A 115,343-nucleotide genomic window follows, 5' to 3' on the forward strand; every position below is an offset into this window, starting at 1 on the left:
AGCGTTGATGTCTCGAATCAACCGTATTCTAGATGAAGAGAAAGACACACTAGAGCGCATACGCCTAGTGCTACAACTTATCTTGGTTTTCTCAGAACGTAACCCAGGCCTGACTCGAATTTTATCGGGTCATGCTCTAATGTTTGAAAATGAACGCCTACGCGATCGCATCAATCAGCTTTTCGAACGTATTGAGACACAACTTCGTCAAATTCTACGAGAAAGAAAGCTTCGTGAAGGGAAGTCATTCCCGGTTGATGAAAAAATCTTAGCGGCTCAATTGTTAGGTCAGGTTGAAGGAAGTTTAAATCGATTTGTTCGCTCGGACTTCAAATATCAACCGACAGAAAACTTTGATGCTTATTGGGCTCTACTCAGCGCTCAGATTAAGTAAACTCAATATCTTAAGTGATGGTTATGACGACGAAAAACTCTCCTGCAAGTAGCACGGTACAACACGTTATTAATAAGCCACCTTTTACCCTAGCACTACTGCACCCTAAATATTGGGGAGTTTGGTTTGGCTTTGGGTTACTGGCTTTTATAGTCAACATTCTACCTTACCGAGTATTACTACTATTAGGCCGTTCGTTAGGTGCTCTTGGTGCCCGCTATGGAAAAAAACGCGTAGCGGTAGCGACACGTAACTTGGAATTAGCCTTCCCCGATAAGCCAGCAGATGAAGTCGCGGCAATGGTCAGCGAGAATTTTAAAAATACTGGTATGGCATTGGTTGAAACCGGTATTACGTGGTTTTGGCCAACATGGCGCTTCAAGCGCATCCTAGTTGATAAAGATACCGAAGTTCTTCGTAGTCATCAGGCTAACGGTAAAGGCGTTCTACTATGTTGTGTTCATGCCTTGAATCTAGAGATCACAGCCCGAGCAATGCCGATCTTGGGTATTCCTGGCCTAGGTGTTTATCGCCCGCATAACAACCCAGCTTATGAGTTCATTCAATACCGCGGTCGAACTCAAAACGGCAACCGTCTAGTTCACCGTAAAGACGTAAAACGTATGATCCGAAGACTGCGACAAGGTGAGACCCTTTTCTACCTCCCTGATCATGACTACGGTCGCAATAAATCTGTATTCGTACCTTTCTTTGCAGTAGAGGATGCAAGCACCACCACTGGAACCAGCATTTTGGCTTACACCAGTCGATGCGCGGTCGTTATTGGGTCTGGCTTTAGAAATGCCGACGGAAAATATGAAATCATGGCCGACGAATCAATCGAAGATAACTATCCGCAGAAAGATGAAAAAGCGGCAGCAGCGTATATGAACCGCTATCTTGAGAAGATTATCTTAAGAGCCCCAGAACAATGGATGTGGCTACACAAGCGCTTCAAAACCATGGAAGATCCAGAAGCGGAAAAAGGCATTCGTTACAAGTAAGCGAGCCTTGTTCTGTCCAATAAGATTTAAGTAAAAAAATGCCCGAAAGAGTTTCATCTCTCGGGCATTTTTCTTTTTTAAGCTCTAAACCTAAGGCACTAAACCATTAGGTTCAACTTCTTCAGTTTACGAATTAGATTCCGTATTGAGTTCGGTACGCTTTTACTGAATCAAGATGTGCTGCGTCTGTGCCTTTCTCTTCAAGAAAAGTCACTAAATCAGTCAGGCTAACGATTGAGATAATCGCACAGCCGAAGTCGCGCTCTACTTCCTGAATCGCAGACAACTCGCCTTTGCCCTTCTCTTGACGGTCGATAGCAACAAGCACACCCGCTAAGTCAGCGCCGTTTGCTTGGATGATTTCCATCGACTCACGGATTGCAGTACCTGCAGTGATCACGTCATCCACTAACATGATGCGACCTTCAAGTTCGCTACCGACTAGGTTGCCACCTTCACCGTGGTTCTTTGCTTCTTTACGGTTGAAGCAGTAAGGCGTGTCCACATCGTGGTGATCAGCAAGTGCAACCGCTGTTGTTGTTGCGATTGGGATACCTTTGTATGCAGGGCCAAATAGTACATCGAACTCAATACCTGAATCTGCTAATGCTGCTGCGTAGAAGCGACCTAAGCGTGCTAGATCACGACCTGTATTAAACAATCCAGCATTAAAGAAGTAAGGGCTCTTACGGCCAGACTTTAAAGTAAACTCACCAAACTTAAGTACTTCTTTCTCTAGTGCAAATTCAATAAATTCACGTTGATATGCTTTCATGTTTTTCCTCTACGTTTATTCAATAAAACTTAACTTGCGCTCTGCACCACCCTTTCGAGTTTTGCAGACAAAAAAATAGCCCCCAATGTGGGAGCTATTAAAAAACTAGTCGGCCAACGCAGCTTTCTGCGCTTCGACGATATCGGCAATGCCCTTATTTGCCAGGGCTAAAAGCTGCATCAGCTCTTCGTGGCTGAACGGTTCGCCTTCTGCGGTGCCTTGAATCTCAATCATCTTACCGTCTTCCGTCATTACAACGTTCATATCGGTATCGGCTGCTGAGTCTTCAACGTACTCAAGGTCACACAGTGCTTGTGCACCAACGATGCCCACTGAAACTGCCGCTACGTGGCCTTTCATTGGGTTCTTCTTCAGTTTGCCGCTTGCTAGTAGGCTGTTGATAGCATCAGCCATTGCAACGCTTGCACCTGAGATAGAAGCAGTACGAGTACCGCCGTCTGCTTGGATAACATCACAATCGACAGTGATCATGATTTCACCCATTACTTTCAGGTCAACAACAGCACGTAGGCTACGAGCGATCAGACGTTGGATTTCCATCGTACGACCACCTTGCTTACCGCTCGCCGCTTCACGACGGTTACGAGTGTGCGTCGCACGTGGAAGCATGCCGTATTCAGCCGTTACCCAACCCTTTCCTTGGCCTTTCAACCAACGCGGTACGTTTTCTTCTACCGTCGCATTACATAGAACTTTAGTGTTGCCGAACTCAACTAATACAGAACCTTCAGCATAAGCAGTGTAGTTACGAGTAATTTTAATTGGACGAATTTGATCTACAGCGCGGTCATTTGGACGCATTGGTATCTACCTTATTAACAGTCTGAAGTGATTTACTATCGAAAGAGTGCATCACCTAAGAAAGGGGTGAGACAGTTTTGATTGGGGCAAGATTATATAGCAGTTTATCTTTCAAATCTATTTACCATTCAAAGTGGCCTACTACTTAAGGCGACTTACGACTCAAAGATACTTACCGTGAAGGCTATTTATAACGGAAAATCGACAAGCTTCGGGAGCACACCATATCGTGATACTATGCGTGCGCGTTATTTTCAGAATGATAAAAGACAGGAAAATTCGATGATTTATAGTATGACCGCGTACGCGCGCAAAGAAGTAAAAGGCGATTGGGGTACAGCAGTATGGGAAATCCGTAGTGTAAACCAACGCTACCTAGAAACTTACTTCCGTATGCCTGAACAGTTCCGTGGTCTAGAGCCAATCTTACGTGAGCGTTTCCGTAAGCGTCTAGCTCGCGGCAAGGTTGAATGTAACCTACGTTTTGAAGCAAACCCAGCAGCGAAAGGCGAGCTAAGCATTAACGAAGGTTTGGCTCAGCAAGTAATCAATGCTGCTAACCAAGTAATGACGATGACAGGTGAAGACAGCCGTTTGAACCCATTCCAAATTATGAACTGGCCTGGCGTAATGGAAACGCCAGAGCAAGACATGGATGCCATCAACAAAGATCTACTTGAAGCATTCAACGATGCAATCGCAGAGTTCATTGACGCTCGTGCTCGTGAAGGCGAAAACATGAAAGCGCTCATCGTTCAGCGTTTAGATGCAATCACTGAAGAAGTCGTTAAAGTTCGTGCACGCATGCCTGAGATCCTAGAATGGCAACGTGAGCGTCTTCTTACCAAATTTGAAGATGCGAAGATTGAACTTGAAGGTTCTCGCGTTGAGCAAGAGCTTATCCTACTGGCTCAGAAGTCAGACGTAGCAGAAGAACTAGACCGCCTAGACTCTCACGTGAAAGAAGCGAATGTAGTATTGAAGAAAGGTGGCGCTTGTGGCCGTAAACTTGACTTCATGATGCAAGAGTTCAACCGTGAATCAAACACGCTAGCATCTAAGTCTATCAGCACAGACATCACAGCATCGGGCGTTGAGCTTAAAGTTCTTATCGAACAGATGCGTGAGCAGATCCAGAACATTGAATAACAGTTCGTCAGTAACACACTGTGGATAGCCACTAGCTGAATCAGTGTTGATTAGATCAAGATAAGCTCCTAGTTTTAGGGGCTTTTTTTATGGATACAATAATGACAATCAGGATGAGTAAGTTGAGCAGGTTGTTACGCAGGAGATGTACTTAGCACAAAAAATAGATACAGCGATAGATAGAACTGATCAGGTGTACAAAAGGATTTTTAATATTTAGAGGAGGTGTTGCAAGTGGAGGAGAATGTTACGGTAAAACTGAGGGGAAACTGGTTTGAGAGAGAAAGTGACGCAAGTTGCTATTGCAACCTGCGCCGACTTAAAATCTTATAGAGCTACAACGTTTGCAGCTTGAAGACCTTTTTGGCCTTGCTCTACTTCGAAAGACACTTGTTGGCCTTCTTTAAGAGTCTTGAAACCTTCAGAAGCGATTGCACGGAAGTGTACGAATACGTCAGCGCCGCCGTTGTCTTGAGTTAGGAAACCGAAGCCTTTCTCTTCGTTAAACCATTTTACTACGCCGTTTGTTTTGTTAGACATGATGTGTCCCTTATATAAAAATAAAAAATTAATCGCCAAAAGTGCGATGCGCTGAAAGCTTGAATTATTTAATGTATCTATGAAGCCAAGGGAAACACTGAGAATAACAATGAAGCAATACTAAGGGTTTTACTTTACAACTGGATGTTTCATTTAATAACCCTGAAAACAGAGCAAGCACATTCTTGGTGATCCTGACCAGGTTGTAAAGCGTTATTTGAATAAAATGACTATTTTTTGTTCAATTAACTTCTATTCAGCCCCACAACATCACTGAACTTCATTTAAAAAGCTATGATCTGAAGAAATTTACTCTTCCGCGGTTTGGTTCGGACAACACACACGGCCAGTAATAATGTTCTACTAGAATCAAGAGTACGACAAAAGCAAAAACACGCGCCGCAACAGCACTCTCCACGTAACTAAACTACCAATATCTTCACACCTAGTTCTCGTAAAGCATCAAGCACCTTAGGGTCAGCGCCGTCATCTGTAATCAATGTGTCAATCTGAGAAGCGGTAGCGAGTAACTTTCCTCCATGCTTACCTACTTTACTGCTATCTATCAGAGCCACAATACGATCACCATACTCCAGCAGCTTTTTCTCTGCCATATAGACCAATAGATCAGAGGTATGCACACCCGCTGTCGTAACACCCGTACCCGTAAAGAAGACAAAACGACTTTTATGGTCATCTGCTGCTTCTTCATCTGGAGAAATAGTGATCTGACGTTCGGGTAGATATTGGCCACCAAGTATGATGATACTTTGATGATCTTGACTAATCAGCTGATAAGCCAATGGCATAAAATTCGTCACAACTTGCACATCACGATGCGCTAAATGCTCTCCCATCAAAAAAGTCGTATTGCTACCACTCACAATAATACTGTCGTGTTCTTCACACATATCTGCCGCAGCTTTAGCAATTCGCTTTTTCGCTACATAGCTTTCTATATCTGTTTCGCAGGGGATAAAGCTGCTTGGTGCATGAGTTGCGGCTAGGGACGAGTCAAAATTGATTACCTCTGCCCCATTACGGATTTTTTTCAGCCTCCCTTCTTCCGCCAACTTTGTAATGTCCCGACGAGCTGTAGATAAAGAGATATCTAACATCTTCACATAGTCATTTGTCGTTATAAACGTATGACTCGTTAGATGATCTAACAAGCTTCTATGACGCTGAGCTTCATTCATTGTTCATACCATTAAGTTCTTTTGAGTTATTTTGACGTATTATGAACTTTTGAGCAATTAGATTCTCAAAATGAACTATTTTGAATTAATTTGACTCAAAATATGTGATCAAAACCATTACTTTGTTCATAATAAATCAAAAATGACTTTACGTGACCGCATTTGACCACCTATAGTCAATTTGCGTCATGAGAAGTCACTGGAGAGTAAAATGAAATACCAAGCAGTAATGATTGATTTAGATGGAACACTGTTAAGTGATGCTGAGCAGATCTGCGTGACTAACAAACAAGCGATTTGTCTTGCCGTTAATAATGGATATCAGGTGAGCTTGGCGAGTGGTAGACCGCACCAGCTGATGATGCCATATGTTGACCAGCTTCAATTATCGCTACCAATCATCTGCTGCAATGGTGCCTATATTTATGACCCTAAAACACAACGTGTTCAACATCAGCACACAATTAGTCATGAATCACTAACGGGTCTGTTGAGCTTACTGAATGATGGACATTTCGCCTTCACCATCTATTCAAGTAAAGGCATCTTTGCTCAAAAAGAATCAACTCATACAAAGGGTTTAGAAAAAAAGGCTGAGGTTATTAATGCCGCAATGGAGCTGCAGATTATCCCAACGCTGACCGAACTCATCGCTCGCAGTGGCGATGTATACAAAGTATTAGTGTCTAGCCAAGACAAAGAATCTCTAAACCAGTTACGAGATTCCTTAAAAACGCACTTCCAAGCTGACTTATCAACACCGAATAAATTGGACATTACGTCTAAAGCAGCCACCAAAGGCCACGCTCTTCAGCAGTGGCTAAATGACCAAAGAATTTCATCTCATAACACCATTGCTTTTGGGGATGGGGACAACGATGCCTCTATGTTCCGACTTGTCGGAGAACCTGTCGCAATGGCTAATGCCAGCCCTGCTTTAAAAGGCATGGCTAATCTAATTGTTACCAATAACAACGGCTGTGGAATTGGCCAGTACCTTCGCTTGATAGTGCAAGAAGGCCAACACACATGCCAAAACACTTTTAGTTACTAAGGATAAATCATGAAAAAAGTAAAAATTGCCGCAGGATTAGCACACGTAGATTACGGCCACATTGCAGACGTAGTGAAAGAAGTATCTGATGCTGGTGCCGATTACATCCACTGTGATGCAGCAGATATGCATGACCTGAAAAACCTGCAATTGATGGGGGGGCATCAAATTGTTGAAGGCATTCGTCCTTACACTGAAAAGCCAATTGAAGTTCACGCTTACTTCAAAGATTGCGACAAATTATTTATCGATAAAATCGCTGCTGCTGGTGCAGACATGCTGATTCTACCAGCTGAGCATTTTATCGGTGCTCCTCTGTGTTACATCATTAAGTACTGTCAAAACCACGGAATGAAATTTGGTTTAACCGTTGGTGCATTAACGCCAGTGTCATTTGTTAAAGAATCTATCTACTACCTAGACCGTTTACACATTGTTATTCACGGCATTACTGATGGCGATGATGAATGGTTATGGCGCAAATCTGCGATTGCAATGATCCGCGAAGCACGTGAACTCATCAACGAACGCAACCCTAACTGTGAGCTATGTGTTGATGGCGGTATCCGTAACCACAACATCGAAGAACTGCTTAATGAAGATATTGACGTGATGGTTGCATCGACAAATATCTTTGGCCACAAAGACGGCATCACAGCAGGCGTTCGTGACTTCCGCGCAGCAATCGACCAACTGGAAGATAAAGCAGCGGCAAACACAAAAGAAGTCGAAACCGTTTAAGTAATTGCCTAGCGCAGCTTCTATCGAATCGATGCGCCACAGCAATCTAGAAATAACGGTGCTAAACCTACCCCCTCTATGCTCGGGTTTGGCACCACTACCAAGGATTAAACCATGACACAGTTTCAACACTATCAACCGACCAAGCTAACCTTTGGTGCGGGTGAGATTCAGAAAATAGGTCAGCTTATCGCTCAATATGGCACACGTTGCCTAGTAGTATCCGAACCTATTTTTGATGCAGTAAAGCCAGCCTATGACCGCATTTTTACTTTGCTTTCAGAGCAAGGAATTGAAGTGACTCATTTTGATGGTGTCGTACCGAATCCGCCTACAACCGTCGTTGAACTTGGCCGCCAAGTGGCCATCGGAAATAACTGTGATGTGGTGTTGGCCATTGGTGGTGGTTCATCGATTGATACAGCAAAAATCATTTCGGCAACGATCAATACAGAGTCTCTAGATTGGGCTCATTGGTTTGCCACTTATGATTCACCGTTTGGGGACGTCAACCCACTACCCGCGAAAGTCGTACCTTTGATCGCTGTACCTACAACATCGGGAACTGGCTCTCAAATGACGCAAGCGGCAGTGATTACCGACCTTGAGCAACATGCAAAGCTAACACTGTTTCACCCTGAATTTTTCCCTTGTGAAGCGTTAATCGATCCAGAGCTCATGCTGACACTGCCTCCACGTATGACAGCTATGACAGGATTTGATGCTTTTTCACATGCGTTTGAATCATTTACGGGTACTCGACCATCTCCATTTGTTGATGGTATGGCGTTAGAAGCAATGAAGCTTGTCATTGATCACCTACCTAGTGTTGTCGACAACGGCGCAGATTTACATGGCCGCTGCCAACTCGCGAAAGCAGACACACTTGGCGGGATCTCGCTAGCTAATGGCGGTGCGGGGGCACCACACCCTTTAGGCGAAATCTTAGGTAGTAGCAAAACAAACCTACCACATGGGTTAACACTCGCAGTGGTTTATCCAGCTTATGCACAACTTCAATGGCGCAAGCAACCAGAGAGATTTGCTCAAGTGGCTGAGTTATTTGGTGCTGTGGGAAGTACCGAAGAAAAAGCTCAATCATTAGCGGCTGCTCTTGTGAAATTCCTTGAACGTATCGGTCTTGAATCGAACTTAACTCAAGTAGGTGTCACCAAAGAAGATGTTCAAAAGTTGGAGCCGGCTTTTTGCTTTGATCTACCACTAACCAGTGGTGAAGAAATGAAAAAAGTATTGCAGGCCAGTTTGGTTGAATAAGCGACAGTCACAAATTCACGTTTGTCATAATTAAAGAAAATGGAGATTGAAACATGGAATGCAAGAACAACACTTTAGGTCATACAGCTTTGAAATTGGAAAGAGAGGAATTCATTGCCAGTAACCTAAAAGCGTTGGTCTTTGACTTCGATGGTCTTCTCGTCGATACCGAAACCTGTATGTTCAAAGCCTGGGAAGCTTTGTTAAAACCATACGGCGTTGAAGTTTCGCCACTCCAGGTTGCTGGCCTAGTTGGGAGCTCAGCGCCAGCAACCTACCTTTATCAACTATTCAACAAAGCGTCGAATCAAAAGCTGTCCGATTCACAAATTCGCGATCGAGTGATCGCTCATGCCTACCAATTAATTGCTTCAATAACAGAACAAGAAGGTGTCCGTCAGTATCTAGACTTTGCTAAATCACACTCATTGAGCATTGCACTGGCCACCAGCTCAGAAGCTGAACATTACATGCCAATTCTGAATCGTTTGAACCTTACACACTATTTCGACTGCTTTATCGGAGCAGAAGACATTGCCTCAGATAGACGGAAACCACATCCCGATGTGTATTTAGCGGCATTAGAACAACTCGGTGTATCTGCCCATCAAGCCATCGCTTTCGAAGATTCCCCTCCTGGAATTATGGCGGCTCGATCGGCAGGAATACCAACAGTTGCAGTAACCAATTTGCTCACTCGTCACCTCGATGTCTCGCTAGCCAACGTGGTGCTGAGATCGATGAATGATCAAACGCTACTGCAATTGATAAACCAACTTACCGAGAATGAACGATGAATAAATTAGAACAACTGAAAAAGCACACCACTGTCGTTGCCGACACAGGTGATATTGATGCTATTGCTGCATTTCAACCTGAAGACGCCACAACTAACCCATCTCTAGTACTAAAAGCCGCAGAAATGCCGCAATACGATCACTTAATCGCCGATGCGATCACTTGGGCAAAAGCACAAAGCAACGACAAATCACAACAGTTGATCGACGCTGGAGACAAACTGGCGGTCAACATTGGTTTAGAAATTCTAAAAACGGTACCGGGGCGCATCTCAACAGAAGTTGACGCTCGTATGTCATTCGACAGAGTCGCAAGCTTGGCAAAAGCTCGAAAGCTTATCGGCATGTATAACGAAGCTGGCATCAGTAACGACCGAATCCTAATTAAGTTAGCGTCAACTTGGGAAGGCATTCGAGCAGCTCAAGAGCTAGAGAAAGAAGGCATCAACTGCAACCTAACGCTGCTGTTCAACTTTGCACAAGCCAAAGCCTGTGCAGAAGCCGGTGTTTTCTTAATCTCACCTTTTGTCGGTCGTATCCTAGATTGGTACAAAACCAATACCGATAAAAAAGAGTACCTTCCTCATGAAGATCCTGGTGTCGTTTCAGTCTCTGAAATTTACAACTACTACAAAGATCATGGCTACAACACGGTTGTGATGGGCGCGAGCTTCCGCAATGCCGATGAAGTCCTAGCATTAGCGGGCTGTGACCGTTTGACCATAGGCCCTGCAATTTTAGACCAACTTGCAGCACAAGAAGGCTCTGTTGAGCGCCTACTCTTTGCCGACCGTGACACCATCAAAAATACACCAACAGCTATGACTGAAGCACAGTTCCGCTGGGAGATGAACCAAGACCCGATGGCAACAGAAAAGCTCGCCGAAGGCATCCGTAACTTTGCAGTCGATCAAGGCAAGTTAGAAACCATGATCGAAGCACGCCTGTAGGAGAAGCATAATGATTACACGAACTAAATTAGCCGACGCTATTCGCGTTCTAAGCATGGACGCTGTACAAAAAGCAGGCTCGGGCCACCCCGGAGCACCGATGGGCATGGCCGATATCGCTGAAGTTCTATGGCGTGATTTTCTAAAACACAATCCGAGCAACCCTAACTGGGCCGACCGCGACCGTTTTATCTTGTCGAATGGCCATGGCTCAATGCTTATCTATAGCTTGTTACACCTATCTGGTTACGAGCTATCAATGGATGACATCAAATCTTTCCGTCAATTACACAGTAAAACCGCAGGTCACCCTGAATACGGTTACGCTCCAGGTATTGAAACCACTACAGGCCCATTAGGACAAGGCATCACCAACGGTGTCGGCATGGCTTTGGCTGAAAAAGTGCTGGCTGAACAGTTCAACCGTGAAGGCCACGACATTGTTGATCACCACACCTACGTGTTCATGGGCGACGGCTGCATGATGGAAGGTATTTCTCATGAAGCATGTTCACTTGCCGGTACGCTTGGACTAGGGAAACTGGTCGCTTTTTGGGATGACAATGGCATTTCGATTGATGGCGAAGTCGACGGCTGGTTCTCTGATGACACACCAAAACGTTTTGAAGCCTACGGTTGGCATGTTATTGCTGATGTTGATGGTCATAACGCTGATGATATTCTCAAAGCGATTACTGAAGCTAAAGCCGTAACAGATAAACCAACCTTAATTTGCTGCAAAACCGTGATTGGTTTTGGCTCACCAAACAAGTCAGCCAGTCATGACTGTCATGGTGCTCCGTTAGGTGCTGATGAAGTCGCATTGGTTCGACTCAACCTCGGCTGGGACCATCCTGAATTTGAAATTCCTCAAGATGTATACCAAGCATGGGATGGGAAAGAGAAAGGACAAAGCAATGAAGATGATTGGCAAACACGTTTCAATGCTTATCAAGAGGCGCACCCAGAATTAGCCGCTGAGTTTTTGCGTCGTAGCCAGAACCTATTACCTGAAAATTGGGATCAGCACACTCAAGACCTAATCCAGACTTTGCAAGCGAATCCACAAACCATCGCGACTCGCAAAGCATCACAAAATACTATTGAAGCATTCGGACCATTACTGCCAGAGTTTTTGGGAGGTTCTGCCGATTTAACCCCTTCAAACTTAACTAACTGGTCAGGCTCAAAAGCAATTACCGCTCAAGATGCGTCAGGAAACTACTTGAGTTACGGCGTTCGTGAATTTGCGATGTCTGCAATGATGAATGGCGTGGCGTTGCATGGTGGCTTTATCCCATACGGCGGTACGTTCTTGATGTTCATGGAGTACGCTCGTAACGCGCTTCGTATGGCAGCACTAATGAAGCAACGCAGTATCTTCGTTTATACCCATGACTCTATCGGTTTGGGGGAAGATGGTCCGACACACCAACCGGTTGAACAAATCGCATCGCTTCGACTTACCCCAAACATGAGCACTTGGCGTCCTTGCGACCAAGTAGAAACCGCGGTGGCTTGGAAGTCTGCTATCGAACGTTTTGATGGCCCAACGTCATTGATTTTCTCTCGCCAGAACCTTGTTCAATTCGAACGTGATCAAGACACGCTTTCCAATGTAGCGAAAGGTGGATACATCCTTTCTGACTGTGACGGTGACCCACAGCTGATTCTAATCGCTACGGGCTCTGAAGTAGCACTCGCCATGGAAGCAAAAGCACAACTCAGCCATGTTCGCTGCCGCGTAGTTTCAATGCCGGCCACCGATATTTTTGACGCACAAAGCGCGGAATACAAGGAACAGGTTTTACCAAGCCATGTTACAGCACGAGTTGCCATCGAAGCTGGTATCCGTGACTACTGGTTCAAGTATGTCGGGCTACACGGCGACATTGTGGGAATGACAAGCTTTGGTGAATCAGCACCAGCAGAACAACTCTTCGAAATGTTTGGATTTACGGTTGAAAACATCGTTGAAAAATCCCTAGCGGTTCTGGAGAAGTAATATGAGCATGGCACAACGCTTTATTGAAAACCAAAGCCAAGACTGCCTGCGAACTAAGGCTGCAAAAGTAGCCTTAGAGCAAGTCCTAAAAACGCTAACACCTTCTAGCGTGATTGGTATCGGCACTGGTGCAACAGTTGAAGTCTTCATTCAACTATTGAAAGAAAGTGGCGCTGAGTTTGCTCATTGCGTATCCAGTTCGGTTCGCTCAAGTCGAGCTTTATCCTCTGCAGGCCTGAATGAGATATCCATATCTGAATGTGGCCGTGTTGATTTCTACATTGATGGCATTGATGAAGGTCTTACAACCGGCATGACCGTGAAAGGTGGTGGTGCAGCACTGGCTCGTGAAAAAGTACTCGCGACGCTTGCTCTAAGCTTCATCACCATCGCAGATAGCGGTCGATTGGTCACTCAACTCGGAAAGTTCCCACTCCCTGTAGAGGTTTTACCTGCCGCACAAACCGCTGTGTTTAATGCCTTACAAAGCCTTGGTGGACACCCGACGTTGCGCCAAGACTGCACCACTGATAACGGCAATATCATTCTCGATGTTGCTCATTTGGACATCGCTGAACCAAAGCGATTAGAACTCCAAATTAACGCTATTCCTGGCGTCGTCGAGAACGGTATTTTCGCGCAAAGAACGGCCGATTTCATGGCTTTTTCGAATGCAGAAGGTACGTATTTATTATCAAAGCAACACGTTCAATAGCTGGGATTTATAATCAAAATGAGACCTCGCTTGCAAGTCTATTTACAAGCATGTCAGTAAGGATAATTTAGGAATAAAACATGACGGAAAGCAATTTTTCAGCTCAAACACTGCGCTATTTTGATTCAAATATTGAAACGTTTACGCGTGATCTATCTGAGCTAATTGCTATTCCGTCTGTACGAGATATCAGCAGCTGTTCACCCAATGCTCCTTTTGGTTTACCGATTAGAAACGCATTCGACTTTCTAATTAACTGGGCGAAACGAGAAGGGTTTGAAGTTCGTGACCATGATGGTTATGCCTTGGACATCAGCCATGGTGAAGGATCACAAGAAATAGGTATATTGCATCACGTGGATGTAGTTGAAGCTGGTGATTTAAACGCATGGCTGACACCTGCATTTGAGATGCACCAACAAGGTGATGACTTATTAGGGCGAGGCGTTACCGACAACAAAGGCCCACTTATGGCCAGCCTATATATCCTCAAGATGTTTAAAGCGCTTGATGTAACACTCGACAAAAATATAAAAGTGATCATCGGTGGCGCAGAAGAGACAACTTGGGAATGTGTAGAGCATTATTTTAATCATAACCCTCAACCGGATTATGGTTTCTCTCCAGATGGCGACTTCCCAATCGTTAATGGAGAAAAAGGCATCCTATATGCGTCATTACAACGAGAATTCCCAACTCACAATGGCCTAGGAACTTGTCAGATCGTAAGCATTGAAAGTGAGCGTGACAGAACATCCACCTGCTATCAATTATCGATTTATCTGACAGGAGAAAAAGCGGCTGAAGTAGCAGCAATATTTGAAACTTCAGCAACGGTCACTCTTGCCAATGTGGCACAAAGTGACAACCACCAACAAAAGGAGTTGTACTGCGTTGAGTTGTCAACGCCGTGGGAGAAATCTCGCAACCCGCATAAGGTCGATAACTGTATGGATCAGTTTGTTCGTCACATGCGACATGTTGAAGGGTTAGACACTAACTCTCGAAATTTAATTGATTTACTAGACGCGTGTTTTAGTGATTCCAATGATGCTTCGAAATTAGGGCTAGCACACCAAGATAAGGAAATGGGGTCGACTACATGCTGTGTCTCCTCCATCAATTTGAATCAACATGGCTACAACTTGGATTTTGATTTTCGGTTTCCTAAAGGACTGACTATCGATCAAGCTCGTACCCAACTCCAGTATGTATCCCAACAATACGGAGTGAGATTGATTGAACACCAGTACTTACCTCTATCTTACCTCTCACCCGAAAGTGAACTTATCCAAGCAATGGGAAAAGCTTATTCCGAAGTTACCAAAATGGACGCTCAGTGCTTTAGTAAAGGTGCGGCTTCTTACGCGCGCGCGCTAAACAATGGTGTGGCATTCGGACCTACTTTTCCTGGTGATGTGACTCGTGTCCATGAGCCTAATGAAAGGCTCAGCCTCGAGTCATTAAAAAGAGCAATAACAATATACGTGAAAGTTCTCATATCACTTTAGGAGTAAATTATGAGAGATAAGGTTCAAGCACTTGCTGGAGGTATGATGGTATCCATCATCGTACTGGTTATCGCAGGTATATTTATTGGTGTGGGCGCTGGTGTTGTAAACCAAATGTCTGCTACCGACTCTGTTATTTGGGCATTCTTTAAGCTGATGTTAGATCTTGGCTTGATGGTCATGCGCAATCTACCGCCTTTCTTTGCGATTGGTCTAGCGTTCGCGCTTGCGAAATCTGAAAAAGGTTGGGCAGCCTTCACTGGCTTTACCATGTTCATGTGTTTCAACGTCGCTATCGGATCGATCGCTGCATTTCACGGATGGACTCAAGAAACTACAAGCGTTGCGTCATTAATGAATGATGCTGGTTACGACAAAGTAGCAGCGCAAAACTTCAACTCTTTATGGGGTGAGTCTTTAGGTATCTTCGCTTACAACATGGGGATCTTTAGCGGTATTCTTGTTGGTTGTATTACGGCTTGGATCCACAACCGTTACTACAAATTCGAAATGCCTGCACTCTTGAGCTTCTTCTCTGGCCCTCGTGCCGTAGTGATTTTCGCTTACTTCGCTATCATGCCTATCGCGCTGTTTGTTTACTACGCTTGGCCGCCGATCGCTGGGGCACTGCAGTCCATCACTACCTTGATTACTAGCTCAGGTATTTTTGGCTCTTTCCTATTTGGCGTATTTGACAAAGGCTTATTGCCATTTGGCTTACATCACCTTATCGCCTTCCCTATTGAATACACTCGTGTTGGTGGCGTAATGGAGATTGATGGTGTTGTTTACGAAGGTGTTCGTAACATCATGAATGGCCAAATGAGTTCACCAGAGGCGACGAGCTACATTACACATAACTTTACCAGTGGCCGTATTCCAATCCAAATTGGTGGCCTAACGGGTGCTGCTTATGCAATGTACGTAACAGCAAAAACAGCCAATCGTAAAAAGGTAGCCGCTATCATGGTGCCTGCCGTATTTACGGCTGCTGTTATCGGTATTACCGAGCCACTAGAATATACCTTCCTATTCGTCCAACCATTCCTATTCTTTGCAGTACATGTTCCGCTAAATGGTCTTGCTTATGTGATCACCGAAATGATGGGTGTTTCAATTCACGGTAATCAGCTGCTATTTATGGTGCCTAACCTACTACAACCTGAAAAGGTTCATGCTTGGGCTCTATTGTGGATTATCCCACTATACTTCGCGATTTACTTCTACACATTCAAGTTCTTCATCCTAAAGTTTGATTCAAAAACTCCAGGTCGCGAAGAAGAAGATGGTGATATCGCCCTGTATTCAAAAGAAGACTTTAAAAAGAAAAAGGATCAGACCTCAAAAGGACTGCCTGTTGAAATCATTAAGGCGCTGGGTGGAGCTGACAACATTGAGAACGTGACAAACTGTGCAACTCGACTGCGTGTTTCGCTGCATGACGAATCACTAACGGCAAGCGATAAAGTTTGGAAACAACAGCTCAACGCAATTGGTGTCGTCAGAATGAATAAAGGCATTCAAGTGATATATGGAGCCAACGTTATTACGATTGCCTCTGGTATCAAAGAAGCCCTTGGTGTCGACTCTTAGCTAAGCGTAACTTCCGTAACCCTACTGTTACGAATCTATAGAAACCAATAACTGACAATTCCTCCTGTGACTACAAGTCACAGGAAGGGATTCGTGCACCTGAAATATGGGAAATATAAAAATGAAAGCAATGACAAAACATGCAGTTACTTTACTTGCTCTTTGTGTTTCTGGCGTCCTACACGCAAACGAAAATACAACATCAAGCTGGTCTGAGCGCAACCCGATCGTCTTCTGGGGAGATAGAGCCAATGAGGACTGGAGCTATGTCGATGGTCTAGACGAAAGTCAAAAAAGCTTTTCAGAAAAACTCAAACGCTTGGATATTGATGACAGTGGTGACTGGAAAGTCTCATTTAGCGGTAATGTAAAAGCCGCAGTCGATAACCGTTGGAATCACATGTACGACGGAGAAAACCGCAAGAAAAATGAACTGCGTACTCGCATGCAATTCTCCACCGATGTTACTTACCAAGACTGGATGCGTGTATTTGGTGAAATTCGAACCAACTACACTAACCTCGATAGTCCGGGTCCAGTTGACGATGCCGGTACTGACTTCCACCAGTTGTTTACCGAATTCAAATTACTCGATGACGGTGAGCAATACCTAAGTACCCGCCTTGGTCGCCAAGAAATATACTTAAATGAATGGCAAATGATGAACCGTGAACCAACGCCAGTTCAATCAAGTTGGAATGCAGCCAGCGCAAAATACAGCGTAGCAGGCATCAATTTTGACGCATACTACGGCGAGGAAGTATTCCCTCTCTACAAAGATGGCAGCTTCGGTGGTAACTGGGATGATAAAACCAATGGCAAAAAATCGACCGGCTTATTCGCTAATTGGAGAACTGACTTCGGGGCAATGCAAGCCTACATAATGAGTAATAAACTCACCAATGAAAGCTTTGTTAATGCACCTGACGGTGACGTCGACATTCAAGTTTTAGGCTTACATGCACATGATTTTGTGAGTGAAGGGTTTGGTTACATGCTCGATGGTGTTTACCAATTTGGCGATCATGCAGGTAAAGATATCTCAGCCTACATGGCTTATGCCGATTTGAACTACAACTGGAAAGCAGACTGGAACTATCGCTTAGGTCTGAACCTACATTACGCATCAGGTTCAGATAAAGACAGCGACAAAGTGAACACGTTTAACCCTTTGTGGACAGGTGACCCACTGGGTTTCGCGCATGATGGCGCTTACGGTAACGCAATGCAGGTCGGTTCTTACACTGTGATTGAGTATCAGCCGAAACAATCCATCATCGCTGGCTTTATGTCGACATGGCGTGCCAACACAGATGATGCAATCTACACACTCAACCAAGATGTATTATTTGGTGCAGAGTCTGACGAAAAATACGCTTACACCCAGTTCTATCTGCAATTCCATAATTACATCACAGGCAACTTAAAGTCTGAGTTAAATATGTACTACGCATTAGATAGCGACTACACACGTGACGTAGTCGGCAGTAGCAGTGATGACATTTCCCGTGTTGAAATCGCACTGATCTATAACTTCTAACACTGCTTATCAGGTTAGTATGTTACTAAATGAATTCGCCCAGCAGTGCTGGGCGAATTTTTTAGACCATCATATTTCAGTTAATTGAATTACTCATCCGGCTGCTTGGTTCGAAGATCCACATATGGCCAGTAATGGTGCCCTACTCGAATCAAAAGTGTTGCTGCTGCTAAGATAAACGCTGCAACAGACAACCAAACGATGAGTACTGCATCCAACTCTTTCATGCCCAGAGTAATGTAACGAGCAATTGCCATCATCACGATGTAGATCGGGTATCGCACGGGGATCTTACCGTTCATCACAAACTACTGAACCATTGACCGAGTATACGGTGTATTATCCAAAAAAATAATTCATCTATATTTACCACGCATAAAATACAACCTGTTGAATTTATTCTAGTTAAAAATCAAACTATGCTAATAAACATGTGGTGAGCTTTGATAATAGTTCATATAGTTATTTCCTTCAATTATAGTGGATAAAGGAGGCATTTAACATGGCAAACATTCAAACTATATAAGTTGTGAAGGGGCAAACCATAGCCCTAGTCGATGTTTTGATAAACATAAGATAGTACCTGACTGCTGTACTCCGCTCACATCAAAAATGACAAGTTAACTATTCACCATTAATATAAACCATAATATTCTATCACCCTTCTAACTTTCAGAGAAACTCGGTCTAAAAAGGAAAAATTTCATTATTAAAAAACTAACAACTGCCTCACCAATCATTGTTGCCATTATAAATACCAAATAGTTAAAACCAAGAACATCGACGCCTAAATATACAATGATATTAATAGTTAACAACAGGACCAACCGCATAACAATAAACCCTACACCATGTCTAACATGTTTTTTTTCATAATTATTAAAAACAAAATACTTGTTAATAAAGTATGAGTACAAATATATTATGAAAATAGCAGAATTCATACTGGCCAAGTAATGAAATCTAAAAAACTCAACAAAAATATACACTAAAGACCAGTTTATTATTGCTGTAGATCCTCCACCAATAAGATATCTGATTACTTGCTGAATATCTTTCATAAGACCTCTAGTGAAAATATTAATGGTATCAATTAATAATACCTTTCAAAAACAGACAGCGGCACAACTAAAATAGTAATAAAACCAAACAAAAACACGCCTAACCTCTGTATTAAACAACCACTTTTATCGTTTTTTTCGCCTTCACATAGTAAACATAAAAATAGAGAAATAGGTATAAAATACCGTCCTTGAACACCTTGAATTGTAGAACTGGACATTGGCGTCCATGATATAGACAAAACCAGAAAAATGCTAAAAATGGCTACGATAATTACTAATAGCAAGAGTAATTTATGATAAACCTCCCCCTTTCTACGCCCCCAAAGCCTTCCAACATCAGAATAAAATATCAGAAATAATGAAACCCCGGCGAAGAAATAATACCATATTGGCAATTTAACGTCCAAGTATCCTAATTTCCCTATAAATGATACAGCATAGAATGCATAATTCTCTATAAAGCTATTAAATAGTAAAACAAACCATGAAAATGGTGCACTTAAAATCTGTTCAACCCTTAACAGATAGGACACCCCTTCAGGGCCAAATGGAACAGATACGTTAAAAGTCAAATAAATAGACCAAATAACAACAGAGATAAAACTTATTAGAAAAGCACCTATAAGCTTTATTCTTTTATCCTCATCACTCCAATACTTTAGCGAAAAAACAAAAAAAACCATAGATAGAGCAATATAAGGAGGCCTTGTCATTGATATTACCACCAAAAATACAGAGCTAATAATTAATAGTATTTTAAACCTGTTATTTTTTTCAATATCAAATCGACTAACCATTGCCACAAATAATGCTGCTAGTGGAAAGGAAATGGCATCCGGACTTACCGATGCCATTTGAGATATGGTCATTGGAAGCATTAAAATACTAAATAGAACAGCAACGCCTTTGTTCGCGATATAAATAGCAACTGCTGACAATAAAATTGCGATAGAGCCGTTTAATATTCTAGACAAAATCAAGGTTTCTGATACGGATAAATCTATGCTCTTTCCTAAAATAATCCCTAAACTGGAAAGTGTATATAGAAATGGGGGGTATATACTCACATTACGAGTATCACCCCAACTATTTCCTCCCCATTCGATGCTATTCAAAACCAGTGACAACTGCGTGTCTACTTTCATATCTGGTTTAAATGCGATAGGGAGGTAACCTAACTCAATTTGACTAATTTCAGGACTAGTTGTCCCGCCAACGGTATAATCGTCAACAGTATTAGGCAATAATTTTTTCTGTGGAAATAACTCTCCCTGTGATACTTGGTATGCTCTTTGATAATGACTGCCTTCATCAGCAACTTGAAATGCTGGAACTTGAAATGCAAGGTAAATCATTAATGGAAATGAGAGTAATATATATATATAACTATAGAATTTATTTTTTTTAAACCTTGAAATCACATCAAGTACCTTTAACTAAAAATACAACCTTCAGGACTTTCACATAAAACCAACAATCTCTACATTATAAATCTTTGCGATCAATGTATTTATTTCTATTTCTTTTGCAAAGGATGTAATGGAGAGTTAGTTATATCATAATGAAGTGAGCTTAATAGGAGTTGGAAACCCATAATAATAGGCATTACAGCTATCATTACAGTTCCTGTAGAAGTGACATCTCCTGTCGAAATGGAATTAAACCAACTAATAACACCGAAACAAAAACCAAATAACATCATAATAGAACCTAAAATCAACTCTATACTAGCCACATTAAAGTCACGCAGAAAGTATGCGTAAAATATACGTTTAAAAAATGATTTAATATATAACGGCGTAAATTCAAAGATAACTTTTTTAACTTCTAAACTGCTTTCTTCATCATCATATTTTGCGTCCATTGATATATCTTGAACAACAGCTCTAATCGTACCCAAACGAAATAGCATATCACTTTCGAAAAAATATCTTTGGCTAATTTTATTTAATGGTAGTTCTAAAAGAGCTGAACGATGGATAGCAGTGTAGCCATTAGTTGGATCCATTACCTTCCAATAACCGCTAGACACTTTATTGACAAATGATAATATTGCATTCCCCAACTTTCTTATTGTAGGCATAAGAATAAGAGACTCAATTCTATTAAATCTATTTCCTTTTGTGTAATCTGCATGCCCTTGTATTATTGGGTTTATGAATTTTGGTATCAATGTAGGATCCATCTGTCCATCTCCATCAATTTTGATAATAATATCCATACCATCTTTTAGGGCTTCAATATACCCTTTCATCACTGCGCCACCAACTCCAGAGTTGACTTCACTAAAAATCACTTTGACTCTAGTATCTTTATTGTTTTCAAGAACAAACTTACCACTAGCTGCCGGGCAACAATCGTCGATAACATAAATTTTATCCACCTCATTCCCGATAGAATCTAAGACTTTACAAATTTGATTTTTCACCTTAAAGCAAGGAATGACAACTGCAACTTTCATTTTCACTTTTCACTTTATTTAAATTCATATTGTATTTTATAATAGTAATCAGAAAAATGATATACTGAAGCTTTATTGCTGTAAGTCGATACAACTGAATCAAAAACTCTCATTCATCCGGCTGCTTGGTTCGAAGATCCACATATGGCCAGTAATGGTGCCCTACTCGAATCAAAAGTGTTGCTGCTGCTAAGATAAACGCTGCAACAGACAACCAAACGATGAGTACTGCATCCAACTCTTTCATGCCCAGAGTAATGTAACGAGCAATCGCCATCATCGCGATGTAAATCGGATATCGAACAGGGATCTTACCGTTCATCACAAACTGCTGAACCATCGCCAACACTTCTAAATAGATAAACATCAGTAGAATATCGGTCAATTGCACTCGACGTTCAGCAAAAACATGCATGAACTCTTCGACCATCGCAAACAAGGTCGCGAGCGTGATCGCCACCAGCAATACCGCTTCCATAATGTGAAATACTTTTAAAAACGGCTTACTAAAAGATTTAGGTAAGTGAGAAGGCATAGTCACTCTTCAAAAAATAATTAATCCAGTCTCTACATTAGCATGCGCTCTAGAGAAGCGACGAATACAAAAATGGCCCCACATTCACTGCAGAGCCATTTGTTTGTCTTTTACTTAACGACTTCTAGTGACTAATTAGCCTTACAACAGAATCAGGTACGTTAAGAACACCACACATAGCCCGTAGATCAATGGGTGCACTTCTTTGCGCTTACCTGCAACAACCATTGTGAATGCGTAGCTGATGAAACCCATCGCCATACCGTTCGCTGGTGAGAAGCTTAGCACTGTGAACATGATGGTGAAGAAAGCTGCAATGCGTGACTCTTTCTTTTCCCAGTTAATCTGACCAAGACGACCCACCATGTAGATGCCTACCACAACCATCGCAGGCGCGACCATTGCCGCTGAGAAGATAGAGAAGATTGGGTATAGGAATAGAGACACTAGGAATAGGCCAGCCACCATGACTGCCGCTAAACCTGTTTTCGCACCTTGAGAAGAGGCAATACCCGATTCAGAGAAAGCAGTAATCGATGTGGTACCTAGAATTGAACCAATCACAGTACCGCCCGCATCAGCCACTAGCGCCGATTTTGCATTCGGCACTTTACCGTCTTTGTCGATGATACCTGCATCACGGCCAACACCCACAATCGTGCTCAATCCATCGAAGAAATCGACAATCAAGAAGATAAGTACGATGAACAACAAATCGAACATTTTCTCAGGCGTAAAAGCTGAGAAGTCAAAGATAGCGCCAAAGCTGCCTGCCATACTTGGTGGCATTGAAACGAATTGGTCAGGGATTGGGGCGTTTGATGTGCCCATGAATACATCAGCAAGAATGGTCAGTACGATAGCTGAAACAAACGAGATAAACGTGGCCAACTTAATATCACGAACCATACAGCCCAATGCGATGAAGATGCTCACATAAGCGATGATCACTTTTGGATCGGAAATGTCACCTAAACCAACCAGTACGAACGGGTTAGAAACGATGATACCCGCATTCTTAAGGCCTAAGAAAGCAATGAACAAGCCGAGAGACACAGTAATCGCCAGCTTCAAATCTTCAGGAATCGATTCAATCATCGACTTACGGATATTAGTCAGTGAGAAGGCAAGATAAAGAATACCCGACAGGAAGATGCCAAATAATGCTTCATTCCAAAGTACCGCCACTGAACCACTTAACAATAAACCTTTGAAGAAGCCATTCATGCTCATGCCAGGTGCTAGCATGACTGGATAGTTACCCCAAATGCCCATGATAAGCGTTGCAATAGCAGCAGAAAGAGCGGTCGCCGTAAAGACTGCACCTTTGTCCATTCCCGGAATGCCACCCAAAATTGCTGGGTTAACCGCCAAGATATAACTCATCGCTAAGAAGGTAATAAAACCTGCGTATAGCTCAGTGCTGATCGTGGTCTTTCTCTCTGAGAGTTTGAACATGGTGTCAAGTGAGCCAGATGTCTTCTGGGCTTTCAGGGTGGAGTCGGTATTCACAACAAAACCTATGTATTAAATTAAGAAATTTGAGATTCAAATGCTGTGTGAATAGAGGGATCTCTACACTAAAAACTGTAGTCACCAAGGTAGGCTCGGTAGTAGAAACATCCAGTCCATATCACTAGATATATACAGCATTTAATCGTTTGCGCGGATTGTAAGGGTTGAGATTAAAACTTCAACAAATTTTGTTCAGATCACATAAAAAACTGAACATGACCGGTCATTACATTTATAGGAAGATCAGACAAAGGATCATTTGAGAATAAATAACGATCAAGCCAGTTGTTCTCAATCACCTAAATATGCTACTCTTCGCCTCCATTTTTCTGACCTAATTTTCACCAGTTGTCTCTATTAGTTTTACTTGTTATCCCTTTTTAGATGCAACCATCGGAACAAAAATTAGAGTCAGTGCTATCTTTTATAGTGTCGGTTTATCGCCCTCACTCAATCCAACCAACAGTGGAAATATACAGATGGGCAAAGGTACTCTTTACATCGTATCTGCACCTAGTGGCGCAGGTAAGTCGAGCTTGATCTCAGCAATGCTAGAAACCAATCCAACCTACGCAATGAAGGTATCTGTTTCACACACCACTCGCGGTATGCGCCCTGGTGAAGAAAATGGTGTTCACTACCACTTCGTAGAGAAGCATCATTTTGAAGACCTTATTAATAAAGGTGAATTCCTAGAGTACGCTGAAGTTTTCGGCAACTACTACGGTACTTCACGCGTTTGGATTGAAGAAAACCTAGACCGCGGTATCGATGTATTCCTAGATATCGACTGGCAAGGTGCTCGTCAGATCCGTGAACAAATGCCTCAAGCGAAGAGTGTATTCATTCTTCCACCATCAAATGGTGAGCTAGAGCGTCGTTTGAATGTTCGCGGCCAAGACAGCGACGAAGTTATTGCGAAACGCATGAGCGAAGCAAAATCAGAAATTTCTCACTATGCAGAATACGATTATGTGATCGTGAATGACGACTTTGATGCAGCCCTAATGGACTTCAGAGCTATCATTCGTGCGGAGCGCTTAAAAGAAGATAAGCAAGCAGCGAAATACAGCGGCATGCTTACAGCACTACTAGCGGAATAATCTCTGATACCAATCGAAGTAAACAACTGGTCATTCTAGCTTGTGAAAAAGCCTGATAACGTCGTTAGAATTTTTGATTGTAGGGTCACTACTTATCGAAAAATTCTGCCTTGTTCTCAAACTTTTGTTCGGTGCTATCTCTGAACACTTATTTACTGTGATTGGTATAACTGGATTTTCCATTGAGATAAGTATACGGTGAACTAGAAAGTCTCTAGTTAAACTTGTATACTTTCTCGTCATCAAAAATTTATTAGTTAATTACTATTTGGAGTCCTCATGGCACGCGTAACTGTTCAAGACGCTGTTGAAAAAGTTGGCAACCGTTTCGACCTAGTTCTTATTGCGGCTCGCCGCGCACGTCAAATGCAAACTGGCGGCAAAGATTCACTAGTGCCTGAAGAAAACGATAAGCCAACGGTTATCGCTCTTCGCGAAATCGAAGAAGGTCTTATCACTAAAGACGTACTAGATGCTCGTGAGCGTCAAGAGCAACAAGAGCAAGAAGCGGCTGAGCTTGCAGCAGTAAGCAGCATCGCTCACACTCGATAGCTCATATTTGCTGATAGAATCAACGTCATTCGAACTAATTAACCTTCCGGGCCTTTAATTTGTATCTATTCGATAGCCTCAAAGACGTTGCCCAAGAATACCTAACAGAGCCTCAAGTTGAGGCTCTGCGTCAATCTTATGTGGTAGCGAGAGACGCCCATGAAGGGCAAACCCGTTCAACGGGTGAACCATACATTATTCACCCTGTAGCTGTTTCAAGAATCCTGGCAGAAATGCGTCTGGATATCGAAACTCTGCAAGCAGCCCTACTCCACGATGTAATTGAAGATACTGAAGTTACAAAAGAGGAGCTAGAAGCTCAATTCGGCAATACCGTTGCTGAGCTGGTTGATGGTGTATCTAAGCTGGATAAGCTTAAATTTCGTGATCGCAAAGAAGCGCAAGCAGAGAACTTCCGTAAGATGGTTCTCGCGATGGTGCAAGACATCCGCGTTATCTTGATCAAATTAGCTGACCGTACTCACAACATGCGTACGCTTGGGGCACTTCGTCCTGATAAGAAGCGTCGTATTGCTCGTGAAACCCTAGAGATTTATTCTCCGCTAGCTCATCGTCTTGGTATTCATAACATCAAGACAGAACTAGAAGAGCTGGGCTTCGAAGCCCTTTATCCTAACCGTTATCGCGTCCTGAAAAACGTAGTGAAAGCTGCGCGTGGTAACCGTAAGGAGATGATCCAACGTATCCATAGCGAAATCGAAGGCCGCCTTGAAGAAGTCGGTTTACCTGCTCGCGTACTTGGTCGTGAAAAGAACCTGTTCTCTATCTATAACAAGATGAAAACCAAAGAACAGCGCTTCCACACCATTATGGACATCTACGCTTTCCGCGTGGTGGTTGATACACCAGATACTTGCTATCGCGTCCTTGGTCAGGCCCACAGCCTGTACAAGCCTCGTCCTGGCCGCATGAAAGACTATATTGCGGTACCGAAAGCCAACGGCTACCAATCTCTGCACACGTCAATGATCGGCCCTCACGGGGTGCCAGTTGAGGTCCAGATCCGTACTGAAGATATGGAGCAGATGGCAGATAAAGGTGTCGCGGCGCACTGGTCTTACAAAGGCAATGGCTCACGCAGTAGCAACGGGACAACTGCACAGGTTAAAGCACAACGTTGGATGCAGAGCTTACTTGAGCTGCAACAAAGCGCAGGTAACTCATTCGAATTCATTGAAAACGTTAAATCTGATCTGTTCCCAGATGAGATCTTCGTATTCACGCCGAAAGGTCGCATTGTCGAACTTCCAGCAGGCGCAACAGCAGTCGATTTTGCTTACGCGGTACATACCGACGTCGGCAACATGTGTGTCGGTGCTCGTGTAGACATGAACCCTTACCCACTCAGCAAATCGCTGAAGAATGGCCAAACCATTGAGATCATCAGTGCTCCGGGCGCACGTCCGAACGCAGCATGGCTCAACTATGTAGTGACCTCACGTGCGCGTACGAAGATCCGTCAGGTTCTGAAAACGATGCGTCGTGAAGAGTCGATTACCCTTGGCCGTCGCCTACTGAACCATGCACTTGGTGAACACTCTATTGCCGATGTCGGTCAAGAGAATATCGAACATGTATTGTCTGATCTACGTCTCGATGACATTGAAGACTTGCTAGCATCGATTGGTCTTGGTGAGCTGATGAGTATCGTTATTGCTCGTCGTTTATTGGGCGATGCTGACGAACTGACTGAAGTGGCAAACAACAGCGATACGTCTAGGAAGAAATTACCTATCCGTGGTGCTGAAGGCCTATTACTGACGTTCGCCAACTGTTGTCACCCGATTCCAGATGATCACATTATTGCTCATGTATCTCCAGGTCGTGGTCTTGTGGTGCACCGTGAAACGTGTCCAAACGTTCGTGGTTACCAGAAAGAACCGGATAAATACATGGCGGTTGAATGGTCTGACGATTACAACCAAGAGTTCACGGCTGAACTTCAGGTCGAATTACAGAACCATCAAGGTGCGCTGGCTGAGCTAACTAACGTTATCTCGAAAACAGGCTCGAACATTCACGGTATTTCAACCGAAGAACGTGACGGACGCTTGTACACAGTGACTATCTTGTTGACCACGAAAGATCGTGTTCATTTAGCGAGCATTATGAAGAAGCTACGTGTGATGCCACACGCGCTCAAAGTAAGACGTCGTAAGAACTAACGTTCGAACTTATTGGCAACTTTGCTAAGAATTGAAATCCCCTTAATGCTTTATCGCTTAAGGGGATTTTTTATAACTGAATCCTCGAATTTATCTGACTCCATTCCTGCCTGTACAAAAATCCAGTAAAATGCTTGAATAGATTATCTCTCTTACGTTTATGAGTCTTGTTATGTCACAGCTTTTATCTGCTATCCCTCTCAACTCTTTATCTGGAGTCGGCGCAAAAGTCGCAGAGAAACTGGAAAAGGTTGGGCTTAACAATGTACAAGACCTGCTATTTCATCTGCCTTTGCGCTATGAAGATAGAACTCGTATCTACCCCATCGTAAAGCTGCATGCCGGGCTGTGGGCTGCTGTGCAAGGCAAGGTGATGCATGTTGATACCATTTTCGGTAAACGTAAGATGCTCGCAGTAAAGATCAGCGATGGTAACGGCACGATTACTCTGCGCTTTTTCAACTTTACTGCAGGAATGAAGAATAACTTTGCCGAAGGCAAACAAGTGCATGCTTATGGTGAGATCAAGCGCGGCAATATGGGGCTTGAGATTGTCCATCCGGATTACAAATTCTTTGCTCCTAGGCAACAACCAGACGTTGAAGCCAACCTGACTCCGGTGTATCCAACCACTGAAGGGCTAAGACAAGTCACGCTACGTAACCTCACAGACCAAGCTCTAGAGTTAATCGATAAAGCAGCCGTCAATGAGCTGCTACCGTCTGGTCTATACGACCACCAAATTACCCTCGCACAAGCACTGCATACCATTCACAGGCCGCCCCCGGGCATTGACCTAGAGCTGTTTGATGAAGGCAAGCACCCTGCGCAACTGCGTCTGATTATGGAAGAGTTGCTGGCTCAAAACCTGTCTATGTTGTCTGTTCGTAGCAAAGGGCAGCAAGACAAGGCAATGCCTTTTCCTCCAGTAAACACTCTTAAAGATAAGCTACTGGCTCAGCTGCCGTTTTCACCAACCAATGCCCAAGCACGAGTGACCAAAGAGATCGAAGCTGACTTGGAAAAGCCGCACCCTATGATGCGTTTAGTGCAAGGTGATGTGGGCTCTGGTAAAACCTTAGTCGCTGCACTAGCAGCCGTTCGCGCACTCGAACACGGTCAGCAAGTAGCACTTATGGCACCCACTGAACTACTCGCAGAACAACACGCGATTAACTTTGCCAACTGGTTTGAGGCAATGGGTATTCAAGTTGGATGGCTAGCAGGTAAGCTCAAAGGCAAAGCTCGTGAAACTGAACTAACACGTATTGCCAGCGGCGAAGCGCAAATGGTGGTCGGTACTCATGCGCTATTTCAAGAGCATGTCGAGTTCAACAACCTTGGTTTAGTGATCATTGATGAGCAGCACCGATTTGGCGTCCACCAGCGATTAGAGCTGCGTGAAAAAGGCGCCAAGCAAGGTTATTACCCTCACCAACTGGTGATGACGGCAACACCAATTCCACGAACGCTGGCGATGACGGCCTATGCCGACCTCGAAACCTCGATTATTGATGAGTTACCACCGGGGCGAACCCCAATTCAAACCGTCGCGATTCCTGATACTAAACGCGATGACATTGTTGAACGTGTGAAAAATGCGTGTCTCAATGAAGGCAAACAAGCTTACTGGGTGTGTACGTTGATTGATGAATCGGAAGTACTGGAAGCTCAAGCTGCAGCGGATACGGCAGAAGAGCTGCAACGCAAACTGCCCGACGTAAAGATTGGTTTGGTTCATGGCCGAATGAAACCCGCAGAGAAACAAGCGGTGATGCAGGAATTCAAAGAGAACAAACTGCACCTGTTAGTTGCTACAACCGTGATTGAAGTCGGTGTGGATGTACCGAATTCGAGCTTAATGATCATCGAGAACCCAGAGCGTCTTGGTCTAGCGCAACTGCACCAACTGCGTGGCCGTGTTGGCCGTGGTTCGGTCGCAAGCCATTGTGTACTGTTGTACCACTCCCCACTATCTAAAACCGCTCAGAAACGCTTAGGGGTACTTCGTGAAAGTAACGATGGCTTTGTGATAGCTCAGCGTGACTTAGAGATTCGTGGGCCCGGTGAGTTACTTGGTACCAAGCAGACAGGCTTGGCTGATTTTAAGATTGCCGACTTAGTCCGTGACCAGCGTTTGATACCTGAAGTGCAGCGTATCGCGCGTCATATCCACGATAGCTACCCAGACAACGCCAAGGCGATCATCAACCGCTGGCTGGGTGAGCGCGATGTGTATTCTAAGGCGTAATTCGCCCTCATATCTTGCTTAAAACGTAAAAAGGCTTCTACAAGGAAGCCTTTTTCGTGCGTATAGCCTAAGGTTTCACAGGGAAACTGATCTGCGCCTTCAAGCCACCCTCACTGCGGTTATTCACCACCACCGCACCTTGATGCTGACTAACAATACGTTTCACGATCGCTAAACCTAAACCTGTCCCTTCACTACCACGAGCCGTGTCACCACGAGTGAACGGTTCAAACAACTTCCCGATCTGGTCTTGTGGAATACCCGGACCGTTATCTTCTACCGTTACCCAAGCCAGTTTGTTATCAGCCGTCATACCAGTCGATACTTTGACCCAACCATTACCGTAGCGCAGCGCGTTCACCACCAAGTTACTCACTGCACGCTTCATCGCGATCGGGTTACCCAACGCAGGTTTCATGGTTTCTGGAATATCGGTTTCAATCTGAACCTCATAGCCTCCTTCAGAGCTAGAGACCTCACGCGCAATATCATCGACAAATACCGCCTGGAATGAGTCTCGGTCCACAGGCTTTAAGTAATCCATAAACTGACTGATGATCTCATTACACTCTTCAGTATCACTGATGATCCCTTCCGCTAGATAACTGTCTTCTGGCGACATCATCTCAGTCGCTAAGCGAATACGCGTGAGTGGTGTACGCAGATCATGGCTGATACCCGCCATTAGTAGGGCTCTATCTTCTTCGAGTTCTTGAATGCCTTTCGACATCTGATTAAAGGCTCGAGTTACCGAGCGAATCTCTTGTGCACCTTGTACTGGTAAGGGCGGTGGAATATCACCTCGCCCAACACCTTGCGCGGCTTTCTCTAGGGCTATCAACGGCCGATTTTGCAAGCGGATAAACAGCCACCCACCAGCAACAATCAACAACGCCATGATCAGGCTGTTACGAAATAGAGGCGCAAAGTCTTCTTCTTGGAGCTCAGACAGGGGAATACGAATCAAGGAGTTAGGCAACTGCGCAATGTCCATCCACAACACGTAACTTTCTTTGCCCAAAACCAATCGCACTTCGGTCTCAGAGCCGAGCTCTTTGGTCATCTCCTCACTCATCAGGTCTATCGCGACCGCATGGTAGTACTCGCCCGACGCTTCACTGTCCTTGGCATGAACCGTAACCCCGAGCTGCTCAAGTACACGCTGACGCAGTGGCGCATCAATCTCGATATCACTGCCTTGGTCCAATACTAGGTTTAGTTCGTGAGCCAAAATTTTATTAAACTGCTGCAAACTCGGCATCAATGCATAATTGAACACCGCGTAATACGAAAAAATTTGGCTGGCAACCAACAGGGTTAAGAAGAGCACTATCGACTGAGTAAAGGAGCTACGTATGCGCATAGAAGACCTAAAGTGAGGGATGATAAAGGGATATAGTGGGAACTATAGCTGTAATACCAATCACAGTAAGTAAATGATCATAAATAGCGCCGGAAAAAGGCTTGAGAACAAGGCTGCAATTTTTGATAAGTAGTTATTCTACAATCAAAATTTCTAACGAAGTTATCGAGCGTTTTAACAAGCTAGGATGAGCAGTTATTTACTACGATTGGTATCTCTCATTGTGCTGAATACAAAACGGGCCATCGCATATTAATGAGATGACCCGTAAATAAAGAATTCTGAATCACAGAACGAGCAAAGCTAGATTACACAGCTTTGCCATCTGGAACGAATACATAACCCAAGCCCCACACCGTTTGGATATAACGAGGTTTACTTGGATCTTCTTCTACTAGACGACGCAAACGCGAAATCTGAACATCGATAGAACGTTCCATTGCTGAATATTCACGGCCACGCGCCATGTTCATCAGCTTATCGCGAGACATTGGCTCACGAGCGTTAGTGACCAGTGATTTCAGAACCGCAAATTCACCTGAGGTAAGAGGCATAGGCTCTTCACCGCGGAACATTTCACGTGTACCTAGGTTTAGGCGGAACTCACCAAACTCAACCACAGACTCTTCTGTGCTTGGCGCGCCCGGTGCTTCAATCACTTGGCGACGCATTACCGCTTTGATACGAGCAAGCAGTTCACGTGGGTTAAATGGTTTTGGCAGGTAATCATCAGCACCCACTTCCAAACCCACAATGCGATCCACTTCGTCACCCTTTGCTGTAAGCATCAGGATTGGTAGCGAGTTGTTTGCGTTTCGTAGACGACGACAGATCGAAAGACCGTCTTCGCCCGGCAACATTAAATCCAATACCATCAAGTGAAAGTTTTCACGGGTTAACAGGCGGTCCATCTGCTCACTGTTTGCCACGCTACGCACTTGAAAGCCTTGCTCTGACAGATAGCGTTCTAGCAGTGCACGTAAACGAGCATCGTCATCGACCACTAAAATTTTGTAGTTTTCTTGCATGTAATGGTTCCACCTATTAAAGCTTAAACCTAAGGTTAAGCATTCTTGGTAAATTGTATATTGGTATAAGACATTAAAAATGTAACATTATTGGGGAAAAAGTCGCCTAAATAATTGTTAACGTATGTTGCCTTTCTATATATTCTATCTTAGATCATCATTTCATTAAGTCAGATTTATGAAAACCAAACTTATCACCCGCGAAGGTTATAACAAGCTCAAAGCAGAACATGACCACTTATGGCACGAGAAGCGTCCTGAAATCACTAAGATAGTCACTTGGGCTGCAAGCCTTGGAGATCGTTCAGAAAACGCAGATTACACCTTCAATAAGCGTTTGCTTCGTCAGATTGATCGCCGAGTGCGTTTCCTACGCAAATTCCTACCAGATGTCACTATCGTGGATTACTCGCCACAACAGGAAGGTAAGGTATTTTTCGGTGCTTGGGTCGAAATTGAGAATGATGATGGGGAAATTAAGAAGTTTCGCATTGTAGGACCTGAAGAGATCTACGGCGATGCTAAAGGCTATATCTCTATCGACTCACCAATGGCTAGAGCTCTGCTCAAGAAAGAAACGGATGACGAGTTTACGGTAACCACACCGGAAGGCGACAAAGAGTGGTTCATTAACTCGATTCGCTACGCAGACGACGAATAATCAAACCTAATAAACACTTAGCGATGAGCTGAGTGTTCAAGCAAACCCAAACGCCAGATAAAAGAAAACCCCGCTAGGCTTTCGCCTGACGGGGTTAAGTCTCTATCGCAGCAATCCGGCTACTGTTTATCTCTTCGAGATAAGGTGCTCCCTGCATCTTTCCTTGATAGTGGCTAAATCCTTTAACCAATTTCCTTTTTGTTCATCGCCATCCTAGCGGTGTCCATTCTAGCCTGTCATCCTGACTGGCGAATCTCATCCAGAGATTATAACTTCCTTGCTGACCACTCATCCTAAGTAATCAAATCTTCATCCTGAAGATACCTAGTCCGTTAGGCTTTTTCCTGTTCCTGCCAACTCCCTGTCGACAAGTTAAATATTACGGTATTTGGGCAGGTTTCCTAGACAGTCTCAAAAAACATTTCAGGTAAGAAATACGCCCACAAACACACAAACAAATAAAATCAGTAACTTAGATTTATTTTAAGACGATTTCATCGATTTAAAGTGACTTAGTCGCACACCACGTGTGAGAGATCTCGCACAAAGTGGGTATCAGAAACGGAAATTGGACTTCTGACAGGATAATTACACAGTCAAAGCTAGAAAAAGCGTACGCTCACCCCCATGTATTTGTCATGATATTAAATAAGAGATTCATCGGATGAGCCAAGCTATCTGTCGACTGATTGCTGAAGAACTGAATGTTCGTTCAGAGCAAGTCACCGCCGCAGTAAACCTAATTGACGACGGTAACACCGTTCCCTTTATTGCCCGCTACCGTAAAGAAGTCACGGGTGGCTTAGACGATACCCAACTACGTAACCTTGATAGCCGCCTTTCATACCTTCGCGAGCTAGACGATCGTCGCCAAACGATCCTAAAATCGATTCAAGACCAAGGCAAACTCACGCCAGAACTGGAGCGTGATATCACTCAAGCCGACAGTAAGACGCGCCTAGAAGATCTATACCTGCCATACAAACCAAAGCGTCGTACCAAAGGTCAAATCGCAATCGAAGCAGGCTTAGAACCACTTGCCGATACACTTTGGAATGAACCACAGCACGATCCTGAAACCGAAGCCGCTAACTTCATCAGCAGCGATAAAGGCATTGCTGATACTAAAGCCGCACTCGATGGGGCACGTGCAATCGTGATGGAGCGTATTGCAGAAGACGCAAACCTACTTGAAAAGATTCGCCAACATCTAACTCGTAACTCTGAGCTCGTTTCACGTGTCGTGGCAGGCAAAGAACAAGCTGGCGAGAAGTTCAAAGACTACTTCGAACACAACGAAACACTCAACAAAGTGCCTTCTCACCGTGCGCTTGCTATGTTGCGAGGCCGAAATGAAGGCTTCCTAACGCTGGCAATGAATGCAGACCCTGAACAAGAAGAAGGTGTACGCGGTTCTTACTGCGAGAACATCATCTCTGATCACTACGGTATTACCCTAAGCAGCGCTCCTGCGGATGCATGGCGTAAACAAGTGATTAGCTGGGCATGGCGTATCAAGGTTTCTATGCACATGGAAACTGAGCTTATGGGCGCGATGAAAGAACGCGGTGAAATCGAAGCGATTGAGGTGTTCGCAACCAACCTTAAAGACTTGTTGATGGCTGCGCCTGCTGGCCCTCGAGCAACTTTGGGCTTGGATCCGGGTTTACGTACCGGTTCAAAAATCGCAGTTGTAGATTCAACCGGTAAGGTTCTGGCAACAGAGACCATTTACCCTCACCCACCACAGAAGCAATACGACAAATCTGCGCACGTTGTTGAGCAGATGGTTCGCCAGTTCAATGTTGATTTGATTGCGATTGGTAATGGTACCGCTTCACGCGAAACAGACAGCTTTGTTGCTGATGTGATTAAGCGTGGCAACCTAACAGCACAGAAAATCATTGTTAGCGAAGCGGGCGCATCGGTTTATTCTGCTTCTGAGCTAGCGGCAAAAGAGTTCCCGAACATGGATGTCTCGATTCGTGGTGCGGTGTCTATTGCGCGTCGTCTACAAGATCCACTGGCAGAGCTTGTGAAGATTGACCCTAAATCGATCGGTGTGGGCCAATACCAACACGATGTGAGCCAAACCATGCTTGCTAAGCGCCTAGACGCGATTGTCGAAGACTGTGTAAACGCCGTTGGTGTTGATGTGAATACCGCTTCTGCCGCGCTTCTGACTCGTGTCGCTGGTCTTTCTAGCACCATCGCTCAAAACATCGTCGACTTCCGTGATGAGAATGGTCGTTTCGAAGCGCGTACTACCTTGAAAAAAGTCGCTCGTTTAGGACCAAAAGCCTTTGAACAGTGTGCTGGCTTCCTACGTATCATGGATGGTAAGAACCCGCTAGACGCATCATCGGTTCACCCAGAAGCTTACCCATTGGTGAAAACCATCGCCGAGAAAAACCACAAAGACATCAAATCTCTGGTAGGTAACACAGACTTCTTACGTGGCTTACATGCGGTTGATTACACTAATGAGAATTTTGGTGTACCGACAGTAACCGACATCATCAAAGAGCTGGATAAACCGGGGCGAGATCCTCGTCCTGAGTTCAAGACGGCAACGTTCGCCGATGGCGTAAATAGCATGTCTGACTTAGAACCCGGTATGATCTTAGAAGGCGTGGTTTCAAACGTGGCTAACTTCGGTGCGTTCGTCGATATTGGTGTTCACCAAGACGGCTTGGTACACATTTCAGCACTGACCGATCGCTTTGTCTCTGACCCACGAGAAGTGGTGAAAGCCGGTGACATCGTGAAAGTGAAAGTGATGGAAGTGGATGTTCAGCGTAAACGTATCGCACTAAGCATGCGTATGAAAGATGAACCAGGCCAAGACAACCGAGCGCAACGTTCAAGTGCGCCTCGTACGCAAAGCCGACCAAATCAAAACTCACAAGGTGGACAACGCCGTCGTGAGGAGCCGCAACAAAACGCTGCGATGGGCGGTGCTTTCGCAGCTGCCTTCGCTAAAGCGAAAAAGTAACCCGTTAGCTCATCTGCAAAACGGATGTGCTTAAAACAGAAAACCTGCATCCCTTAGGGTATGCAGGTTTTTTTATTATGTGTTCAAAAAAGACATCGAAGCTTGGTTGTATTCTTCGTGCTTATACTCAAAATAATTGGAGTTGCAGCTAGGCAACAAGTAAGTTCATCCCTATGAGCATAGAGGTTCTATGTGATTAGGGTGAACTTACGCAGTTAACAACGCTGCAGCTTCAAGTATGAAGAGTATAACTATAATACGACTAACATCTCTGACGGAGCATGAGGCGCAACAGCATGACCATAATGATATTTTATGACCTTACGTCGTTTCTCCATCTGTCCCTCCTGAATCGCCGCATCTAAAACATGCTTTGGCAGGCGGAAACGCATGGTATAGCCCTTTCCTTGATCAGCACTGTATGTTCTCAGAGCCAATAAGCTGAACAGCCTGTCAAAAGGATCTTGTGGCTTTTCATGGCTAACCGAATTGGCCTCTGACTCGTTCTCCATTTCATAACCTGGATGGTCTGAAGGATCCCAAGCCGACTGCTGCCTTCGTTTATCGTCTGATTTTACCTTACGCTCTGCATTGGTTCTCGCCAATGCTACTGCGGGAGCAACAGGTTCTCGGACTCTATTATCACGCGCAACTTGCTCTGTTTGCACATTAACGGACGGGGCGATTAGTGGCACACTTACTGCAGTTGCAGGTGACACAATCATCGCGAACTCTCCTCAAGAATCGCCCATCACTGTTGCCATAACGCTGTCGTACTGAGTCAGCACAACAGGCATAGCCCAACTTACCGCAATCAACTCATGAGAGAGTTAGGTCTGAGTATCATGCAATGCCTTGGTGTTATACCAATCGTAGTAAATAACTGCTCATCCTAGCTTGTTAAAATGCTCGATAACGGCGTTAGAACTTTTGATTGTAGAATAACTACTTATCAAAACTACTTGTCAAAAAAAAAGCTGCCTTGTTTTCAAGCCTTTTTCCTACGCTATTTTTGAACACTTACTTACTGTGATTGGTATTAGGTTATATATCGACCAATCCGACAATAAATTTAGTGCTTATTTTTGCGCGAAGCTAACTAGTTCACTGCAAAAGGCATCGGCTTCTGTCATAAACGGCGCATGTGAAGACTGCGTGAATATATATTGCTCGGTATGAGGCAGCGCTCTACCCAGATCTTTTGCTACCTTGATTGGCACCAATCCATCCAGTCGCCCGTATAAACGCAACATAGGCACTGAAATCTCCGGCAGTTGTTCACGCAAGTCAACATCAGACAGCATCTTTAAGCCGGCCAATAAAGAATCAGGATTCGGAAGCGGACGAGACAGTACCGCTTGCTTGAGTTGTTTTACATCTTGCCTTGCAGAAGGGCTGCCCATGGCTTGCAGTGCCATAAAGCGTTCGATAGTGGTTTGGAAATCTTCAACCAGCTGTTCGGTAAATGCGCTTAATACGTTTGGCTGAATGCCTCGCCATAACACGGGTTCTTTTGCAGCGGCGAATTTAGGAGAACTGGCAACAGTCACCAATTTGCTTACGTAATCTGAGTGATGCAAAGCCATGTGTGTTGCGACCAAGCCACCCAGTGACCAACCGACCCAAATAGCCTGCTTTGGAGCTTCGGCCAACAGTTGCTGAGCTATCTCTTCAAGATCTTGAGCGTGGCAATGAGAACTGTGTCCATACCCAGGAAGGTCAACAACATGCACTCGAAAATCAGCTTCTAACGCATCAACGGTTTGTTGCCATACCGCACCGTTCATTCCCCAGCCGTGAACCAACACTAAATCAGGCCCTTGCCCAGAAACATGCCAATATAACGTGTCACTCATTCTCGATATTCCCTACTTTTTCCATCAGCGATAATCCGCGCTTTTCAGTATTGTGAGTAAAAGGAACACCATAACCCAAAAGCATCACGAGCTATGTTATCCGATTGGCTACAAAAACACACACCACGTCTGGTCGCACCTCAATGCGACCTGTGCAAGCTAGATAAGCTTCCCGACGACGCACACCCTCGATGGTGCAATTCTTGTCTCAAACTCTTTGAGCCAGTTCCTCGCTGCCAACGATGTGGTTTAAAAATGCTGCTCACAGTAGAGCAGTGTGGGCAATGTTTATCACAGCCTCCACCTTGGCATCGTCTCTATTGTGTTGGGGACTACACTTTTCCAACAGCACGTTACATTCAGCAAATGAAGTACGCCGATAAGTTTTGGTTTGCACGCGATCTGTCAAAGCTATTGGCCTCACGTATCGAACATCCTGCTTCGATGATCACCAGTGTCCCTCTGCATTGGCGTCGATACATTCACCGTGGCTTTAATCAAAGTCAGCTGCTCGCTAATTACACCGCTCAAGAACTTGACGTTAAAGATGAGGTGCTGTTCCGTCGAATTCACTCAACAACTTCTCAGCAAGGGCTAACTAAATCCGCGCGATTACACAATCTAAAGAGTGCTTTTACGCTTCGAAAACAAGACTTTCAAGGAAATATCCCCTCTCACGTCGCGATAATTGATGATGTTGTAACCACCGGCAGTACTGTGTATCAATTATGCCAATTACTACTTGAAGTAGGTGTGAAAAGGATTGATATTTACTGCATCTGCCGCACTCCTGAGCCCTCTGGATAGAAGCTGTGAATCGCTACTTGTACAGCAATCCAACAAAAAAGGGCTGAATTACAAGTCTGACAGGAGTAGAATGGCGCTAATAACCTACAAATCTACTCAGGTATTCGTCGTGTCAAATATTACTATTACAGAAACAGCTCAAACTCACTTTGCCAATCTGCTGTCACAGCAGCCTGAAGGTACAAACATTCGTGTGTTCGTGGTAAACCCAGGCACACAAAACGCTGAGTGTGGTGTTTCTTACTGCCCAACAGATGCTATCGAAGCGTCTGATACAAAACTGTCTTTCGAAGCATTCTCTGCATACGTAGATGAGTTAAGCCTACCATTCCTAGACGAAGCTGAGATTGACTTCGTGACTGACAAAATGGGCTCTCAACTAACGCTTAAAGCACCAAACGCTAAAATGCGTAAAGTATCAGACGACGCAACTCTGATAGAGCGTGTTGAGTATGCAATCCAAACCCAAGTGAACCCACAGCTTGCTGGCCACGGCGGTCACGTTAGCCTAGTAGAGATCACTGAAGAAGGTGCTGCTATCGTTGCATTCGGCGGTGGTTGTAACGGTTGTTCTATGGTTGATGTAACGCTAAAAGAAGGCATCGAGAAAGAACTTCTTCAACAATTCGAAGGTGAATTGACAGCTGTTCGTGATGCAACTGAACACGATCGTGGTGAGCACTCTTACTACTAATCATGTTTACTACTAGGCACTTTACAACTAAGTGCTCCTGCGACTAAGCACTCATACAGTCTTAGCCAGTAGATAGTTAAAGATTCAATCAAAAGGTTGATGCGCAAGCATCAACCTTTTTTGTGTTTAAAACAGCAGAAGCACTCCTGAACCGTATATTTCCCGTTCAATGCCAACAATAGTGAGGCGTTACCATTTGCAGTAAGGTATTCAAGTGATCGCAATCGGTTCCTGCTCCAATAATTCTAGGATATGAAAGCTAGGATCTAGGAACTCACCGTCATTTCCCCTATATTAGAATGACTTTATAAGAAAGAATTCCAATGAGTTAAGGAGTGAGCGCAATGACAAAAAGGACCAAACCAGAAATTTTGGCTCAGCAAACTGTCGCTCAATCAAAACTGTTCTCTATCGAGTCTCTCGATTTACGCTTTTCAAACGGTGAAGAGCGCACTTACGAACGTATGAAGCCCAGCGGCCGAAACGCAGTCATGATGGTTCCGATTACTGAACAAGGCGATATTCTGTTAGTACGTGAATACGCTGCGGGCACAGAGCGCTATGAACTCGGCTTCCCAAAAGGTCTAATTGATCCAGGCGAACAACCAAATGAAGCCGCCGTTCGTGAACTAAAAGAAGAGATTGGCTTTGGTGCCAACAAGCTTACTCCTCTCAAAGAAGTGATCCTTGCACCCTCTTATTTCTCTAGCAAAATGACGCTGTTTATCGCAGAAGAGCTCTACCCAGAGAAACTAGAAGGTGATGAACCAGAGCCACTAGACATTGTGCGCTGGCCACTTGCTCAAGCCGAAGAACTGTTAACGCATCTCGACTTCTGTGAGGCTCGCAGTATTACCGCCCTACTATTAGCCCTTCGCGTATTAAACAATAATTAAAACAGTCAGAATCACTCGAAGAGTAAGAGAATATTTATGCCAATAACAAAAGATTTGTCTCACCTGCTGCCCTCTGTCATTGAGATTGCTCGCTCTGCTGGGCAACTGATCTTAGAGATCTACGAGAAAAAAGATTACGAAGAGTTTACCAAGAGTGATGATACGCCCGTCACTAGTGCTGATCTCGCCGCTCATAAACTGATCTCGAAAAAACTTAGCGAACTGACACCTGATATTCCGGTGTTATCGGAAGAAGCCGCTGATATCAGCCTAGAGCAACGTTCTCAATGGGATCGCTACTGGTTGGTTGACCCGCTGGACGGTACACAGGAGTTCATCGCACGAAGTGGCGATTTCGCGACAATCATTGCCCTAATCGAACACAACAAGCCGGTAATGGGCGTCGTGTACGCACCGGTTTCAGGTGTGAGCTATTACGCTTACAGTGGTAAAGGCGCTTGGAAAATTCCAGACCTTAATGACAGCGTTAAAATCAAAACGCATCGCCACGAGCTACCAAACCAATCGATCGCGATGGCAATCAGCCGTCGCCAAGACATCAATCGAATCACTAACCGTATGAGCTCTGCTTGGAACTACGACTTAGTTCCTCTTGGCTCTGCTGCGCTTAAGGCATGTTTAGTCGCAGAAGGTGCTGTGGACTGTTATCTACGTATTGGACCAACCGGAGAGTGGGATACCGCAGCAACCCAGTGCATTGTTGAAGAAGCTGGCGGACGAATCTTAAGTACCCAGTTAGAGCCGCTTTCGTACAATGAAAGAGAGACGCTTGAGAACCCGAACTTCATTGTGCTTGGTGATGCTGACTTACCGTGGGCAGAAATCTTACAAGGTAAAGACTAGGCTTGTTTGCTCTCTTTAACCGTCAGATATCCTCTAGATTCTCAGAACAAATAAAATGGGCACCTCATTGAGGTGCCCATTTTTTATATCTCGTTATTTGATAACCAACGGATGCTAGTTCAGAAGTAGATACCGGATTAAAAACGACCTTGGTAGGTAAACTGGTACTTACCTTGGCTGTCAGGGTTGCCCAACCACTTAAGCTGACTCTGCATCGCAGGTGGGAATTCAGCGCCCGGCTTAAACCATGCAGCCGAGGTGTAGCTTTGATTTGGCGTTACGCTCGCAGAAAACTCACTATCAACTTGAGCACTCTTCTGATTACCTTTCGCTGAAACAGTGCTGTTTTCACAACTGATGTCAGCAATCACAGGGCCAAAATCTAACGAGCCAACCGGAGAATCAACCGCAGCGCCCGACCAAGCCACGGTACCTTCGCCAGATTGACACCAAGGTTGAGCTTGAACAGCATGTTTGATAGTCAGTTCAACTTGTCCTGCAATAGACACTGGCACAGGGATAGCAGGCGCATACTTCACCACGTTACTAGCTGGCATTGATGCCACTAAGTTTTCCGCGTAAGCACCACTCATGCTATACCCGATAAGCCCTTTACCAGATAAGTTCATGTCGCTGTTACGTCCAAAGCGAACCGCAAGTTCTACTTTGGCTTGGAATAGTTTAGAGAACTGGAAGTCCCACTGCACTGAGCCGTAATTGACACGCTGCCACGCAATATTGTTAGCGCGACCTTGCCAAACCGTACCCTCAACACCTTCAATGCTTAAACCACGTACAACGGGCGCATGTTTGAGAACAAAAGAAGCCGGCAAGTGCAGCAACAAACTTACCGAGAAAAAAACGATAAAGATGCTGCTAAATAACAAACCATACTTAAAAGATAAACCGCGTTTCACATTAACCTCATTTAAACTGTAGTCGGTTGACGTCAATAACCCCAAGGCTATCAGAGCGATCAATATCCATAAACTCAACCTCAACACCCTGCTTTTCTTTCAGGTATGTCAGCCAATCAACAAATTGATTAAATGGCAAAGGTTTAATCCACACTTGCAGCATCTCGCCACGTGGTTGCACTCGTATCAATTCAATCTTGAAGCGACGCATAGATGCGGGCACGGATTGATTCAGAGGCTGACTAGCACTAATGCCACCATTGCCTCTTAGTTCAACCACCTCATTGGCTTTATTGGTAACCCAAGCCAGTAGTTGCTTTTCACTTTGAATACGACTCTGTGCCAGTTCAGCTCGCTGACTGAGGGGCTGTATTAGCCCCCAATAAATGATACCTACTACCAATAAAATTGAGCAACCAACGACTAATCGTTGCTCTCTTTGACTTATTGAAGTCCACCACGCTTGGAGTGGCTCAATTATATTTCTCATCACTGATCTCCTTGCGCAGTTACTGACGGGGCTTAAGGGTAAAACTACCAAATACGGCATCGCCATTACGGTTCAATGGCCCTTGTTCAACGGAAAACTTCTCTTCAAGTTTCACTTTAGCCGTCTCAAAATGTTGAAAATCAGCGCTTTTAGCTTGTAATCGAACTTCAGAGCGATTGCCATCATAGCGAATGCTTTCGACTTCGATCGATTTCACTTGTCCTAACGTTTCTGGCAGCAATGCTAACCAACCAAGTAAGGAGTCACCATCGCCTGAGCCACCGTATTTCTTAACTTCATCATTCATCTGACGCTTAAGGTAGCTTACTGTAGGAATTCGTTGTTTGCCTGGCAGAACGGCTCTAAAGATACGCTCACTCTCCATGCGATAGGCTTGTGCTTGTGCTTCGTATTGCTGCACCTTCAACACTTGTTGAGTCACAATCACGGCCACCAACAAGCAAGCAGCGATCGCCACCTTCTGCCATACACGCCAATATTTACTGAAAGAAGATTTGGTTTTAAAGGTGCCCGTCAGTAAATTTACGCCGCTGGTGATCGCTTGTTGGCTCAATAAGGACATCACCAATTCCGCAGGCTTTGCTTGCCATTCCATACCGCTTTGCTGCTGTACATCGTCGCTCGGCATTGCGGTATAGCTGAAGATAGTCGTAGGTTGGTCTTCGTCGTCAGCCACAACCCAATCACTTTGCAAAAACATCGCTAACCATGCTTCGCTGATTGATACGGCTTGATAGTTACCTTGACGTTGAGAGTGACCTTGACGTAATAGCCAATGCTGGTCGATTTGCAATGCACTGATGCCTTGATCTTCAACAGGCACGGCTAGTGTATCTGGTAGCACCTTACGGAAAATAATATTGGCTTTGCGAAACTGGTCTAAAGCTTGTTTTAACCATTCGCGATCTACACCACACACAGTAGCGTGCGTTGCATCTTTATCTAAAATGGTTAGATGTAAGTCTTCGATATCTTGTGCCACTTCGTCTTCTAACAAAAATGGCAGCATAGAGTCGAACTGGCGAGCAGCACCTTTCGGAATTTCAACACGCTTAATTAAGCACTCATTTCCCGGCAATAAAGCGATACAGCTACGCTTTTCAGCGTAAGGCGTTAACTCATCAAGCTGATCCCAGCTAGACAGCTCACCACTTGCTATCACTTCTTGTTGGCTTGTCGACCAAACCAACCACTGCACTGGGCTTTGTGGTTCGCTACTCAGTCGAACGGTCAGAAACTCGCTCACGGATTCCTCCAAAACGACGGCGTACTACCGTCACTGTTTCTCTATTACTACTATAGAAAAGCGTTCGTATACGTACACGAGACTGCTCAACTAATACCTCTGCATCTAGCTCAAAATAGGCGCTATCTACAGTTAAATATGCTTTCGCTTGTTTGCTGACTTCAGCACTCACACCAACAATAGCAGGCTCAGCCATAAACGCATCCACCGAATCCCAGCCATCAAATGGGCGCTTGTCTATCAGCTGTTTGGCGTCCGATTCACTTAGACCGGGTGCAAACATTGCTTCCAGTAAAGATGCCTGCTTTTCCGAGATGGTATTCACGTTTAATCGGAAATCATCAGTGGGCAAAGCGCAAATAAATGGATGTACCTTTTCCATTGCCTCACCAGAGACCTGATAAACGGCTCGCAGCTCCGATTCATCTGCTATTAAGCCATTCGCCGCCAAATAAGCTGGCTTCATCGCCTCATAAGTGCTGTCTTCTACACCCGTAGAAGAGGAGGCTCGAGTATCAGAGTCCAGAAATTCCCAACTTGAATTTGCGATAACCTCAGCCTGATAAGGCTCCACATCTTGGTTTTCCAGTAAGGTTTGCCAAACCTTCACTAAATAAGGGGGTTGGTTACTTGATGTCGTCGTGATCCCAGCGAGCGCATTAAGATTGAAACAAGCCTGCGCATCAACGATACGCCCTTTAACTTGGCCATAATCCAATGGGTATACCTGCTCTTCTAACGCCCATGGCTGGCTTAAGTTCACCGTATCACTATCTTTATAACTTTGCCTAATACCGTCTTGCACCAGCGCTTCTACACCAATGCTATACCAGTAAGCCTGTTGGTAATTCAGTTGATTGCCAACGCGCTTGAATTGCGTAAACAGACGTTCCGACATACTGCCAGCTATGGTTGCCATGATCGCCAAAAGCATCAGAATAATGATCAGCGCGACACCACGCTGCTTACGCCCCACAGCCGACCTTGTCAGTGCAGGCTTATTAGTTTGATGAATCATTATTCCCCTCATTACTGCCTGAAGAGTCACTGTTTGAAGAATCATCGACCTGATCTAAGGCGCCACTTGGTGTGAGATAAACACGTTCTATCTCACCGTAATCTTTCAGTGTCAGCTTAAGTCTCACCGCTTTAGGCAGTGATTTATCGGTTTGCCACTCTTTGCCCCAGCGGCTTCCGTCATAAAACTCGAACTCCAGGTTCTCAACATCATCAAGCAGAGGAGTAATCACACCTTGTTGGCCGGCAGGTGTATCGGGGTAACGCCACCATACACGCTCAAGCGTTTCCTCTTTTATGCGGTAGCCTACTTTGGTGACTTCTCCGCGAGGGAACTGCTGCTGTGGGTTGTGCCAACCAAGGCGAGTAAACATAATGCCAACACTGTCGGAATCCAGTAAATACTCTTTCATTAGGATCAGCTTAGATGATGCTTCTTCACCATTGGTACGAAATTGTCGTACCGCCATCTGGCGAAAATCATTATCTAAAATGACTAAACTACGTTGCAGTTGATTTAAACGAGCACTGCGCTCAATAGAGAGTTCGTTGCTTCGTTGGACCTGATTTACCACCTGATAAGCCGCCATGCTTAACGTGGAAAAGATGGCAATCGAGACCAAAACTTCGATTAAAGTAAAGCCTCGCCCTTTTGAAGATATACCTTGTTTACGCGGCGTATGCTTATTTGCCGACATGCTTTTACTTAGCGACTTGCTCTTCGCTAACGACACGATTTTACTTAACCACATGCTTTTAGTTGACCACACGCTTTTAATTGACCACATAGCTGCGCACCGTGACCACTGGAGAAGCTTTCTTACTTGTTGCCGCACTCACATCAAACGCCTTTAATAAATTATCGCTGGTATCGATGGGAGTCACCTTCCAGAACCACTCTCTTCCCGCTAACTCTTGCGTGCCCTGCGCTTTTTTAAGCTTCTCAGGATGCAGCATGACTAAGGCCATCTGGTTATCAACAACCATCGCCGCGAAGGTTTTTTCTTCTAGATAACTGAGGGTATTAATGTGTTGGGTGACAGCACGAATCACACTGATCGCCGCCGTAGCGAAGATAGCGAGCGCAACTAATACTTCAAGCAGAGTCATTCCTCGAGAACCAAGAGGCATACCACGAGAACGATAAGGAGAACGGTTATTCCTCTTCATCTTCTTCTCCCGGCTCTAGCAGTCGAATCACACCATTATCCAACACTCGAATACGCCAACCATCTTGTATGGTGTCTCCGGTATTTGGATAAAACGACAATACAAATGGCGTCATTTCAGCACTCGACAAAATGTATATCTGAGGTGGCTTGGGCTTTTTTTCCTCTTCAAGATCCGCAAACATATCTTCATCAAACAAGCTTCCGGGATTGAACAAACGATCATCGTCTTCCCATGCGCCACCACCTAAAGTCAGTGACAACGCGAGTTCTTCCGGTAATTCAGTTGAAGAGGGGATTTTTTCAAATTCGACTTCTTGCCAACCTTCTGACTTAAGCGCCATCAGAACGTAAGTCGATTTCTTTTCATCGACACGAACGCCAAAATCCAAGCCACTCAAAATAGCCTCTTCATTAAGCAATTGAACTCGTTGATAAAAGCTTTGAGCGTATTTTTTAGCTACATCTTTGCTATTGGTTGGAATAGTCGCTATCACCGCGACCGCAGTTACTGACAGTAATACCAACACCAAAAGAATCTCAATCAAGGTGAAACCTGGCTGTGTTTGCTTAGTTTTCACCTTGTAGACTCCATCTGTTTACGTCCAACCATCAATAACGTATCAAGCTCAATAACTTATCAAACAATAAGCCGAAGCTTATTGGAAATCCTGCATGTTCCAGTTACCGATATCCGCAGCGATACCTTCACCGCCTTCTTGACCATCAGCGCCAAGAGTAAAGATATCAATCGTACCGTTGTCACCAGGGCTTAGGTATTGGTACTCATTGCCCCATGGGTCGTTAGGCAGACGCTTAATGTAGCCACCGTCACGGTAGTTACGAGGCTCTGGACTGCTTGGCTTAGAAACCAATCCATCAAGGCCTTGATCCGTTGTTGGGTAAACACTGTTATCCAGTTTGTACATATCTAGCGCGTTCTCTAGCGCCACGATATCCGTGATGGCTTTCTGTTGATCCGCCTTCTCTTTGTTACCCAAAAGGTTAGGAACAACAAAGCTGGCTAAAACACCAAGAATAACCACAACAACCATCACTTCCAATAGAGTAAAGCCTGACTGTTTTTTCATTTTATTTTTCATTATTTTCTCCAAATTACAGATAGCGAGTTGAAGGTAATAATGCCCTTCTTCTCGATAATCCAAAAACTAACGTCTGATGAGCAGTACGTTATCCACTCATTAAATTGTTCATTTCAAGCATCGGCATCAGTGTCGCCATCACGATAAACAGCACCAAACCGGCCATCAACGCGATAAGCGCTGGGGTGAAAATGCCTAACGCGATATTAACCGTCGACTCAAAGCTTTGGTCTTGGTTATCTGCCGCTCTTGTCAGCATCTGTTCCAACTGACCACTCTGCTCACCACTGGCGATCATATGCAGCATCATCGGTGGAAAGAGTTTGGTTTGATCCAACGCTTTACGTAAGCTTGCGCCTTCTCTAACACTGTCTGAAGCCTGTAATACTTGTTGTTTCACATGTTGATTCGACATCACATCAACCGCGACCTTCATCCCTTCAAGGATTGGAATCGCACTCGAGGTACAAATTGAGAGTGTTCGTGCAAAACGAGAGGTATTGATCCCTTTCGCAATCTTGCCGATCAGCGGAATACTCAATAGTTTGCGATCCCAGCTCATGCGAACACCCGGCTTTTTGAGCGCGGTCTTAATCAACACAATCACACCAATGATCAACAACAGTAATTGGATGCCCCAATTCTGGATAAATTCACTCGATGCCAATAAAAATTGTGTCGACTGAGGAAGCTCTTGGCCCATTTGGATAATAGGCTCGACGATCTTAGGTACCACGGTTGCCAACAGGAACGAAACAATCGTCACCGCAAACACCACCAGCACCACAGGGTAGATCATCGCTTGTAGCAGCTTAGAGCGCATCTTCTGACGATTTTCTGCGTAATCGGCCAGTCGCTCCAATACCGCATCTAAGTGACCAGACTTCTCACCCGCCGCAACCATGGCCCTAAACAGTTCATCGAAGATGTGTGGATAATCAGACAAGCTATCCGCTAGCGAATAACCTTCTGTCACTTTAGATCGGACTGCCAGTAACATAGTTCGAATACGTGGCTTTTCAGACTGCTCAGCTACCGCTTTCAAGCACTCTTCTAGCGGCATACCTGATTGAACGAGCGTGGATATTTGACGAGTAATCAACGCAAGATCTGGCGTACTGATACCACGCTTAAAGCTGGTCGAAGGCTGAGTACCTTTCGCATTTTTCGCCTTAGCTTCGGTCATCTCAACCGGCATTAAACCTTGTTCTTTTAAACGTTGGCGAGCCTGACGAGCATTATCCGCTTCAATCGAACCCTTTTTGCTCTTACCTTTGGCATCCAGCGCTTTGTATTCAAATGCCGCCATACTAGACTTCCTTAGTCACTCGCATCACTTCTTCTAAGGAAGTTACCCCTTTCAGAACTTTGCTCAAGCCATCATCTCGAATACTTGGGGTTGTGCCACGAATCGCTTTCTCAATTGCCTGTTCTCCAGCTTCACTGTGAATCAGCTCTTGTACCGAATCGTCAATCATCAGTAGCTCATGAATACCGGTACGACCTCGATAACCTTTATGGCCACACTCTTCACAACCTTTTGCATGGTAAAGTGTGAGGCTCTCTTTCTTCTTCATACCAAACAGCTTTTTCTGTTCTTTATCGGCTTCGTAAGGTTCTTTACAGTCGTTACACAGAGTACGAACCAAGCGCTGAGCCAAAACACCCAGCAGAGAAGAAGAGATCAAGAAAGGTTCAATGCCCATATCACGCAGACGCGTGATCGCACCGATTGCCGTATTGGTGTGAAGAGTCGACATGACTAAGTGACCCGTCAAAGAGGCTTGAACAGCGATCTCAGCAGTCTCTAAATCACGGATCTCACCAATCATTACCACATCCGGGTCTTGACGAAGAATGGCGCGTAAGCCGCGCGCAAAGGTCATATCAACCTTAGGGTTTACCTGTGTTTGACCAATACCATCAATATCAAATTCGATTGGATCTTCAACGGTAAGGATGTTGCGTTCGTTACTGTTGAGTTCTTGCAGGCCAGCGTACAAGGTCGTTGATTTACCCGAACCCGTAGGACCGGTAACCAAGATAATACCGTGTGGGCGCTGAATAAGTTTACGGAAGTTCTCGTGGTTCTCTGCCGTCATACCCAAACTGTGTAGATCTAGACGAGTGGCGTTTTTATCCAACAGACGCATTACCACACGTTCACCGTGTGAAGAAGGCATGGTAGATACACGCACATCAACCGCTCGGCCACCGATACGCAGAGAAATACGACCATCTTGTGGCACGCGTTTTTCCGCAATATCCAATTTAGCCATAACCTTTACACGCGAAACCAACAGCGGAGCCAGTTTACGGCTCGGCGCCAACACATCACGTAACACGCCATCAATACGGAAACGGATAGACAGTGACTTTTCGAAGGTTTCGATATGAATATCCGAAGCGCCTTCTTTAATCGCCTCACCCAACATCGCATTAATTAACTTGATGATCGGTGCGTCGTCTTCTGATTCAAGCAAGTCTTCGTCTTGTGGCAACTCTTCCGCTAACGAGAAAAAGTCGTCATTGTCGGCACCAATATCTTCCATTAACTGTCGAGCTTCCGACGAGTCACGCTGATACGCGTCCGTCAGTTTTTTATCAAATTCGTCTGCGCTGATCGCTTGTGGCGTGAAGCCATTTTTCACAACACGGCTCACTTCAATGATCGCCGCCGATTTCAGAGGTTCAACATAATAAAGTACTGGCGCGCGCTCCGGGTGCTGATATTCCAACACCATCTTGTAGCGATTCGCAAAGCTAAACGGCAAGCGCTGATAAGTACGTGCCGCCCCTACCAATTCAGCCATTATTCTGCTTCCATTTGATCGATGAAGGCTTGGATTTCAGCAGGATGATTCATGCTATCGCCAAACTTAGGAAGTACTGGAATATTATCGTTATCCATTAGTTTCAAGCCTTGCTCTGCCTTGTACAGTTGCTCAGCACGGATAAAGTTGTATTTGCGTTGCGTGATACCATCGGCTGTCATGCCATCACGAATAATGGTTGGCTTGATAAATACCATTAGGTTCTTTTTCTCAACCTGAGTACTGGTTGATTTGAACAGGTGTCCAAGAACAGGAATATCACCCAAGAATGGGACCTTAGACTCACTCTCCAGTGCACGCTCGTCAATCAAGCCCCCCAACACCAGCATTTGACCATCTTGAACAATCACTGACGTATTTAGCTGACGCTTAGCAAAACGAACATCTACTGCCCCGTTTGCCCCTAATACGTTCGATACTTCTTGTTCTATTTGCAGTTGAACCGAGTCACCTTCATTGATTTGCGGCACGACTTTTAGCTTAATACCCACTTCTTTACGTTCAACCGTTTGGAATGGATTATCGTTGCTTGAACCTGCTGTAGAACCGGTTAGAACGGGCACCTCTTCACCAACGATAAACGACGCTTCGCCGTTATCCATCACCGTGATACTTGGAGAAGACAGAATGTTTGAGTTTGAATCGGTCGCAACCGCACTGATTAAGGCAGTCCAGTCGCCCATAACCACACTCATTGCAGCACCATTAACGCCAGAAAGAGCAGATGCTAACGTTGAATAGTCACCCTTTTCTGTCGTGGTTTCATTACGTAGGAAATTATTATCCTTATCGTAAACCGCTTTAGTTGTTGTCGAGTCTTTTGCTTCTTCTAGACCCACCATCACACCGCCAATCGATGCACCGGTATTGCTGTACTGAATCATGGCACCCGTTTCTAGGTTGCCCCACTGCACACCTAGGTTAACGCCGTCACCTTCTGCCATTTCAACAATTAAGGCTTCAATCAAAACTTGAGCACGACGGATATCGAGTTGAGCGATCACGTCTTGCAGCGCGTTCATGATGTCTGGCTGTGCGGTAATCACCAACGAGTTAGTATCGCTGTGAGCGGAAATCATCACTTGGTTTCGCTGCGATGAACTGCCTTTAGTTGATGTTTGTTTCTCTGATTGCAGATTGTCAGACACGCCTTTCAGCACATCGACTAAGTCTTCCGCTTTTGCGTATTTAAGGTAGATAACTTGGTTGTTACCCTTAGTCGCCATTTCCACATCAAGCTGTTCAATCAACTTTCTTAAACGACTGCGTACTTTAGGGTCGCCTGAGATAAGAATTGCATTGGTACGCTCATCGGCAACTAATTTAGGCTGTAGGAAGGCAGGGGTGTTTTTAGCATCTGTGGTTTTACTTAGTGCATCGACTATACGCACCATCTCCGCGGCGGAAGCATTCTTTAGTTCAACGACCTCAATCTCTTTATCACCCGCTTGGTCTACACGCTTGATGATCTCTGCTAAACGGTTTACAACCGCCGCACGGCCGGTAATCAAGATGATATTTGCAGGATCGTAGTGCACCACGTTGCCCGCGCCCGCGTTGTCATTCAGTTGACGAAGCAGAGGAGATAGCTCACGAACCGAGACATTACGAACCGTCACAACACGTGTCACAACGCTGTCGCCTGTGATCGAATCACGGTCGCCAACAACTGGGATTGCCGAGGTTTTAGAATCTTTCGCTTTGATGATCTTAAGAACACCTGAGTCCATTTCAACGACTGCATAGCCGTACACTTCTAATACGTTTAAGAAGAAGCTGTAATATTGCTCTTCATTGAGTACGTCGTAGCTGCGTACATCGATTTTTCCGCGCACCGAAGGGTCGACGATGATCGTCTTCTCTAGATTACGGCCAACAATATTAATAAACTCTTGGATATCAGTGCCTTTAAAGCTGGCACTAAAATCACTCGCGATGGCGGCGGGTGTGCAGATTAAGCTTCCTGCCAATAACCATGCACTTTTCTTAAACCAATGCTTCACGTACTTCTCCTACACTTTCGTCCTTCGTTAGACGCAAAGTTTTAAAATTCAATAAACACTTCATGTTGTTGACCATCTCTCTCGACGACGAGATTTAGCTCTGTCAGCTCTGAGATAGAACGGAATATGTTGCCCATAGCAGCGGGGTCTGTCAGGTCTTGCCCATTTAACTGAGTCGCGATATCTCCGTTTTGGAGCCCTACTGAGTTAAAAAGTTCTGAATCTTTGCCTGGACTCACTCGATAACCAATCACTTTATCGTCGCGCTTGACCTGGGACAGTCGAACATATTGGAAGATTTGTTGCGGATCTTTCATTATCTTCGCTTTAATTTCATCTAGCTTTTGCTCTGCTGAAGCAGGGTTATTACCACGAACCGAAGAAGAAGCGCGAGGTGGCGCAGGGGCTGAGACAGCTAAACGCTTGTACTCAATACCTTCAAGCATCAAGGTTTCGTCTCGACCTGAGTTATCAATAATGACACGGTCGACTAATACGGCTTTAAGCTTAGCTCTAGTGCCTTCTATCTCTTCATTAATTCCGTAGGTCGCCTGCGTACCGCGATTAGCGATCACCGCTAAGCTCCGTTTTGGATTAGAACTGGCAACAGCACCGACCAAAACTAGATTTAATCGTGTCTTTGGCGCATCTTGGATAACTTGCTGTTCAACCACAACTGGCGTGGTTGGGTTATAGGCACCAAAAAGGTTGCTCCGCTGCAAAGAAGATATATCAAGGGTCGATTGAGGAGTAGAAAATGATGAAGCTGTTGCTTTCCAAGGCACGACGGTTTGCTCAGCAGGTTCAATAAACCATGCAAGCTGCCCTAAAATCCATGCGGAAGCTGCAATCAACATACAACACATCGCTAGGCTTAGTTTCTGCTGAAGTACAAATCCATTTTCTAATAAGCGGCTCAACACAGGAGAATTTCCTGCGCGATTCTTGAGCTCTAAAAAGTTCACTTTCCTTGCCCCTTTTCATGACGACAAATGCTGCAAATCATTAAACTTTCAGCTTTTTTATTCATTCGTTCGATACCAAGCTTATTTAAGCATAAGATCCTGAACTATATCATAGCAAATCTATAAAGCGGCATTACATGGCTATTTTGTATTATGACTTGAAAAAAATGCCAACCGCCTCCACTTTAAGCTTCTACTTAATGTAATTAAAAGCATGTTGCGCACTGTTCATTACAGTTAAACCGCATTCATTTCTCACTTAATAAGGCGCAGCCCTATATGAAAACTACTAATGAAGCTGTCAGACTCGATAAATGGTTGTGGGCAGCTCGTTTTTACAAAACCCGGTCTATTGCTCGCAATATGGTCGATGGTGGCAAAGTCCACTATAATGGTCAGCGCAGCAAACCAAGTAAAATTGTCGAACTTGGAGCAGTGATTACCCTGCGCCAAGGTAATGAAGAAAAGACGGTGACAATCGAGAAAATCTCGGCCCATCGTGGTGGAGCTCCTATAGCTCAAACCCTCTATGAAGAAACCACCGAGAGCTTGGCAAAGAGAGAAGAGTTTGCAACACAACGTAAACTGAACGCTCATAACCCAGCACCAGAACGTCGCCCAGATAAAAAGCAACGTCGTGACATCATCAAGTTCAAGACTCAATAAGCTAGAAGGAATAGCCAAATGGCCAACCCAATGTCTACAAGTAATGTTTTAAATCGCTACCTATTTGAAGACCTATCAGTTCGTGGTGAATTGGTACAGATGGACGAAGCATACCAACAGATTATTTCTAGCAAGGAATACCCAGCGCCAGTACAAAAGCTGTTGGGTGAGCTACTGGTTTCAACGACGCTACTAACAGCGACTCTAAAGTTTGAAGGCTCTATCACCATGCAACTGCAAGGTGATGGCCCTGTATCTCTAGCTGTTATCAATGGCGATAACGATCAGAAGATCCGTGGCGTTGCTCGCTTTGATGGTGACATTGCCGACGACGCTGGCCTGCACGATCTAATAGGTAAAGGTCACCTAGTGATCACTATCGATCCTAAAAAAGGTGAGCGTTACCAAGGTATCGTTGGTCTTGAAGGTGACACTTTAGCTGAAGTCCTTGAAGGTTACTTCGCAAACTCTGAACAGCTAAAGACACGTCTATGGTTGCGCACTGGCGAGCATGAAGGTAAAGCACACGCTGCTGGTATGTTGCTACAAGTGATGCCAGACGGCACTGGTACGCCAGACGACTTCGAGCACCTAGAGCAGCTAACTGACACAGTTAAAAATGAAGAGCTATTCACTCTAGAAGCAAACGAACTGCTTTACCGTTTGTACAACCAAGAGAAAGTACAACTGTTCACACCACAACCGGTTGAATTCTTCTGTGGTTGTTCACGTGACCGAAGCGGTGCCGCTATCATTACTGTCGCTCAAGAAGAGATCTACGACATCCTTAGCACTGAAGGCAGCGTTGCTCTACACTGCGATTACTGTGGCACAAACTACTCGTTCGACAAGAATGATGTTGATGCTCTGTATGCAGAAGCGGCAGATAAAGGCAGCAATACGGTTCATTAATTTACGGCGTACCAAAAACACGTAATTTACCCCAAAAAGGTCAGCACTACGCTGGCCTTTTTTGTGATCAAAATATCGCAAACTCCGTAACATCTCGTAATAAAATCACCTCTTAATTTTAATCAATTAATAATGTTCTCTCCTCTAGCGCAAAGGTTTGCGTACAGGATAGACTAGTCAGGCCAATATGTGATGAGGCGCTTAAAACCCCATGGTTAATATGGATATTTTTTGAGCTATATCCCTGTTTCCCCCGAGCCTCGTTGCTAGCATGGTGAGCAGATAACAATAAAAAATTAATACAAAATCCCTACAAAATATCCTACAAGGAGCACCTATGACCGTTATGGAACATACTAAGGCTGCACAAATTGATCTAACTAAGCACGGACTGACTGGCGTTACTGAAGTTCTTCGTAACCCTAGCTACGAGCAGTTATTCGTTGAAGAGACACTGCCAGGTTTGGAAGGCTACGAAAAAGGCGTAGTAACGGAACTAGGCTCTGTTGCGGTTGACACTGGTATCTTTACTGGCCGCTCACCAAAAGATAAGTACATTGTTAAAGATGACACCACGCGCGATACCATGTGGTGGTCAGATCAAGGCAAAAACGACAACAAACCGATTACAACTGAAGTATGGGATGAGCTTAAAGAGCTTGTGACAACTCAGCTATCTGGCAAGCGCCTGTTTGTCATTGACGGTTACTGTGGTGCTAACCCTGATACGCGCTTAAGTGTACGTATTATCACTGAAGTAGCATGGCAAGCGCACTTCGTTAAGAACATGTTCATTCGTCCAACAGACGAAGAGCTAGCAACGTTCGAACCTGATTTCGTGGTAATGAACGGTGCTAAAACAACTAACCCTAACTGGGAAAAGCAGGGTCTCAACTCTGAAAACTTCGTTGCTTTCAACCTAACAGAACGCGTTCAAATCATCGGTGGTACTTGGTACGGCGGTGAGATGAAGAAAGGCATGTTCGCAATGATGAACTACCTACTTCCTCTGCAAGGCATTGCTTCAATGCACTGTAGTGCTAACGTCGGTGAAGAAGGCGATGTGGCGATTTTCTTCGGTCTATCAGGCACAGGTAAAACAACCCTTTCAACCGACCCTAAACGTGAGCTAATCGGTGATGATGAGCACGGTTGGGATGACGATGGTATCTTCAATTTCGAAGGTGGTTGTTACGCCAAGACCATTCGCCTATCTAAAGAAGCAGAACCTGAAATCTACAATGCTATCCGTCGCGATGCGCTACTAGAAAACGTAACGGTTCGTGGCGATGGTTCTATCGATTTTGATGACGGCTCAAAAACCGAGAACACTCGTGTTTCTTACCCGATTCACCATATCGACAACATCGTTAAGCCAGTATCAAAAGCCGGTCACGCTCAAAAGGTTATCTTCCTGACTGCTGATGCATTTGGTGTGTTACCACCTGTTTCTAAACTGACTCCAGAGCAAACGAAGTACCACTTCCTATCTGGCTTCACTGCGAAACTAGCAGGTACAGAGCGTGGTATTACTGAACCAACACCAACGTTCTCTGCGGCATTTGGGGCGGCATTCCTAACTCTTCATCCAACTCAGTACGCTGAAGTACTTGTGAAGCGTATGGAAGCAGCTGGCGCTGAAGCTTACCTTGTGAACACTGGTTGGAATGGCACTGGCAAACGTATCTCAATCCAAGATACTCGTGGCATCATCGACGCTATCCTAGATGGCTCAATCGACCAAGCTGAGACTAAGGTTATCCCTATGTTTAACCTAGAAGTACCACTAGCGTTGCACGATGTTGACCCAGCGATTCTTGATCCACGTGACACGTACACTGACCCTCTACAATGGGAAAGCAAAGCGAAAGATCTAGCAGAGCGCTTCATCAACAACTTTGATAAGTACACAGACAACGCTGAAGGTAAGTCACTGGTTGCGGCTGGCCCTCAACTGGACTAACCCAATCATCTGCTCGGGCCAAGCCAAAAGCGAACGCCCAATTTAAAATGATATTTTTGTAGCAAGCCCCTCTTTTGAGGGGCTTTTTTGTTGATGCTTGACCCTTTTTGTTCCACTCTGTTTTAAGACGATTGAAATTTAAGGCTTTCAGGGAATGAAAAAGGTATTCATGGTGTTCGGCATTGCGTTGGCTATCGCCGTTGCAACTATCGCAGCATTGCTATTAAGCCTGCAAACCCAATACCGTACGGATATTACTAACTTTTTTATCAAACATGCGATTGAACAACCTGTGCTCATTGAAGATGTTGAGTACCAGTCGCCTTATCACATCACCTTAATGGGCATTACCCAAAGCCAACCTGAAAAACAAACACCGCTGTATATCGACAAGATTGACCTTTGGTTCAGCTCCAGCTCGATTACGGAGGCCAAACTGGTCTTTGAATCTGTTTTGATCAGTGGCCTACAGTTAGAAGCCGACGACCTAGAAACGCTCACCTCTTTATTTACCCAGCCAAGCATTAAGATCCACCAGCTGGCCATCAACAATCTCGACTTTTCAACCCCAGACTTTAACGCGCGAGGCATCGACCTTCAGATCTCCGACCCAACGTGGAACAACGACAACTCACTTCTACCTTATGGAAAAACCCAACTTTCTGCCTCACAGCTGTATTGGCAAGGCGAAGCGTTCGATAACCTGTTGATTGACCTAGATCTTAAACCAAGTGATAGCACCCTGTATGGCGCTTCGTTTGACTGGCGTGGTGCCAAAATTTCTGGTCAAGCAGAGCAGTATCAGCAAGATTGGTCGTTGGTGAATGTGACCGTCGATGGCTTGCGACTCAATCAGAAACAGACCCAAAGCCTACTAAGCAAAGAATGGGATGTGGCAGGTATTCAGATCAATCACATCAATAGCTTAGATATTCTGCGTAGCGATGTAGAGTGGCAAGATGGCCACCTCGCAGCTTTTGATGCCTCGTTAGAAAATATCCAACTGCCTTTTGAGCTGTGGAAGCAACAGAGAGCCATTTTCTCTCTGCAAGCAGAGGGAGTGAGCATTGATGATGACATGTTCATAGAGCCAAGTATCAAGCTCAATTTAGATCCGAACCAGATTCTGATTGAAGACTTCTATACTCAATTCCTACAGGGCACTGTTCAACTTAATGGCAAAGTAACCCCTAACAGCATTCTATTAGCACAGCTCGACCTGCAAGGTATAAAGTGGATTACGGAAAGCCAAGATAGCCCTCTACCCGCCACTCTCTTGATACCTTGGCTCACGCAGCTCCAGAATGTCGAAATTAGCCGAATTAACATAGAACGCAACCAACTTATCCAACTTGCACAAAAGCCTTACTGGCAGGTCTCAGGATTACATATCGAGGGGTATCAAGTTCAACTTTTACAGGATAGAAAGCTAGGTCTGTGGCAAGGAAAGCTGATGGCCAGCGCGAATGATGCCAGCTATCAAAACATTATTAGCGCACAGCCAGTGGTTGAGATGAATAGCGAGCAAGGAAAATGGACGCTGACACGCCTGTTTATGCCACTAAAGCACGGCTATATTGAAGCCAACGCAACACTCGACTTCAACAAAATCAGTAAGCCATGGAGCTTAGAGATCTCTGCCGATGGATTACCGATAGCACCCATGTTACAGCAACTTGAACTACCGCTCGACGCAACCGGTTATGGCGAATTTGAACTTCAAGCTGCGGGTTTATACGGCGATTCATTAATGCTCGGCTATTCCACAACAGGTCAACTCACTGGTAGCGTTCGCCAAGGTGTGATGACCTTTAATGATAAGCTTTCTGAAACATCGACTGATAACGTATTTGAAATCCCAGAGCTCAATGCGAATTTTGACCGTGGACGCTTCACACTTGAACCAGTGCACATTATTGGTGCATCGGCAGCAGAGCAAAGCGAACAAAGGATTCAAACGTTAAATGGCGAAATTTCTGGAGAGCTCGACTTGCTAAAAACCGAGCAACACACTCTCTCTATTTCACTATCCGACCCATGCCACCAAATATCAGGAAAGCTCACCCAAGCTGAGTATTCCGAGATTAACGACTGCCAACAAAAAAGCGCCACTCCACAAGAGTAGCGCCTTCTATCTGTATCTTTATCTGCTAGCCATTGTCAGCTATACGCTTACGTTGGAGTCTGTTGATAATCTCTTTTTGTAGTCAGGGATCAGCATATAGGTTCCCGTAAACTCAACCGCCTCCACGTCGCCACTGTTAATGGTCACGTGAATGATGATACGAGCTTTTCTTCCAGACGCGAGGCGATCTAAATCGCCACTGATCCCATCCAATGACGTGGATGCCACTGGGTTTTGCTCAACTGGATGACGGTAACGAATATTACTATCTGCTAGTACGATATCACCTGTCAACCCACGCTCCTTCATTAGTAACCAAGTCATACCCCAACCGGTTAAGGTCGCCAAGGTAAAGGCTGAGCCAGCAAACATGGTGTTATGAGGGTTAAGGTTTGGATTCAACTGAGCACTACACTCGAACTGATAACCCGTGTATTGGTTAATCTTGATGCCCATCTTGTCACTGATCGGGATCTGATGCTCCCAGCGCTGCTGAAGCTCATTACACCATTCTGGTTTGCGCAGTACATCAGCCATTGGATCAAGAGGTTTTACCATCTGTTGGTGACGCACAGGCCCACGTTGGTCGTTAATCTCACCACGACGCTCAAACTCATTCTTCTCATAGAATGAGATCGCATCTTCACGAGCATTACACACCAAACGCTTCGCACCTTCTTGACGTGCCAGTGACTCTAGCGCAACCAAGATAAGTGAGCCCATGCCTTTGCTTTGGCGAGAGTTCTTCACCGCCATATAGCGAATCTGCCCCTCTAGATCTGGGGTGATATAGAGACGACCAATCGCCATCGGGCGACCTCGACCATCAACAATCATGCGATGGTGACTCATTGGGTCATATTCATCGCGCTCTGAACCGACCGGCATTCGCCAAGGTTCACGGAGCATTTGCCAACGAAAATGGTAATACTTGTTCAGTTGATTTTCGGTGGTCGGGGTTATGAGTTTAAACATGCTTATTCCTTTAAGCCTAAACCTGCAGCCAGAATGTCACTGGGCCATCATTAACCAAAGACACTTTCATGTCGGCTGCGAATCGGCCACGTTCCGTTGGCAACACTGATTCACATTGGTCAGAGAAGTAGTTGTAAAGACGCTCTGCATCTTCTGGGTGAGCACCGCGAGAAAATCCAGCTCGTGTCCCTTTCTTGGTGTCAGCTGGCAAAGTGAATTGAGACACCACTAATACCTTACCTTCTACCTGCTTCACGTTAAGGTTCATTTTATCGTCTTCATCTCCAAAGACACGATAAGTGGTCACTCGTTCCATCAAACGTTTGGCTTTGGCTTCGTCATCACCTTTTTCTACACCTAACAGAACTAATAAGCCTTGCTCAATCTCACCCACTACTTCGCCATCAACACGGACGGCAGCTTCACTTACTCTCTGGATCAGTGCTATCACTGTTGTTTCCTTGCTCTGTAATTTTGTCTTTATCCGACGAGTGTACCATTTCTTGAGAGTCACTCCACTGTTCCTGCTCGCCCAACGCGGCCGTCACTTCAGCACCCACTAACACAATCAACCAGCACAAATAGACCCAAACAAAAAGAATGGGAATCGCCGCTAATGCGCCATAAATCAACTGGTAAGACGGAAACTGAGTAATGTAAGCTGCAAAGCCTTTCTTGCTGAGTTCGAACAACAGAGCCGCCACTAGAGAGCCAGCTGCCGCATGAGAAAAGTGAATCTTTTTGTTGGGAACCAACAGATACAGACCGAAAAACGCAAAGAATGAGGTAATCAAAGGGAGCTTGCGAATCACGGTATTAAAAGCACTCGACACGACTTCGTTTTGTAACAAGTTTAATGATGTCACATACGACGTTGCAGCAATGCTCGCTCCGATCAAAATAGGCCCAAGTGTTAGCACCATCCAATACATCGAAAAAGACAACACAGCACGTCGCTTTTCCGTTACTCGCCAGATGTAGTTTAGGTTTTTATCAATATTGGAGATCAGCATCAGAGCGGCAATGAATAAGAACACACTGCCCACCGCCGTCATCTTGCCGGTATTAGCAACAAACTCCAGTAAAGCACCATGCACCGCATCCCCGGAAGCGGGAACAAAGTTGGTAATAACGAAGTTTTGAATCACTAAACCAACATCAGCAAAAACTGAAAATGACGACAAAATAGAGAGCAAAACCGTCAACATCGGTACGATCGAGAGCAAAGTAATGTACGCCAAGTACCCTGCATTCACATTAACTCTATCGTGCGTCATCCGCGTAAGAAGATAGCGGGAAAACTGGATGCTTCCTGTAGCTGCCTTTTTTATCTTCAACTTGTAACTCCCTGGTAACTCGTTCATAGTCCTAATTAATATTCCGTTATATTAATCACAGTAAGTAAATGTTCAAAAATAGCGTAGGAAAAAGGCTTGAGAACAAGGCAGAGTTTTGTGATAAGTAGTTATTCTACAATCAAAAACTCTAACGCCGTTATCGAGCATTTTAACAAGCTAGGTTGAGCAGTTATTTACTACGATTGATATTATTTAACTATAGGAAACTAGGATGCCTTATTTAATAGTTATAGTCCTCTCTATTTTTACTCTTACTGGATGCCAATCAGCTTATTACTCCGCCATGGAGCAAGTGGGTTACCACAAGCGTGACATTATGGTTGATAGAGTGGAAGACGCTAAAGAGTCGCAACAGGACGCTCAGGAAGAGTTTACTAGCGCACTTGAAGCTTTGAGTAGCCTAACTAATTTTAGTGGCGGCGACCTTGAAGACATGTACAACAAGATTAATGATAAATACCAAGACAGTGAAAAAGCCGCACAAAATGTCAGTGACCGCATTGCTGCGATTGAAGATGTGTCGGATGCGCTATTTGCAGAATGGCAGGGAGAGTTGGACCTTTACACCAGCGATTCACTGCGTCGTTCAAGTGAGAAAAAGCTGCGTGAAACCAAATCGTCTTACCAGACTATGCTTTCAGCGATGAAACGGGCTGAGAAGAAAATGGATCCGGTACTCAACACTCTTCGCGACAACACGCTTTATCTCAAACACAACCTCAATGCGAGTGCCGTTGGTTCATTGCAGGGAGAGTTTATGAGCTTAGAAAAAGACATCGCCTACGCGATAACACAGATGAATGCTGCGATAGCTGAGTCGGATAAGTTCTTAGCACAACTCAACCAAAAATAACGCTTCAGAGACAGAACACGATGAAGCCAATCATTATTACTGGCGGCCCCGGAGCCGGAAAAACAACTCTGATTAATGCCTTGGGTGACATAGGTTACCCAACCTTCGCAGAATCCTCTCGCCAATTGATAGAACAACAGAGCCAACTTGAGAACGGTATCTTACCTTGGTTAGACCTACCGGGCTTTGCTCGCTTGTGTTTAGACGTGATGAGCGAGCAAAAAGAGCAAGCGAAGCAGCACCAAATTGCTTTTCTTGACCGTGCGATTCCAGATATCTGTGGTTACTTAGCTCAGGCTAATCTTGAGATTGATGCGAACTACCGAGAAGCGAGCCAAGGCTACCACCCCCAAGTGCTGTTCTGTCGTCCTGAGGCATCGATTTACGTACAAGATGATGTGAGACCTTATCCGTTTGAGGAGGCATTAGAGATTCACCACGCGCTAGTCAGAGTCTATCAAAAGCTAGGTTATGAGGTGATCGAAGTGCCATTTATGTCGGTCGATGAGCGGCTTCAATTCGTTGAGCGTTACTTAGGTATCAAAAGCTAGATCCCCAACTCGGTCGTTGCTCCCTCTTGAGGATGACGAATACTTGAACGCCCTTCGTATCCTGCATCTCGTTTACCCGTATCTACTCCAACACCATATAAAACAAAAGCCCCGAGCAGCTAGGCTACACGGGGCTTTCTTATTTATTCTAAAACGTATTGCTTGAATAGCTAGAAGCTAGTCAACTGGCAATTAAGCCTTAGCTGGACGTGCTGCACGCTTACGTTCGTTTTCAGTAAGAAGCTTCTTACGGATACGTACGTTTAGTGGCGTTACTTCTACTAGTTCATCTTCATCGATAAACTCAAGAGCTTGCTCTAGAGTGTGCTTGATCGGTGGAGAAAGAACTTGTGCTTCATCAGTACCAGATGCACGAACGTTCGTTAGTTGCTTACCTTTCAGACAGTTTACTGTCAGGTCGTTTGAACGGTTGTGAATACCGATTACTTGACCTTCATAAACTTCATCAGCGTGCTCTGTAAATAGACGACCACGAGCTTGAAGGAAGAACAATGCGTAAGTCAGTGCTTTACCAGTCGCGTTCGAGATTAGAACACCGTTGTTACGTTGACCAATGATACCGCCTTTGTAAGGACCGTAGTGATCGAACGAGTGGTAAATAAGACCAGAACCAGACGTCATTGTAAGGAATTCAGTTTGGAAACCGATAAGACCACGAGAAGGCATCATGAAGTCCATGCGAACACGGCCTTTACCATCTGGTGCCATATCTGTTAGCTCACCCTTACGTAGACCGATGCTTTCCATGATCGCACCTTGGTGCTCTTCAACTACATCGATAGTAACCGTTTCGAACGGTTCCATTTTCTGACCATCTTCTTCTTTGATGATTACTTCTGGACGAGATACTGCTAGCTCGAAACCTTCACGACGCATGTTTTCGATCAGGATAGAAAGGTGAAGTTCACCACGGCCTGATACGCGGAAACGGTCTGGACTTTCAGTTTCTTCAACACGTAGTGCAACGTTATGAACCAATTCTTTTTCAAGACGCTCAAGGATGTTACGTGAAGTTACAAACTTACCTTCTTTACCCGCGAACGGAGAAGTGTTTACTTGGAACGTCATTGTTACTGTTGGTTCATCAACAGACAGTGGTTCCATTGCTTCAACAGTGTTTACGTCACAGATAGTGTCTGAAATTTTCAACTCACCAAGACCTGTGATTGCAATGATGTCGCCAGCGTTAGCTTGTTCTACTTCGTGACGCTCAAGACCTAGGTAACCAAGTACAGTACCTACTTTACCGTTACGTTTTTTGCCTTCAGCATTCACGATAGTTACTTGTTGGTTTGGCTTAACAGAACCACGAGTAACACGAGCAACACCGATAACACCTACATAAGAGCTGTAATCAAGTTGCGAAATTTGCATTTGTAGTGGACCGTCAAGGTCAACTGCTGGCGCTTCTACTGTATCAACAACAGCTTGGAACAATGGTTCCATGTTCTCGCCAGTTTCACCTTCAGTCATTGTTGCCCAACCGTTTAGAGCTGAAGCGTAAACAACGGTGAAGTCTAGTTGCTCATCTGTAGCACCTAGGTTGTCGAAAAGGTCGAATACTTGATCCATAACCCAATCAGGACGAGCGCCTGGGCGGTCAATCTTGTTGATTACAACGATTGGCTTAAGACCGTGTGCGAATGCTTTTTGCGTTACGAAACGAGTTTGAGGCATTGGACCATCAACTGCGTCAACGATAAGCAGAACAGAATCAACCATAGACATGATACGCTCAACTTCACCACCGAAGTCCGCGTGTCCCGGAGTATCTACGATGTTGATGCGGTAATCATTCCAGTTGATTGCTGTGTTCTTCGCAAGGATTGTAATGCCACGCTCTTTTTCGATGTCATTCGAATCCATGACACGCTCTTCAGCTTCACCACGAGACTCAAGAGTGCCTGACTGTTGTAGTAGTTTATCAACCAAAGTCGTTTTACCGTGGTCAACGTGCGCGATGATCGCGATATTTCTTAACTTATCAATCTGTGGAGTAGACATGGATTCTCGATTCACTCATAAAAGTAGCCGTCACTTATCTCAAAAGTTTGGATAATAACCGCTAGCTTGATTTAAAAAACGGTCAATAATATACCAGATTCTAGACAAAAACCCAGAAATATGTGATCTGAACCAAGGCTTTTTTCTTTATTAGCGATTCATATCCGCTTAACTTTGGTTCCGTACAGTGTCTAGTCGACTAATTCGTAGGGTTATCGAAAAGTATCACCCGCGAAGTGGGCAACCAAATCTCAGGTAAAATAACAAAAGTGGATTGACAACTTAGGCAATTCATTGCTGAATGGTGTTCGCTTATGTCTCATATTGGTGCACAGATAAACAGTTGCACCAATACCGTGCAATCAAAGATCATTTTGGTGCAAAAGTCAGAGTTCGCAAATAAAGAAAACAAGTAAATCATTGAAATTAATGGAATAATTTTTTTGGCACGTTTTTGGCTATAGATAAATCAGCATCGATTAATGCACGTATAGACATTAATCAATGCTGGTTTCAACCGAATCGAGCTAATACCGAATTAATAACACTGGAGGTTATCCAAGATGTCAGTAGAAAATGTACTATCCCTGATCCAAGAGAACGAAGTTAAATTTATCGACTTACGTTTTACTGATACAAAAGGTAAAGAGCAGCACATCTCTATTCCTTCTCACCAAGTTGATGCAGACTTCTTCGAAGAAGGCAAAATGTTTGACGGCTCTTCAGTAGCTGGGTGGAAAGGCATTAATGAATCTGACATGGTAATGATGCCAGACGCAGCTTCTGCTGTACTGGACCCATTCACAGAAGATGCAACGCTAAACATCCGTTGTGACATCCTTGAGCCTGCAACAATGCAAGGCTACGACCGTGACCCACGCTCTATCGCTAAACGTTCTGAAGAATACCTACGTTCTACGGGTATCGCAGACACAGTTCTAGTGGGTCCAGAGCCAGAATTCTTCCTATTCGATGACGTTAAGTTCTCAAACGACATGTCTGGTTCTTTCTTCAAGATTGATGATGTAGAAGCCGCTTGGAACACAGGTTCTGACATCGAAGGCGGTAACAAAGGTCACCGTCCTGGCGTTAAAGGCGGTTACTTCCCAGTAGCTCCTGTCGATTCATCTCAAGATATCCGTTCAGCAATGTGTCTAGTAATGGAAGAGATGGGCCTAGTTGTTGAAGCTCACCACCACGAAGTTGCAACTGCGGGTCAAAACGAAATCGCAACTCGCTTCAACACGCTAACAACAAAAGCGGATGAGACTCAAATCTACAAGTACGTTGTACACAACGTTGCGCACGCATTTGGCAAAACAGCGACATTCATGCCTAAGCCACTAGTTGGTGACAACGGTTCTGGCATGCACGTTCACATGTCATTGAACAAAGATGGACAAAACTTGTTTGCTGGTGATAAGTACGGCGGCCTATCTGAAATGGCTCTTTACTACATCGGTGGTGTAATCAAGCACGCTCGCGCAATCAACGCATTTGCTAACCCATCAACGAACTCATACAAGCGTCTTGTACCTGGTTTCGAAGCACCTGTAATGCTTGCTTACTCAGCACGTAACCGTTCTGCTTCCATCCGTATCCCAGTAGTACCAAGCCCGAAAGCACGTCGTATCGAGCTACGTTTTGGTGACCCAGCAGCTAACCCATACCTATGCTACTCAGCAATGCTTATGGCTGGCCTTGACGGTATTAAGAACAAGATCCACCCTGGCGAAGCTATGGATAAAGATCTATACGACCTTCCTGCAGAAGAAGCAGCTGAAATCCCAACAGTTGCAGAATCTCTACAAGGTGCTCTAGCAGCACTTAACGAAGACCGTGAGTTCCTAACTGCTGGTGGCGTATTCTCTGACGACTTCATCGATTCTTACATCACTCTGAAATCTGATGACGTACAGCGCGTGAACATGGCTACACACCCACTTGAGTTTGAACTGTACTACTCAGTTTAATCCTTAGTCGGTTAGCATGTAATTCTTACTGCAATAAAAGCTATTGCAACATGTAAGAAGCACTAAAAAATATTAGGCTCGCCTCGCAGGCGGGCCTTTTTTCTATTCTCCCTCCCCCAGCTTCCTCGTACCATATCTTAAACAAAAGCCCTCAGAGGCTGTTGCTATAAATACAATAAAATCAATAACAAAACTAACGTCAAACGTGAAAACACCTAACGGTGAAAAGAGGCTAACGATATGAAAAACATACTGTTCCTAATCGGATTAACAGTCGCATTCTCGTGCTCTGCTCAAACGGTGTACACCTGGGAAGATGAGGATGGTGTGCTTCACTTTAGTGATACCCCTACCGATCAAGGTGCGGAGGCTCTGCGCCTACCTGACGTACAAGCTTCCGCGCCTGCTCCTAAATTTGAGGCTTCAACGCCTGTTGACGCTGCAGATCCCTCTACAACTAAAATGGCAACACCAGTTCAAGCTCAGGAAAAAACGGATAACACGAAACGAGAGGTACCCGCTCAGTTAGCCCTCAGCATGCTGACTCCAGTTCATGATCAAACCATCCGCAGCAACCGTGGCTTAATCCCAATAAAAATAGAACTCAACCGCAAGCTTGGTATTGGAGAGCAGTTGCAATTGATGCTCGATGGTCGTCGTTATGGCGCTCCACAAACCCAACCTAATTGGGAATTGAAAGGTATCGATCGAGGCACTCACACCATTGCAATTCAAGCACATAGAAGCGGCAAGCTTATTGCATCTACTAGTCCAGTCACCGTGTATTTACATCGAGCGACGCTCAAGTAAGCCAATGTGTTAAAAGAGGCCAAATTACCTCTACTTTTCACCTGATCGAAGCAGCTTTCAGCGACTCTAATGAATTATCTTTAGCTTCTGGTTGATATGCGCCATACTTGAACTTAGCTTCGCACCAATTTGGTGCAGTGAGAAAAACACCAGTTCAAGGACGAAATAGTGAATCGATCAGCCAAAAGCGACAGCATAGATACACATCATCTTTCCAGCGCCATTCTCGACAATATGGTGACCTCAACATTGATGCTCGATGAGCAACTGTATGTCCGATACGCCAACCCGGCGGCTGAACAACTCTTTTCGCAAAGTGCACGACGTATCGTTGATCACCCTCTGAGCCAACTTATCCAGCACGCCTCACTGGATTTAGCGCTGTTGACTCAACCGCTACAAAGTGGCCAAAGCATCACAGACAGCGACGTTACCTTTGTGGTTGATAACCGCCCACTAATGCTTGAGGTAACAGTGAGCCCAATCTCTTGGCAGCGAGAAACGCTGTTATTGGTTGAGATGCGCAAGATAGACCAACAAAGACGCCTCAGCCAAGAGCTCAACCAACACGCACAACAACAAGCGGCTAAACTATTGGTGCGTGGATTAGCCCATGAGATTAAGAATCCATTGGGCGGATTAAGAGGAGCCGCGCAGCTACTTGGTAAAATGCTCCCTGATCAGTCCCTTAATGAATATACGCAGATCATTATTGAGCAAGCCGACCGCCTGAGAGCTTTGGTCGATCGCCTGCTTGGCCCACAGAAACCGGGGACCAAATCGGAAGAGAACCTTCACCAAATACTTGAAAAAGTAAGGCAACTCGTCGAGCTAGAATCAGGTTCAACACTCGTCATCGAACGAGACTACGACCCGAGCCTACCGGACATCTTGATGGATTCAGCACAGGTAGAACAAGCCATGCTCAATATAGTGAGCAACGCAGCTCAGATTCTGAAGGCTCAAGAATCAGGAAAAATCACCATTCGCACCAGAACGGTGCATCAAGCAAACATTCATGGTCAGCGACACAAACTCGCCGCTCGCATTGAGATCTGCGACAACGGCCCGGGTATCCCCGATGAATTGAAAGACACCCTGTTTTACCCAATGGTCAGCGGACGAGAAGGAGGTACAGGGCTAGGGCTATCGATATCTCAAAACCTGATCGATCAACACAATGGGAAAATTGATGTTGAAAGCTGGCCGGGCAACACCACATTCACGATTTATTTGCCGATATAAGCAAAGCTGTGTCTCCCACTGGAAACAACGTTTCATTGGCAACACTGAATACCGAACAATAAAAACAACAATGATTATCACAATAGATTTGGCTGCAAAGGATTTGAATTATGAGTAAGGGATACGTTTGGGTCGTCGATGACGACAGCTCTATCCGCTGGGTAGTAGAGAAAACACTTTCATCTGCGGATATAAAGTGTGAAACATTTGCTGATGCAGAGAGCGTATTACTTGCTCTTGAGCGCGAGACACCAGACGTTTTGGTGTCCGACATTCGCATGCCCGGCATTGACGGTATTGAGCTTTTGCATCAGGTTCATCAACGCTCTCCCGACCTGCCAGTGATCATTATGACCGCGCACTCAGACCTTGATGCTGCGGTCAATGCTTATCAAAAAGGCGCTTTTGAGTATCTGCCTAAGCCGTTCGATATCGATGAGACACTGACTTTAGTAGAACGAGCAATCGCCCACAGCCAAGAGCAAAAGCGAGAACAGGCGAGTGAAGCAGTAGAAGACACCAACGCGCCAGAAATCATTGGCGAAGCGCCTGCGATGCAGGAAGTCTTCCGCGCCATTGGTCGTTTGTCTCGGTCATCCATTTCCGTGCTAATCAATGGTGAATCAGGTACAGGCAAAGAACTAGTCGCACACGCCTTACATCGTCACAGCCCAAGAGCGAAAAAGCCCTTTATCGCCCTGAACATGGCTGCGATTCCCAAAGATCTCATCGAGTCAGAACTGTTTGGCCACGAAAAAGGCGCCTTTACCGGTGCTAACAGTGTTCGCCAAGGACGCTTCGAGCAAGCCAACGGGGGTACTCTGTTTCTTGATGAGATTGGCGACATGCCACTCGATATTCAGACTCGACTACTGCGCGTGCTGTCTGATGGCCAGTTTTATCGCGTAGGTGGACATTCTGCGGTTAAGGTCGATGTTCGTATCGTTGCCGCAACCCACCAAGATCTTGAGCGCTTAGTACATGACGGTGGTTTCCGTGAAGACCTTTTCCATCGACTCAACGTTATCCGAATCCATATTCCGGCACTGCGCGAACGTAAACAGGACATTGAAAAGCTGACTCACCACTTCCTAGCATCAGCCGCTGAAGAGCTTGGCGTAGAAGTGAAGACACTACACCCAGAGACCATTCTGAAGCTCAATCAGCTCAATTGGCCGGGTAACGTACGTCAGCTTGAGAACATTTGTCGTTGGCTAACTGTAATGGCGAGCGGCAGCGAAATACTCCCTTCGGATCTACCACCTGAGTTGTTGGAAGAGAAGGTTGTAATCAGCGAAGGTACTGATGGTAATTGGCAACAACTGCTGGCTAATTGGGCCAAGAGTGCGCTTGATTCCGGCGAAAAAGAGCTGCTGACTTATGCTCTACCCGAGTTTGAACGTATATTATTAGAGGCCGCACTCAACCATACTAATGGCCATAAACAAGATGCAGCGAAAGTTTTAGGATGGGGAAGAAACACCCTGACTCGTAAACTCAAAGAGTTGTACTGATCTATATATGCCTTTAGATACATATTTTTTAAAGCTAAAAAAGTGTCGCTTGCTTTGAATAGTATCGGTACAATTACAGTACACTATCTATCCAAACTGTAGCTAAAGATGTCTTTGAAAACACAAATTACCTTGAGAACCGCAGTGGTTCTGCCATTCGTGATGATATTTCTCTTCACTATGGGCGTAATGATTTTCACTCAAAAGCAAAGCTACAAGGAGATGGTGAGTGATATTAGTGCGCGCCAACTAACATCACTCACTGATAACGTTCATCAAAGCCTTGCCGATTTTTTAGAAAAGCCATTTCACGCTAACCTTTCACTAAGTCATAACATCGGTTATCACAACCTTTATAAAGAGGGAAATCTTAGTCAGGTTCAAGACTATATTCTTTACAAGTTTTCTGCGCATTTTCAAGCGATCCCTCAGCTTGATGTAATCGGCTTTGGTTCTGAAGATGGTAACTATGTCGGCTTTCGAAAAGAAACAAACCGCGGCTTAACTTTAATGGCTCGGGATGATCGAACTCAAGGCAAACTTGTCATTTATCGTGGTAATACGATTAGCGGAGACATTCGAACCACAATTTCAGGTTATGACCCTAGAGTTCGCCCTTGGTACACTCCAGTAGTGACACAGAACAAGGCTGTATGGTCATCAATTTATGCCAATGCAGATGAACGACAAGAGATCACTTTATCGGCTCTCGCTCCTATCTATAGTGATAACGAGCTCAAAGGTGTCCTCGCCAGCGATATTAAGATCAACACCTTTAATGCTTTTCTCAAGGATCTCAAAGATAAAACGGATGCCTCTGTTTATATTATTGATAAGCAACAGCGCTTAGTCGCTCATTCGGGCGGAGGCAGCGTGGTCTCTTGGGGAACAGGACAAACAGACAAAGGCCAGCGCTTGTTAGCAACAGAGAGTGCTAACGCGGTAATACGTGAAAGTGCCCGTTATGTAGATAAGTTTCATCTAATCGATGATTTAAATGTGCAGCGCTTTAGTTTTAATTTAGATAACGAACGATATTTCAATCAACTTACCCCTTATGAAGATGAGTACGGCATCACTTGGATTATTGGTATGTCGATCCCAGAAAGTAGCCTACTTGGTGAATTACCAAAAAACCAAAGAAACAGTTGGTTACTCGGTCTAACTCTCAGTTGCATTGGTATTATCGCTGGATTAATTGCCTTTAATCGCGTAACTCAACCCATCACTTCAACTGCAGGGGCAGCAAAGCGCCTCGCCAAAGGTGACTGGGAGACGAGCATGCCAAAAACGGGCAACATCTATGAAATTAGCATGTTAACTGCGTCATTTAATGAAATGACCAACAATTTAAAGGCTTCTTTTCAGGCGTTACAGGCTCAACTTACCTATGACTCATTAACCAAACTGTATAGTCGTGAAGGCTTTATTGATACAGCCAAGAAAAACCCTGAAAACGAAAAAGGTACACTTTATTTAATTGGTATTGACCGCTTTCGAGATATTAATGATAGCCTCGGCCATTACAATGGTGACCAACTGCTTATCATTGCGGCCGCTCGTTTAAGAGGTACGCTACCATCGAACTTCCTGTTAGCTCGAACTGGCGGGGATGAATTTGCGATTTACGCTCCTAACATCAATCAAATAGATGACGTTCAACTACTGACGAGTCGCTTACTTCGAATCTTTACCTCCCCATTTGCCATGGAATCAGAAAGCGTGGTCATCAAAGTATCAATGGGGGTCGTGAATGTCTCGAACGTCAACGACATTACACTGCTGCTACGCAACAGCAGTATAGCCTTGAGCAACGCAAAGCAAGACAAAACCAGTGTCAGTATTTACAACCCAGAAATGGGCAAAGCATCGAGATATCGTACCAAGATGCTGGCACGTCTTAACAAGGCAATTGATCTTCAGCAGTTCGAGCCTTTCTATCAGCCTATAATCGACCTTGAATCTGGAGCTACCATAGGTGCCGAGGCTTTGGCTCGTTGGGTAACGGACGAGGGTATAATCTCACCTTTGGAGTTCATTCCTTTAGCAGAAGAAACAGGATTGATCTACGACATTGGTAAGCAGATTTTGCACAAGTCATGTCGAGATACCGCAATTGCGATTGAATCTGGAAAATGGAATAAAGACTTCTCTATTCACGTTAACTTATCTGTCGACCAACTGAGTGAAAGCGGATTTATTGAATTGGTTAAAACCACGCTGCGTGACACCAAATTACCAGCCCAAAACCTGACGCTAGAGATCACTGAATCACGCATCGTCGACAATGACCAAACCATCATCGATAATATGCTGACGCTAAAAGCACTAGGCATCTCGATTGCAATTGATGACTTTGGTACCGGCTATTCGTCACTGGCTTACTTACACAAACTGCCATTTGATTGCTTAAAGATCGATCGCAGCTTCGTCAGTAAGTTGGAAAAAGAGAACCTAGACAGCTCCATCGTCGCGGCCATCGTCAACATTACCAAGGGTTTCAAAGTGAGTTTGGTGGCAGAAGGCGTTGAAACACAACAACAAGCTGAACTACTCAAGCAGCTTCAATGCCCATTAGCTCAAGGTTTCTTATACAGCCGTCCAGTTCCGTTTGACCAATGGCCTACCGACCTAGGCAGTAAGCTAAATGCCAAGTTTAAAACGAATAACAAAGTCGAATAAAACGCAGAGGCTAAACAGGGCACCAAAGAGAGCCGCGCCTAAATCAGGCAGAAACCGAATGAGTCAGATACAAAAATGCCAGCATGATGCTGGCATTTTTTATGTTTCTATTCTCTATCGAGTTATTAGATGACGCGAGAGAATTGCTGTTGGCGAGCCTTGGCACGTAGGTATTTATCAAAACACATACAGATGTTACGGATCAGCAAACGGCCACGCAAAGTTACGCGGATTTCTTTGTCATCGACTTCAACCAACTCATCGTTGATAAAGGTTTGTAGAAGCTCTAAATCTTCTTTGAAGTAGCGATTAAAGTTAACCGAGAACTCAGATTCGATCATTGTTTTATCAAGCTTGAAGTTACAAATCAGCTGCTTGATCACTTCACGACGTAGAAGGTCGTCACTGTCTAGTGCAACACCTTTCCAAAGTGCATGGCGCAGGTCATTCACTTGAGCGTAGTACTTCTTCAGCTCTTTCTGGTTTTGAGCGTAAGCATCACCGACCATTGAGATAGCAGAAACACCGAAACCAATTAAGTCAGCTTCACCTTGGGTCGTGTAGCCTTGGAAGTTACGATGCAGAATACCTTCACGTTGTGCTACGGCTAGCTCGTCTTCAGGTAATGCGAAGTGATCCATACCTATGAACTGATAACCCGCCCCGGTTAGCGTCTCGATAGTATCTTGTAAGATAGCCATCTTCTCTTTAGCTTCAGGTAGGTCTTCATCTTTTATCTTACGCTGCGCAGCAAACAGTTGCGGCATGTGTGCGTAGTTAAATACAGATAAACGGCCCGGCTTCATTTCTAACACTTGCTTCAATGTTTCAGCGAACAAAGCTTGAGTCTGCTTTGGTAGGCCGTAGATCAAATCCAGGTTAGTTGAACGGAAGCCTAGCTCTGTCGCACGTTGAACCATTGCAATAATGAACTCTTCATCTTGCTCACGGTTAACCAGCTTCTGTACTTCTTTATTAAAGTCTTGCACGCCAATGCTCAGGCGGTTGAAGCCTTCATTTCGAAGGTGGTCAAGTACGTCTAGCTCAATCTCACGCGGGTCAACTTCAATACTGATTTCAGCGTCAGCGGTGAAGTTAAACTCTTCACGCAAAATGCCCATCAAACGAGTGATTTGTGTTTTGGTCAAGAACGTTGGTGTACCACCACCGAAGTGCAGTTGAGTCACTTTACGGCCATTCAATAACGAGGCGCGCTGGCGGATTTCATGTTCAATCACATCCAAGTACTCATCCGCTTTATGCGAGTGACGAGTAATGACTTTATTACAACCACAGTAGTAACAAAGCTTGTGACAAAATGGGATATGCACGTAAAGAGAGAGTGGACGATCAGGATATTGAGTACACGCCATGTCGTAATCAGCGACAGTAAACGCTTCATGAAACTCCAACGCAGTTGGGTATGAGGTGTAACGAGGTCCCGAATAGTTGTACTTGTTTAAGATTTCTTGATCCCAAACGATTTGCTGATTCGTTGTTACTGGCTTGCTCGACATAGCGGTACTTCCAATTTAGATCCGCGAGAACCTAAGGTCTCTCAAATCATTTTACATACATTAAAATATAGACGGGTTATTTTGCCACACGACCAGTAAGGTCGTTCCAAGACAAAATCAATTTTTCAGACAAAAACTCAGAACTGCTAGCTTGATCACTAACAAAGCGTCGGGATTAACGAGACGCAAAAGGTAAGAAAGCCCATTTAACATTGTCTATTAAAAAGCAAGGCGACTTAAAAACAATATGCCTTTAAGACAAAGCGTCTTAAAGGCATAGGTATTAAAAGCAGCACGTCTTAAAAATGGAGTGTTCAACAAGCCTCTATATTAAATAGTCTTAGTGACTAGATCATCTGAATGTTGATTTGGTTGTTGAGAGGCTTAACCTTCTCCTGCAACCTTTTCAAATCTTCGATGACCGCATCATTCAAGCGAGTCTCTGCCTTATGGCGCGTGAGATTCTGCTGCATGCGATCTTTCTTCGTCAGTTCCTGTCTTGCATCTCCGCGAGCCATATCTTTTACGATATGGTACAGCTCAGAAAGAGCAGGATACTCAGAATCAAAATCGACACGCTCATCACCCTGAACGTTATCCATAATGATACACACTCGGATACTGATCTCAGGTAAGTCACACTGGCCTTGAATACCCGCTAAGCACAAAGTATTTACGTTTTCGTAAATCGTCGCGTTACGTTTTTCAATGGCAAGTGCTTGATGCTGCTTTTGCAACTCCGTCTGCTTCTTCACTTGAAGTAGAAGGTAACCTGCGTAAGAGCCCAAGCCGAGAATGATAATTCCACCAGCAATTGCTAATAAGGTTACGTTCATTGGCTATTAACCTTTAAAGCTGTCTAAGTCGAAATCTTCGAATTGAGATAGCAAGTCTTCGTCAGAGCTTGCTTTCTTCTTAGAGGCAACCGGTGCTTCTTCGAAGATCTCTTCTTCATCGTCTTCTGGCTCTAGCAGACCTAAGCGGCCCATTAGGTGTTCGATACGATCAAGTTTCTCATCAACAAACTTCTGCAGACCAGCACCTAGGTTTTCACCATTTTCGATACGATCTAGCAATGTGTTCAGTTGAGCATCATTCTCAAGCATCTCTAACTCTTGTTCGTTAGATAGCTTGCGCTCTTGTTTCGTCGACTTCTTCGCTGGTTCAACAATCAGCGGGATTTTTTTCTTGCTGCCTAAACGAGGGTCGCGAGCTAGTGCAGCTTTACGCTGTTTTGCTTCGCTACCATCAGAGTGACGGCTGCCAGACTTAAGGCCTTTACGCTTTTTAACACGCTTACGTTCACGACCTTCAACATCAGATTCACTACGGTTACGAGTAACCATAGGTTCCGGAGCGCCAAGTGCTCCCGGTTTTCTTGATTTCTTACTACGACCCATTACTGCACTTTCCTCAGTAAAATTACATCATTTCCAAAAAATTCTAGTTCGAGCTTATCCCGCTCTGCCAAAAACTGGAATGTTTGACGACTAAAGAAGACGACATGTGTCGGGTCATTCTTGTAGTGCCAACCAGCAAACGCGTCTACGTCTATTACTAGTTTAGTCATAAGACCAATCCAGCCCTTGGGTTTAACTAAATTCAACCATTGCTGCCACACTTTGTCTGGGTGATAAAGATGCTCTATCACCTCCGTGGCAGTCATAAAGTCATACGTTTTTTCCAACACAGAAGCTTCTGGGTGGTAATAGATATCGTACAACTCCATGGTGTGTCCGGCTTCTTCTAACATAATAGATAGCGTAGGGCCTGGGCCACAACCAAAATCCAACCCGTGTGAGTTAGATGAAATTTTGTCTGTTAGTGGATCCGCGATGCGAGATAGAAAACGGCGATAGCCTGCATCACTAGGATCGTTCTCATGGAGATCATAGTGTGCTTTCTCTTCTTTTGCTTCTAACCTTTGTTCAGGTTTAACAAATACCAGTTCACATTGCTGACACTGCAGATAGGCTCTGCGTTTGTCTTCAAAATAGTGATTCACGCCTTGGTGATGGCATAAGGGACAAGTATACATAGCACATCCTTAAACAGGGATGCGAAACATACCAGAAACTGAGTTTATAGTGGAGAGGTATTGGGTGTTTTTTCATCAAATCAATAAAAAAAGCGATAGGAAAACCTATCGCTCTCTAAATCTGCCTATATCGGCCAAAATTTGCATACTCAACTTGGTACACAAATCTCCATTTGTTATTGGTGCTTTCCATGCCAAATTTGTTTGTTGTTCATCGTCCTGATGAGTTTTGGCTATCCTTTTCTAACACCTTGTTGCTGGGCTGTCCTAGCCTGATCCGTTTCTGTCTATACCGTTAGACTAGATGACCATCCGTATCTAAGTCAGCTCCTAGCTGATGGCGGCTACTTTACCTTTTTACAAAAAGACTACAAGAGTGCGAGCTCACACTTTTGTACACAATTCGAACACGCATTGATAAATTAGACATTAACACAAACCGGATATATAAAATCAATACAAAAGAAAACGCCCCAACCATTACTGATCGGGGCGTCTCTTCAATCTCGCTCGAACGTACATTTCATTACTCTGGCTAAGAGCAAGAAACCGACATATTAGTGTAAACCACCAACGTACTTCGATAAGGTATCAATATCTGCGTCTGTTAACTTTTTAGCTACATCACGCATCATCGCATTCATGTCGTTATTACGGTTACCATCGCGGAATTTCTCAAGTTGAGCCTTGATGTAATCTGCGTGCTGACCTGAAATCTTAGGGAAACCAGAAAGTTCGGTACCATTACCACGAGGGCCGTGACAAGCAATACAAGCCGTTACGCCGCGTTCTGCGTTACCCGCAGTGTAAAGAACCTTACCTTCATCTACTACATTTTCAGGAGTAGAGTTACTAGAGATAGGGAGAGATGCGTAGTATGCCGCTAGGTCAGCCATATCTTCTTCAGATAAAGGCATCGCCATTGCACCCATTACAGGCTCGTAACGACCTTGTTTACCACCACTCGTCATACCTAGCTTAAGCTCTTTTAACTGCTTCTCTAGATACTTCTCATGTTGACCAGCCAGCTTAGGATACTGAGTGATCAGACTGTTGCCGTCAGCACCGTGGCAGGCAACACATGTTTGTGATTTGGCTTTACCAGCTTCAATACTACCTTGAGCCCATACTGAGCAGCTGGCTAAAAGACTCAAAATTAGCGCTAATTTCTTCATGACATTCCATTATAATTATCAAGCTTCCAGTACCACTCTATGTTGCCACTCATGGTACAATAGGCGACCTTATGCCGAGCACGGTTATTTTACACAAATTCACAAAAAAGTAATCAATCGACTACACAAAGTCGAGATGGAGTTAACAGTGAGCGTAAAAATTCATTATCAAAACACGCATTTCATTACCAGTGCACCTGATATTCGTCACTTACCAGAAGACGAAGGGATCGAAATTGCGTTTGCAGGACGCTCCAATGCTGGTAAATCTAGCGCACTAAACCGCGTTACAAACCAAAAAAGCTTGGCGAAAACCAGTAAAACCCCAGGTCGAACTCAGCTAATTAACCTATTTAAGGTTACCGACGGCTGTCATATTGTCGATTTACCGGGATATGGCTTCGCTCAAGTACCGCTTGAGATGAAGAAAAAATGGCAGAAGTCGCTAGGTGAATACCTACAACGACGTGAAAGCCTAAAAGGTTTAGTGGTATTGATGGATATCCGTCACCCAATGAAGGACCTTGACCAACAAATGATCTACTGGGCTATCGATAGCCGCATCCCAGTACAGGTTTTGTTAACAAAAGCAGACAAACTGAAAAGCGGTGCGCGTAAAGCACAGCTACTGAAAATCCGTAATGATGCGAAATCTTTCGGTGGTGATGTAGCGGTTGATGTCTTCTCTTCAATGAAGGGCATCGGCGTTGACCAACTGCGTGCCAAGATGGATGAGTGGTTTGCACCTGTGTTTGCTGATCAGATCATTGATGAGCTAGCGGACGAAGAGCAAAACGACTCAGAGTAATTCTTCTATCTATAGCTTTATCTATAATTAGAAGTTAAAGCACTTACAGCAAGTGATTTAGCCTTATTAATACCCTTCCTTATATAGGTGGGGTATTTTTTTGCCCAAAAATTAGTGAGTTAAACCTAAGTCTTGAGAATTAAAGACAAGATTAATCAGTTAGAAACGAGAGAAGTGAACCATACTAAAAGACACATCTAAATAAACAGAACAATGAGAAAGGAATACTCATGTGGAAAACACCATTGGCCATCATTGCACTTATGTTGATCTCACTGACAGGGTTCGCCTCTGAAGCAGAACAAGAACAAACCCCACTGATCAATGTTGATATGACCTTGGACTTGGATGGTATGGAAAAATACGCTCAAGACGCGAGTGAGTCTCTTGAGGTGATATCGCAATCTTTGCAGGCGATAGTCAACAACCCCAACCTCAGCAATGACCAACAACAAGCCTTGAATCAAACCGTTGAAAGCATCAATCAGCTTGCGAGCTCCACCAAGACATCACTCAATCAACTCCCACAAGTCTTAGACCAATCTCGACTCGCCTTTAAGAAAACCAGTCAATTACTGCTAGATGATATCCAAACTAAAATCATTATTGCGTTGGCAGCCGTTATCACTGTCATTGTTATCGCGTTGACCGCTATCTATCTACTTATCCTAAAACCCATGCAGCAAACCTTGGTGGAAGCGACCAACAATATCTCTTCTATGGCGCAATCTATCCAGATCACGGCCGAAGCTCTGAAATACAGCACAGAGAAACAACAGGAAATCATGGACTACATTGAGCATTCACCCACTCAATATACTGATAAATAAGACGTAAACGATCAATGCATTATGAGTCACTTGTAAAATAAAAGTTATTTTCAAGAATAAAACAATGCACTTAGAGACGGATTAAAATTACCAATTGCTGATTGAATTCCAGATCTAAGGCAATCAAGTGTTTATCACGGAGCTTAGGGAAAGCGTAACAAAAGGCACTAAAAATGGGAGATTTTACGGGGGAATAGTAGGTTGGAGATATTTTTCTTTCGCACAAGAAAAAACGCCCCAGTCAAATACTGACTGGGGCGGCTGAATCAGCCTAATCCAATAACGTGAAACAAAAGGTCTGAAAGATAGAACATCTTACCTCTGTACCCTACAAGATTTAATGTACAACAATTGCTCAGAAATGAAAACCATTTTTGTAGTTTTTTTTCATGAACGTTTTATTAAAACACCCAAAATCTTCTTATGACTTAACTTTATTCGAGACAAAAAAAAGCCAGTGTTTGTGCACTGGCTCATACTAATTTACTCAATAAGGTCAAAAACTGATTAGTGGGCTTGATCCCAGTTGTCACCGTGGCCAGCTTCCGCGACAAGCGGTACTTCTAGCTCTGCGGCGGATTCCATCAATTCTTGTACTTTACTTTCAATTTCGGCTAAAGCTGACTCTTCCACTTCGAAGACCAATTCATCGTGTACTTGCATAAGCAGTTTCACACGACCATCGCCTTCCGCTTGAATCCATTCATCAACCAACAGCATCGCTTTCTTAATGATATCTGCTGCTGTGCCCTGCATTGGCGCGTTGATTGCCGCACGTTCAGCAGCCTTACGACGCATGCCATTTCGAGATTGAATCTCAGGAAGGTGCAGACGACGACCGTAAATGGTTTCAACAAAGCCTTGCTCTGAAGCCGCGCTGCGTGTGTCTTCCATATACTGCATCACACCTGGGTAACGCTCAAAGTAAGTATCCATGTAGTGTTGTGCTTCGCCACGAGGAATACCTAGCTGCTTAGCCAAACCAAAAGCACTCATGCCGTAGATAAGACCAAAGTTAACCGCTTTAGCACGACGACGCTGCTCAGTGGTCACACTCTCAATATCAACACCAATGATCTCAGCAGCCGTTGCCGCGTGGATATCTTTGCCTTGTTGGAATGCTTCCAGCAGCGCTTTGTCACCTGATAGGTGCGCCATGATACGCAATTCAATTTGAGAGTAATCGACCGCTAGAATCTTCCAACCATGTTGTGCAACGAATGCTTGGCGGATACGACGACCTTCTTCATTACGAATTGGGATGTTCTGTAGGTTTGGATCAGTCGAAGACAAACGGCCCGTCGCGGTCACCGCTTGATGATAAGACGTATGAACACGACCAGTCTCAGCGTTGATCATCTTCGGCAGTTTATCTGTGTACGTCGACTTAAGCTTCGCAAGACCACGATACTCAATGATCAACTTAGGTAGCGGGTAATCAAGCGCCAGCTCTTGAAGCACTTCTTCGTTGGTTGAAGGTGCACCTGATGGCGTTTTCTTGATAACTGGCAGACCCATTTTCTCAAACAGGATCGCTTGCAGTTGTTTTGGCGAGTTCATATTGAACTCTTGCTCTGCTATCTCGTAAGCTTTCTGCTCTAGCTCATCCAGACGAACCGCAATCTCTTGTGATTGAGCGCCTAGCAACATGTCATCAATGAATACACCAGTGCGTTCAATGCGAGACATCACAGGGATCAACGGTACTTCGATTTCTTCATAGATGGTTTTAAGCTTTTCATCTTGCTCGATGTTTTCCATCAGGCGGTTATGCAAACGTAGTGTCACGTCAGCATCTTCTGCAGCGTATGGAGACGCCTCACCCAGTTCAATCTGGTTGAAAGTAAGCTGTTTCTTGCCTTTACCTGCGATTTGCTCAAATGAGATGCAGCTGTGCTGAAGGAAACGCAGCGCTAGGCTGTCCATATCATGCTTGCCACCTACGCTGTTGAAAACGTAAGACGCCAGCATGGTATCGTGTTTGATGCCTTTCATCTCGATACCGTAGCGCGCTAGCACACTCATATCGTACTTCAGGTTTTGACCCACTTTAGCTTGAGCATCATCTTCAAGAATCGGTTTCAGTTGTTCAAGTACCCAATCACGATCCAGCTGTTGCGGTGCATCTAGGTAATCATGAGCAACCGGTACGTAAGCGGCAACGCCCTCGTCCGTCGCAAATGATAGACCGACCAAGTTCGCCACCATGTAATCAAGGCTGTCTGTCTCAGTATCAAAAGCAAACAATTCAGCTGCTTTAAGCTTTTCTAACCAAACATTGAATGACGCTTCATCTAGAATCGTTTCGTAGTTGCTACGATCAATCGTCACGGCAGACGTATTCATCTCTACAGTAGAAGCGCTGCTACGTACTGATCCAGCTCCCGCTGCGGAAGATTTCTCATCCGCCTCAACCACTCCGCTGCCACCTTCAAGGAGCTCGTTCAGCCAAGATTTGAAAACCAATTGACCGTATAGCTTGATCAACTCATCGATATTGGGTTGAGCTTTTACCAATGACTCAGGCGTCTCTTCAAGCTCAACATCTAGCTTGATTGTTGCAAGCTCGTAGGACATGTCAGCATTGGCTTTATTATCAGCCAGCTTCTTAGCCATCGTCTTCGAACCGCGGAAACCAAGCGCCGCAATATCATCAAGATTCTGATACAACTTTTCGATACTACCAATGCCTTGTAGTAAAGCCGTCGCTGTCTTGTCACCCACACCCGGAACACCAGGGATGTTATCGACTTTATCGCCCATCAGTGCCAAGTAATCGATGATCAGTTCTGGTGGGATACCAAACTTCTCAATCACACCTTCGCGATCCATTACCACGTTGGTCATGGTGTTGATCAGAGTAACGTTGTCATCAACTAACTGCGCCATATCTTTATCACCAGTACTGATAAGTACAGGCATCCCCATCGCAGAAGCTTGAGAAGCCAACGTACCAATCACGTCATCTGCTTCAACGCCAGGAATAGAGATAAGTGGCAAACCCATCGCACGAATCACATTGTGCAATGGTTCTATCTGGCAACGAAGATCGTCAGGCATAGGTGGGCGGTTTGCTTTGTACTCTGGGTACATGTCATCACGGAACGTTTTCCCTTTCGCATCAAAAATAACCGCAATACGATCAGAAGCAAATTGACGCATCATGCTGCGTAGCATGTTAACTACACCATAAACAGCGTTCGTTGGGATATCACCATTGCTCATGGTGCCAGGGTAAGCATGGAACGCGCGATATAGGTAAGAAGAGCCATCGATCAGAATCAATGGATTATCAGGAATACGAGCCATAATATTTGTGAATCCAGTAAGTACAGAAATTATCTGTTAAGAATGCCACGTCTGTTGGTTGGATTCCATGTTGTCGATCTGTATCCGTTCACTCGGTTGTATTCGTTATAATCGATTTGTTGTTATTTTTTGTTCTTAGACGCAAGCGTTCTGTGGATAACTCTGTTTATATTATTTATCCACCCTGTTGAGAAGTAAGGTTAACAAATCAAAAAACACCAGCAATACACTGAAAATAAAGAATAATTTTACAGATCGAACATATGACCAACGATCTTTTTACGATCCTGCATTGTGGAAAAGAATGCTGATGGCGTTTTATTCATAAAAAAACGTGCCACTAAATATGCATATTGTTGAATTGGAGGTATAAAAAAAGCGACACCCGAAGATGTCGCCTAGCAAAAACTGGTAAAGCCATTCAAATTGAATACCACAGCTTTACCTAAAAGCTATAAATTACACTGGAAGCAATGTGAGCAATGTCGTGTCAAAAAGAACTTAGTACAAGTTCGCGAGAATTCTGTTGGGTAACCAAGTTGATACTTGAGTACTTAACATCCTTGTGAACATTTCCTCATTCCCTAAGACAGGGTTAATAATAATGATTCTCATTTAATAGTCAACAACTAAATGATAATAAATCTCATTAAATTCATTTTAAATGATTTATCACCCCGATAAAGCAAATCATTAAGCTGATAATTGCTTCACGAAATGGATTCGATTTTCATTAATCTCTTCTTTTTCTTCCAATTTTTCAATTCGATATCCATTTTTCAATAGTAAACACAGCATCGCAGGAAACTGGTTACGAGATTTTACTTTCAGTTGCTCATAACCCCGCTCTTGTGCCCACTGCTCCTGAACATCTAATTGAGCCTGTGCGACCCCCTTATTTCTTGCAAGCGGTGACACACCACCAAACCAACTATAGAAAGTATTTGAGTTAAGCTCATAACCAATTTTAAAGCCGAGTAACACGTTCGCCTCTTCAGCCACTAAGATCAGGCTCTTTTTCCCTTCAAGCCGAGCTGCCAGTGAAGCGACACTCTCTTTTCTAGCAAATTCAGAGATCTGCTCGACAACAGACACAACCTCTCCCAGTGAACCTTCACGTACTATGACTGACATCTTCTTCCATCCTCATAAGCGAAAGGGCTGACACAATGGCCAACCCTTTTACTGAATATCACTTAAGTTAACGTTAAGTTGTTACTTTTCTTTTAAGTGCTTGGCTGCTTGTGCATTGTCTTCAGCAAGCCACTCTGCAACATCTTTAGCGAAGTAAGTCAGAATGCCATCAGCACCAGCACGCTTAAAGCACAGAAGTGATTCCATAACGGTGTCGCGTTCTTTCAGCCAACCGTTTTGAATTGCTGCTTTGTGCATCGCATACTCACCAGACACTTGATAAGCATACGTTGGTGCTTGAAGTTCATGTTTCACACGACGCACGATGTCTAAGTAAGGCATGCCTGGCTTAACCATCACCATATCCGCACCTTCATTGAGATCCATTGCCACTTCGTGAATCGCTTCATCGCTGTTGGCTGGATCCATCTGGTAGTTCTTCTTATTACCACCTTTCAGGTTCGAAGCACTGCCGACTGCATCACGAAATGGGCCGTAATAGCACGATGCGTATTTCGCAGAGTACGCCATAATCTGAGTATGAATATAACCCGCTTCCTCTAACGCTTCACGGATCTTACCAATACGACCATCCATCATATCCGACGGAGCAACCACATCTGCACCGGCTTCAGCATGCGATAACGCCTGCTGAATCAACACTTCAGTCGTTTCATCATTCATCACGTAACCATCTTCATCGATGATGCCGTCCTGGCCGTGAGTGGTAAATGGGTCCAGTGCAACATCAGTAATCACACCCATATTTGGCACGTGCTCTTTTAATGAACGTACCGCACGCTGCACTAAACCTTCTGAATTATGAGCTTCAGCCGCGCATAAGCTTTTAGCATCTTGGTTCACGACCGGAAACAGAGCAATCGCAGGAACACCCAATTTTGACAGGTAATCCGCTTCTTCAAGCATCAGATCGATCGACAAGCGTTCAACACCCGGCATTGACTCGACAGGCTCGCGGCGGTCTTTACCCATCAGGATAAACATTGGGTAGATGAGGTCATCCACAGACAATTGATTTTCTGCCATTAGGCGACGGCTAAAGTCGTGCTTACGCATACGGCGCATACGGCGACCTGGGAATTGACCTTGAATTGAAACAGACACTAGATTCTCCTTGCCTAGTCTAAGCACCGAAATGCTTAGATATGAAAAGTGCTAAATACAGGCAAAAGCATATCACTGATGGCTCAGGACGCTAGCAGTAAAATATAAAACCCACTCAAAAACAGGGATAAATGGCAAAAAATGACCTTCTCCTCACACTGCCGTATACTCATGACAACTCAGTAAAGACTGCTTTCAGGACAAAATAATGATCGACACCCATGCTCATATTTACGCGAGCGAATTCGATGAAGACCGTGAACAAGTCGTGCAGCGCGCACTGGTTCAAGGTATTGATACCATTCTATTGCCGAACATCGATTTAGCTTCTATCGAGCCCATGTTAGCGACGGAAGCTCAGTTTCCTGATGTGTGTCGTTCAATGATGGGCTTACACCCTTGTTATGTGGATGCGAATATCGAGCAGACCCTCAAAGCCATTCGAGCTTGGTTTGATAAACATGACTTTATCGCCGTGGGTGAGATTGGTATCGACTTGTACTGGGATAAAACCTTCAAGGCTGAACAAGAGATGGCTTTCGTGACTCAGCTGCAGTGGGCAAAAGAGCTCGATCTGCCAGTGGTGATCCACACTCGTGATTCTATTGAAGAGACACTTGCCTTACTTCGTAAAGAACAAGACGGCAGCTTACGTGGCGTATTCCACTGCTTTGGCAGCAGCTTAGAGGAGGCTCAAGCGATCAACGAGCTAGGCTTTCACTTAGGTTTAGGCGGTGTATCGACCTTTAAGAACTCAGGAATGGACAAGGTGATTCCACATCTTGATATGAATTACGTCATTCTAGAGACAGATTGCCCATACTTGGCACCAACACCGAATCGCGGTAAACGTAATGAGCCAGCCTACACGGAATTGGTAGCAAAACGCATCGCTGAATTGCGTGGAATGACCCTTGAAGAAGTCGACAATATAACGACCAGCAACGCTAAATTACTGTTTGGTTTATAATATAAATCGCAGTAAATCATCAGAAATAACGCAGTGATCGAGCTTTAAAACAAGTGAGCGTAACCCGTTATTTATGACGAAGGTATAATCGACATTCGATAAACAGACACAATAAAAAAGCGGCCTCGGGCCGCTTTTTTATTGTGTCATGTTTGCTGAAGGACTCTAGCAATTATACTCTTACAGCAGAATCAAGATTCAGCTTCTTCCTCTTCATCCGCATCTGGCTTACGCACATAGAAACGTGCGAAGAACAGACCGATCTCAAACAGAATACACATTGGAATCGCCAACAGTGTCTGCGAGATCATATCGGGAGGTGTCAGCATCATACCGACGATAAAAGCACCGACAACAATGTACGGACGCTTTTCAGACAGAGCCTTAGGCGTTGTCGCCCCCGTCCAACATAACAAGATAATCGCTACTGGTACTTCAAAGGCAATACCAAAAGCAAAGAACAGCGCGAGTACAAAATCGAGATAACTTGATATGTCTGTCGCGAACTCTACCTGCCCTAAGGAAATAGCCGTGAAGAAACTAAATACCAATGGGAATACTACGAAGTAAGCAAACGCCACACCACAGTAAAACAGCAAAGAACTTGAAGCCAATAGCGGCATGATCAAGCGTTTTTCATGCTTGTACAAACCCGGAGCAACAAAGGCCCACACCTGATACAAAATAAACGGCACCGCGACAAAAATAGACGCGATTAAGGTTAATTTTAGTGGTGTAAAAAATGGCGATGCAACATCCGTTGCGATCATCGTCGCCCCTTCAGGTAAGCGATCTACCAAAGGTGCTGATACGAATTCATAAATATCATTAGCAAAATAAATTAGCCCGACAAATATCACTAGAACAGCGACAATCGCGCGTAGTAAGCGATTACGTAATTCTAGAAGATGGCTAATTAAAGGCTGTGTCTGCTCAGTCGAAGACATGTCAAACCTCTTAAACAGGAAGATCGAAAAGGAGCCGCGCACCTATCTATCCAGTTGAATTGGTATCCACTTGAATAGTTATCTACTTGAATAGCTATCGATTTAAACATCTAGCAACTCAAGCATCTGGCGACTCCTCCTTGCGAGACTATTCGGCTTTCTTATCTGACGGTGCTGAAGCTTCGCTGTTGACCTGAATGGTTTCAGATTCCACAGTTTCCGTGACACTAGGTTCAGTCTCACTTGGCTTATCAGACTCAGGCTTAGCGTACGGACGTTGAACTTGAGCAGCGGCCTGCTTGAGTTCATCGACTGACGCTTTTAGGTCTGGAGATAAATCTTCCATACCCATTTTTTCCGCCTTGCGTAGGTTTTCTTGCAGCTCTTGCACCTTAAGCTCGTGAGAAAGTTCATCTTTCACACTGTTTGCCATGCTTTTCGCTTGTCCAACAAACTTGGAAATACTACGAATCGCCACGGGCAAACGCTCAGGTCCTAAAACCACTAACCCAACGACAGATATTAATACCAGTTCCCAAAAACCGATATCAAACACGATTTACGCCTGCTCTTTGTCTTTCTTTGTTTCAGCAGTTGTTTCAGCGCTAGCTTCTGTCTTCTGCTGTTCAATATTCTTTGGTTCAAAGTCTGCATCTTTCTTATCTGCAGGCTTGTCTTCATCGCTCATCGCTTTTTTGAAGCCTTTCACCGCTGAACCTAAGTCACCACCCATACCGCGCAGTTTCTTTGTTCCGAAAAGTAAAATTACAATTACAGCAATGATTAGAAGTTGCCAAATACTGATACCACCCATTGTCATTGTCCTCGGGTCTGTCTACACATAAAAAATATAAAGAGAGTCTACTGTCTAACGACGGTAAGCTCGCCAACTAAGCAACCAAAATGTGACACCTGCGATGCCACAGCCCATAGATAGCTGCTCATAAGGGCTTGAAACTAATATTGCGGAGCATACGACTAAAGTGGCTCCAACGCCAAACAAAAACTTTCCAGTTGCTTGCTGACGCTTACTATCTCGGTAACCTTGATAAAGCTGATCCATTCTATGGTTCATCGCTTTACCTTGGCGCAAGCTGTCATAAAGCAGCTCTGGCAGCTCTGGCAGTTTTTCTGCCCAGAATGGCGCGCGCTCTTTTACTGCGTTGATCACAGCTTGCGGCCCCACCTGATTCATCATCCAGGTTTCAAGGAAAGGCTTAGCCGTCGCCCACAAATCAAGCTGCGGATACAACTGGCGACCTAGGCCTTCCACATACAACAAGGTCTTCTGCAGAAGCACCAACTGAGGCTGAACCTCCATGTTGAAACGTCTTGCTGTATTAAATAAGTTTAGCAACACATGGCCAAATGAGATCTCGCCAAGTGGTTTTGCAAAAATTGGCTCACACACCATACGGATCGCGAACTCAAAATCATTGACGTTGGTGTCGTGTGGTACCCACCCCGAATCAACATGCAGCTCGGCGACTTTACGGTAATCGCGATTGAAGAAAGCCAGCAGGTTCTCTGCTAAATAGCGCTTATCTTCACTGTTGAGCGTGCCGACAATGCCACAATCCAAACCAATCCACTGAGGGTTGTCTGGATTCTCTGGGTTAACGAATACGTTGCCCGGGTGCATGTCTGCGTGGAAAAAGCTATCTCGGAATACTTGGGTGAAGAATACCGTCACACCGCGTTCCGCGAGCAATTTCATGTTGGTGCCGTTGGCGTTTAGCGTTTCAATATCGGATACTTGAATACCGTAGATACGCTCTGACACCATCAGGGTTTCGCTGCTTAGATCAGGGATAACCTCTGGAACATACAGCTCTTCACTGCCTTCAAAATTACGTCGTAGTTGAATCGCATTGGCCGCCTCTCGGCGCAGGTCTAGTTCATCAAGTAACGTTTTTTCGTACTCGTGAACGACTTCAACCGGTTTCAAACGACGTGCTTCAGGAAGCGACTTAGCGACTATACGCGCCATTCGGTGCATCAGTTTTAGATCTGCGTCAATCACCGGGCGAATATCAGGGCGAATAACCTTCAGAACAATCTCGCGACCACTCTCCTTGAGCTTTGCGGTATGCACCTGAGCGATAGAAGCAGAAGCCAATGGCTCGATATCAAAGTCGGTAAACCAGTTATCTAGGCTACCACCGAGCGCTTTTTCCATGTCTCGCTTAGCCAATTGACCATCAAATGGCGCCACTTGGTCTTGTAATAAAGCCAATTGGTCAGCGATATGAGGAGGAAATAGGTCGCGACGCGTTGACATCATCTGACCAAACTTAATCCAAACAGGCCCTAATTCTTGCAACGCTAAACGCAAGCGATGACCCAATTCTTTATCTTGATGTTTGTTCTTGAGCCAAAACAGTGACTTTCTCGCCAGCAAAGGAGCCTTGGTCAACTGGTGCTCAGGCATCAACTCATCAAGGCCGTATTCCAACTGTACCTTGATAATATGATAAAGACGTTTCAGTTCTGTTGGGGTCATGCTTTCTCCAACAGAGCGTTCAGTTTAGCTTCAAGACGTGCAGCTGAGCTTTTCACGTCATCAACCTGATCGCAAAAATGTGCCACTTCTAATGGCGCTGGTGCAATCTTCCACTCTTCAGTTAATACCTGAGCGAGATGGTTTTGATGCTTAGTCGCTTGCTTAGCCACAAGGCCACCAACATTCTTAACGCCTTGTACCAAGGTATGGGCAACCACATCTCCAGTCACGCGCGATAGCCACTCTTCCAAGTCAGGCTTGCAGTCTGTCATTAGCTGAGCAAATTTCTGAGCCAGTTGAATATCACCCTCTAAGATCAGCTTATCTTGCTTGATCAGTTTGGTGATGTTCGATTGCTCACGCAGTTCTGGCAGTACCGAGAGGTTCAAAGATAGGTAGCAATCAGGTTGTCCTTCGTAGTCAGCCAACACATCGATTTGTTGGCTAAAAACGAAAGTGAGAGTTTTGTTCAGCTCTTTCAAATTAACTTGAATGATCTGCCCCTTTAAACGAGACAAACGACGAACCAAAGCTGGATCATCGTTCACGAAAGTATTTAAAGAGGTTTCAATAACCGCGGTGACCAATGGATCAAATGGCATGACTGTCCTTACCTTTGAAAACGGATAAGCGTTAACCTATCCGTTGTATCTTTATTCTTATTTTTTAGCACACTCAACGAGCCTGCTACCAAGTTCGACTAGAACTTGTAACCACGGTGCAGCGCAACAATGCCGCCCGTTAGGTTGAAGTATTTAGTATTTTCAAAACCCGCTTCTTGCATCATGCCTTCCAAGGTTTCTTGGTTAGGGTGCATACGGATTGATTCTGCAAGGTAACGATAGCTGTCTGCATCGTTAGCAATCAGCTCACCCATTTTTGGCAATAGGTGGAAAGAGTATGCATCGTAAACCTTTGATAGTGGCTCAAGCACTGGCTTAGAAAACTCAAGAACCAACAGACGACCGCCCGGCTTAAGTACGCGGTACATTGAACGCAGCGCTTGGTCTTTGTCGGTAACATTACGCAGACAGAAGCTGATGGTAATGCAATCGAAGTAGTTATCTGGGAAAGGCAGCTCTTCAGCATTGGCTTGAACGTAATGTACGTTGCCAACAATACCGCTATCACGCAGTTTATCGCGGCCAACATTCAGCATTGAGTTGTTGATATCAGCAAGAACCACGTGGCCTTTTTCACCAACGATACGCGAGAATTTCGCAGTCAGGTCGCCAGTACCACCACCTAGATCTAGGATACGTTGACCCGGGCGAACGCCACTGCAATCAATCGTGAATCGCTTCCACAAGCGGTGAACACCACCCGACATTAAGTCATTCATGATGTCGTATTTAGCGGCTACAGAGTGAAATACCTCTGCTACTTTCGCGACTTTTTGGTCTTTCGCGACTGTTTCGAAACCAAAGTGTGTGGTTTCTGACTCTACTGCTGAATTTGTCTGCACGCTTGTGTCCATAATGCTGTTATCTACCATGGTAAGTTCTCATCGACAGTACACTCTCTCTTTAGAGGCGCTGCGGCCGATTAGTTTACTTTATCCTCAGCGGGTTGTCTTTCTACTAAGGAGGCATTTTCTGAAAAAGCCTCATTTTGAGCGATTTCCGCCAAGCCAACCGAGATAGGTTTCTTCACCTCGACACCCAATTGCTTAAAGCTTTCGGCCTGACGAATCACATTACCACGACCAGTCACCAGCTTATTCATGGCACCTTGGTAGCTTTGGTTGGCTCTGTCTAATGAGCTACCAAGACCTTCCATATCATCAACAAACAAGCGCAGCTTGTCGTAAAGTTTGCTCGCCCGCTCTGCAATGATTTGTGCATTCTGGCTCTGTCTATCGTTGCGCCACAAGTTATCAATGGTACGCAGTGCCACCAGCAAGGTGGTTGGGCTAACCAAGATAATGTTTTGCTCCATCGCATCTTTAACCAAGCTAGGGTCGGCTTGAATCGCCACCTGAAACGCAGGTTCTACCGGAATAAACATCAACACATAATCAAGGCTCTGTATGCCTTTGAGTTGATGATAATCCTTCTGGCTCAAGCCTTTAATGTGCGCGCGCAATGAAGCCAAGTGATCACGTAATGCAGCATCACGTTGTTGATCAGTTTCAGCATTGAAGTAACGCTCAAACGCCACCAAAGCCATTTTTGAATCCACCACCACTTGCTTGTCTTGTGGCAGATGCACAATCACATCTGGCTGGTAACGCTTGCCCGCATCGTTTTGCAGGTTCACTTGAGTTTGGTATTCATGACCTTCGCGCAGCCCTGATTCTGCCAGCACCCGTGCCAGTACCACTTCGCCCCAGTTACCCTGCTGTTTATTATCGCCCTTTAGTGCTTGGGTCAGATTAACCGCTTCACGCGTCATGCTCTCATTAAGACGTTGCAGGTTTTTAAGCTCATGTACTAAGGTGTGACGCTCTTTGGCTTCTTGACTGAAGCTATCATTAACCTGCTTCTTAAAGCCCTCTAACTGCTCTCTCAGCGGTGATAACAAACCCTCTAAGCTTTGCTTGTTTTGTTGATCGACCTTGGCGGTTTTGCTCTCAAACAGTTGATTCGCTAACAGTTCGAACTGCTGTTTCAATCGGGACTCTGCCTGCTCTAACAATTGCAGTTTTTCACTGTTGGCGAGATTTTCTTGGTCGTGCCTAGCTTCTTGCTCGCGCAGTTCGGCTTCCAACTCAGACTTATGCTCTTTAAGAATATTGATATCATCGGCATACTGCTGACGCTCTTGCTTCACGGCTTCAAAATAGCGCAGCTTCTCCATCGCAGCCATCACCTTGCCATGGGCCTGCTTGAGCTCGAATGCCGCTTTATCTCGATCATCATCCAGCTCATTGAGCTCTTGTTGCGCCTCTGCGAGTGAGGATTTGAGCTGAGATTGTTGTGACTCATGCAGCAAACGGTCGGACTCTAGTTGCTGTTCAAGAAGTCGCTGCTGAAAAGAGAACTTCTGTTTGATCCACCAACCCACCACACCGCCGCTGACGAGCGCGCCGGAAATAGCAGCAATAAGCGTTGCCTGATGTTCGATAATCCATTGCATGATAATGATTTAGCCTAATTGGAGATAACTCATTAAATGGTATTTTGATACTGGATAAATGTCCAGTTTGCCGTATTAAAATTCGACAGATAGACTAGGCGCTCCGTATTCTGTCCCATCAAATTAGAATGAGTTGCTATGAACGAACGTCGTGCCTTGGGCTTTGGCCTTGCTGCGGTATTACTGTGGTCAACAGTCGCTACTGCTTTTAAGCTGACCCTTGCTGAGTTTTCACCGATTCAAATGCTGACCATCGCCAGCATTGTGTCGTCGATTGCGCTGATCGCAGTCTGCGCGTTTCAAGGCAAGCTTTCTCAGCTGAGTACCACGTTTCTTTCAAACCCTTGGTATTACTTACTGCTCGGTTTGGTTAACCCATTGGCCTATTACCTGATTCTATTCAAAGCCTACGACCTGCTGCCTGCATCTCAAGCGCAAGCCATCAACTACAGTTGGGCGATCACGCTAACCTTAATGGCTGCGGTTTTTCTGGGGCAAAAGATTCGTAAACAAGATTGGATTGCGTGTACCTTCAGCTATGCGGGTGTGGTAGTCATTGCCACCAAAGGTGATGTATTAGGCATGCAGTTCGATAGCCCACTTGGTGTGGCACTTGCGCTGCTTTCAACCTTGCTTTGGGCGGGCTACTGGATTCTCAACACCAAAAACAAGGCTGACCCTGTGGTGGGTGTACTGCTTGGGTTCTTAGTGGCATTGCCATTCGCGATTGGTTTAACCATTTACGAAGGTGAAAGCTTCAGCCAAATCACAGCGAAAGGTTGGATTGCCGTGACTTATGTGGGCCTATTTGAGATGGGCATTACCTTTGTCTTGTGGCTATCAGCACTCAAGCTAACCAACAATACGGCGCGTATCAGCAACCTAATTTTTGCCTCACCGTTTATTTCGCTAATGCTACTTTCAACCATTATTGGCGAAGAGATTCACCCAGCGACACTGTTTGGTTTACTGCTAATTATTGCTGGTTTGGTGATTCAGCAGATCAAGTTTTCAAAGAAAAACCCTACGTAAATAAGAGCTAAAAGGCTCGATTGAGCACGAAAAGCTATCGATATAGTCGAATTCTCTCAATTAGATGTTAGATACAAAAATGGCGAGTCATATGACTCGCCATTTTTCTGTAAGATAACATTAAGTTGTAAGTCTCAACGTTCGATATTCAACCGTTGTTTTTCATATCAAATTTGGACTTAAATATCATGAAAAACAAGACCATAAATATGAAATCATTTACACCATAAATTGTGTAAAACACGCCAGCCATCGTATCCGCTTCATATACTGGTGATAGCGTATTATTGGAAAGCCAATTCACCCAAACAACCACATAAACCAACTTTTCAATAAAGAAAGCACCAGCAAGATATTTGATGTTCGCATTGATTGTTGCAGCCCCAAGGTACGCAAAACCCCAAACGACGATCATAATCAGTCCAAAGTTGGACATTACTACGGGATCGGCTTCGTTAATGGCACTATTCGTAAAAAAGCGTGAAAACAGTAAAACAGCACCAACATTCATCGCTCCTGCTGCCAATAGAATGCTTTTTACTTTTGTCTGATTCATTGCAAACCCCTCATTTAAATAATTAAAACATCAATCACTTATAATCTTTATCATTTGTGACGAAGTCATTTTTTCTACTGACTGAAAATGCTCTAAATGAATAAGCTTAGCCATCGCCAGTGTGCTATACGTTTTGGCCTGCAACCCAACCAGACGACCAAGTCCATTGGAAGTTATAACCCCCTAACCAACCCGTTACGTCCATTACTTCACCGATAAAGTAGAGGCCAGGCACACTCTTACACTCCATGGTTTTCGAAGATAGGTGATCAGTATCCACTCCGCCTAGAGTCACTTCGGCAGTTCGATAACCTTCAGTGCCATTTGGTGCAATTTTCCAGTTCTCTAGGTGCTCAACGATGCCACTAAGCTGCTTTTCATTGAACTGTTTAAGCGGCTTGTCTTCAAGCTCTTTACGATCAATCAGCACTTCCACAAAACGCTTTGGTAGTGCTTTCGCCAAGGTATTTTTCAGGCTCTGATTAGGGTGTTTCTCGCGAGAATTTTCAAGCAACTCGGCAAGGTCTACTTCAGGTACTAGGTTGATAGAAACCGATTGACCCGCTTTCCAGAATGAAGAGATTTGCAGTACCGAAGGACCAGATAAGCCGCGGTGCGTAAACAGCAACGCTTCTTTAAATAAAGTGCCGTCTTGCGCTGTGATCTCAGCAGGAATTGCGATACCAGAAAGCTCAGCGAAAGCTTCTTTATCTTCTTTGTGCAGAGTGAATGGCACTAAGCCCGCTGTAGTCGGCATTACAGACAAACCAAACTGCTCTGCAATCTTATAGCCAAATGGCGTTGCGCCTAGCTTAGGCATAGACAAACCGCCTGTCGCTACAACGAGTGAGTCACACTCAACTTCGTCGGTATTGAGGTGCATCTTGAAGCCAGCGTCTGTTTTTTCGATGGAGTGAACATCACAACGGTAGCGTTGTTCGACTTTCGCTTGCTTACACTCGTCAAGCAGCATGCTCACGATGTCTTTTGCTGTGTGGTCATTCACACAGAACAACTGACCGTGATCGCGCTCTTCGAACTCAATGCCGTACTTGCTCACCATCGAGATAAAATCCCAGTTGGTGTATTGAGATAAAGCTGACTTCACGAAGTGAGGGTTGTTACACAGGAAATTGTTGGCTGAAACATCATAGTTAGTAAAGTTACAACGACCGCCACCTGAGATTAAAATTTTTCTGCCCGGTTTCTTTGCATGATCAACCACCAGCACTCGTCGGCCGCGTTTGCCCGCTTCCGCAGCACACATTAAGCCAGCGGCACCCGCACCAATTACGATTACATCAAATTTTTCACTCATGTGGTTCTGCTTTTCTTCACTTGTGCAGCCCGAGTACGCCCTGTTCTCGAAATGCCATCAATAAAAAAGGATGTGCATAAACAGCACATCCTTACTAATTGCTCGCTATTTTAGCGGCAATTTTAAACTTTGCAATTGATGTTCAATTGTACAATTTGCAGACAGCAGCAAGCCACTGTTTGGCTTGGCGAACCAACAACCGAAGCTTTACACCAAAAATCTAAGCTCTACTTCAATCGTACTAAATGACTTAGACGATGAAAGAAGACAGCAAGGTTACACCTAACAGAGCAGAAGAGAGTATGAATAACTGCCTTACACGATCGCACTTCGACGTAAAAACTTCGTCGTGATGGTGGTGATACTCTTTGCTTTTGATGTAACTAAACAGGCGAACCTGTTTGGTCATATTGCCATGGGTTGTGAAAAAACCGCCTCCATCTACTTGTTGATATAGTAGAGGATGTGCTTCTCGCATAATATAAATGAGTGTTCTTAGCGCAGTAAAGTAACGCGCCCAGTTCACACAAGTCACAACCATTAGTGCAAATAGAATAGTGTCGCCGCTGATCATCCTTTCCTCCTTACATCTTCATAAGAAAACTCAAAAGAAAAAGATAATCAGTGTCTTTCTCGTACTACCTAAACGGCAGGAGCTTCCATAATTGAAGATGAACCATCTTTTGCCAATTGCGCTAGGTCTTTATCAATAAAGAACAGTGCTTTACCGTCTTCACCAACAAGCTCTAGCTTATCCAATACACCTTTAAACAACTTCTCTTCTTCGTGTTGCTCTGCAACGTACCATTGCAGGAAGTTAAAGGTTGAGTAATCTTGTGTGCTGAAAGCAACGTGAGCCAGTTTGTTGATCTTTTGAGTAATCATTTGCTCATGTTCGTAAGTTTCACGGAACACAGCCCCAAGGCTATCAAATTCATGTTTTGGCGCTTCAATCGCACCTAAAATTGGCATTGCACCTGTCTCACTTACGTAAGTAAAAAGACGCTGCATGTGTTCCATTTCTTCTACTGCATGAACACGCAGAAACTCTGCTGCACCTTCAAATCCTTTGTCTTCACACCAAGCACTCATTTGTAAGTATAGGTTGGATGAGAAAAATTCTAGATTAATTTGATCGTTCAGTTGCTCTACCATAGTTTTTGATAGCATTTAAGACTCCTAATTACATCTTCAGTTTTCTCTACTATATCACTATTTTATGAATATCTCGCAGGCCATTAGTTAACCAATATTTCGAGCAAACATTACGCAAGACAGTGGATATGAGATCACTTCAGCAAAAAAAGGGATTGCATAGTGCTAGTCTTTAGTTAGGCAATGAATAGAAGAGGTAGCGATATGAGTTACAAACATATTTTGGTCGCAGTCGATTTATCAGATGACAGCAAATTACTTGTGGATAAAGCGGTAGCATTGGCTAAGCCATTGGAAGCCAAAGTCTCTTTTATCCATATCGATATTAATTATGCAGAGCTCTATACCGGCCTTATTGATATCAACATGGCAGAAACCCAGCACAACGCGATGGAAGCATCTCGAGTTCAGCTACAAAATTTTGCAGAACACGCTCAATACCCGATTACCCACACCTTAGTGGGCAGCGGCGACCTGAGTCATGAACTGTGTGACACCATCAATGAATTCAATGTTGATTTAGTGGTTTGTGGGCACCATCAAGACTTCTGGAGCAAATTGCTCTCTTCAACACGACAACTGATCAATGCCTCGCCGGTTGATATGCTGGTCGTGCCTCTAAGAGATTCAGAAGACTAATGAATTAAGGTTAGGTAACATACAGCTCATATCTTATTAACGAAGTTTTTATATGAGCTATTTAGCTAGTGTTACCCTCTTATGGGCCTTCTCTTTTAGCCTGATCGGCGTTTACCTTGCTGGTCAGGTTGATTCTTGGTTCTCTGTATTAATGCGTGTTGCCCTTGCTGGCATTGTATTTCTTCCTTTCCTGAAGTTTCGAGGTATCTCGCGTAAGCTGATCGCTAAGTTGATGACGATTGGTGGTATCCAGCTTGGGCTGATGTACTGCTTCTATTACCAATCTTTCTTGCTGCTATCCGTTCCTGAAGTCCTTCTGTTTACCGTTTTTACCCCAATTTACGTCACGCTTATTTATGACTTCCTCAAAGGACAATTCTCTCCGTGGTATTTAGTGACAGCGGCGATTGCTGTGTTGGGCGCTGTATTCATTAAATTCGCGGGTATCAACGAAAACTTTTTAGTCGGTTTCCTCGTAGTCCAAGGTGCAAACCTGTGCTTTGCTATCGGCCAAGTTGCTTACAAAGTAGTGATGGAGAAGGAATCGACAGAGTTACCTCAGCGCACAGTATTTGGTTACTTCTATTTGGGTGCGTTATGCGTCGCTTCGGTTGCTTTCATACTCTTAGGTAATCCTGAGAAGCTGCCAACAACCACGCTTCAATGGGGCATCCTGATTTATCTTGGCTTGATTGCTTCGGGGCTAGGTTACTTTATGTGGAATAAAGGTGCATGCATGGTGAATGCTGGTGCACTGGCTGTAATGAACAACGCCTTAGTTCCAGCCGGCCTTGTAGTGAACATCCTTATTTGGAACAGAGACGTCGACTTGGTTCGATTGGCCATTGGCGGCGCGGTTATCTTGTTCTCTCTGTTCGTCAACGAGACATGGGTGAAAAAGCGTGTTGCGAGATCCACAAGCAACGCCTAACCGCTTTCACTGAGCTAAGTGAACTAAACTAAGCTAAGTGAGCAGAGCTAAATGAGTTAGCTCTGATAACCCCAAAAAGCAAAAGAGCGACCTTAGGTCGCTCTTTTTAAATCATCGTTGTAGCAATAAGTTATCCGTACCAGTTTCAGTGAATGTGACTATGGCTCACTACCTGAGTCTTAGTTTCAGTGAAAGCGACGTCATCAAGTTGTAGGTTGATACGTTCAAGGTGACTTTCCAGTTTTTGACTTTTCTTAAACAGTTTTTGCTGCTTCTTAATCATCTTCGCGAGTTTTTTATTGTACTTCTCTTGTTTTTTGGCCGCTTTCTTCGCTCGCTTGAGATCGGCTTTTTCATCACCACTCGCATTAGCGATTCGTTTTTTCAGTTTGGCTTTTTTCTGTGATGCATTTTTATCTACAACATTAGCGGCAATATCAGCAACGGCTGGATCGAACATTTGAACAACAGGTTCAAGGGTCTCGTTGATTTCAGCAAGTGATAGCTCGGGTGCAGGTAATGTTTCCGCTAACAGGCCGCATGCGGCTTTTTCTTCAACGGGTTTATTTTGACAGCCAAGAGGTGGAATTGCGGTTGGTTTGCATAGGTTCGCTTGATCCGCCGAAGAACGCGCACAAGAACGACACACAAACTTAGGTTCAGTAACCAAGCTATGGATCTCTCCTAGGTGTTCGGTGATATCTCGACGGTTTAACTTACAAAAGCGTTTAGCCATGCTACAACTCCAGCTAAGAATAATAATGATTCTTAGTTAGATATACATCCGTAACGCGACTATCGCAAGTGTTAAATGGTGATTTATCGTATTTATGACGGGAAATTTTCTTAGTGTGTCTCTAAGTTATTGATGCTTCAATTAAGTCATTGATGCTTTCACATACACATCAAAACGGTTCTTTTTAGTTTCGATTGCCATGCTCGGTTTTTGCTCGTCTAACCATGCTGCGTAATCCGGTCTTTTGACCACAACGCGCTTAGTTGCCAACTTCATCGCAGGCTCAAACAAGCCATCGGCATCCAGATCGGCGCCAACCAAAGATTGGAATACTCGCATCTCTTTCTTAACCAAAGCCGACTTCTTCTTGTTCTCTGGGTGTGGGTACATAGGATCGAGGTACACCACATCAGGCTGTTCGAAGTTAGGGTCGTTGCTAAGTTTATCCAGCGCATCGTGACTTGAAGCGTGAATCAACTTCATACGTTCGCTAACCCAACCGCCGATATCTGGGTCTTTTTTTGCTCTCTGCAGGCCGTCATCCAATAATGCAGCCACAACTGGATGTCGCTCTACCATCTGCACTTTACAGCCCAACGACGCCAACACAAACGCATCACGTCCTAGACCAGCGGTACCATCGAGGATAGTTGGCGTTGCACCTTTGTTTAAACCTGCCGCTTTAGCAATTGCCTGACCTTTACCACCACCAAACTTACGTCTGTGACCGACTGCGCCTCCCACTAAATCAACAAAAATAGCGCCAAGCTTAGGCTCATCGACTTTACGTAGCTCAAGTCGCTCGCAAGTCAGTACCAAAGCAAAATCGCTGCTTTCATCATGAGATAAATTCCAACGGGTCGCTAAGTCATTTAAATGTTCGATTTGGGTAGCATCTTCGCAAATCAGTTGTAATTGCAAGGTCGTCTCCAACAGACAGTGGTATTCAAAATAAAAGAGGCAACCAGTTTACCTGATTGCCTCAACAATACATATTAGCGGTGAAAAGTATTCACAGCTCGGTCGGCTTACCTAAACCAATTACTCTATCTCTCGTTCTTGCCTTAACTCTTCAACAAGCTCGGCCAGTGGCTTCGGTCGGCCAATAACATAGCCCTGAGCGTAGTTAACACCGAGTTCAATCAACTTATCGAGAACCTGAGTATTTTCAACAAACTCAGCTACCGTGTGCTTGCCCATCTGCTTCGCTAAATCATTGATCGAACGAACCATCACATAGTCCATCTCGTTAACATCAATATCACGCACAAACAGGCCATCAATTTTCACAATATCAACGGGTAATGCCTTCAGATATCCGAATGACGACAAGCCTGAACCAAAATCATCCAGAGCAATCAAACAGCCGAGCTCTTTAATTCGAGTAAAGAAGTTGATTGCCTGCTTCATATTACTCATGGCGGCCGTTTCAGTGATCTCTAAACAAACCTTATGGCAAGGCACTGATGAGTTCGCCAAACTTTCAATCAAGAATTCAACAAACTCTCGGTTACCCATCGAGTGACCAGAAAGGTTTATCGAACACATCCCCAAATCATCAACGAGATGTGGGCGTTGCTCCAACCAATTCAACGTCTGACTGACGACTTGGCGATCAATCAAATGCGCGATGTTATAGCGCTCGGAGGCTGGCATGAAGATCCCCGGTGAAATGTACTCACCTTGGACGTTCTTGATCCGCACCAGTATCTCAAAGTGCATTTTGTTGCTATTTTCCTCTAGACCAAGAATACGTTGGGCAAATAACTCCAAGCGATCATTGGCTAAGGCTTCGTGTACCAAGTTAACGCATTCCATTTCTAAATGGCGACGGCGCAGATCTTCATCATCTAGATGATAAAGGTGATAACGATTTCGCCCTTCCTCTTTAGCGGCATGGCAAGCGGCATCCGCCTGTGCATGCACCATTTGTGATGAAGCGGCAGTATGGTCAATCAATCGAATTCCGATAGAACAAGTAAGATTGAGGTGAATATCACCCCATAAGAATGGATTCTCACTCATCATCGATATAATACTGTGACAGACATTGACAGCATCTCGCTCAGTACAGTCTTTGATTAATACCGCAAACTCATCTCCCCCCATCCGAGCTAACACAGCATTGTAAGGAAGCACATCTTCTATCAGATTAGCGCTAAATAAGATCGCGGCATCACCCGCTTCATGCCCAGCAGTATCGTTCAATACTTTCAATTGGTCCAAATCTAAGAACAACATCGCATGAGTTCTCATATGACTCTCGACCTCTTTCAGCGCCTTTTGTAGCTCTTGCTCAAAGTGGTTGCGGTTGAAAGTGTCTGTAAGCAGGTCATAACGCGCTTGGTATTCTAACTTTTCAGAAAGTTCGCGGGTTTCAGTAATATCCTCTCCCACAATCAACAGCTGACCCGAGTCGACCAATGGACGAATATTTTCACGAATCCAGATCGTTCTACCGTCCGCATGACGATACTCGATATCACGACGCCACACGCCGCGAATTTTGTGCTGTGGTTGCAACAAGATATGACGAGGAATCATCGCGTTCTCATCCACATAAAATTCTCTAGGGCGATGCCCCAAAAGCAGATCAAGTGGATAACCTAGTAATTCTTCAGCAAACTGGTTCACTTGCTGAATGCGATTATTGACATCCAGTGTAATCATCATCACCGGCTGCTTGTCGTAATACAGTTTGAGATTCGCTTCACGTTGGAACAATTTGTTCTCAGCAAGCTTTCGTGAGGTAACATCACGAGCTTCAAATAAGAACTGAATGGTGTCCTCTTCACTGTTCGGCATCGGCTTTAAAGAGATATCTAGCACCATTCCACCACGATCACGGCACCATACCTCAGCCTCAAATCGTAGGGTGGGATAATCATCCCTTTCAGCAAAATACTCCTTCAGCACTTCGCCAGCGGCACCCTCCCAATATTCTTGGAGAGGTGTTCCTAATTTATAACCTTGATTATAAAGAAGCTCATGCAGCTTACTGTTGCTCGACAGCAGTACACCGCCTTTATCAAGAATACCCATGTACTGTAGACTTTGATCGAATATCGACTCCAGTAACAGCTGGCTTTGTCGGCTAGCACGCTCACTTTTCTTGAGGCGGTTGAGGTAGTAAACCAAGGTCGCAATAACACACGACATAACCAGAAACAGCAAACCTATTGTTCGAATTTCATCGTGATAACGCACCAAGAATGACTGAGGCTTATTGAGAAAAGTAATTGAAGCTTCATTCTCAGTTCCCAGCCCCCAGCGTGACATCTGTTGGTAGTCGAGTTTAATTTCCGATGCGCCAGGTGCGACTAAAGGCAGAGGTTCATTTGGGTTTGCTAATACCTTTAGTAAAACACGTCCCGTATCTCGACCTTGCGTTTCACCACTTTGAATAACACCGCCTATCGCCCCAAAACCCAACCCCAAATCGTGCACCATATACAGTGGCATTTGGGTTTTAATGTTCAATTGTCGCCAGTCTTCAACGCTACTCACGTTACCTTTAGCATCGCGATAATATGCCCAAAAGAGTAAGCTCTGATCTAGATCGGTTCGCTGAGAAAACGCAATTAACTCTTGGTAAGAGTCAGGCACATAGTGCTCCAGCAAATCGGAAAAGTTGGGGTGAGCCTCAATAGAACGATCAATTTGCGAGCGGATAGCCTCACCTGTTACTGAATGGTCAGTAACAATGTATATCTTCTTTACGTTTGTTTGAAGGCGCTTAATTAGCTCAATATTACCCAATAAATCAATATCTTCAGTAATGCCCGTCGCGTTCAAACCTTCAATCATTTCAGGGGAGAAATTGTTGATGCCACCAAAGATTACTGGCGTATCTTTGAGATCGGGCGCAAGGCGCTTCATTAAATTAAGGGCGTTATTGTCACTGACTACAACCGCAGCAAATTCTTCATGCATCAACTTGGTGTGATAAAGCTGATAAACGCGCTCTAAGTATTCTGGGTTTTGAGTTCGTTTACTATCCAAATAAACAACTCGATACGATAGTCGATCACGCTCCAATTCTTCTGATAATCCTTTGTGGAAATCATCAGTCCAGAAAAAACCCTGATGATAAGAGTGAATAACCAACACATCTTTTGTTTGAGCTGAAACAAAAGCACTCCAACACATAACAATCAAAAACAACGAAAATCGCACTGAATTCACCCTAACACTATAGTTACTGCTAATATTATCACCCTTGGCTATGATGTGTACTAAAGCCGGTATATTTTTTATTCACCCTAAGGATTATGCATGTCCACAACTACAGCTCGTCTGGATGATCTAGACCGTGCCATTCTCAAAACCTTAATGGAAGATGCGCGCACGCCTTATGCTGAAATGGCAAAGAAATTCGATGTCAGCCCCGCGACGATTCACGTTCGTATCGAAAAGATGAGATCGGCCGACATTATTGAGCGAACCGAGGTTGTGGTAAACACCAAGAAGCTTGGTTACGACGTGTGTTGTTTTATTGGTATCAACCTCAATGCAGCTCGTGATTACCACTCAGCCATTGCCAAGCTAAATGCGTTAGACGAAGTGGTTGAGGCGTACTACACCACTGGCGCCTACAACATTTTCGTAAAGCTGATGTGTAAATCGATCGAAGAGTTGCAGTTCGTACTGATCGATAAATTGCAGGCGATTGACGAGGTTCAATCGACTGAGACACTGATTTCATTGCAGAACCCTATCAACCGCAATGTAAATCCATAATCGTTTGATAAATCGATACAAAAAGAGCCTCACAAGGAGGCTCTTTTCACATTCAGACTAGCACAATATTAAGCGCTGATACCCGCATGACGCAGCATCGCGTCGATTTGTGGCTCACGACCACGGAAGCGTTTGAACAGCTCCATTGGCTCTTCACTGCCACCCATCTCAAGAATGTTGTTCAAGAAGCGATTACCGGTTTCAGTATTGAAGATACCTTCTTCTTCAAATGCTGAGAACGCATCTGCAGACAATACTTCTGCCCACAGGTAGCTGTAGTAACCTGCACTGTAGCCACCAGCAAAGATGTGACCAAAGCTGTGCGAGAAGCGGTTCCAATCTAGGCTTGGCAGTACCGATACCTTAGACTTAACATCCGCTAGCGTTTCTAGTACGCGAGCACCCACTTCTGGATCGTATTCTGTGTGTAGCGTGAAATCGAACAAGCCAAGCTCTAGCTGACGTAGGATAAACATCGCAGATTGGAAGTTCTTCGCCGCTAGCATCTTTTCTAGCATCCCTTTCGGTAACGCTTCACCGGTTTCGAAGTGACCAGAGATGAACGACAACGCCTCCTCTTCCCAACACCAGTTTTCTAGGAACTGACTTGGTAGCTCAACGGCATCCCAAGGCACACCGTTGATACCCGCAACTGCGCCCGCTTCAACTTGCGTTAGCATGTGGTGGATACCGTGGCCAAATTCGTGGAACAAAGTGACCACTTCATCGTGAGTAAACAGTGCTGGTTTGTCACCAACTGGCTTGTTGAAGTTACACGTTAGGTAAGCAACAGGCGTCTGTAGCTCACCAGATTGAGTAATGCGACGACCGCGACAGTCATCCATCCAAGCACCGCCACGTTTGTGTTCGCGTGCGTATAGATCTAGGTAGAAGCTACCGCGCAATGTGCCTGTCGCATCAAAGATGTCAAAGAAGCGCACTGAATCATGCCATGTATCCACACCTTCACGCTCAGTCACAGACATACCAAACACACGGTTCAGTACTTCGAACAAACCAGACACTGCGTTCGACTCAGGGAAGTATGGACGAAGCTCTTCATCAGAGATCTCGAACAAGTTCTGTTTTTGTTTCTCGCTGTAGTAAGCGATGTCCCACAGGTTTAGCTCAGAGACACCAAACTCTTTCTCAGCAAACTGGCGTAGCTCTTCGACTTCGCGCTCACCTTGTGGTTTGGCTTTTACTGCTAGGTCGTTAAGGAAACCAAGTACTTGGTCTGGCGTTTCTGCCATCTTCGTCGACAGAGATTTTTCGCTGTAAGTGCTAAAGCCAAGCATGCGTGCGATCTCATGACGCAGCTTAAGTTGCTCAGTGATGATCTCAGTGTTGTCCCACTTGCCAGCATTTGGACCGCGATCTGAAGCACGCGTTACGTAAGCTTCGTAAAGCTCTTTGCGTAGATCTTGGTTATCACAGTAGGTCATCACAGGTAGGTATGATGGGATATCCAGAGTCAGTAGGTAACCTTCTTGCTCTTTAGCTTGTGCCGCGGCTTGTGCTGCCGCCAGTGCTGATTCAGGCATACCGGCCAGTTCAGCGACGTCTGTGATCTGCTTGCTCCAACCCATGGTTGCATCAAGCACGTTATTTGAGAATTGAGAACCTAGCTCAGACTGGCGCTTACTGATCTCACCGTAGCGATGCTGTTCGTCCGCTGGTAAGCCAATGCCTGATAATTCAAAATCACGCAGTGCGTCAGTGATGGTTTTTTGTTGAGCTTGGTTTAATGCCGAGAATGCTTCGCTCGCCTTGATCGCTTTATACGCTTCGAACAAACCTTTGTGTTGGCCGACCCACGTGCCGTACTCAGAAAGTACAGGCAGGCAGCTCTCATAAGCGTCACGCAGTTCGTCGCTGTTCATCACAGAATTCATATGGCTTACAGGTGACCAAATGCGGCCTAAACGATCATCCACTTCATCAATTGGAGCAACGAGGTTGTCCCAACTTGGTGAAGTATTACCTTCAAGTACTTGTTCTATCTTGTTGCGACACTCTTCAATCACTTGCTCAACCGCTGGCTTAACGTGCTCAGGTTTGATCTGTGAAAACGGAGGTAAGTCCGTGAAGGTTAATAGCGGATTAGACATATAAACATTCCTTTGGCTTTAGAGACTTTCGTCTTTTTTGTAATGAGGTCGTCTTACAGTCATCAGGCTAAGGATCGCCCTAAAAAATCACCTGCGAATAGTTATTAAATAGTGCCCATGAAGGCAAATTTCAATAGTAGAACCAATAACTAACTGCATATTGCGAACAGCTGTTCCTGAATTGTTCGAGAATTTATGGTCCATTGGGGGTTATAATAGTCAAATTAACCCCACCTACACTAACCACACTCTAATTCGAGAGTGTTACGAGAGTTTAATTTGTTAAGTTATCGCCACAGCTTCCACGCGGGCAACCATGCCGACGTAGTAAAGCATATCGTACAGAGCCTTATTCTTAATTCTTTGAAACAGAAGGATAAGCCTTTTGTTTACCATGACACTCACTCTGGTGTAGGTCGTTACGACTTAACGCATGAATGGTCTGAAAAAACGGGCGAATACAAACAAGGTATTGCCCGCGTCTGGGCACAAACAGAACTTCCTGAAGACATTCAAAGCTATCTTGAGTCTATCTCAGCACTCAACAATGGCGAAAAACTGCGTTTCTATCCAGGTTCACCACGTGTAGCACATGCGCACCTGCGTGACCAAGACCGCATGGTACTGACCGAACTTCACCCAGCCGATCACCCGCTGCTTGAGCAAGAGTTCCACCGCGATCGTCAGGTATCTATCTACAAAGAAGATGGCTTCCAACGCCTAAAAGGCAGCCTGCCACCTAAAGAACGTCGTGGTTTGGTACTTATCGACCCACCTTACGAGTTGGCAAAAGAGTATCGTGATGTTGTGACTGCGATTGCTCAAAGCCATAAGCGCTGGGCAACCGGTATCTACGCAATTTGGTACCCAGTGGTAAATCGCTGTGATATCGAAGACATGATCGAAGGCCTTGAAGGCTTAGGCATCAACAAGATTCTACAAATCGAACTTGGCGTATCACCAGACACCAACGAGCGTGGCATGACAGCATCAGGCATGATTGTTATCAACCCACCTTGGAAGCTAGAAAGCCAAATGAACGAGATTCTTCCATTCTTGAAGGAAGCAATTGCGCCGGCAACCGGTCACTTCAAAGTAGAGTGGATCGTACCCGAGTAATCTCGAACTTAACGTCATGCTCTGACGAATATTCAGCAGATTGTGACGTACACGAATAAATTTTAAACAGGGAGATTGAGTTCAACCGATCTGCCCTCAATATAATAATTAGACAATTTAAGAATCTATAGGACGTAGGTGTTCAGTGCGCTCACTGTACCCACAGCCTTCAATAAATGGAGAAAGTAATGGCGACTCATTTTGATTACATCTGTATCGGCGGCGGTTCAGGCGGCATCGCATCAGCTAACCGCGCAGCAATGCACGGTGCAAAAGTTGCACTTATCGAAGCTCAAGACCTTGGTGGTACTTGTGTAAACGTTGGTTGTGTTCCTAAAAAGGTTATGTGGCACGGTGCTCAAGTTGCTGAAGCGATCAACCTATATTCAAAAGACTACGGCTTCGACGTTGACGTAAAAGGCTTCAACTGGGGCAAACTGGTTGAAAACCGCCAAGCGTACATTGGTCGTATCCACCAATCTTACGATCGTGTTCTTGGTAACAACAAAATAAACGTAATCAAAGGCTTTGCTAAGTTTATTGATGAAAAAACCGTTGAAGTTAACGGTGAACACTACACTGCAGATCACATCCTGATCGCAGTAGGTGGTCGTCCAACCATTCCAAACATCCCTGGCGCAGAGCACGGTATCGACTCAAACGGTTTCTTCGACCTGATGGAGCAACCTAAACGTGTTGCTGTTATCGGCGCGGGCTACATCGCAGTAGAAATCGCAGGCGTACTAAGTGCACTTGGCACAGAAACACACCTGTTCTGTCGTAAAGAGTCACCACTTCGCAGCTTCGACCCAATGATTGTTGAAACACTGGTTGAAGTAATGGAAGCGGAAGGTCCAACACTTCACACGCACTCTGTTCCTAAAGAAGTAGTGAAAGAAGCAGATGGCACGCTGACTCTGCACCTAGAGAACGGCAACACTCAAAACGTTGACCACCTAATTTGGGCTATCGGCCGCCACCCAGCGACTGACGCTATCAACCTAGCATCAACGGGTGTTGCAACCAACGACCGTGGCTACATCAAAGTAGACGAGTTCCAAGCAACCAACGTTCCTGGTATCTACTGTGTAGGCGACATCATGGAAGGCGGTATCGAACTAACACCTGTTGCTGTTAAAGCCGGTCGTCAGCTTTCTGAGCGTCTATTCAACGGTCAAACAAACGCAAAGATGGACTACACGCTCGTTCCTACTGTTGTATTCAGCCACCCACCTATCGGCACTATTGGTCTAACGACTCAAGAAGCTGAAGAGCAATACGGCAAAGACAACATCAAGGTATACACGTCTGGTTTTACTGCAATGTACACTGCTGTCACTCAGCACCGTCAACCTTGTAAGATGAAGCTAGTGTGTGCTGGCGAAGAAGAGACTGTAGTTGGCCTACACGGTATCGGTTTCACTGTCGATGAAATGATTCAAGGCTTCGGTGTTGCAATGAAGATGGGCGCAACCAAAGCAGACTTCGACTCTGTTGTGGCAATTCACCCAACGGGCAGCGAAGAATTCGTTACCATGCGATAAACCACTGTAAGTCAAAGAAATATTATACAAAAGCCGACCTATGTCGGCTTTTTTTGTTTTTTACCGTATGGTCGGGATATTTATTAACCGAACAGCATTTTACATACTTAACTTGGAATCAAGATCAAACTACAATCGCGCGCTATAAAATTACACGCATAAAAAAAACAATTAGCTCTAATACATGAAGGATGTACGAGTAATGAAAAAAGTGAGTATTCTCGCAGCAGCGATTGCAGTGGCTTTAACAGGTTGTGGTAGCGACAGTTCTAATTCAGGTGTCACAACACCGACAGGACCATCCACAACAACCAACAAGTTTATCGATGCCGCTGTTGAAGGTATCTACTACAGCACTAGCTCTGGTTCAAAGGGCATCACAAACAGCGAAGGCGAATTTACCGCTAAGTCTGACGACACGGTGACCTTCTTCATTGGTGGTGAAAATGGCTTGAAAGTAGGGGCAGCATCAAACCGTGATGTACTGACACCATTTGAAGCAGCGGGCAAATACGACCGAGCTCTAAATTTAGCAATTCTACTTCAGTCTTTAGATAACCAATCTGGCAGCGCTTCTGATGAAGTACTGACAATTCCAGATGCGCTGCGCGAACCTGATGCAGCGACGTTAGCGAAGATGAAAAGCCTAAGTCTAGATGACCGTGATTCTGTTACAGACTTCCTGACAGCGATGGGAGTCACTTCAATTACTAGTGAATCTGAAGCATTGGCTCATATGGAGAAAGCATTCGGAGAAAAATCAGGGACTGTTCGCGGCAGCACTGATGCCAATCCATTTGTAGCGAAGAATGGGCAATTTATTCGCTCAATCATGGTGAGACAGTATGATATTAACGATCCAAACAACCGCCCTAACGACAAAACAATGTTAGTTCACGCTGACAAAATGCTCCCTAAAGCTGTGTTTGAACATACACGTGGCACGCCTTACTTCACTTATCAAGATTCAGCCAATGGTCTTATTGCTGTAAGTGACAGCGACTCTTTATTGTCATACGCAGACGCTGAAGAGTATATCAACTGTGTATTGACAGGGAGTTCTGCAGGCTGCAATCAAACAGCTCACCCAGACTTCACCCTAAACGCTCCGTTTTCTTACCTTCTACTTGATAAAAGCAAAGAAAATACCACACCTAAACCAGAGAGTTACGGTTGGGCACCTTTCATTGAAGGGAATCAACAAGTCCTCAACCACTACACGCCAAACAAACTGGAAGATGATCGAGATGAAGGCGATGCAACCCCTTCATACCAATATGAAACTCTTTCAGGTAGCTATGACCCAATTACAAAAATATACACACAAATTCGTTCAAAAACAGAGTTAAGCGACCCATCAAGCGAATCAAGTAAAGCAAAGCGTATCGAAGAAAGTTTGAATTTCTACTATCACGTAGAAACACCTAGTGACGAAAGGTACGTGGATTTCACTGGGTCTTGGGATACCACTCAGATTTGCGCTGATGGACAAAATGCTGTCATGAGAATGGTATTTGATTCTGAGGGCGCTACCGTATCAGGGAAAGAGTGCAATGCAAACTCACCGGCAGATCTTGAAGACTCAGGCAAGAAGTATACCTATGAAGAGCTTGCTGCAATTGACTATTGGTGGTTTAACATTTCGGGACGTGAATCAAAAGCAACCCTGACAGATTTAAACTCAGTTGTGCGCTTCTGTGATGATACTGACAATGGTTATATTCCTGGTTCAGGAGATAAATGTCCTGTTGATGCAAATGGTAATAACCAAGAATACATCATTAAATGGGAATACCAACCTGCTGGTACTAACTGGGACGAAGGATTGCTAACTCGCCGTAAAATGACTCCAGACGGATCAACAACAGGCCGTGTTAGCATCATGCAAAAAATCAACTAACCTTTGAGTTAATTTGATTACTTATGAATAAACCAGAAGCTGAGCTTCTGGTTTTTTCATTTTTAACACACATGAACCTTCAAACAACCATCAACGTAGATACAGAAACAAAGAACTATCGAGAACAACATGGAGTTTGTTATGAATCTACTCATTGAATCATTTGAAGGCGGGATCTACTTGGCTTACCAAATCATTGGCGAGCAAAAGCAGTTAATCAAAGACGACCACCAGCACCCAATGAAGTTTTTGAGTGTTAACCAAGCCCGCGACCACTTCAGTGATCAAGGCGTATCGTCAGCAATGCTGATACACAACAGTGCATACGACGAGATGTGCGGTGAGCATTGTGGTAACACCCAACCGTTCGAAATTGATTTGAAGTGGAGTTAAATCAACTTCAAATCAATCGCAATAAAAATTGAAAGGCTTGCAGCGATGCAAGCCTTTCTTATGGGAATCGCTTTCCCTATCTGCACTGAAATCAGCGCAATGTTCGTTTCTGTCTACGTTTGATGTTTTGCTCTTTCACTACAAAGTCGAACAGCGGAGCAAACAGGTTAGCAAACAAGATCGCCAACATGATGCCCTCTGGATAAGCAGGGTTGAGCACTCGAATACCGACCGTCATCACACCGATCAGAATCCCGTAAGCCCACTTACTCTGATTAGTAAACGCGGCAGAAACTGGGTCGGTTGCCATAAAGAAAGTGCCAAAGGCAACACCGCCCAATACAAAGTGCCAGTAGAACGGCATCGAGAACATCGAGTTGGTATCAGAGCCAATCCAGTTCAGTAAACTCGACGTTGCCACAAGCCCAACAATCACACCAGCCACAATGCGCCAAGACGCTATCTTCATGACGATCAAAATCAGACCTGTCAACATGATGAGCAATGAAGAAACCTCGCCCATCGAACCCGGAATATTACCGATAAAGGCGTCCATCCAAGTGATCGCCTCGCCAGTCATGTTATTGATGAGTGACGCGCCACCACCTTCATACCATTGGCTTAAAGGTGTTGCACCAGAATAACCATCGGCTGCCACCCATACTAAACCTCCCGACATGTTGGCAGGATAGGCAAAGTAGAGAAAGGCTCGACCAGCAAGCGCTGGATTAAGGAAATTTCGCCCTGTGCCACCAAACAGCTCTTTCGCGACAACGATACCAAAGGTGATACCTAGCGCTGCTTGCCATAACGGGATAGTCGGTGGAAGAATTAAGGCAAAGAGAACCGAGCTAACAAAAAATCCTTCGTTGACCTCATGCTTACGTACAACGGCAAACAGCACCTCCCAGAAACCACCGACGACGAAAACTGTCGCGTAAACGGGTAAGAAGTAGAGAGCCCCGAGCAGCATTTGACTTCCCCAGCTACTTACTATCAATGACTGTGCATCACCAAATGCCCATGACAAGCGCCAACTACTCTCAATAACCGAGGTAAGTTCGTTAAGTTGATAACTGGATGTAAGTGCCGAGACACTCTGGTGTCCGACGTTATACATGCCCCAGAACATGGCAGGGAAAGTCGCCAGCCACACCAGAATCATAATTCGCTTGAGATCGATACTATCTCGAACATGGGTCAAGCCTCGGTTTACGTTGCCGGGCGTATAAAAGATGGTGGCAAACGCCTCATAGACAGGGTAAAGCTTTTCGTATTTACCTCCGGCTTCAAAACGCGGGGCTACGTCTTCTAATCGTTTCTTCAAACTCATAATCTCAATCACCTTATTGCTTGAGTTATGGTTTTCTACGCACCAACTGCTCTATTTGAACAATTTTTAGCTATTTTTAATCAAATTTGTATTGAAAATCCGAGTATCCGGAAATAGACCTGATATTGAAAAGAAAGGCGTATAAACAACAAAGCCCCAGCAATGGCTGAGGCTTATTTGGTATTACGCACGTCTTCGTTATTTCACACACATCACATTAAGTAGTGAGGAGCCTTTAAGCTGGTTTACGTTACCGTTAGTAAACAGGCCTTTTTTATCTGCTCCCCAATAAGGTAGATGCATTGGCCAGTTCTGATTTTCCATGACCTTCGACCCTAAGAGACTTTGCCACTGCTTTTCAGTCAACAGCGTCATATTAATCTTATCACATACTAATTCGGCACTGTCGTAATCGAGTCGGCTCCAAGGTTTACCTTGCTCCATATAAAACTGTTGTTCATCACCTAAAAGATAAGGAATCGCATATTTACTACCCGCAACACTCGCTGTCATGCGTATTTCAATGTTCAGATCATTGTCTGAATTTGCACCATGACTAGGGAAAGCTTGAATGGCAGCAGCACTCGCGACTGCAGTTTTTTGAGCAGCAGCTATCGGCTTCGGCGCTGGTTTCGCTGCTACTTTAGCCTTAACTGGGGGTTGATGCTTAACCGTTTTTGGCTCTGCCGTTTTTGACTTCATTGCTTTGGTCACGACCGGTTGTGAAGAAGAGGTCTTCGATTTATCAACCATACGAATAAAGGCTTCGCCATAGCCAGAAACCTTACGTACCTGAGCTAAGTCTTTTCTCGCATCAGAGAAAGTAGAATAAGGACCAATTAGGCAGCGATAGTCTCCACCTTCGGGCTTCATCCATACGTTAGTTGAAATCTTCTCATACAATGGCTTTGCTTTGCTCAGTGACAAAGGCTTATTCAACAAACCACATTGAACCCAAAACAGCTCATTATCTGAATGATGTTTAGGCGCTTTACTGCCCCAAACACCTTTACCAATCGGACATGATTGTTCTAGCTGTGGTAACTGATTGGTGCTTGCCTGAGTCGCATCGCATAGAACCGATTCGGCATTAACTTGGCTTGATCCCAACAGGGATGCAGCAATAAGCCCCATACGATAATTTCTAACCACAGCACGACATACAACATTCATTGTCAACTTCATAACCACCACTTAAACCCTCTAGGGGTTAATTATTACCGAGCAGGCGTCGATAAAACATGAATTCCATTTTAAGTACTATTGACTCTATCAATGGTACTAAGTTCCAAATTCATTAAGCAAAAAAAGAGCCGTAATTGCTTACGACTCTTAGTTTAGTGATTTTTTTTACTAAAAATCAAACTGAACTATCACCCTTTATAGATTTTCGGGTTAAACACGTCACGTAACCAGTCGCCTAGTAGGTTGATAACTAGAACCAATGTCACCAAAAGCACACCTGGGAATGCAGTGATCCACCATGCTCCTGAGAAGATGTAGTTAAAACCAGTACTAATCAGAGCACCCAGTGACGGTTGGTCGACAGGAAGGCCTAAACCTAGGAAAGAAAGTGCCGCTTCTGACATGATGGCATTTGCCACCTGTACTGTAGAGATAACCAAAATCGGTGATAAACAGTTAGGCAGAATATGACGGAACATGATACGAGGTGCTCTAAAGCCCATCACACGTGCCGCTTCTACGTACTCTTTCTTCTTCTCTGCTAATACTGATGCACGAATAGTACGCGCATACTGCGGCCATTCTGCGATACCAATGATCACCACCAGCATCACCACAGCGTATTGTGCATAGAAATCACTACCGAAACTTGCCTTAAAGATGGCCGAGACAATGATCGCAACCATCATGGTTGAGAACGAAAGCTGAACATCAGCGAAGCGCATCAAGAAGCTATCAATACGGCCACCGAAGTAACCTGCAGACAAGCCAATGATGATACCAAGCGTCAGTTGTAGACCTACCGCTAAGAAACCAATAGTCAGTGATAAACGAGAACCGTAAAGCATAGTCGATAAAATATCACGGCCTTGCTCATCCGTTCCTAGCAAGAAGCGTTCTTCGCCGTCTTCCATCCATGATGGTGGAAGTTCTGAGTCCATGATATCAATCGATGTCACGTCGTACGGGTCTGTTGGCGCTAGGATAGGTGCAGCTAGAGCCATCACCAAGAAGATTGAGAAAATGGCGAAGCTCACCATTGCCACTTTGTCGCGTAAGAAGTAATACACAATGTCAGATTGCTTAAAACGTTCCCAGCGAGACGGCACTGTCGATGTCTGTTCCATGATTATGCTCCTTTCCCTGTGATGTTAACGGTTGGGTTGATAACACCGTAAAGCAAATCAACAATCGTGTTAGTCACGACGAAAATAAGACCAACAAAAATAACGTATGCAGTAATCAGTGGTGTATCTACACGGTTGATTGCTTCTAAGAATAAGAAGCCTGTACCTGGCCACTGGAAAACAGTTTCCGTAAGAATGGTGTAAGCCACCATCGTACCAATCTGAACACCACCAACGGTAAGTACCGGTAGCATGGTGTTTTTCAATGCATGTTGGTAATAGATTTTGTTTAGCGCTAGGCCTTTCGCTTTACCAAACTTAATGTATTCAGAACTTAGAACTTCTAACATTTCAGAACGAACTAGACGAATAAACAGCGGCAGCATGATAGATGCCAGAGCAATACTCGGAAGTACTAAGTGTGCAAGGCCATCTAGCGTTAAGAAGCCAGACTCCCAACCAAACCAGTTGGCCGTATCACCACGTCCAAATGACGGCAGCCAACCGAGCTCGATAGAGAACACATACATCAGCATGATTGCAGTTAAGAAAACAGGAACCGAGATACCGACACTACTGCCTGCCATAATCAATTTGGTAAAAAAGCTTTTTGGGTGAATCGCAGAGTAAACGCCGAGTGGGATCGACATACAAACAATAATTAAAGAAGCACCAAATACCAGCTCCAGAGTTGCCACTAGTTTATCTAGAATCACATCAACTGCAGGTCGCTTAAAGAAGTATGAAGTACCAAGATCACCCTGTAGAGCTGCGCCTACAAAGCGAGAGTATTTTGTAACGAAGGGATCATTTAAGCCGAGTTCATCGCGTAGCGCTTGACGCTCCGCCTCTGAAACAGATTGACCGACTAACTCACGTAACGGGTCGCCCAGGTTATCCTGAATGGCAAACGCCACCAAACTGATCACAAACATCACTATCAGTGCCTGAAACAGGCGCTTGACCAGAAACGTAACCATTCCTTGCCCCTTATCTATCCATGACTATCTAATCGAAATCCGCGACTAGACAACAAAAAATTCAGTCTTAAAAAAGGTATTTAGCCAGACTGAAGGAAGACCAAATACCGAAACTTAAATCTATATCTTAATAATATTGAGAGCCTGAAAGCTTCAGGCTCTCGATTCTAGCAAGCTAGATTATTTTACAACTAGGTCGCCGAAGTAAGGCATAACCATTGGGTTTACTACGTCTGCTGCACCTACGTTAGATTTCGCGCCCCACGCTTCACTCTGCCAGTGTAGAGGAACGAAGACTGCATCGTTGTAAAGTGTTGCTTCAACGCCTTTCAGCATCTTAGAACGCTTAACTGGGTCAGTTTCAGTATTAGAAGCTTCTACAATCGCATCCATTTCTGGGTTTGAGTAGCCAGAACAGTTGTATTGACCACGGCCAGTCTCTTCGTTACGAGTCATTGTTAGGAACTCGTTGAAGTTAGCTGAATCTTCAGTATCTGAGTGCCAGCCGATCATCATCATGTCTGCTGAACATAGATCAAATTCTGGCCAGTACTGTGCTTTAGGCATTGTCTTAAGATCAACTTTGATACCAATCTTAGACAGCATTGCCGCAGACGCTTGCGCAACTTTCGCATCGTTCACGTAACGGTTGTTAGGCGCTGCCATAGTTAGTGTAAAGCCGTCTTCGTAGCCCGCTTCTTTCATCAGCTCTTTCGCTTTTTTCAGATCGTAACGAGGAACTAGATCTTCGTTGTGACCCGCGTAGCCTGTTGGGCTCTGCTGACCAGCAGCTGTCGC

General features: G+C 44.7%; 103 protein-coding genes, 1 pseudogene and 1 riboswitch (1 of these 105 running past the window's edge). Of the genes and pseudogenes, 45 read left to right on the top strand and 59 right to left on the bottom strand.

All coding sequences use genetic code 11. From position 1 onward, the window contains the following. Together slmA and MED222_RS05945 are read left to right on the top strand one after the other, a co-directional pair. Positions 1–394 (top strand): nucleoid occlusion factor SlmA (gene slmA / locus MED222_RS05950; RefSeq protein WP_009847980.1); only part of this gene is annotated, 394 nt, incomplete at its 5' end. 23 nt (positions 395–417) lie between these two features. After that, complete coding sequence (locus tag MED222_RS05945) at positions 418–1,398, top strand: Kdo(2)-lipid IV(A) acyltransferase (protein WP_029223859.1); 981 nt, start codon at positions 418–420, stop codon at positions 1,396–1,398. A gap of 133 nt (positions 1,399–1,531) precedes the next feature. Here the strand turns inward: MED222_RS05945 and pyrE are convergent, their stop codons facing one another. Together pyrE and rph are read right to left on the bottom strand one after the other, a co-directional pair. Further along, positions 1,532–2,173: an orotate phosphoribosyltransferase gene (gene pyrE, locus MED222_RS05940; protein WP_009847982.1), complete on the bottom strand. Its 642-nt coding sequence runs from the start codon at positions 2,171–2,173 to the stop codon at positions 1,532–1,534. Between the two features lie 105 nt (positions 2,174–2,278). After that, entirely contained in the window at positions 2,279–2,995 is a 717-nt protein-coding gene (gene rph / locus MED222_RS05935; RefSeq protein ID WP_009847983.1) for a ribonuclease PH, read from the bottom strand. A 282-nt stretch (positions 2,996–3,277) separates the two neighbouring features. Here rph and MED222_RS05930 point away from each other — a divergent pair, with 282 nt between their 5' ends. Further along, on the top strand, positions 3,278–4,144 hold the full coding sequence (locus MED222_RS05930; RefSeq protein ID WP_009847984.1) for a YicC/YloC family endoribonuclease: 867 nt from the start codon (positions 3,278–3,280) through the stop codon (positions 4,142–4,144). 327 nt (positions 4,145–4,471) lie between these two features. Here the strand turns inward: MED222_RS05930 and cspE are convergent, their stop codons facing one another. After that, the gene (gene cspE, locus MED222_RS05925; protein WP_004735656.1) at positions 4,472–4,684 is read right to left on the bottom strand and encodes a transcription antiterminator/RNA stability regulator CspE; all 213 of its coding nucleotides are present in this window, start codon (positions 4,682–4,684) and stop codon (positions 4,472–4,474) included. Positions 4,685–5,106: 422 nt separating this feature from the next. Next, positions 5,107–5,883 (bottom strand): HTH-type transcriptional regulator UlaR, encoded by a 777-nt coding sequence (gene ulaR / locus MED222_RS05920; protein ID WP_009847985.1) that lies wholly within the window; start codon positions 5,881–5,883, stop codon positions 5,107–5,109. Positions 5,884–6,094: 211 nt separating this feature from the next. Here ulaR and MED222_RS05915 point away from each other — a divergent pair, with 211 nt between their 5' ends. From MED222_RS05915 to MED222_RS05870, 10 genes are all read left to right on the top strand, one after another. Continuing rightward, the gene (locus tag MED222_RS05915; protein WP_009847986.1) at positions 6,095–6,937 is read left to right on the top strand and encodes a Cof-type HAD-IIB family hydrolase; all 843 of its coding nucleotides are present in this window, start codon (positions 6,095–6,097) and stop codon (positions 6,935–6,937) included. Positions 6,938–6,946: 9 nt separating this feature from the next. Then, the gene (locus MED222_RS05910; protein ID WP_009847987.1) at positions 6,947–7,678 is read left to right on the top strand and encodes a ribulose-phosphate 3-epimerase; all 732 of its coding nucleotides are present in this window, start codon (positions 6,947–6,949) and stop codon (positions 7,676–7,678) included. Positions 7,679–7,792: 114 nt separating this feature from the next. Then, positions 7,793–8,953: an iron-containing alcohol dehydrogenase gene (locus MED222_RS05905; protein ID WP_009847988.1), complete on the top strand. Its 1,161-nt coding sequence runs from the start codon at positions 7,793–7,795 to the stop codon at positions 8,951–8,953. A 53-nt stretch (positions 8,954–9,006) separates the two neighbouring features. Next, positions 9,007–9,750, top strand: coding sequence for an HAD family hydrolase (locus MED222_RS05900; RefSeq protein WP_009847989.1), 744 nt, complete (start codon positions 9,007–9,009; stop codon positions 9,748–9,750). Next, on the top strand, positions 9,747–10,700 hold the full coding sequence (gene tal / locus MED222_RS05895) for a transaldolase (RefSeq protein ID WP_009847990.1): 954 nt from the start codon (positions 9,747–9,749) through the stop codon (positions 10,698–10,700). Before MED222_RS05900 ends, tal begins: the two co-directional genes overlap by 4 nt. A gap of 10 nt (positions 10,701–10,710) precedes the next feature. After that, the gene (tkt, locus tag MED222_RS05890; protein ID WP_009847991.1) at positions 10,711–12,705 is read left to right on the top strand and encodes a transketolase; all 1,995 of its coding nucleotides are present in this window, start codon (positions 10,711–10,713) and stop codon (positions 12,703–12,705) included. 1 nt (position 12,706) lies between these two features. Beyond that, positions 12,707–13,420 carry a ribose-5-phosphate isomerase RpiA gene (gene rpiA, locus MED222_RS05885; RefSeq protein WP_032555301.1) on the top strand — a complete coding sequence of 238 codons (714 nt, stop codon included), beginning with the start codon at positions 12,707–12,709 and terminating at the stop codon, positions 13,418–13,420. 80 nt (positions 13,421–13,500) lie between these two features. Further along, positions 13,501–14,931, top strand: a complete 1,431-nt coding sequence (locus MED222_RS05880; protein WP_009847993.1) for a Sapep family Mn(2+)-dependent dipeptidase — start codon at positions 13,501–13,503, stop codon at positions 14,929–14,931. 9 nt (positions 14,932–14,940) lie between these two features. Then, complete coding sequence (locus MED222_RS05875; RefSeq protein WP_009847994.1) at positions 14,941–16,524, top strand: PTS transporter subunit EIIC; 1,584 nt, start codon at positions 14,941–14,943, stop codon at positions 16,522–16,524. A gap of 121 nt (positions 16,525–16,645) precedes the next feature. Next, positions 16,646–18,064 (top strand): alginate export family protein, encoded by a 1,419-nt coding sequence (locus MED222_RS05870; protein ID WP_009847995.1) that lies wholly within the window; start codon positions 16,646–16,648, stop codon positions 18,062–18,064. A gap of 89 nt (positions 18,065–18,153) precedes the next feature. On the opposite strand, the pseudogene MED222_RS05865 reads toward MED222_RS05870, so the two are convergent. The 6 genes and pseudogenes from MED222_RS05865 to MED222_RS05840 form a co-directional block, all read right to left on the bottom strand. Continuing rightward, positions 18,154–18,372 (bottom strand): annotated as a pseudogene (locus MED222_RS05865) (phosphate-starvation-inducible PsiE family protein); the annotation flags it as partial. A gap of 357 nt (positions 18,373–18,729) precedes the next feature. Next, on the bottom strand, positions 18,730–19,125 hold the full coding sequence (locus tag MED222_RS05860; protein ID WP_009847997.1) for a GtrA family protein: 396 nt from the start codon (positions 19,123–19,125) through the stop codon (positions 18,730–18,732). A gap of 32 nt (positions 19,126–19,157) precedes the next feature. Further along, on the bottom strand, positions 19,158–20,549 hold the full coding sequence (locus MED222_RS05855; protein WP_032555302.1) for a DUF2142 domain-containing protein: 1,392 nt from the start codon (positions 20,547–20,549) through the stop codon (positions 19,158–19,160). Between the two features lie 95 nt (positions 20,550–20,644). Further along, positions 20,645–21,589: a glycosyltransferase family 2 protein gene (locus MED222_RS05850; RefSeq protein ID WP_009847999.1), complete on the bottom strand. Its 945-nt coding sequence runs from the start codon at positions 21,587–21,589 to the stop codon at positions 20,645–20,647. Positions 21,590–21,698: 109 nt separating this feature from the next. After that, positions 21,699–22,124, bottom strand: coding sequence for a phosphate-starvation-inducible protein PsiE (locus MED222_RS05845; RefSeq protein ID WP_009848000.1), 426 nt, complete (start codon positions 22,122–22,124; stop codon positions 21,699–21,701). A gap of 141 nt (positions 22,125–22,265) precedes the next feature. After that, positions 22,266–23,636 carry an NCS2 family permease gene (locus MED222_RS05840; RefSeq protein WP_009848001.1) on the bottom strand — a complete coding sequence of 457 codons (1,371 nt, stop codon included), beginning with the start codon at positions 23,634–23,636 and terminating at the stop codon, positions 22,266–22,268. Positions 23,637–23,694: 58 nt separating this feature from the next. Beyond that, positions 23,695–23,794, bottom strand: a riboswitch (purine riboswitch). A gap of 324 nt (positions 23,795–24,118) precedes the next feature. Here MED222_RS05840 and gmk point away from each other — a divergent pair. The 4 genes from gmk to recG all read left to right on the top strand — a co-directional run bounded on the left by gmk (position 24,119) and on the right by recG (position 29,731). Continuing rightward, entirely contained in the window at positions 24,119–24,742 is a 624-nt protein-coding gene (gmk, locus tag MED222_RS05835; protein ID WP_009848002.1) for a guanylate kinase, read from the top strand. A 279-nt stretch (positions 24,743–25,021) separates the two neighbouring features. Beyond that, the gene (rpoZ, locus tag MED222_RS05830; protein ID WP_009848003.1) at positions 25,022–25,294 is read left to right on the top strand and encodes a DNA-directed RNA polymerase subunit omega; all 273 of its coding nucleotides are present in this window, start codon (positions 25,022–25,024) and stop codon (positions 25,292–25,294) included. A gap of 59 nt (positions 25,295–25,353) precedes the next feature. After that, the gene (gene spoT, locus MED222_RS05825; protein WP_009848004.1) at positions 25,354–27,480 is read left to right on the top strand and encodes a bifunctional GTP diphosphokinase/guanosine-3',5'-bis pyrophosphate 3'-pyrophosphohydrolase; all 2,127 of its coding nucleotides are present in this window, start codon (positions 25,354–25,356) and stop codon (positions 27,478–27,480) included. A gap of 172 nt (positions 27,481–27,652) precedes the next feature. Then, on the top strand, positions 27,653–29,731 hold the full coding sequence (recG, locus tag MED222_RS05820) for an ATP-dependent DNA helicase RecG (RefSeq protein ID WP_009848005.1): 2,079 nt from the start codon (positions 27,653–27,655) through the stop codon (positions 29,729–29,731). 67 nt (positions 29,732–29,798) lie between these two features. Here recG and envZ read toward each other — a convergent pair whose 3' ends face one another. Next, positions 29,799–31,094 carry a two-component system sensor histidine kinase EnvZ gene (gene envZ / locus MED222_RS05815; RefSeq protein WP_012603020.1) on the bottom strand — a complete coding sequence of 432 codons (1,296 nt, stop codon included), beginning with the start codon at positions 31,092–31,094 and terminating at the stop codon, positions 29,799–29,801. 308 nt (positions 31,095–31,402) lie between these two features. Then, positions 31,403–32,122 carry an osmolarity response regulator transcription factor OmpR gene (gene ompR, locus MED222_RS05810; protein ID WP_009848007.1) on the bottom strand — a complete coding sequence of 240 codons (720 nt, stop codon included), beginning with the start codon at positions 32,120–32,122 and terminating at the stop codon, positions 31,403–31,405. A gap of 178 nt (positions 32,123–32,300) precedes the next feature. On the opposite strand from ompR, the gene greB reads away from it, so the two are divergent. Further along, positions 32,301–32,783, top strand: a complete 483-nt coding sequence (gene greB, locus MED222_RS05805) for a transcription elongation factor GreB (RefSeq protein ID WP_009848008.1) — start codon at positions 32,301–32,303, stop codon at positions 32,781–32,783. 664 nt (positions 32,784–33,447) lie between these two features. After that, positions 33,448–35,778: a Tex family protein gene (locus tag MED222_RS05800; protein ID WP_009848009.1), complete on the top strand. Its 2,331-nt coding sequence runs from the start codon at positions 33,448–33,450 to the stop codon at positions 35,776–35,778. A 251-nt stretch (positions 35,779–36,029) separates the two neighbouring features. Here MED222_RS05800 and MED222_RS05795 read toward each other — a convergent pair whose 3' ends face one another. Further along, complete coding sequence (locus MED222_RS05795) at positions 36,030–36,503, bottom strand: hypothetical protein (RefSeq protein WP_009848010.1); 474 nt, start codon at positions 36,501–36,503, stop codon at positions 36,030–36,032. A 354-nt stretch (positions 36,504–36,857) separates the two neighbouring features. Beyond that, positions 36,858–37,634 (bottom strand): pimeloyl-ACP methyl ester esterase BioH, encoded by a 777-nt coding sequence (gene bioH, locus MED222_RS05790; protein WP_009848011.1) that lies wholly within the window; start codon positions 37,632–37,634, stop codon positions 36,858–36,860. A 93-nt stretch (positions 37,635–37,727) separates the two neighbouring features. On the opposite strand from bioH, the gene MED222_RS22530 reads away from it, so the two are divergent. From MED222_RS22530 to cysQ, 4 genes are all read left to right on the top strand, one after another. Continuing rightward, positions 37,728–38,441, top strand: coding sequence for a ComF family protein (locus MED222_RS22530; RefSeq protein ID WP_198135332.1), 714 nt, complete (start codon positions 37,728–37,730; stop codon positions 38,439–38,441). Positions 38,442–38,550: 109 nt separating this feature from the next. Beyond that, entirely contained in the window at positions 38,551–39,135 is a 585-nt protein-coding gene (gene nfuA / locus MED222_RS05780) for a Fe-S biogenesis protein NfuA (RefSeq protein WP_009848013.1), read from the top strand. Between the two features lie 344 nt (positions 39,136–39,479). Further along, positions 39,480–40,031 carry an ADP compounds hydrolase NudE gene (gene nudE, locus MED222_RS05775; protein ID WP_009848014.1) on the top strand — a complete coding sequence of 184 codons (552 nt, stop codon included), beginning with the start codon at positions 39,480–39,482 and terminating at the stop codon, positions 40,029–40,031. A 36-nt stretch (positions 40,032–40,067) separates the two neighbouring features. Further along, positions 40,068–40,895, top strand: a complete 828-nt coding sequence (gene cysQ / locus MED222_RS05770; protein ID WP_009848015.1) for a 3'(2'),5'-bisphosphate nucleotidase CysQ — start codon at positions 40,068–40,070, stop codon at positions 40,893–40,895. A 137-nt stretch (positions 40,896–41,032) separates the two neighbouring features. Here the strand turns inward: cysQ and MED222_RS05765 are convergent, their stop codons facing one another. The 12 genes from MED222_RS05765 to gspC form a co-directional block, all read right to left on the bottom strand. Further along, positions 41,033–41,812 (bottom strand): type II secretion system protein N, encoded by a 780-nt coding sequence (locus MED222_RS05765; RefSeq protein ID WP_009848016.1) that lies wholly within the window; start codon positions 41,810–41,812, stop codon positions 41,033–41,035. A gap of 7 nt (positions 41,813–41,819) precedes the next feature. Further along, the gene (locus tag MED222_RS05760) at positions 41,820–42,302 is read right to left on the bottom strand and encodes a type II secretion system protein M (protein WP_009848017.1); all 483 of its coding nucleotides are present in this window, start codon (positions 42,300–42,302) and stop codon (positions 41,820–41,822) included. A 19-nt stretch (positions 42,303–42,321) separates the two neighbouring features. Then, positions 42,322–43,569 carry a type II secretion system protein GspL gene (gspL, locus tag MED222_RS05755; RefSeq protein ID WP_009848018.1) on the bottom strand — a complete coding sequence of 416 codons (1,248 nt, stop codon included), beginning with the start codon at positions 43,567–43,569 and terminating at the stop codon, positions 42,322–42,324. Further along, positions 43,538–44,587: a type II secretion system minor pseudopilin GspK gene (gene gspK, locus MED222_RS05750; protein ID WP_009848019.1), complete on the bottom strand. Its 1,050-nt coding sequence runs from the start codon at positions 44,585–44,587 to the stop codon at positions 43,538–43,540. The genes gspL and gspK overlap by 32 nt, the downstream gene beginning before the upstream one ends. Next, the gene (gene gspJ / locus MED222_RS05745) at positions 44,571–45,374 is read right to left on the bottom strand and encodes a type II secretion system minor pseudopilin GspJ (protein WP_009848020.1); all 804 of its coding nucleotides are present in this window, start codon (positions 45,372–45,374) and stop codon (positions 44,571–44,573) included. Before gspJ ends, gspK begins: the two co-directional genes overlap by 17 nt. Further along, positions 45,361–45,756: a type II secretion system minor pseudopilin GspI gene (gene gspI, locus MED222_RS05740; protein ID WP_009848021.1), complete on the bottom strand. Its 396-nt coding sequence runs from the start codon at positions 45,754–45,756 to the stop codon at positions 45,361–45,363. Before gspI ends, gspJ begins: the two co-directional genes overlap by 14 nt. Continuing rightward, the gene (gene gspH / locus MED222_RS05735) at positions 45,743–46,336 is read right to left on the bottom strand and encodes a type II secretion system minor pseudopilin GspH (protein ID WP_009848022.1); all 594 of its coding nucleotides are present in this window, start codon (positions 46,334–46,336) and stop codon (positions 45,743–45,745) included. Before gspH ends, gspI begins: the two co-directional genes overlap by 14 nt. 78 nt (positions 46,337–46,414) lie before the next feature. Further along, entirely contained in the window at positions 46,415–46,858 is a 444-nt protein-coding gene (gspG, locus tag MED222_RS05730) for a type II secretion system major pseudopilin GspG (protein WP_009848023.1), read from the bottom strand. Between the two features lie 88 nt (positions 46,859–46,946). Further along, on the bottom strand, positions 46,947–48,167 hold the full coding sequence (gspF, locus tag MED222_RS05725; protein WP_009848024.1) for a type II secretion system inner membrane protein GspF: 1,221 nt from the start codon (positions 48,165–48,167) through the stop codon (positions 46,947–46,949). 1 nt (position 48,168) lies between these two features. After that, positions 48,169–49,671: a type II secretion system ATPase GspE gene (gene gspE / locus MED222_RS05720; RefSeq protein WP_009848025.1), complete on the bottom strand. Its 1,503-nt coding sequence runs from the start codon at positions 49,669–49,671 to the stop codon at positions 48,169–48,171. Further along, a complete protein-coding gene (gene gspD, locus MED222_RS05715) occupies positions 49,671–51,695 on the bottom strand; it encodes a type II secretion system secretin GspD (protein WP_009848026.1) in 2,025 nt (674 codons plus the stop codon). The genes gspE and gspD overlap by 1 nt, the downstream gene beginning before the upstream one ends. A 41-nt stretch (positions 51,696–51,736) precedes the next feature. Next, positions 51,737–52,660, bottom strand: coding sequence for a type II secretion system protein GspC (gene gspC, locus MED222_RS05710; RefSeq protein ID WP_009848027.1), 924 nt, complete (start codon positions 52,658–52,660; stop codon positions 51,737–51,739). A gap of 279 nt (positions 52,661–52,939) precedes the next feature. On the opposite strand from gspC, the gene hslR reads away from it, so the two are divergent. From hslR to MED222_RS05690, 4 genes are all read left to right on the top strand, one after another. Next, the gene (hslR, locus tag MED222_RS05705) at positions 52,940–53,326 is read left to right on the top strand and encodes a ribosome-associated heat shock protein Hsp15 (RefSeq protein WP_009848028.1); all 387 of its coding nucleotides are present in this window, start codon (positions 52,940–52,942) and stop codon (positions 53,324–53,326) included. 18 nt (positions 53,327–53,344) lie between these two features. Beyond that, a complete protein-coding gene (gene hslO / locus MED222_RS05700; protein WP_009848029.1) occupies positions 53,345–54,238 on the top strand; it encodes an Hsp33 family molecular chaperone HslO in 894 nt (297 codons plus the stop codon). A gap of 337 nt (positions 54,239–54,575) precedes the next feature. Beyond that, positions 54,576–56,201 (top strand): phosphoenolpyruvate carboxykinase (ATP), encoded by a 1,626-nt coding sequence (gene pckA, locus MED222_RS05695; RefSeq protein WP_009848030.1) that lies wholly within the window; start codon positions 54,576–54,578, stop codon positions 56,199–56,201. A gap of 154 nt (positions 56,202–56,355) precedes the next feature. After that, positions 56,356–58,326: an AsmA family protein gene (locus MED222_RS05690; protein ID WP_009848031.1), complete on the top strand. Its 1,971-nt coding sequence runs from the start codon at positions 56,356–56,358 to the stop codon at positions 58,324–58,326. A gap of 39 nt (positions 58,327–58,365) precedes the next feature. On the opposite strand, the gene MED222_RS05685 is transcribed toward MED222_RS05690, so the two are convergent. From MED222_RS05685 to MED222_RS05675, 3 genes are read right to left on the bottom strand one after another with little or no spacing between them, the layout of a single operon-like run. Then, positions 58,366–59,301 (bottom strand): bifunctional GNAT family N-acetyltransferase/hotdog fold thioesterase, encoded by a 936-nt coding sequence (locus tag MED222_RS05685; protein WP_009848032.1) that lies wholly within the window; start codon positions 59,299–59,301, stop codon positions 58,366–58,368. A 16-nt stretch (positions 59,302–59,317) separates the two neighbouring features. Then, positions 59,318–59,752, bottom strand: a complete 435-nt coding sequence (dtd, locus tag MED222_RS05680; RefSeq protein WP_004735590.1) for a D-aminoacyl-tRNA deacylase — start codon at positions 59,750–59,752, stop codon at positions 59,318–59,320. Further along, positions 59,724–60,665 carry a virulence factor BrkB family protein gene (locus MED222_RS05675; protein WP_012603002.1) on the bottom strand — a complete coding sequence of 314 codons (942 nt, stop codon included), beginning with the start codon at positions 60,663–60,665 and terminating at the stop codon, positions 59,724–59,726. Before MED222_RS05675 ends, dtd begins: the two co-directional genes overlap by 29 nt. 205 nt (positions 60,666–60,870) lie before the next feature. Here MED222_RS05675 and MED222_RS05670 point away from each other — a divergent pair, with 205 nt between their 5' ends. Together MED222_RS05670 and MED222_RS05665 are read left to right on the top strand one after the other, a co-directional pair. After that, positions 60,871–61,512: a DUF2959 domain-containing protein gene (locus tag MED222_RS05670; protein WP_017099568.1), complete on the top strand. Its 642-nt coding sequence runs from the start codon at positions 60,871–60,873 to the stop codon at positions 61,510–61,512. 20 nt (positions 61,513–61,532) lie between these two features. Continuing rightward, on the top strand, positions 61,533–62,063 hold the full coding sequence (locus MED222_RS05665) for an AAA family ATPase (RefSeq protein ID WP_009848035.1): 531 nt from the start codon (positions 61,533–61,535) through the stop codon (positions 62,061–62,063). A gap of 192 nt (positions 62,064–62,255) precedes the next feature. Here MED222_RS05665 and typA read toward each other — a convergent pair whose 3' ends face one another. Further along, entirely contained in the window at positions 62,256–64,088 is a 1,833-nt protein-coding gene (gene typA, locus MED222_RS05660; protein ID WP_009848036.1) for a translational GTPase TypA, read from the bottom strand. Between the two features lie 563 nt (positions 64,089–64,651). Here typA and glnA point away from each other — a divergent pair. From glnA to MED222_RS05635, 5 genes are all read left to right on the top strand, one after another. Continuing rightward, a complete protein-coding gene (glnA, locus tag MED222_RS05655; RefSeq protein WP_009848037.1) occupies positions 64,652–66,061 on the top strand; it encodes a glutamate--ammonia ligase in 1,410 nt (469 codons plus the stop codon). 240 nt (positions 66,062–66,301) lie between these two features. Then, on the top strand, positions 66,302–66,871 hold the full coding sequence (locus MED222_RS05650; RefSeq protein WP_009848038.1) for a DUF4124 domain-containing protein: 570 nt from the start codon (positions 66,302–66,304) through the stop codon (positions 66,869–66,871). Positions 66,872–67,039: 168 nt separating this feature from the next. Beyond that, on the top strand, positions 67,040–68,116 hold the full coding sequence (gene glnL / locus MED222_RS05645; RefSeq protein ID WP_012602997.1) for a nitrogen regulation protein NR(II): 1,077 nt from the start codon (positions 67,040–67,042) through the stop codon (positions 68,114–68,116). A gap of 110 nt (positions 68,117–68,226) precedes the next feature. Next, positions 68,227–69,630 (top strand): nitrogen regulation protein NR(I), encoded by a 1,404-nt coding sequence (glnG, locus tag MED222_RS05640; protein WP_009848040.1) that lies wholly within the window; start codon positions 68,227–68,229, stop codon positions 69,628–69,630. Between the two features lie 108 nt (positions 69,631–69,738). After that, entirely contained in the window at positions 69,739–72,312 is a 2,574-nt protein-coding gene (locus tag MED222_RS05635; RefSeq protein ID WP_009848041.1) for a bifunctional diguanylate cyclase/phosphodiesterase, read from the top strand. A gap of 125 nt (positions 72,313–72,437) precedes the next feature. Here MED222_RS05635 and hemN read toward each other — a convergent pair whose 3' ends face one another. The 5 genes from hemN to MED222_RS05610 all read right to left on the bottom strand — a co-directional run bounded on the left by hemN (position 72,438) and on the right by MED222_RS05610 (position 77,042). Further along, positions 72,438–73,829, bottom strand: coding sequence for an oxygen-independent coproporphyrinogen III oxidase (gene hemN, locus MED222_RS05630; protein ID WP_009848042.1), 1,392 nt, complete (start codon positions 73,827–73,829; stop codon positions 72,438–72,440). Between the two features lie 347 nt (positions 73,830–74,176). Continuing rightward, positions 74,177–74,665, bottom strand: a complete 489-nt coding sequence (locus MED222_RS05625; protein WP_009848043.1) for a DUF2489 domain-containing protein — start codon at positions 74,663–74,665, stop codon at positions 74,177–74,179. Between the two features lie 6 nt (positions 74,666–74,671). Further along, positions 74,672–75,229, bottom strand: coding sequence for a Der GTPase-activating protein YihI (gene yihI, locus MED222_RS05620; RefSeq protein WP_004735577.1), 558 nt, complete (start codon positions 75,227–75,229; stop codon positions 74,672–74,674). Continuing rightward, a complete protein-coding gene (locus tag MED222_RS05615; RefSeq protein ID WP_004735576.1) occupies positions 75,229–75,867 on the bottom strand; it encodes a class I SAM-dependent methyltransferase in 639 nt (212 codons plus the stop codon). Before MED222_RS05615 ends, yihI begins: the two co-directional genes overlap by 1 nt. A gap of 557 nt (positions 75,868–76,424) precedes the next feature. Beyond that, positions 76,425–77,042 carry a c-type cytochrome gene (locus MED222_RS05610; protein WP_009848044.1) on the bottom strand — a complete coding sequence of 206 codons (618 nt, stop codon included), beginning with the start codon at positions 77,040–77,042 and terminating at the stop codon, positions 76,425–76,427. Positions 77,043–77,190: 148 nt separating this feature from the next. On the opposite strand from MED222_RS05610, the gene yihA reads away from it, so the two are divergent. Continuing rightward, positions 77,191–77,850 (top strand): ribosome biogenesis GTP-binding protein YihA/YsxC, encoded by a 660-nt coding sequence (gene yihA, locus MED222_RS05605; protein WP_009848045.1) that lies wholly within the window; start codon positions 77,191–77,193, stop codon positions 77,848–77,850. Positions 77,851–78,080: 230 nt separating this feature from the next. Next, the gene (locus tag MED222_RS05600) at positions 78,081–78,680 is read left to right on the top strand and encodes a hypothetical protein (protein ID WP_009848046.1); all 600 of its coding nucleotides are present in this window, start codon (positions 78,081–78,083) and stop codon (positions 78,678–78,680) included. Positions 78,681–78,946: 266 nt separating this feature from the next. Here MED222_RS05600 and MED222_RS22845 read toward each other — a convergent pair whose 3' ends face one another. From MED222_RS22845 to hemB, 4 genes are all read right to left on the bottom strand, one after another. Beyond that, positions 78,947–78,994, bottom strand: coding sequence for a hypothetical protein (locus MED222_RS22845; protein ID WP_438356636.1), 48 nt, complete (start codon positions 78,992–78,994; stop codon positions 78,947–78,949). Between the two features lie 193 nt (positions 78,995–79,187). Continuing rightward, positions 79,188–81,989, bottom strand: a complete 2,802-nt coding sequence (gene polA, locus MED222_RS05595; protein WP_009848047.1) for a DNA polymerase I — start codon at positions 81,987–81,989, stop codon at positions 79,188–79,190. A 693-nt stretch (positions 81,990–82,682) separates the two neighbouring features. Continuing rightward, positions 82,683–83,123, bottom strand: a complete 441-nt coding sequence (locus MED222_RS05590; protein ID WP_009848048.1) for a GNAT family N-acetyltransferase — start codon at positions 83,121–83,123, stop codon at positions 82,683–82,685. A gap of 81 nt (positions 83,124–83,204) precedes the next feature. Further along, positions 83,205–84,248, bottom strand: a complete 1,044-nt coding sequence (gene hemB, locus MED222_RS05585) for a porphobilinogen synthase (protein ID WP_009848049.1) — start codon at positions 84,246–84,248, stop codon at positions 83,205–83,207. Between the two features lie 208 nt (positions 84,249–84,456). Between hemB and MED222_RS05580 the strand changes: the two genes are divergently transcribed. Next, complete coding sequence (locus MED222_RS05580; RefSeq protein ID WP_009848050.1) at positions 84,457–85,218, top strand: TatD family hydrolase; 762 nt, start codon at positions 84,457–84,459, stop codon at positions 85,216–85,218. A gap of 191 nt (positions 85,219–85,409) precedes the next feature. Here the strand turns inward: MED222_RS05580 and tatC are convergent, their stop codons facing one another. The 7 genes from tatC to rmuC all read right to left on the bottom strand — a co-directional run bounded on the left by tatC (position 85,410) and on the right by rmuC (position 91,746). Further along, the gene (gene tatC / locus MED222_RS05575; protein ID WP_009848051.1) at positions 85,410–86,165 is read right to left on the bottom strand and encodes a twin-arginine translocase subunit TatC; all 756 of its coding nucleotides are present in this window, start codon (positions 86,163–86,165) and stop codon (positions 85,410–85,412) included. Between the two features lie 148 nt (positions 86,166–86,313). After that, positions 86,314–86,721: a Sec-independent protein translocase protein TatB gene (gene tatB / locus MED222_RS05570; RefSeq protein ID WP_004735566.1), complete on the bottom strand. Its 408-nt coding sequence runs from the start codon at positions 86,719–86,721 to the stop codon at positions 86,314–86,316. A gap of 3 nt (positions 86,722–86,724) precedes the next feature. Continuing rightward, positions 86,725–86,979, bottom strand: coding sequence for a Sec-independent protein translocase subunit TatA (gene tatA / locus MED222_RS05565; protein ID WP_009848052.1), 255 nt, complete (start codon positions 86,977–86,979; stop codon positions 86,725–86,727). 54 nt (positions 86,980–87,033) lie between these two features. Then, on the bottom strand, positions 87,034–88,668 hold the full coding sequence (gene ubiB / locus MED222_RS05560) for a ubiquinone biosynthesis regulatory protein kinase UbiB (protein ID WP_009848053.1): 1,635 nt from the start codon (positions 88,666–88,668) through the stop codon (positions 87,034–87,036). Continuing rightward, positions 88,665–89,270: a ubiquinone biosynthesis accessory factor UbiJ gene (locus MED222_RS05555; RefSeq protein ID WP_009848054.1), complete on the bottom strand. Its 606-nt coding sequence runs from the start codon at positions 89,268–89,270 to the stop codon at positions 88,665–88,667. The genes ubiB and MED222_RS05555 overlap by 4 nt, the downstream gene beginning before the upstream one ends. 98 nt (positions 89,271–89,368) lie before the next feature. Continuing rightward, on the bottom strand, positions 89,369–90,148 hold the full coding sequence (ubiE, locus tag MED222_RS05550) for a bifunctional demethylmenaquinone methyltransferase/2-methoxy-6-polyprenyl-1,4-benzoquinol methylase UbiE (protein ID WP_029222994.1): 780 nt from the start codon (positions 90,146–90,148) through the stop codon (positions 89,369–89,371). A gap of 65 nt (positions 90,149–90,213) precedes the next feature. Continuing rightward, positions 90,214–91,746: a DNA recombination protein RmuC gene (gene rmuC / locus MED222_RS05545; RefSeq protein WP_009848056.1), complete on the bottom strand. Its 1,533-nt coding sequence runs from the start codon at positions 91,744–91,746 to the stop codon at positions 90,214–90,216. A gap of 138 nt (positions 91,747–91,884) precedes the next feature. Between rmuC and MED222_RS05540 the strand changes: the two genes are divergently transcribed. Beyond that, positions 91,885–92,778, top strand: a complete 894-nt coding sequence (locus MED222_RS05540) for a DMT family transporter (RefSeq protein ID WP_009848057.1) — start codon at positions 91,885–91,887, stop codon at positions 92,776–92,778. A 148-nt stretch (positions 92,779–92,926) separates the two neighbouring features. Here MED222_RS05540 and MED222_RS05535 read toward each other — a convergent pair whose 3' ends face one another. The 4 genes from MED222_RS05535 to ftnA all read right to left on the bottom strand — a co-directional run bounded on the left by MED222_RS05535 (position 92,927) and on the right by ftnA (position 95,822). Continuing rightward, positions 92,927–93,334, bottom strand: a complete 408-nt coding sequence (locus tag MED222_RS05535; RefSeq protein WP_009848058.1) for a hypothetical protein — start codon at positions 93,332–93,334, stop codon at positions 92,927–92,929. Between the two features lie 124 nt (positions 93,335–93,458). Continuing rightward, positions 93,459–94,652, bottom strand: a complete 1,194-nt coding sequence (locus MED222_RS05530) for an NAD(P)/FAD-dependent oxidoreductase (RefSeq protein WP_009848059.1) — start codon at positions 94,650–94,652, stop codon at positions 93,459–93,461. A 250-nt stretch (positions 94,653–94,902) separates the two neighbouring features. Further along, positions 94,903–95,226 carry a universal stress protein UspB gene (gene uspB / locus MED222_RS05525; protein ID WP_009848060.1) on the bottom strand — a complete coding sequence of 108 codons (324 nt, stop codon included), beginning with the start codon at positions 95,224–95,226 and terminating at the stop codon, positions 94,903–94,905. Positions 95,227–95,294: 68 nt separating this feature from the next. After that, complete coding sequence (gene ftnA, locus MED222_RS05520; protein WP_004735556.1) at positions 95,295–95,822, bottom strand: non-heme ferritin; 528 nt, start codon at positions 95,820–95,822, stop codon at positions 95,295–95,297. A gap of 189 nt (positions 95,823–96,011) precedes the next feature. Here ftnA and uspA point away from each other — a divergent pair, with 189 nt between their 5' ends. Both uspA and MED222_RS05510 read left to right on the top strand, forming a co-directional pair. Next, positions 96,012–96,446 carry a universal stress protein UspA gene (uspA, locus tag MED222_RS05515; RefSeq protein ID WP_009848061.1) on the top strand — a complete coding sequence of 145 codons (435 nt, stop codon included), beginning with the start codon at positions 96,012–96,014 and terminating at the stop codon, positions 96,444–96,446. A 52-nt stretch (positions 96,447–96,498) separates the two neighbouring features. Next, a complete protein-coding gene (locus MED222_RS05510; RefSeq protein ID WP_009848062.1) occupies positions 96,499–97,377 on the top strand; it encodes a carboxylate/amino acid/amine transporter in 879 nt (292 codons plus the stop codon). Positions 97,378–97,522: 145 nt separating this feature from the next. On the opposite strand, the gene MED222_RS05505 is transcribed toward MED222_RS05510, so the two are convergent. The 3 genes from MED222_RS05505 to MED222_RS05495 form a co-directional block, all read right to left on the bottom strand. Beyond that, positions 97,523–98,113: a hypothetical protein gene (locus MED222_RS05505; RefSeq protein WP_009848063.1), complete on the bottom strand. Its 591-nt coding sequence runs from the start codon at positions 98,111–98,113 to the stop codon at positions 97,523–97,525. Positions 98,114–98,254: 141 nt separating this feature from the next. After that, entirely contained in the window at positions 98,255–99,034 is a 780-nt protein-coding gene (locus MED222_RS05500) for a class I SAM-dependent methyltransferase (protein ID WP_009848064.1), read from the bottom strand. Between the two features lie 120 nt (positions 99,035–99,154). After that, a complete protein-coding gene (locus tag MED222_RS05495; protein WP_009848065.1) occupies positions 99,155–102,262 on the bottom strand; it encodes an EAL domain-containing protein in 3,108 nt (1,035 codons plus the stop codon). Between the two features lie 126 nt (positions 102,263–102,388). Here MED222_RS05495 and asnC point away from each other — a divergent pair, with 126 nt between their 5' ends. Next, positions 102,389–102,853: a transcriptional regulator AsnC gene (asnC, locus tag MED222_RS05490; protein ID WP_009848066.1), complete on the top strand. Its 465-nt coding sequence runs from the start codon at positions 102,389–102,391 to the stop codon at positions 102,851–102,853. Positions 102,854–102,921: 68 nt separating this feature from the next. On the opposite strand, the gene prlC is transcribed toward asnC, so the two are convergent. Continuing rightward, complete coding sequence (gene prlC / locus MED222_RS05485; RefSeq protein WP_009848067.1) at positions 102,922–104,964, bottom strand: oligopeptidase A; 2,043 nt, start codon at positions 104,962–104,964, stop codon at positions 102,922–102,924. Positions 104,965–105,243: 279 nt separating this feature from the next. Here prlC and MED222_RS05480 point away from each other — a divergent pair, with 279 nt between their 5' ends. The 4 genes from MED222_RS05480 to MED222_RS05465 all read left to right on the top strand — a co-directional run bounded on the left by MED222_RS05480 (position 105,244) and on the right by MED222_RS05465 (position 109,920). Continuing rightward, positions 105,244–106,083 (top strand): 23S rRNA (adenine(2030)-N(6))-methyltransferase RlmJ, encoded by an 840-nt coding sequence (locus MED222_RS05480; RefSeq protein ID WP_009848068.1) that lies wholly within the window; start codon positions 105,244–105,246, stop codon positions 106,081–106,083. Positions 106,084–106,271: 188 nt separating this feature from the next. Further along, the gene (gene gorA, locus MED222_RS05475; protein WP_009848069.1) at positions 106,272–107,627 is read left to right on the top strand and encodes a glutathione-disulfide reductase; all 1,356 of its coding nucleotides are present in this window, start codon (positions 106,272–106,274) and stop codon (positions 107,625–107,627) included. A 202-nt stretch (positions 107,628–107,829) separates the two neighbouring features. After that, positions 107,830–109,527 (top strand): hypothetical protein, encoded by a 1,698-nt coding sequence (locus tag MED222_RS05470; protein WP_009848070.1) that lies wholly within the window; start codon positions 107,830–107,832, stop codon positions 109,525–109,527. A 141-nt stretch (positions 109,528–109,668) separates the two neighbouring features. Continuing rightward, a complete protein-coding gene (locus MED222_RS05465; RefSeq protein ID WP_017103429.1) occupies positions 109,669–109,920 on the top strand; it encodes a DUF6482 family protein in 252 nt (83 codons plus the stop codon). A gap of 91 nt (positions 109,921–110,011) precedes the next feature. On the opposite strand, the gene MED222_RS05460 is transcribed toward MED222_RS05465, so the two are convergent. From MED222_RS05460 to MED222_RS05440, 5 genes are all read right to left on the bottom strand, one after another. Next, the gene (locus MED222_RS05460) at positions 110,012–111,253 is read right to left on the bottom strand and encodes an NADH:ubiquinone reductase (Na(+)-transporting) subunit B (protein ID WP_009848072.1); all 1,242 of its coding nucleotides are present in this window, start codon (positions 111,251–111,253) and stop codon (positions 110,012–110,014) included. A gap of 198 nt (positions 111,254–111,451) precedes the next feature. Then, positions 111,452–112,438, bottom strand: a complete 987-nt coding sequence (locus MED222_RS05455) for an SPOR domain-containing protein (protein ID WP_032555304.1) — start codon at positions 112,436–112,438, stop codon at positions 111,452–111,454. Between the two features lie 188 nt (positions 112,439–112,626). Beyond that, entirely contained in the window at positions 112,627–113,565 is a 939-nt protein-coding gene (locus tag MED222_RS05450) for an ABC transporter permease (protein ID WP_004735541.1), read from the bottom strand. A 2-nt stretch (positions 113,566–113,567) separates the two neighbouring features. After that, positions 113,568–114,545 carry an ABC transporter permease gene (locus tag MED222_RS05445; protein WP_009848074.1) on the bottom strand — a complete coding sequence of 326 codons (978 nt, stop codon included), beginning with the start codon at positions 114,543–114,545 and terminating at the stop codon, positions 113,568–113,570. A 180-nt stretch (positions 114,546–114,725) separates the two neighbouring features. Continuing rightward, positions 114,726–115,343: the 3' end of an ABC transporter substrate-binding protein gene (locus MED222_RS05440; protein WP_009848075.1), read on the bottom strand. Its footprint extends 936 nt past the window's final position; the window shows 618 of its 1,554 coding nt (coding positions 937–1,554); the start codon falls outside the window, past its right edge — the gene reads right to left on this strand; its stop codon occupies positions 114,726–114,728.

Origin of the sequence: Vibrio sp. MED222 (assembly GCF_000153005.1) — a bacterium.
In the GTDB taxonomy this organism is placed as follows: Bacteria; Pseudomonadota; Gammaproteobacteria; order Enterobacterales; family Vibrionaceae; genus Vibrio; species Vibrio tasmaniensis_A.

What these genes read in the sequence shown, in the direction of transcription:
- pckA (WP_009848030.1), top strand. Translation starts at nt 54,576, where the DNA reads ATGACCGTTATGGAACATACTAAGGCTGCACAAATTGATCTAACTAAG.
- tatC (WP_009848051.1), bottom strand. Translation starts at nt 86,165, where the DNA reads ATGTCTTCGACTGAGCAGACACAGCCTTTAATTAGCCATCTTCTAGAA.
- gspE (WP_009848025.1), bottom strand. Translation starts at nt 49,671, where the DNA reads ATGGCTGAATTGGTAGGGGCGGCACGTACTTATCAGCGCTTGCCGTTT.
- MED222_RS05760 (WP_009848017.1), bottom strand. Translation starts at nt 42,302, where the DNA reads ATGAGAAATATAATTGAGCCACTCCAAGCGTGGTGGACTTCAATAAGT.
- MED222_RS05690 (WP_009848031.1), top strand. Translation starts at nt 56,356, where the DNA reads ATGAAAAAGGTATTCATGGTGTTCGGCATTGCGTTGGCTATCGCCGTT.
- MED222_RS05870 (WP_009847995.1), top strand. Translation starts at nt 16,646, where the DNA reads ATGAAAGCAATGACAAAACATGCAGTTACTTTACTTGCTCTTTGTGTT.
- gorA (WP_009848069.1), top strand. Translation starts at nt 106,272, where the DNA reads ATGGCGACTCATTTTGATTACATCTGTATCGGCGGCGGTTCAGGCGGC.
- MED222_RS05495 (WP_009848065.1), bottom strand. Translation starts at nt 102,262, where the DNA reads ATGTGTTGGAGTGCTTTTGTTTCAGCTCAAACAAAAGATGTGTTGGTT.
- MED222_RS05850 (WP_009847999.1), bottom strand. Translation starts at nt 21,589, where the DNA reads ATGAAAGTTGCAGTTGTCATTCCTTGCTTTAAGGTGAAAAATCAAATT.
- MED222_RS05580 (WP_009848050.1), top strand. Translation starts at nt 84,457, where the DNA reads ATGATCGACACCCATGCTCATATTTACGCGAGCGAATTCGATGAAGAC.
- MED222_RS05880 (WP_009847993.1), top strand. Translation starts at nt 13,501, where the DNA reads ATGACGGAAAGCAATTTTTCAGCTCAAACACTGCGCTATTTTGATTCA.
- MED222_RS05945 (WP_029223859.1), top strand. Translation starts at nt 418, where the DNA reads ATGACGACGAAAAACTCTCCTGCAAGTAGCACGGTACAACACGTTATT.
- MED222_RS05795 (WP_009848010.1), bottom strand. Translation starts at nt 36,503, where the DNA reads ATGATTGTGTCACCTGCAACTGCAGTAAGTGTGCCACTAATCGCCCCG.
- MED222_RS05875 (WP_009847994.1), top strand. Translation starts at nt 14,941, where the DNA reads ATGAGAGATAAGGTTCAAGCACTTGCTGGAGGTATGATGGTATCCATC.
- tatA (WP_009848052.1), bottom strand. Translation starts at nt 86,979, where the DNA reads ATGGGTGGTATCAGTATTTGGCAACTTCTAATCATTGCTGTAATTGTA.
- MED222_RS05535 (WP_009848058.1), bottom strand. Translation starts at nt 93,334, where the DNA reads ATGAATCAGACAAAAGTAAAAAGCATTCTATTGGCAGCAGGAGCGATG.
- MED222_RS05610 (WP_009848044.1), bottom strand. Translation starts at nt 77,042, where the DNA reads ATGAAGAAATTAGCGCTAATTTTGAGTCTTTTAGCCAGCTGCTCAGTA.
- MED222_RS05465 (WP_017103429.1), top strand. Translation starts at nt 109,669, where the DNA reads ATGAATCTACTCATTGAATCATTTGAAGGCGGGATCTACTTGGCTTAC.
- MED222_RS05455 (WP_032555304.1), bottom strand. Translation starts at nt 112,438, where the DNA reads ATGAAGTTGACAATGAATGTTGTATGTCGTGCTGTGGTTAGAAATTAT.
- typA (WP_009848036.1), bottom strand. Translation starts at nt 64,088, where the DNA reads ATGTCTACTCCACAGATTGATAAGTTAAGAAATATCGCGATCATCGCG.
- gspF (WP_009848024.1), bottom strand. Translation starts at nt 48,167, where the DNA reads ATGGCGGCATTTGAATACAAAGCGCTGGATGCCAAAGGTAAGAGCAAA.
- gmk (WP_009848002.1), top strand. Translation starts at nt 24,119, where the DNA reads ATGGGCAAAGGTACTCTTTACATCGTATCTGCACCTAGTGGCGCAGGT.
- MED222_RS05675 (WP_012603002.1), bottom strand. Translation starts at nt 60,665, where the DNA reads ATGAACGAGTTACCAGGGAGTTACAAGTTGAAGATAAAAAAGGCAGCT.
- ftnA (WP_004735556.1), bottom strand. Translation starts at nt 95,822, where the DNA reads ATGCTATCAAAAACTATGGTAGAGCAACTGAACGATCAAATTAATCTA.
- hslR (WP_009848028.1), top strand. Translation starts at nt 52,940, where the DNA reads ATGAAAACTACTAATGAAGCTGTCAGACTCGATAAATGGTTGTGGGCA.
- rmuC (WP_009848056.1), bottom strand. Translation starts at nt 91,746, where the DNA reads ATGCAATGGATTATCGAACATCAGGCAACGCTTATTGCTGCTATTTCC.
- gspI (WP_009848021.1), bottom strand. Translation starts at nt 45,756, where the DNA reads ATGAAGAGGAATAACCGTTCTCCTTATCGTTCTCGTGGTATGCCTCTT.
- rpiA (WP_032555301.1), top strand. Translation starts at nt 12,707, where the DNA reads ATGAGCATGGCACAACGCTTTATTGAAAACCAAAGCCAAGACTGCCTG.
- rph (WP_009847983.1), bottom strand. Translation starts at nt 2,995, where the DNA reads ATGCGTCCAAATGACCGCGCTGTAGATCAAATTCGTCCAATTAAAATT.
- MED222_RS05650 (WP_009848038.1), top strand. Translation starts at nt 66,302, where the DNA reads ATGAAAAACATACTGTTCCTAATCGGATTAACAGTCGCATTCTCGTGC.
- MED222_RS05445 (WP_009848074.1), bottom strand. Translation starts at nt 114,545, where the DNA reads ATGGTTACGTTTCTGGTCAAGCGCCTGTTTCAGGCACTGATAGTGATG.
- MED222_RS05505 (WP_009848063.1), bottom strand. Translation starts at nt 98,113, where the DNA reads ATGGCTAAACGCTTTTGTAAGTTAAACCGTCGAGATATCACCGAACAC.
- MED222_RS05625 (WP_009848043.1), bottom strand. Translation starts at nt 74,665, where the DNA reads ATGAACGTAACCTTATTAGCAATTGCTGGTGGAATTATCATTCTCGGC.
- MED222_RS05600 (WP_009848046.1), top strand. Translation starts at nt 78,081, where the DNA reads ATGTGGAAAACACCATTGGCCATCATTGCACTTATGTTGATCTCACTG.
- MED222_RS05685 (WP_009848032.1), bottom strand. Translation starts at nt 59,301, where the DNA reads ATGTTTAAACTCATAACCCCGACCACCGAAAATCAACTGAACAAGTAT.
- MED222_RS05555 (WP_009848054.1), bottom strand. Translation starts at nt 89,270, where the DNA reads ATGCCATTTGATCCATTGGTCACCGCGGTTATTGAAACCTCTTTAAAT.
- gspJ (WP_009848020.1), bottom strand. Translation starts at nt 45,374, where the DNA reads ATGTGGTCAATTAAAAGCGTGTGGTCAACTAAAAGCATGTGGTTAAGT.
- MED222_RS05450 (WP_004735541.1), bottom strand. Translation starts at nt 113,565, where the DNA reads ATGGAACAGACATCGACAGTGCCGTCTCGCTGGGAACGTTTTAAGCAA.
- hemN (WP_009848042.1), bottom strand. Translation starts at nt 73,829, where the DNA reads ATGTCGAGCAAGCCAGTAACAACGAATCAGCAAATCGTTTGGGATCAA.
- greB (WP_009848008.1), top strand. Translation starts at nt 32,301, where the DNA reads ATGAAAACCAAACTTATCACCCGCGAAGGTTATAACAAGCTCAAAGCA.
- yihI (WP_004735577.1), bottom strand. Translation starts at nt 75,229, where the DNA reads ATGGGTCGTAGTAAGAAATCAAGAAAACCGGGAGCACTTGGCGCTCCG.
- nudE (WP_009848014.1), top strand. Translation starts at nt 39,480, where the DNA reads ATGACAAAAAGGACCAAACCAGAAATTTTGGCTCAGCAAACTGTCGCT.
- MED222_RS22530 (WP_198135332.1), top strand. Translation starts at nt 37,728, where the DNA reads ATGTTATCCGATTGGCTACAAAAACACACACCACGTCTGGTCGCACCT.
- MED222_RS05530 (WP_009848059.1), bottom strand. Translation starts at nt 94,652, where the DNA reads ATGAGTGAAAAATTTGATGTAATCGTAATTGGTGCGGGTGCCGCTGGC.
- cspE (WP_004735656.1), bottom strand. Translation starts at nt 4,684, where the DNA reads ATGTCTAACAAAACAAACGGCGTAGTAAAATGGTTTAACGAAGAGAAA.
- glnA (WP_009848037.1), top strand. Translation starts at nt 64,652, where the DNA reads ATGTCAGTAGAAAATGTACTATCCCTGATCCAAGAGAACGAAGTTAAA.
- rpoZ (WP_009848003.1), top strand. Translation starts at nt 25,022, where the DNA reads ATGGCACGCGTAACTGTTCAAGACGCTGTTGAAAAAGTTGGCAACCGT.
- cysQ (WP_009848015.1), top strand. Translation starts at nt 40,068, where the DNA reads ATGCCAATAACAAAAGATTTGTCTCACCTGCTGCCCTCTGTCATTGAG.
- glnG (WP_009848040.1), top strand. Translation starts at nt 68,227, where the DNA reads ATGAGTAAGGGATACGTTTGGGTCGTCGATGACGACAGCTCTATCCGC.
- MED222_RS05860 (WP_009847997.1), bottom strand. Translation starts at nt 19,125, where the DNA reads ATGAAAGATATTCAGCAAGTAATCAGATATCTTATTGGTGGAGGATCT.
- ompR (WP_009848007.1), bottom strand. Translation starts at nt 32,122, where the DNA reads ATGCAAGAAAACTACAAAATTTTAGTGGTCGATGACGATGCTCGTTTA.
- MED222_RS05800 (WP_009848009.1), top strand. Translation starts at nt 33,448, where the DNA reads ATGAGCCAAGCTATCTGTCGACTGATTGCTGAAGAACTGAATGTTCGT.
- MED222_RS05510 (WP_009848062.1), top strand. Translation starts at nt 96,499, where the DNA reads ATGAGCTATTTAGCTAGTGTTACCCTCTTATGGGCCTTCTCTTTTAGC.
- gspG (WP_009848023.1), bottom strand. Translation starts at nt 46,858, where the DNA reads ATGAAAAATAAAATGAAAAAACAGTCAGGCTTTACTCTATTGGAAGTG.
- pyrE (WP_009847982.1), bottom strand. Translation starts at nt 2,173, where the DNA reads ATGAAAGCATATCAACGTGAATTTATTGAATTTGCACTAGAGAAAGAA.
- hslO (WP_009848029.1), top strand. Translation starts at nt 53,345, where the DNA reads ATGGCCAACCCAATGTCTACAAGTAATGTTTTAAATCGCTACCTATTT.
- ubiB (WP_009848053.1), bottom strand. Translation starts at nt 88,668, where the DNA reads ATGACCCCAACAGAACTGAAACGTCTTTATCATATTATCAAGGTACAG.
- ulaR (WP_009847985.1), bottom strand. Translation starts at nt 5,883, where the DNA reads ATGAATGAAGCTCAGCGTCATAGAAGCTTGTTAGATCATCTAACGAGT.
- envZ (WP_012603020.1), bottom strand. Translation starts at nt 31,094, where the DNA reads ATGCGCATACGTAGCTCCTTTACTCAGTCGATAGTGCTCTTCTTAACC.
- tal (WP_009847990.1), top strand. Translation starts at nt 9,747, where the DNA reads ATGAATAAATTAGAACAACTGAAAAAGCACACCACTGTCGTTGCCGAC.
- MED222_RS05590 (WP_009848048.1), bottom strand. Translation starts at nt 83,123, where the DNA reads ATGTCAGTCATAGTACGTGAAGGTTCACTGGGAGAGGTTGTGTCTGTT.
- MED222_RS05930 (WP_009847984.1), top strand. Translation starts at nt 3,278, where the DNA reads ATGATTTATAGTATGACCGCGTACGCGCGCAAAGAAGTAAAAGGCGAT.
- gspK (WP_009848019.1), bottom strand. Translation starts at nt 44,587, where the DNA reads ATGATTCATCAAACTAATAAGCCTGCACTGACAAGGTCGGCTGTGGGG.
- MED222_RS05670 (WP_017099568.1), top strand. Translation starts at nt 60,871, where the DNA reads ATGCCTTATTTAATAGTTATAGTCCTCTCTATTTTTACTCTTACTGGA.
- bioH (WP_009848011.1), bottom strand. Translation starts at nt 37,634, where the DNA reads ATGAGTGACACGTTATATTGGCATGTTTCTGGGCAAGGGCCTGATTTA.
- recG (WP_009848005.1), top strand. Translation starts at nt 27,653, where the DNA reads ATGTCACAGCTTTTATCTGCTATCCCTCTCAACTCTTTATCTGGAGTC.
- uspB (WP_009848060.1), bottom strand. Translation starts at nt 95,226, where the DNA reads ATGATCAGCGGCGACACTATTCTATTTGCACTAATGGTTGTGACTTGT.
- tkt (WP_009847991.1), top strand. Translation starts at nt 10,711, where the DNA reads ATGATTACACGAACTAAATTAGCCGACGCTATTCGCGTTCTAAGCATG.
- MED222_RS05615 (WP_004735576.1), bottom strand. Translation starts at nt 75,867, where the DNA reads ATGTATACTTGTCCCTTATGCCATCACCAAGGCGTGAATCACTATTTT.
- polA (WP_009848047.1), bottom strand. Translation starts at nt 81,989, where the DNA reads ATGGCTCGTATTCCTGATAATCCATTGATTCTGATCGATGGCTCTTCT.
- MED222_RS05635 (WP_009848041.1), top strand. Translation starts at nt 69,739, where the DNA reads ATGTCTTTGAAAACACAAATTACCTTGAGAACCGCAGTGGTTCTGCCA.
- asnC (WP_009848066.1), top strand. Translation starts at nt 102,389, where the DNA reads ATGTCCACAACTACAGCTCGTCTGGATGATCTAGACCGTGCCATTCTC.
- MED222_RS05470 (WP_009848070.1), top strand. Translation starts at nt 107,830, where the DNA reads ATGAAAAAAGTGAGTATTCTCGCAGCAGCGATTGCAGTGGCTTTAACA.
- MED222_RS05905 (WP_009847988.1), top strand. Translation starts at nt 7,793, where the DNA reads ATGACACAGTTTCAACACTATCAACCGACCAAGCTAACCTTTGGTGCG.
- MED222_RS05460 (WP_009848072.1), bottom strand. Translation starts at nt 111,253, where the DNA reads ATGAGTTTGAAGAAACGATTAGAAGACGTAGCCCCGCGTTTTGAAGCC.
- MED222_RS05845 (WP_009848000.1), bottom strand. Translation starts at nt 22,124, where the DNA reads ATGCCTTCTCACTTACCTAAATCTTTTAGTAAGCCGTTTTTAAAAGTA.
- MED222_RS05910 (WP_009847987.1), top strand. Translation starts at nt 6,947, where the DNA reads ATGAAAAAAGTAAAAATTGCCGCAGGATTAGCACACGTAGATTACGGC.
- MED222_RS05540 (WP_009848057.1), top strand. Translation starts at nt 91,885, where the DNA reads ATGAACGAACGTCGTGCCTTGGGCTTTGGCCTTGCTGCGGTATTACTG.
- MED222_RS05900 (WP_009847989.1), top strand. Translation starts at nt 9,007, where the DNA reads ATGGAATGCAAGAACAACACTTTAGGTCATACAGCTTTGAAATTGGAA.
- MED222_RS05915 (WP_009847986.1), top strand. Translation starts at nt 6,095, where the DNA reads ATGAAATACCAAGCAGTAATGATTGATTTAGATGGAACACTGTTAAGT.
- MED222_RS05665 (WP_009848035.1), top strand. Translation starts at nt 61,533, where the DNA reads ATGAAGCCAATCATTATTACTGGCGGCCCCGGAGCCGGAAAAACAACT.
- prlC (WP_009848067.1), bottom strand. Translation starts at nt 104,964, where the DNA reads ATGTCTAATCCGCTATTAACCTTCACGGACTTACCTCCGTTTTCACAG.
- uspA (WP_009848061.1), top strand. Translation starts at nt 96,012, where the DNA reads ATGAGTTACAAACATATTTTGGTCGCAGTCGATTTATCAGATGACAGC.